Annotated in this window: 67 protein-coding genes; 49 read left to right on the forward strand and 18 right to left on the reverse strand. The window is 43.7% G+C overall.

The genetic code is table 11. The annotated features are described in order from the left end of the window. Positions 1–360 precede the first annotated feature (360 nt). Positions 361–1,128, reverse strand: a complete 768-nt coding sequence (istB, locus tag Q7J41_RS00005) for an IS21-like element helper ATPase IstB (protein WP_304884012.1) — start codon at positions 1,126–1,128, stop codon at positions 361–363. Continuing rightward, positions 1,118–2,677 (reverse strand): IS21 family transposase, encoded by a 1,560-nt coding sequence (gene istA, locus Q7J41_RS00010; RefSeq protein ID WP_304884014.1) that lies wholly within the window; start codon positions 2,675–2,677, stop codon positions 1,118–1,120. Before istA ends, istB begins: the two co-directional genes overlap by 11 nt. A 299-nt stretch (positions 2,678–2,976) precedes the next feature. Here istA and Q7J41_RS00015 point away from each other — a divergent pair, with 299 nt between their 5' ends. The 4 genes from Q7J41_RS00015 (at position 2,977) to Q7J41_RS00030 (ending at position 8,163) form a co-directional block, all read left to right on the forward strand. Continuing rightward, on the forward strand, positions 2,977–3,552 hold the full coding sequence (locus Q7J41_RS00015) for a TetR/AcrR family transcriptional regulator (RefSeq protein ID WP_304884016.1): 576 nt from the start codon (positions 2,977–2,979) through the stop codon (positions 3,550–3,552). A 261-nt stretch (positions 3,553–3,813) separates the two neighbouring features. Next, the gene (locus Q7J41_RS00020; protein ID WP_304884018.1) at positions 3,814–4,878 is read left to right on the forward strand and encodes an NADH:flavin oxidoreductase; all 1,065 of its coding nucleotides are present in this window, start codon (positions 3,814–3,816) and stop codon (positions 4,876–4,878) included. Positions 4,879–4,922: 44 nt separating this feature from the next. Next, the gene (gene lysS, locus Q7J41_RS00025; RefSeq protein WP_304884020.1) at positions 4,923–6,392 is read left to right on the forward strand and encodes a lysine--tRNA ligase; all 1,470 of its coding nucleotides are present in this window, start codon (positions 4,923–4,925) and stop codon (positions 6,390–6,392) included. Between the two features lie 484 nt (positions 6,393–6,876). Beyond that, positions 6,877–8,163, forward strand: a complete 1,287-nt coding sequence (locus Q7J41_RS00030; protein WP_304884022.1) for an ATP-binding protein — start codon at positions 6,877–6,879, stop codon at positions 8,161–8,163. A 116-nt stretch (positions 8,164–8,279) separates the two neighbouring features. Here the strand turns inward: Q7J41_RS00030 and Q7J41_RS00035 are convergent, their stop codons facing one another. Further along, entirely contained in the window at positions 8,280–9,527 is a 1,248-nt protein-coding gene (locus tag Q7J41_RS00035) for a 6-phosphofructokinase (protein WP_304884024.1), read from the reverse strand. A gap of 478 nt (positions 9,528–10,005) precedes the next feature. Here Q7J41_RS00035 and Q7J41_RS00040 point away from each other — a divergent pair, with 478 nt between their 5' ends. Beyond that, positions 10,006–10,260 carry a hypothetical protein gene (locus tag Q7J41_RS00040; protein WP_304884027.1) on the forward strand — a complete coding sequence of 85 codons (255 nt, stop codon included), beginning with the start codon at positions 10,006–10,008 and terminating at the stop codon, positions 10,258–10,260. A gap of 273 nt (positions 10,261–10,533) precedes the next feature. Further along, positions 10,534–12,003, forward strand: a complete 1,470-nt coding sequence (locus tag Q7J41_RS00045; protein WP_304884029.1) for an ice-binding family protein — start codon at positions 10,534–10,536, stop codon at positions 12,001–12,003. A 217-nt stretch (positions 12,004–12,220) separates the two neighbouring features. Here Q7J41_RS00045 and Q7J41_RS00050 read toward each other — a convergent pair whose 3' ends face one another. Together Q7J41_RS00050 and Q7J41_RS00055 are read right to left on the reverse strand one after the other, a co-directional pair. Continuing rightward, a complete protein-coding gene (locus tag Q7J41_RS00050; RefSeq protein WP_304884031.1) occupies positions 12,221–13,030 on the reverse strand; it encodes a phosphatase PAP2 family protein in 810 nt (269 codons plus the stop codon). Continuing rightward, the gene (locus Q7J41_RS00055; protein ID WP_304884033.1) at positions 13,017–13,961 is read right to left on the reverse strand and encodes a diacylglycerol kinase family protein; all 945 of its coding nucleotides are present in this window, start codon (positions 13,959–13,961) and stop codon (positions 13,017–13,019) included. Before Q7J41_RS00055 ends, Q7J41_RS00050 begins: the two co-directional genes overlap by 14 nt. A gap of 421 nt (positions 13,962–14,382) precedes the next feature. On the opposite strand from Q7J41_RS00055, the gene Q7J41_RS00060 reads away from it, so the two are divergent. The 7 genes from Q7J41_RS00060 (at position 14,383) to Q7J41_RS00090 (ending at position 24,874) form a co-directional block, all read left to right on the forward strand. After that, positions 14,383–15,798 (forward strand): glutamate decarboxylase, encoded by a 1,416-nt coding sequence (locus Q7J41_RS00060; RefSeq protein ID WP_304884034.1) that lies wholly within the window; start codon positions 14,383–14,385, stop codon positions 15,796–15,798. Positions 15,799–15,907: 109 nt separating this feature from the next. After that, entirely contained in the window at positions 15,908–18,046 is a 2,139-nt protein-coding gene (locus Q7J41_RS00065) for a C39 family peptidase (RefSeq protein WP_304884035.1), read from the forward strand. A gap of 287 nt (positions 18,047–18,333) precedes the next feature. Continuing rightward, positions 18,334–19,344: a hypothetical protein gene (locus tag Q7J41_RS00070; protein WP_304884037.1), complete on the forward strand. Its 1,011-nt coding sequence runs from the start codon at positions 18,334–18,336 to the stop codon at positions 19,342–19,344. 11 nt (positions 19,345–19,355) lie between these two features. Then, the gene (locus Q7J41_RS00075) at positions 19,356–21,293 is read left to right on the forward strand and encodes an FAD-dependent oxidoreductase (RefSeq protein WP_304884039.1); all 1,938 of its coding nucleotides are present in this window, start codon (positions 19,356–19,358) and stop codon (positions 21,291–21,293) included. Between the two features lie 24 nt (positions 21,294–21,317). Continuing rightward, the gene (locus Q7J41_RS00080) at positions 21,318–22,142 is read left to right on the forward strand and encodes an SDR family oxidoreductase (protein WP_304884041.1); all 825 of its coding nucleotides are present in this window, start codon (positions 21,318–21,320) and stop codon (positions 22,140–22,142) included. 74 nt (positions 22,143–22,216) lie between these two features. Next, entirely contained in the window at positions 22,217–23,068 is an 852-nt protein-coding gene (locus tag Q7J41_RS00085) for an acetoacetate decarboxylase family protein (protein ID WP_304884043.1), read from the forward strand. Between the two features lie 216 nt (positions 23,069–23,284). Beyond that, entirely contained in the window at positions 23,285–24,874 is a 1,590-nt protein-coding gene (locus Q7J41_RS00090; protein ID WP_304884045.1) for a 4Fe-4S binding protein, read from the forward strand. Between the two features lie 146 nt (positions 24,875–25,020). Here Q7J41_RS00090 and Q7J41_RS00095 read toward each other — a convergent pair whose 3' ends face one another. Then, on the reverse strand, positions 25,021–26,934 hold the full coding sequence (locus Q7J41_RS00095) for a diguanylate cyclase (protein ID WP_304884047.1): 1,914 nt from the start codon (positions 26,932–26,934) through the stop codon (positions 25,021–25,023). A 293-nt stretch (positions 26,935–27,227) separates the two neighbouring features. Here Q7J41_RS00095 and Q7J41_RS00100 point away from each other — a divergent pair, with 293 nt between their 5' ends. The 4 genes from Q7J41_RS00100 (at position 27,228) to Q7J41_RS00115 (ending at position 31,362) form a co-directional block, all read left to right on the forward strand. Further along, on the forward strand, positions 27,228–27,758 hold the full coding sequence (locus tag Q7J41_RS00100; RefSeq protein ID WP_304884049.1) for a DUF2284 domain-containing protein: 531 nt from the start codon (positions 27,228–27,230) through the stop codon (positions 27,756–27,758). 64 nt (positions 27,759–27,822) lie between these two features. Beyond that, positions 27,823–28,308 carry a hypothetical protein gene (locus tag Q7J41_RS00105; protein WP_304884051.1) on the forward strand — a complete coding sequence of 162 codons (486 nt, stop codon included), beginning with the start codon at positions 27,823–27,825 and terminating at the stop codon, positions 28,306–28,308. Between the two features lie 57 nt (positions 28,309–28,365). Continuing rightward, complete coding sequence (locus Q7J41_RS00110; protein WP_304884053.1) at positions 28,366–30,324, forward strand: FAD-dependent oxidoreductase; 1,959 nt, start codon at positions 28,366–28,368, stop codon at positions 30,322–30,324. Positions 30,325–30,450: 126 nt separating this feature from the next. Then, positions 30,451–31,362 (forward strand): DMT family transporter, encoded by a 912-nt coding sequence (locus tag Q7J41_RS00115; RefSeq protein ID WP_304884055.1) that lies wholly within the window; start codon positions 30,451–30,453, stop codon positions 31,360–31,362. A gap of 159 nt (positions 31,363–31,521) precedes the next feature. Here the strand turns inward: Q7J41_RS00115 and Q7J41_RS00120 are convergent, their stop codons facing one another. From Q7J41_RS00120 to Q7J41_RS00130, 3 genes are read right to left on the reverse strand one after another with little or no spacing between them, the layout of a single operon-like run. Continuing rightward, complete coding sequence (locus Q7J41_RS00120) at positions 31,522–32,688, reverse strand: ABC transporter permease (protein ID WP_304884057.1); 1,167 nt, start codon at positions 32,686–32,688, stop codon at positions 31,522–31,524. Then, positions 32,675–33,802 carry an ABC transporter permease gene (locus Q7J41_RS00125; RefSeq protein WP_304884059.1) on the reverse strand — a complete coding sequence of 376 codons (1,128 nt, stop codon included), beginning with the start codon at positions 33,800–33,802 and terminating at the stop codon, positions 32,675–32,677. The genes Q7J41_RS00120 and Q7J41_RS00125 overlap by 14 nt, the downstream gene beginning before the upstream one ends. Positions 33,803–33,811: 9 nt before the next feature. Further along, positions 33,812–34,744, reverse strand: a complete 933-nt coding sequence (locus Q7J41_RS00130) for an ABC transporter ATP-binding protein (RefSeq protein ID WP_304884061.1) — start codon at positions 34,742–34,744, stop codon at positions 33,812–33,814. A 225-nt stretch (positions 34,745–34,969) separates the two neighbouring features. Here Q7J41_RS00130 and Q7J41_RS00135 point away from each other — a divergent pair, with 225 nt between their 5' ends. The 8 genes from Q7J41_RS00135 to Q7J41_RS00170 all read left to right on the forward strand — a co-directional run bounded on the left by Q7J41_RS00135 (position 34,970) and on the right by Q7J41_RS00170 (position 46,063). After that, positions 34,970–36,037 (forward strand): sensor histidine kinase, encoded by a 1,068-nt coding sequence (locus Q7J41_RS00135; protein ID WP_304884063.1) that lies wholly within the window; start codon positions 34,970–34,972, stop codon positions 36,035–36,037. A 29-nt stretch (positions 36,038–36,066) separates the two neighbouring features. Further along, positions 36,067–36,690, forward strand: a complete 624-nt coding sequence (locus tag Q7J41_RS00140) for a response regulator transcription factor (protein WP_304884065.1) — start codon at positions 36,067–36,069, stop codon at positions 36,688–36,690. A gap of 67 nt (positions 36,691–36,757) precedes the next feature. After that, complete coding sequence (locus Q7J41_RS00145; RefSeq protein ID WP_304884066.1) at positions 36,758–38,608, forward strand: alkaline phosphatase; 1,851 nt, start codon at positions 36,758–36,760, stop codon at positions 38,606–38,608. A gap of 24 nt (positions 38,609–38,632) precedes the next feature. Continuing rightward, a complete protein-coding gene (cls, locus tag Q7J41_RS00150) occupies positions 38,633–40,159 on the forward strand; it encodes a cardiolipin synthase (RefSeq protein ID WP_304884067.1) in 1,527 nt (508 codons plus the stop codon). A gap of 24 nt (positions 40,160–40,183) precedes the next feature. Then, complete coding sequence (locus Q7J41_RS00155; RefSeq protein WP_304884069.1) at positions 40,184–40,972, forward strand: carbon-nitrogen family hydrolase; 789 nt, start codon at positions 40,184–40,186, stop codon at positions 40,970–40,972. A 230-nt stretch (positions 40,973–41,202) separates the two neighbouring features. Continuing rightward, complete coding sequence (locus Q7J41_RS00160) at positions 41,203–42,369, forward strand: leucine-rich repeat protein (protein WP_304884071.1); 1,167 nt, start codon at positions 41,203–41,205, stop codon at positions 42,367–42,369. Positions 42,370–42,621: 252 nt separating this feature from the next. Continuing rightward, on the forward strand, positions 42,622–43,896 hold the full coding sequence (locus Q7J41_RS00165; protein WP_304884072.1) for a hypothetical protein: 1,275 nt from the start codon (positions 42,622–42,624) through the stop codon (positions 43,894–43,896). Between the two features lie 358 nt (positions 43,897–44,254). Beyond that, positions 44,255–46,063 (forward strand): PocR ligand-binding domain-containing protein, encoded by a 1,809-nt coding sequence (locus tag Q7J41_RS00170; protein WP_304884074.1) that lies wholly within the window; start codon positions 44,255–44,257, stop codon positions 46,061–46,063. A gap of 75 nt (positions 46,064–46,138) precedes the next feature. Here the strand turns inward: Q7J41_RS00170 and Q7J41_RS00175 are convergent, their stop codons facing one another. Next, positions 46,139–47,074, reverse strand: coding sequence for a polysaccharide deacetylase family protein (locus tag Q7J41_RS00175; RefSeq protein ID WP_304884076.1), 936 nt, complete (start codon positions 47,072–47,074; stop codon positions 46,139–46,141). Between the two features lie 295 nt (positions 47,075–47,369). Between Q7J41_RS00175 and Q7J41_RS00180 the strand changes: the two genes are divergently transcribed. From Q7J41_RS00180 to Q7J41_RS00190, 3 genes are all read left to right on the forward strand, one after another. Further along, the gene (locus Q7J41_RS00180; RefSeq protein ID WP_304884078.1) at positions 47,370–48,287 is read left to right on the forward strand and encodes an AEC family transporter; all 918 of its coding nucleotides are present in this window, start codon (positions 47,370–47,372) and stop codon (positions 48,285–48,287) included. Positions 48,288–48,463: 176 nt separating this feature from the next. Continuing rightward, on the forward strand, positions 48,464–49,003 hold the full coding sequence (locus tag Q7J41_RS00185) for a DUF2284 domain-containing protein (protein WP_304884080.1): 540 nt from the start codon (positions 48,464–48,466) through the stop codon (positions 49,001–49,003). A 462-nt stretch (positions 49,004–49,465) separates the two neighbouring features. Next, positions 49,466–50,443, forward strand: a complete 978-nt coding sequence (locus Q7J41_RS00190; RefSeq protein ID WP_304884083.1) for a uroporphyrinogen decarboxylase family protein — start codon at positions 49,466–49,468, stop codon at positions 50,441–50,443. 81 nt (positions 50,444–50,524) lie between these two features. Here Q7J41_RS00190 and Q7J41_RS00195 read toward each other — a convergent pair whose 3' ends face one another. Continuing rightward, complete coding sequence (locus tag Q7J41_RS00195; RefSeq protein ID WP_304884086.1) at positions 50,525–50,935, reverse strand: hypothetical protein; 411 nt, start codon at positions 50,933–50,935, stop codon at positions 50,525–50,527. Between the two features lie 188 nt (positions 50,936–51,123). On the opposite strand from Q7J41_RS00195, the gene Q7J41_RS00200 reads away from it, so the two are divergent. The 4 genes from Q7J41_RS00200 to Q7J41_RS00215 all read left to right on the forward strand — a co-directional run bounded on the left by Q7J41_RS00200 (position 51,124) and on the right by Q7J41_RS00215 (position 56,357). Beyond that, positions 51,124–51,852, forward strand: coding sequence for a LytTR family DNA-binding domain-containing protein (locus Q7J41_RS00200; RefSeq protein WP_304884088.1), 729 nt, complete (start codon positions 51,124–51,126; stop codon positions 51,850–51,852). After that, complete coding sequence (locus Q7J41_RS00205) at positions 51,845–53,260, forward strand: ATP-binding protein (RefSeq protein ID WP_304884090.1); 1,416 nt, start codon at positions 51,845–51,847, stop codon at positions 53,258–53,260. Before Q7J41_RS00200 ends, Q7J41_RS00205 begins: the two co-directional genes overlap by 8 nt. Before the next feature lie 114 nt (positions 53,261–53,374). Then, a complete protein-coding gene (locus Q7J41_RS00210; RefSeq protein ID WP_304884092.1) occupies positions 53,375–54,403 on the forward strand; it encodes a 3-deoxy-7-phosphoheptulonate synthase in 1,029 nt (342 codons plus the stop codon). Positions 54,404–54,599: 196 nt separating this feature from the next. Next, positions 54,600–56,357 (forward strand): HD domain-containing phosphohydrolase, encoded by a 1,758-nt coding sequence (locus Q7J41_RS00215; RefSeq protein WP_304884093.1) that lies wholly within the window; start codon positions 54,600–54,602, stop codon positions 56,355–56,357. 135 nt (positions 56,358–56,492) lie between these two features. On the opposite strand, the gene Q7J41_RS00220 is transcribed toward Q7J41_RS00215, so the two are convergent. Further along, positions 56,493–57,275, reverse strand: coding sequence for an alpha/beta fold hydrolase (locus tag Q7J41_RS00220; RefSeq protein ID WP_304884095.1), 783 nt, complete (start codon positions 57,273–57,275; stop codon positions 56,493–56,495). 990 nt (positions 57,276–58,265) lie between these two features. Here Q7J41_RS00220 and Q7J41_RS00225 point away from each other — a divergent pair. Continuing rightward, on the forward strand, positions 58,266–59,312 hold the full coding sequence (locus Q7J41_RS00225) for a DUF389 domain-containing protein (protein WP_304884098.1): 1,047 nt from the start codon (positions 58,266–58,268) through the stop codon (positions 59,310–59,312). 42 nt (positions 59,313–59,354) lie between these two features. Beyond that, a complete protein-coding gene (locus Q7J41_RS00230) occupies positions 59,355–60,305 on the forward strand; it encodes a chitobiase/beta-hexosaminidase C-terminal domain-containing protein (RefSeq protein ID WP_304884099.1) in 951 nt (316 codons plus the stop codon). Positions 60,306–60,385: 80 nt separating this feature from the next. On the opposite strand, the gene Q7J41_RS00235 is transcribed toward Q7J41_RS00230, so the two are convergent. The 5 genes from Q7J41_RS00235 to Q7J41_RS00255 all read right to left on the reverse strand — a co-directional run bounded on the left by Q7J41_RS00235 (position 60,386) and on the right by Q7J41_RS00255 (position 69,572). Further along, positions 60,386–61,861, reverse strand: coding sequence for a glutamate synthase subunit beta (locus tag Q7J41_RS00235; RefSeq protein ID WP_304884101.1), 1,476 nt, complete (start codon positions 61,859–61,861; stop codon positions 60,386–60,388). Between the two features lie 17 nt (positions 61,862–61,878). Next, positions 61,879–66,462, reverse strand: a complete 4,584-nt coding sequence (gltB, locus tag Q7J41_RS00240; protein ID WP_304884139.1) for a glutamate synthase large subunit — start codon at positions 66,460–66,462, stop codon at positions 61,879–61,881. Between the two features lie 503 nt (positions 66,463–66,965). Further along, positions 66,966–67,949, reverse strand: coding sequence for a uroporphyrinogen decarboxylase family protein (locus Q7J41_RS00245; RefSeq protein WP_304884104.1), 984 nt, complete (start codon positions 67,947–67,949; stop codon positions 66,966–66,968). Positions 67,950–68,050: 101 nt separating this feature from the next. Next, positions 68,051–68,680, reverse strand: coding sequence for a corrinoid protein (locus tag Q7J41_RS00250; protein WP_304884106.1), 630 nt, complete (start codon positions 68,678–68,680; stop codon positions 68,051–68,053). 199 nt (positions 68,681–68,879) lie between these two features. Beyond that, positions 68,880–69,572 (reverse strand): TetR/AcrR family transcriptional regulator, encoded by a 693-nt coding sequence (locus Q7J41_RS00255; protein WP_304884108.1) that lies wholly within the window; start codon positions 69,570–69,572, stop codon positions 68,880–68,882. A 269-nt stretch (positions 69,573–69,841) separates the two neighbouring features. On the opposite strand from Q7J41_RS00255, the gene Q7J41_RS00260 reads away from it, so the two are divergent. The 9 genes from Q7J41_RS00260 (at position 69,842) to Q7J41_RS00300 (ending at position 79,461) form a co-directional block, all read left to right on the forward strand. Continuing rightward, positions 69,842–70,414: a hypothetical protein gene (locus Q7J41_RS00260; RefSeq protein ID WP_304884110.1), complete on the forward strand. Its 573-nt coding sequence runs from the start codon at positions 69,842–69,844 to the stop codon at positions 70,412–70,414. 147 nt (positions 70,415–70,561) lie between these two features. After that, complete coding sequence (locus Q7J41_RS00265) at positions 70,562–71,608, forward strand: inorganic phosphate transporter (protein WP_304884111.1); 1,047 nt, start codon at positions 70,562–70,564, stop codon at positions 71,606–71,608. A 15-nt stretch (positions 71,609–71,623) separates the two neighbouring features. Then, positions 71,624–72,247, forward strand: coding sequence for a DUF47 domain-containing protein (locus Q7J41_RS00270; protein ID WP_304884113.1), 624 nt, complete (start codon positions 71,624–71,626; stop codon positions 72,245–72,247). 182 nt (positions 72,248–72,429) lie between these two features. Next, positions 72,430–73,197, forward strand: a complete 768-nt coding sequence (locus Q7J41_RS00275; protein ID WP_304884115.1) for an ABC transporter ATP-binding protein — start codon at positions 72,430–72,432, stop codon at positions 73,195–73,197. After that, entirely contained in the window at positions 73,184–75,208 is a 2,025-nt protein-coding gene (locus Q7J41_RS00280) for an ABC transporter permease (protein WP_304884117.1), read from the forward strand. Before Q7J41_RS00275 ends, Q7J41_RS00280 begins: the two co-directional genes overlap by 14 nt. 193 nt (positions 75,209–75,401) lie before the next feature. Next, entirely contained in the window at positions 75,402–76,073 is a 672-nt protein-coding gene (locus Q7J41_RS00285; protein ID WP_304884119.1) for a response regulator transcription factor, read from the forward strand. Then, positions 76,070–77,095: a HAMP domain-containing sensor histidine kinase gene (locus Q7J41_RS00290; protein WP_304884121.1), complete on the forward strand. Its 1,026-nt coding sequence runs from the start codon at positions 76,070–76,072 to the stop codon at positions 77,093–77,095. Before Q7J41_RS00285 ends, Q7J41_RS00290 begins: the two co-directional genes overlap by 4 nt. Before the next feature lie 196 nt (positions 77,096–77,291). After that, positions 77,292–79,109: a S8 family serine peptidase gene (locus tag Q7J41_RS00295; protein WP_304884123.1), complete on the forward strand. Its 1,818-nt coding sequence runs from the start codon at positions 77,292–77,294 to the stop codon at positions 79,107–79,109. A gap of 94 nt (positions 79,110–79,203) precedes the next feature. Then, positions 79,204–79,461 carry a hypothetical protein gene (locus Q7J41_RS00300; RefSeq protein WP_304884125.1) on the forward strand — a complete coding sequence of 86 codons (258 nt, stop codon included), beginning with the start codon at positions 79,204–79,206 and terminating at the stop codon, positions 79,459–79,461. Positions 79,462–79,553: 92 nt separating this feature from the next. On the opposite strand, the gene Q7J41_RS00305 is transcribed toward Q7J41_RS00300, so the two are convergent. Further along, positions 79,554–80,978: a sigma-54-dependent Fis family transcriptional regulator gene (locus Q7J41_RS00305; protein ID WP_304884127.1), complete on the reverse strand. Its 1,425-nt coding sequence runs from the start codon at positions 80,976–80,978 to the stop codon at positions 79,554–79,556. 485 nt (positions 80,979–81,463) lie between these two features. Here Q7J41_RS00305 and Q7J41_RS00310 point away from each other — a divergent pair, with 485 nt between their 5' ends. The 6 genes from Q7J41_RS00310 to Q7J41_RS00335 form a co-directional block, all read left to right on the forward strand. Further along, on the forward strand, positions 81,464–82,384 hold the full coding sequence (locus tag Q7J41_RS00310) for a tetrahydromethanopterin S-methyltransferase subunit H (RefSeq protein ID WP_304884130.1): 921 nt from the start codon (positions 81,464–81,466) through the stop codon (positions 82,382–82,384). A gap of 42 nt (positions 82,385–82,426) precedes the next feature. Then, positions 82,427–83,992: a BCCT family transporter gene (locus Q7J41_RS00315; protein WP_304884131.1), complete on the forward strand. Its 1,566-nt coding sequence runs from the start codon at positions 82,427–82,429 to the stop codon at positions 83,990–83,992. Between the two features lie 36 nt (positions 83,993–84,028). Then, a complete protein-coding gene (gene mtgB, locus Q7J41_RS00320) occupies positions 84,029–85,459 on the forward strand; it encodes a glycine betaine--corrinoid protein methyltransferase (RefSeq protein WP_304884133.1) in 1,431 nt (476 codons plus the stop codon). Positions 85,460–85,528: 69 nt separating this feature from the next. After that, positions 85,529–86,173, forward strand: coding sequence for a B12-binding domain-containing protein (locus tag Q7J41_RS00325; protein ID WP_304884135.1), 645 nt, complete (start codon positions 85,529–85,531; stop codon positions 86,171–86,173). 101 nt (positions 86,174–86,274) lie between these two features. Next, the gene (locus Q7J41_RS00330; protein ID WP_304884137.1) at positions 86,275–87,744 is read left to right on the forward strand and encodes a BCCT family transporter; all 1,470 of its coding nucleotides are present in this window, start codon (positions 86,275–86,277) and stop codon (positions 87,742–87,744) included. A gap of 72 nt (positions 87,745–87,816) precedes the next feature. Beyond that, positions 87,817–88,094 (forward strand): hypothetical protein (locus Q7J41_RS00335; RefSeq protein ID WP_370650958.1); only part of this gene is annotated, 278 nt, incomplete at its 3' end.

Below are 88,094 nucleotides of genomic sequence, written 5' to 3' on the forward strand. Positions count from 1 at the left end.
ATTGATCAATTTCTACCCTGGTCAAAAACACTTTCACCGGATTGTTATAAAACCAGTTGATAAACCTAACATTACGAGTCCAACTCCGCCTGGAGTTGGACTTTTTTTATACATAGGTGCCTACAGTTTGACATTTACTGAGATATGAACCTGTTACGTAAAGTAGCAGGTTTTTTGTTGTTTAATGTGACCCGTTTTATTTCCTACCAAATAGAAGTCTTCCTACCGTCCATAGATAGGAAAATATGCAGATACATAGTAATTGAATATTTCGGTTGAAAAAACCAGCCTGTCCGGTAGTTCGTGCCACCGAGACCGGACAGTGGTTTCAAGCGTTTCGGCATGGTGCCAATTGACTATTTAAGGGTTTTTAGAATCGATCCCGTAGATTTCCCGCATGGAGCGGTCATGCTCCTTGTCAATATACTGAATTTCGATGCTGTGTGAATTGTGAACAATCCGATCAAGAATGGCATCGGCGACTGTTGCTTCAGGAAATTTGCTGTACCAGCCGAGTGGGGCAAACTGGGAGCAGAAAATCGTGGATACCTTTTTATGACGGGCGTGGATAATCTCCAGTAAGTCCCGGGCTTCTGTTTCTGTCAGTTTGATCAGCAACCATTCATCAAGGATCAGGAGGGTGTATTTCTGATAGTGTCTGATCGTTTCTTTAAACTTGCCCTCACCCCGGGCAACCGCCAGTTCAGCCAGCAGTTCTGGCAGACGGATGTATTTTGTGGCGTAGTAGTGTTTGCAGGCTTCCATACCCAGAGAGCAGGCGATGTAGGACTTGCCGGTACCCGTTGCACCGGCAATAATAATATTATGTGCTTCCCGGATGTATTCACAGGTCGACAGGCGTTCAATGAGTTTTTTATTGAGCTTCCGACCTGCCTGATAATTGATGTCATTCACATTTGCCTGGGATTGATCAAAACCAGCCTTTCTGATCAGTCGCTGCAGTCGGTTATTCTTGCGGCTGGTATATTCCCGGTCAACCATCAGACCGAACCGGTCTTCAAACGGAATATCCGCCATGGAGGGGTCATTCAATTGCAGTCGGAAGGCATCAGCCATTGTTGACAGGTGCATTTCGATGAGTTTATTGAGGGTGGCTTCATTCGTCATGATGCTTACCTCCATAATAGCTGGGCCCCCGGGTATACCCGTATTGATTTTCAACCGTGGTCTCCTGATTCAGATCTGGTTGATCGGACAGTTTATCCTGTCCGGTTGTGAGAATGTTTTTCACACTCTTATAACTGGGATGGGGCGTATAGGTCAACGCCTTTTTACAGGCGGCTTCCAGACGGTTGACCGAATATTTATCAGCCAGCTTCAGCAGTCCCATACAGGATTTATAGCCCTGCTGTTCGACCTTGAAGGAAGCAAGAATGGATTTGACCGTCGTAACGCTATGAGGCCCGATTTTCTGAGCCCATTCAATGAAGCGTTCACCATTCCATTCCAGATATTTCTGATGATCCTCCGGCATGTGCGCCTGAAGCGTACTGTACTGGTTGGAGCGACCATGGAGGCGTTTGTGGGAGCAGATCCGCTGATTATGGTAGAACACTTCGACAATTGATCGGGTCAGTCGTACATCCACTTCCTGTTTGATGTATTCATAAGGAACCGAGTAATGCATTTTGTCCACTGAAATATGATAATTGAACTGTACCGTGGCTTTTTTCCATTGTGACAATTCATAAGCAACAGGTGGCAATGGCGTGAGAAAAGGCTTTTCATCAGCAAGGTAAACACTGTACCGACTGCCCTCCTTTTTTTGAAAGGGTTTGTGGTTGAGTTTTTCCAGCTGAATCTGTATTTTACGATTCAGTTCCTCAAGAGCGAAGAATTTCTCGTTGCGGATGGCCGCGGTAATCCAGTTGGTTACAACATTGACCGAACCCTCGACACCAGGTTTGTCTTTGGGGGCCCTCACTCTTGCCGGTAACACGGCTGTATCATAGTATTCAGCCATTTCATAATAGGTTTTATTGATCTTTGGGGTATACCACTCGTCGGTTCTATCAACCCCAGTCTTAAGATTATCGGGAATCAGCATCCGTGTACTGCCACCAAAGTATTGATACATATGGATATGAGCGGTAATCCAGCTTTCCAGATCCATTTTAAGAAAGGCTTCTAAATAGGCATAGAGACTGTAATTCAAAACCCCGACAAAAATATGGCAGGAAATCATTTCACCAGTATCGGTGTCGATGAGGTAAGCCGGCTTTCCGGCCCAGTCCACTTCGATTTGCTCACCGGGCTTGCGCGGAATGTGCATGGTCGCATGTTTCTTGTCGCTGTACTTCTGATAATGGTGACAGAATTGAGTGTACATCAGGGGAATATCTTTATTCTGTCGACAACCTTCACAGTATTCATTCCAGAGAAGCTTCAGCGTTACCCCACTGCGCAGCATTTCCTTGTCGATGTAATCATAGTCCGGAGACTTGCGATCCGATTTTGGCACGGACTTATCAGGAAATAACAACTTTTCCAGATCAGCATCCGTTGTTTCGGCCGATAACGGCCAGATGATGTTGCAGGCTTTCGCCCGATTAACAACATCCCGAACTGTTTTTCTGGCACAACCGCAGCTACTGGCAATACCAGTCTGGCTGATGCCAAGGTTGAACAGCCTCAGAATTTCACGATATTTGGTCATAAGAATGACCTCCTAAAATGGATTTACATCAGTTAACTGATGCATATATCCCTTATACCCTGATTGAAACCAGACCGGAACGATTGAAACGAAACACCGAAGCGACTGGCACGAATATCCGGTTCGGTTGGAAGATTCGACCGAAATACTCAGTAATAGAAAAAAATAAAAGAAAAAAAAGATGATAAGGTGAATAAGGTTCGTTTAATTAATTATTGACATTTATAAATAAATGATATATTATTTGTATGTAGACCGATTGTCATAATTGTTTAATTTCGGAAAGAGGTAACTGGCTTATGGATAATAAATCTGATACACGTGATCGATTTATTAAAACAGCATCGATGCTGTTTCAATTACAAGGGTATCATGCAACTGGTTTAAATGAAATTTTAAAAAAAAGTGAAGCTCCTCGAGGTTCCTTTTATTATCATTTCCCAAATGGAAAAGAAGAATTAGCACTTGAAGCAATAAAATTAGCAAGCCAAACGATCCAACTGGACATCAAAAACACCTTAGATCAGTTTTCAGATCCTGGCGAAGCGATTAAATTTCAGATTGAAAAAATAGCGGAATTCATTACTAAAGAAAAGAAGATTGAAGATTTTACGATTAGCTTATTGGCATTAGAGACATATGCATCCAATGAAAGTTTAAGAAAAGCCTGCGAATCGGCTTTTATATCTTTTGAAAGGATTTATTTAGAAAAATTGATCCTAGCAGGGTTTACTAAAGAAAAAGCATATGAATTAAGTATGGTCATTCAATCAATGATTGAAGGTGGAATAGTGCTATCATTAACAATGAAAAATGGCACACCGCTACTTGCGGTTGCGAAACAAGTCAGCGTAATATTAAAGGCAAATGTTTAATACGATAGGCATTGCAAATCACTAATTCGGATTTCATGAAGATTAGTGGTTCTGTAGACATGGAATTATGTAGGACGGTCTAATTACTAAATTGCGTCATTACCTGGTTTTATTTTGACCGGTAATGCGAGCAGTGGGTGATTCTAAAATATTGCAATTTTTAGCTGATATGCATTATTTATGAGGCATTATTCTAGAAGCTACCCTTTTGGATTATGGGTTGCCTAATTAACCCAAATTTTCACACAAGGAAATTTTAAAATGGAAAAAATATTCACGTCGTTTAAGTTGAAAAATGTTGAGATACGTAATCGGATTTGTGTTCCGCCGATGGTTACAAGATTCAGCGAACCAGATACCGGAATTGTAGAATTGGGAACGATTGAGCACTATCGAAAAATCGCAAAAGGGTTGCCGGGACTGATTATACAAGAAGCAACATGTGTCAATAAAAACGGTCGTCTCATGGATCGTCAACTGGGAATTTGGAATGACACTCAAATGGAAGGATTAAAAAAAATTGTTGATGCCGTACATGCTGAGGGATGCGCCATATTTGTCCAATTACATCATGCCGGAGTAGTCGGAATCAATGAACAGCCTTTGTGTCCAAGTAAATACAGCTATGCCCTGCCAGATGGAAATATCAGAATAGGAAATGAGATGACTTTAGCAGAAATAAGCGAAATTCAGACTGATTTTGTAGAGTCTGGTGTCAGAGCATTTAAAGCAGGATATGATGGAATTGAACTTCATGGATGTCATGAATATTTAATATGTCAATTTTTAAATAAAAAAGTCAATACCAGAAATGATGAGTATGGAAAATATCCGGAAAAATTTGTGATGGAAATCATGAAAAGGATTCGAGAACGTACTTCACCTGATTTTGTCATTGGAATAAGATTAGGCGGATTTGAATCGACACTGAAAGATGCGATTCAAAATGCGGTTAAACTTGAGCAGGGAGGAATTGATTTCATCGATGTGTCATATGGATTTAGTAAAGAACAGGAATCCTTTGTTCCAGCGAACTATTCATTTATTGATATTATTTATGCTGCAAAAATGATAAAAAAATCAGTTCAGATACCTGTTTTTGCTGCAAATGGAATAGTATCCCCTGAAATGGCAGAAGATATTTTGACAAAAACTGAGGTTGACATGGTTGATGTTGGAAGAGGTTTTATTGTAAATTCTAATTGGATGAAGGATGCCATCGATAAAAAGGATACTGGAAAGTGTTTGCATTGCAAAATGTGTAAACTCTTTGTTGAACCGGATAAATGTCCTGGGAAAATAGTCTTTGAAAAAAACAAGAAATAATTCTGATATTCATAAGAGGTTTTATTAAATAATGGAGGGATACAATGAGTGCAAATGAACTAGAACTGGCAAGAAAGCAAAAACTTGAATATGTTCAGACGTTTACCAACCCATATCCGGAGCGATTTGCAAAAACCAATGAGTTATCTGAAGCAGGGATTTTGGAAGATGGCGTTGAAAATGTTAAGGTGGCAGGACGGATCACCTTTATTAGAAAGATGGGGAAGCTGTCTTTTGTGACCATTTCAGATATATGCGGAAAGCTACAAATCGCTATAAAGAAAGATTCTGTTGGAGATGACAGCTATACGTTTTTTAAAAAGGGGTTTGATATCGGAGATTTTCTTGGAGCGGAAGGTGATGTGTTTACAACCCAGACAGGTGAAAAAACAATTAGAGCCAACCAGATCTATTTTTTAGGAAAAGCATTGAAGTCTTTACCAGAAAAATTCCATGGGGTTACGGACGTAGAAATGTGTTATCGCCAGAGATATCTTGATTTAATTATGAATCAGGATACAAAAGACCGGTTTTTGTTAAAATATAATTTTATTAAGGAAGTTCGAAGATTTTTAGAGGACGATGGTTACCTGGAAATTGAAACACCGGTACTGATTGATCATCCGTCGGGCGCAACGGCAAGACCGTTTATTTCGCATCATAATGCCCTTGATATGGATGTTTTTTTAAGAATTGCACCGGAAACTTATTTAAAACGGGCAATTGTGGGTGGTTTTACAAAGGTATTTGAGTTTGCAAGATGTTTCCGAAATGAAGGGATGGATACCACTCATTTACAGGATTTTACCATGTTAGAAGGTTACTGCGCATATTATAACTATCAAGATAATATGGAGTTTCTACAAAATATGCTGACGCAGGTTATCACAAAATTATTTGGTAAAGCGCAAATTCAGATCAGGGACAAGGTTATTGATTTTGCGGGAAAGTGGGATGTGATTACGTTTAGAGACCTTATCTTTCAAGATTGCGGAATTGATATCGATCAGACAAAAACGGCTGAAATGTTGCTAAACGAGATAAACAAACATGGAATAAAACTTGAATTCGAGACAAATATAGATCTTTTAGGAAAAGGGAATTTGATTGATTTGTTATATAAAAAAGTTAGCCGACCAAAGATTATTGATCCGACATTTCTAATTGGTCATCCAACTGAACTCTCGCCTTTAGCAAGAGCAAATGATGACAATCCAGAAATTACTGATCGTTTCCAATTGATCATCAATGGTGCAGAAGTTATCAATGCTTATTCTGAATTGGTAAATCCGGTTGAGCAATATCAACGTCTTATGGAACAGTCGAGACTCAAAGCCGGAGGCGATGAAGAAGCAATGGTCATGGATAAGGATTATATCAGCGCTATGGAATATGGTATGCCGCCGATTTCTGGATGGGGTATGGGAATTGACCGAGTACTCCAGATACTGACAGGGCAAAACAATATCAGAGATCTAATTATGTTCCCAATCATGCGACCGCTTGAACGATAATTAACACAAATTATCTGATTTATTGTCAGTTGTTCGCACATGGCACTAAACAAAAATGGCTTAAATATTCCCCGAAATAACTCATAAGACCGCTTTGCAGAACTATCTGCGAAGCGGTTTTTATCATGAGTTAAAACGAAAAAAAGAGTCAGCATCGAAGGAAAAATGCTGAACTTAAATTGAATTCCATTTTAAAAACTATGTTATCTGAATTTTTAGAATTTATTGGAGCTCATTTTATATGAGTAGGTATGTGAAGCTCTCTGTTTGTAGGTCACATTCCATGAATCAGCTTTGTTAGAAGATTTTTTCGTTACATGACCAGATTCATTTAAACGATTATAAGAACTGCCACATCGTCGCATGGTATCTTATCATCAAGAAAAAAAGATAAGTCAAATAAAATGCATTATTCATACATTTTATTTGACTTATCTGTGTTGGACATGGTAAATTAGAAGAAAAAACACAATGGAGAACGATAATGAAGCGAAAATTTGAAGATGTTTTAATATCCTGGAAAAATAAAAATTCCCGTAAGCCGGCACTAATCTATGGCGCTCGTCAAATTGGGAAAACTACCAGTATCAAATATTTTGGCGAAAAACATTTTCAGAACACGATTTATATCAATTTTGAATTAAACAGGGAATTAGCTGAAGATTTCCAGGGAAATATTTCTCCAGACTTTTTAATTCATCGCTTTGAGGTTTATTTTGGCGAAAAAATTAATAAGGAGACAACATTGATTGTCTTCGATGAAATTCAGGCCTGTGAGCGCGCTTTGACAAGCTTGAAATATTTCTGTGAAGATGCCCCAGAATATTACGTCATCGGTGCGGGTAGTCTGCTTGACGTTGCTATAAAACGTGATGATTTCAGTTTCCCGGTTGGAAAAGTGAATCAGATCCATATGTATCCGATGGATTTTGAAGAATTCCTGTGGGCGAAGAATCAGGAAATGCTGGCAGATGAAATAAGGGTGTATTATGAAAAACGTGAGCCGCTGGATCCGGCTTTGCACAAAAAGGCAATGGGCCTTTATCGTGAATATTTAATTGTCGGTGGCATGCCTGAAGCAGTAAAAGAATATTCAGAAAACAACAGCTTGCTTGAGGTAGCAGAAATTCAGGGAGCGATCATCAATGCCTACGTTGCGGATATGGCCAAGTATGCAACATATAGTGACACAACGAAAATCATGGCAAGTTTTGATAGTCTACCGGCGCAGTTGGCCAAAGATAATAAAAAGTTTCAATATAAAGTTGTTGCCAGGGGGGGCCGGGCATCATTATTTGGGGCATCAATTGATTGGCTTTTGGCAGCGGGGATCGTCCTAAAATGTGAGAAGGTCGAACAAGGGCAACATCCATTGGCTATTTTTAAAGATATGGCTTCATTTAAACTGTATATGGGTGATATCGGTCTATTGTCACACCGGGCTGGTGTCAATAAATATGACATCATTAAAGGCAACGATCATGTCTTTATTGGCGCACTGACTGAAAATTATGTTGCCACTGCTTTAATACAAAAGGGATACCCTTTATATTACTGGACTTCGGGAACATCGGAAGTTGATTTTATGATTGAGAAACAAAGTGATGTTTTTCCCATTGAAGTCAAAGCAAGGGAAAATGTCAAATCCAGAAGCTTATCGGTCTATGTAAAACACTATCATCCGGTTTATTCGATTCGGATTTCGGGAAAGAACTTTGGATTCGAAAATAACATTTTATCAATTCCGTTATACGCAGTGTTTTGTTTGTAGCGGTTTAAAAGTGAATTGGTATGGATATTCCGCGGGTTGTTTTTAGAAAAAGCAGAGATGTTTTGGATAGAAATACCTATCGATTTAGCGCGGGATTCATATATGCTAAAGAGATTTCAAGTGGTCATGATTTTCTTGAGATTGGCAAATCGAGGAAGACCATCTTCTTTCAGCATTTTGGTTTCGCCCTGAATGAGTGGCAGCGCATAGTCGATGAAAGCTGGCAGTAGACCGTTACCGGCGGCATTGATCCACTCTCGGGGTATTTTCTTTTCATCATTTGCGACATCAATTAGATCGAACATTTTTATCCGGCATTGGTATTCTTTTCCGGGGATTCTTTCAAAGCCGACCATCTGATCGGTAGCACCGGCAAGCGCAACTTCCAGAGCGACCCTGCCGATCGCATAGGCTTCTTCGATGTCTGTACCGGATGCAAGATGGGCGGCGCATCGCTGAGTAAGACCGAATTCAATCCCGCGAACCTTGGTGTCGATCTTTGTGCCGATAAAGCTGGCCAGGCCAGCGGCAAGTCCGCCCATTCTTGAATGGCCGAAAGCATCCGTATTCTTGGTCAGATCGGAAAAATAGGCTGAAATGTAAGTGTTGCTTTTGTCCATTATGCCTTCAGAAACAGCGACAAGAACATCTCCTTTTTTTTCAAAGATGCTGCTCACATCGGCAATGAAATCGGCAAGATCAAAATAGATCTCAGGCAAATAGATCAGATCAGGGCCAAGACCTTTGTAGGTGGCCAGTGCCGAAGACGCAGTCAGCCATCCGGCGTTTCGACCCATGATTTCCAGAATCGTTATGGAACCGGTTCCATAAACTTTGGCATCTTTGTAAATCTCCATGCAGGATGTGGCAACGAACTTAGCGGCACTACCGTAGCCGGGGCAGTGATCCGTACCTAAAAGGTCATTGTCGACGGTCTTAGGGATGCCGATAATCCGGCATTCATAGTTGTTCTGATTCAGATAACTGCTTATTTTGCTGCAGGTATCCATGGAATCATTGCCACCGTTATATAAGAAATAACGGATATCATACTTCCGAAATGTATCGAGAATACGCTTGTAATCCGTGTCATCCACAATGAAATCCTTAAGTTTATAACGACAGGTTCCAAACGCTGAGGCAGGTGTGTATTTCATTAGTGAGAGCTCATAAGGATCCTCCAGATCCATAATATATAATCGATCGCTTAAAACACCCCTGATGCCATTTTCAGCAGCGTACACCGTTGTGATATGTTCTGAAGCAAGTGCAGCTTCAATGCAGCCAAGGGCACTGGCATTGATGACGGATGTCGGTCCGCCAGATTGACCGATGAGGCAGGCGCCTTTTAATGGTGTTGTCATAATTTAACTCCTTCTTTCATAGTCAGATTTATATTTTCGCACTCTTTCTAATTCCCGATCCGGCGTTTTATTGTTTTTTTTGATAGACCCATTTTCATCTTTATCCACAATTCCTGGATTGTTTACAGTTCCCTTAAGTGGCCTCTACACAACAGAACCGTCATTACGATCACCTGATGTTTCATTTCATAAACCCATTACGCTGCATCATCATTACTTCATTTGTACCCCTTCCAATCTTTTTTTAACTTAGTCGGTACCATAAAGCAGTTAAATGACCGGAAATACCAACGTCCCTGATCGCCTGAAAAAACACCCCTGGGAGATTATTATCTGACAGAGGCTATTTTAAACAATAAATGTTAGCGATGGCAACTAAGCTGTCACCGCCACTCTAAAAAAAAACGAAGTCAGTTTTAACTAGGCCATTATCAACAATCTTTATGGCATTGAAATTGAGAGCAATGAAAATTATGTTGTGAATGCTTTAACTCAGAAGGGATATCCTTTGTATTACTGGACATCTGGAACATCGAAGGTTGATTTTATGATTGAGAAACAAAGTGATGTTTTTCCAATGGAGGTTAAAGCAAGGGGAAATGTAAAATCCGGAAGTTTGTCAGTATATGTAAAAAGATATGATCCAACTTATTCGATTCGGATTTCAGGCAAGAATTTTGGATTTGAAAATAATATTTTGTCGATTCCGTTATATACGGTGTTTTGTTTATAGATTGTTTAAATGCTGTGTAAAGAAAGAAACAAAGTGAGACAATTAGCAGACATTAGTTTGTCTGAGTAGAGTTTTCTTTAATGTTAACGGTGTTTGGGTGTTTTTTTCAATAAAAATGAAATTAAGTTAATTGGCATGGTATGATTAATAACAATGAAAGGAGCAAAAAAATAATATTCGGAGAAGTTAAGATAGTTCTCTATCAAAAAAAATGGTATTATCACTGTCTTTTTGAGTTTCAAAAGACAAAATATAAATTTAAAGGAGAAGAAAATGAAAAATTTCAAAAAAACGCAAACCTTGTTGTTGGCATCGTTCCTTTTAGTTGCTAATTTTTTTCTGGTTGGAAACGTTTTCGCACAGGACAATCAACTTACTACGGAGGCGGCCAGTTCCGTTGGGGTGACATATCAAACCCATATCCAGAATCAAGGGTGGACTGGCTGGGTTTCTGATGGAATAATGTCGGGTACGGAAGGTCAGAGCCTTCGGATGGAGGCTCTAAAAATTCAACTGGTTAATGCGCCTGCAGATGCCAGGATTGAATACAATGTCCATGTCCAAAATCAGGGCGACCAAACCGTTCGAAAAGATGGCGAACTGGCAGGCACCGAAGGTCAGAGCTTGCGTTTGGAAGCAGTCACCATTAATCTGATCAACATGCCTGGCTACTCGGTTGAGTATCGTGTCCATATTGAAAATCAGGGTTGGACTCAGGGCTGGGTTTCTGATGGAGCATTAGCAGGAACCAGAGAAATGGGTTTAAGATTAGAAGCCATGGAAATCAGAATCATAAAAACAGATGATGTCGTTCATCCCGCATCGGTCAGCCTGGATAAAGAAACCGCCAGTCTTGCCGTTGGTGAGACACAAGCGCTTACAGCAACCGTTTTACCAGCGGATGTTACCAATAAAAACGTCACTTGGTCATCCGAAAATACGATTGCGGCCACTGTTGATGAAAATGGTATTGTTACCGGTGTGAGTGCCGGAATTGCCACAATTGTGGTCACAACTGTCGATGGCAATAAGACCGCCAGTTGTGTCGTAACCGTTTCGGCACCAAGCGAAATCGTTACCGAGCCGGTAAACCTGGGGACAGCTGCTAATTATGCGATCCTGGCAAAAACAGGCATTTCAACGGTGCCAGATTCGGCAATTACCGGAGATATCGGCGTTAGTCCAATTGCAGCATCGGCCATTACGGGATTCTCGCTGACGGCAGATGCCACGAATGTCTTTGCGACTTCCCCTCAAATTACTGGCAAAGCTTACGCGTCAGATTACGCAGCGCCAACAGGTGTTAACCTTACCACCGCGGTAAGTGACATGGAAACGGCATATGTTGATGCGGCTGGAAGAGCAGTCAATTATACGGACAAGTTCACCGGCGATATCAGTGGTCAAACACTGACACCAGGCGTTTACAAATGGGATAACGAGGTTTTAATCAATTCAGATGTTACCCTTAATGGCGGTCCCAACGATGTTTTCATCTTCCAAATCGCTAAAGGAATCACTCAAGCCAATGACACAACGATTATTCTAGCTGGCGGCGTACAAGCCAAAAATATCTTCTGGCAGGCTTCGGAAACCGTTTCAATTGGAACGGGTGCACATTTTGAGGGCATTGTACTGGGGCAGACAAACATCGGTCTGGGATCTCAAGCATCGATCAATGGTCGCTTATTGACCCAGACAGCAGTAACTTTGATTCAAAGCACCGTTGTCGCTCCCTTATAAATCAGATCCGAATTCACTGATTTAGTAGAAAAAAACAATCCATTAAATGATTAGTCACGCTTTATATGGCTCCCTTCATTGCCGACAGTTAAAATAGCAAAACTGTTGGTAACTGAAGGGAGTTTTTTATTATTGAGATAAATGCCTTCAGATCGATGCCTGGCACTAATTTATAGTTGAGGATGTTTTAAGGTTTTGGAAAGAGGAATGAAAAATGCTAAAGTGAATTATTAAGAATCACACCTAAAAGTCCCCAGGCGGTTCCAAGAATAGCACCTCCGAGCACATCTCGGGGGTAGTGCATGCCGACATAGATACGGGTGATCCCAACCAGAAATGCCATCAAATAGACAACTAACCAGATGAAAAAGTTGGCGTGATAATAGGGTAATAAAAAAGTTGCCATAAAAAAAGCTTGACTGGTATGACCACTGGGAAAAGAACTGCCCTTCGCTTGTGATCCAACAATGCGACTATTTTCAATCTTTTTATAGGGTCGGGTGCGATGAATCAGCACTTTTATAAATTCAACCACTAACCATAATGATAGGGTACCAAATACAAAGGCATAGGCAAGGAGATGATACCCGGAAAAATATAGAATAACGGCAACGACCATAGCAAAAGACCCACTACCAAGCTGAGTAAAAAACAGCATGCACCAATCAAGCCAGGACTTGCGGTGTCCATGCATATTAAAATAAGAAAAAACCCAGACATCAATGCGCTGACCAACTGACCACACAAGAGAAATGGTGATTAAACCAAAAATCAGCACCAGGCTAATCAGCGTTATTTGGTTTCTTACGACCCCTAAAAAAATGATCCAGATATAATTAGGAACAAATATAAAAAATAAAACAAAGAAAATGGCAACCATGATTAACCAGTAAAGAGGTGGAATGTGACGTATCCTGGCGATGATTCTATTCCATGTTCCGTGAATTTCAAGATCCGGCAATGGGGTTTCTTCAGTCGGTTTAAATCTTTTGTCTTTTACAAATTCATCCTGATTATTTCCCTTCATTTGACTTTGTTGTACCGACCATTACCGTCAAAGCTTGTTGCAGTACTTCGATTCGTACAGAACCCTCTCCCAAACTTTGGCCATCGGCCATAACCGACATCGATGGTTCAGTATCAATGATAATTTTACGCACCCGGTAGTGCTGAATCCGGGGATCCTCAGGGCTATCGGTGCCCACGCCGCTAAGAATATAACCGATCAAATCGAGTTTGGATAGATCAGAAAAAAACATGACATCCAGTAATCCATCATGATATGCATCGGCAGCACCAACTTTATAATTACGACCAATATAGGGCATGTTAGAAATTAAGGCGGCATGGCCCAACTCGTTGATTTCCCGATTATCGTCCAGGAAAAGATGGATGTCGGAGGGGGGCGCAGTCGTGAGGATTCCTAAAAACTCGCCGATACTTGCGACATTACCATGCTGGATATCATCCCCGGAGGGGAAAAGCATCGAAAACAAGCCCACCGAGCAAAGCTCAATAAAAGGCGTGCTGACATCGTTGCAAGTGACCATGCCCAGATCTATTTTTAAACATCGCCCTGTTCTGAGAAGGGCAATTGCCGCAGGAATATCAATGGGGATATTGAGGCTAAGTGCCACATTGTTCTGCGTTCCGGCGGGGACAATGCCAAGTGTAGCATTTGAACCGACCAAAGCCTTCGTGACAGAAGCGACGGTGCCATCGCCGCCACAAACCACAAATAGATCAATTCCTTGTGCAATGGCAGCTTCAACCACTTCCGGCAAGTTACTGTCTGGTTCGATTAGATAGAGTTCAGGGATAAATTTCCAGGCTTGCATTTCTTTAATAATATCCAGAATTTGTTGGTCTGAGTCGTCATCCGCACCAGCACCAGGATTAAAAAAGAGTTTAACCCGCATCGGCAGAACGTTTGCTTTTAGAGCTTCCATAGCTTGCATATATTATTCCTCCATAAATTAGTTAATAAAAACGTGCCTGTTAACTTAAAAAAACCAAGAAAATCAAATATTCTCCAAAATCACGGCAGACATCACTTTTAAACAGGCCAACTGCAAAATAGAGGCATTATTTTATTTATACCCGTATTTACGCAAAAAAATCTAAATATATGTTTCAATAATCAATCCCGATAGCTCCCGTCCCCGCGTCTTCGAGAAATGATGACACACGTAGTTTTTGAAAGATTAACTGTGATTATTGAAGATTTCTGATACAATTAAGCATAGCTCATAAATATGGCAATTTAAAATAAAAATACATCAAGGTGTAGTTACAATGCGCCCACAAAATGATTGTAAACACGAAAGTAGTAGTAATGGGTTAAACCATGAAAAGATAAGATACAACGAGGAGAAAAAAATGTTAGTTTCAAGAAAATCCCCCAAAGAACAACTAAAAAATGTCTATGCAACCCCTATTCTTGGCTCTGAAGCGAGTGACGAACCGATTCCGCAATTTTCTTTACCGGAAAATCCCTTAGATCCGGAAATCGCGTATCAATTGATTAAAGATGACTTGATTGATGAAGGGAATGCGCGACAAAATTTAGCGACCTTTTGCCAGTCTTACATGGAGCCGGAAGCGGTGAAAATTATGGCGGAGACATTAGAAAAAAATGCCATCGACAAGTCGGAATACCCACAAACGGCTGATTTGGAAAGCCGCTGTGTCAATATCATTGCAGATTTATGGAATGCTTCAAAAGGGGATGATTTCATTGGTACCTCAACAGTAGGCTCTTCCGAGGCTTGCATGCTTGGTGGTATGGCAATGAAGTTTGCCTGGCGAAAACGAGCAGAAGCAAAGGGGATGGATATCTATACAAAGAAGCCAAACCTTGTCATCTCTTCCGGCTATCAGGTCTGCTGGGAAAAATTTTGCGTCTATTGGGATATCGAAATGCGCTTGGTGCCCTTGGATGAAAAGCATATGAGCCTTAACTTAGACCTGGTCTTAGATTGTGTGGATGATTATACCATCGGAGTTGTTGCCATCATGGGGATCACTTATACTGGTAAATACGATGATGTTGAAGGCCTTGATCAGATCCTTGAGGAATATAACAAAAGTCACGATCTCCCGGTATATATTCATGTTGACGGGGCTTCCGGCGGGATGTTTGCTCCATTTATTCATCCTGATTTGAAATGGGATTTCCGACTAAAGAATGTTGTCTCCATTAATACATCGGGTCATAAATATGGTTTGGTTTATCCGGGAGTCGGTTGGATTCTGTGGAAGGATAAAAAGTACTTACCTTCTGAATTGATTTTCAATGTCAGCTATCTCGGCGGAAGTATGCCAACCATGGCCATTAATTTTTCTCGTTCTGCCAGCCAAATCATCGGTCAATATTTTAATTTCCTCCGTTGTGGCCGTCAGGGATATATCAGTATTCATCAAAGAACCCAGGATGTAGCGGTTTATATCGGAAAAGAAATTAAGAAAACGGGACTCTTTGAAATTTTCAACGATGGCAAAAATATACCCATCGTTTGCTGGAAGCTAAAGCCGGAGGCAAACAAAGAATGGAGTCTTTATGATTTAGCTGATCGGGTGAGAATGAACGGTTGGCAGGTTCCAGCCTATCCATTGCCGGATAATTTAACGGATGTCATCATCCAGCGGGTGGTTGTCCGCCAAGATCTAAACATGCAAATTGCGATTCAATTCATCAATGACTTCAAACATGCGATTCAAGAACTTGATTCGGCACATATTCTGATTCATGGCAAAGCTACTGAAAACAAAGGCCCATCAGGATTTACGCATTAAAAAATTCACCCCCTGCTTTGTTTTCGTCGGCATTCAAAAAAAACAAACTATCGTAGCGAAATGCGGTAAGCGAGAAGAGCGAGAAAACTAAATATAAAGAGGATATAAAATGAAGCGTTTCATAAAAAGAGAAGTTGTCATGTTGTTGGCGCTATTAATGAGTTTTGGCTTGGTACCGGCTGGGGTTTTAGCAGCAAGTCCGGGGATTTCCTATCAGACTCAAATTGAAAATATCGGCTGGGAAGTTGATGCCGGCATTGGGTTAAGAAGCAATGGCGAAGCCAGCGGAACATCTGGCCTGGGACTGCGTTTGGAAGGCATCCAGATTAATTTGGATAAGCAAGGTTATGATCTCGGGGTATCTTATCAAACCCATATCCAGAATATCGGTTGGGAAGCAGATACCGAAATTGGCTGGAAAAGCAATGGCGGAACGAGCGGTACGGAAGGTCAGGCACTGCGTCTGGAAGCCATTCAAATCAAGCTGACGGGAGCCGATGCCGATAAATTTGATCTCTATTATCAGGTCCATGCACAAAATATTGGTTGGATGGGCTGGGCGAAAAACGGCGAAAGTGCGGGGAGCTCCGGTTATGGTTATCGCCTCGAAGCGATAAAAATGGTGGTGGTTCCCAAAGATCAGGCGCCGCCAACCGTCACAACCACCCCGGCCTTTTTAATCTACCCCAGTGTGTTGTATCAGACCCAAATTGAAAATATCGGCTGGGAAGTTGATGCCGGTATGGGGTTAAAAACCAATGGCGCAGTAAGTGGAACGTCCGGGCAAGGCCTGCGCCTGGAAGGGATTAAGATTAATCCGGATCTCCAGGGCTTTGATTTCGGAGTATCCTATCAGACCCATATTCAGGATATTGGCTGGGAAGCAGACACTGGCCGGGGCTGGAAAAGCGACGGTGCGATGAGCGGAACAGCGGGTGAATCCAAACGTCTGGAAGCCATTCAAATCAAGCTGACAGGAGCCGATGCCGATAAATTTGATCTCTATTATCAGGTTCATGCACAAAACATGGGCTGGATGGGCTGGGCGAAAAACGGCGAAAGTGCGGGAACGGCCGGATACAGCTACCGCCTCGAAGCAATAAAAATTATTCTGGTTCGGAAAGGTCAAGGGGCACCATCTCCATCAGCGCTGCCGGCATTTTCAGATAAAAAAAGCAGCATTGTTGAGGGGAATTTATTTATCAAATCAACCCCGGGTGATTTTAATGTCGCCGAAGCCGTCTTTGACAATGTCGAAGTTTCCAATAATGGGGATGGTGCAATCGTGCTTAAAGCAGGCACCCAAAGCGGTGTTTATGCTTCAAATAGTTTAAGTACCAGCCCGTTTAATAAACTGGTACTTTCCTGGAATAGCGATACACCGGCCGGAACCTCAATTCAGATTCAAGCACGGGTAGCCCTTAGTTCAAATGGACAATGGTCGGATTGGCTGAGCTGGGGAACCTGGGGGACATCAATTAGAAGTGGCTCAGGGACAGGCGTGACAGATGATGCGGTGGCGACGGTTGATGTTGATACCTTAGTGGTCAAGAGTGGTCAAACGGCCAGTAAAATCCAATATCGCATCCTCTTAAATTCTGATCGTGCTGGCGTAACGCCGACCCTTCGTTTAGTCTCTGGAGCTTTGCGAAATACGGCGCAGGGGATTAATAAGGTGTATCCGGATAATCCCGATTTATCTAATCTCAGTGTCCTTGATGTACCGAAATTATCACAGATGGTCAGGGATCCGGCGATTGCCGATTCGATTTGCAGTCCCACCAGTGTTTCAATGGTACTGAATTATTATGGAACCGCAATTCAACCGGAACAGGCCGCCTGGGGAGTATACGATTATAATTATAAGGACTTTGGAAACTGGCCATTCAATACGGCCTATGCGGCAAGCTTTGGTTATCGGGCTTATGTCGACTACTCAACAATCGACGGCCTGAAGCGAGAAATTGCCAATGGGCATCCGGCGATAGTGGCAGTGGCCTATAAAAACAGTGCCAATGTCGGTGGTAATCTACCCGTGATCGACGGTGCTCCAATTGCTTCAACGAGCGGTCATCTGATTGTTGTCTGTGGTTTTACCAGGGAAAATGGCACAGACTATATCATCATCAACGACCCGGCAGCTTCGAATAATGAAGGGGTCAGAGTCAAGTATCGGGTTGATCAATTTCAAAATGCCTGGGCAGAGTCAGGAAATATAACGTATATCATTCATCAAAATGAAAATTGAGAAGGATAAGGAGTACTTTTATCGCCATCAAGAACTATCGATCAAGACTGATGTTAAATAGATCAGTTCCCCCTCGGTTTCTGGAACTGGCTTTATAATCGGGGGCGGCAACCTGGCGTGATCTTTATGGGAAAGCGGAAGTTTGGCGCAACTAAAAACTTTTAAAAAGCGCCATAAAAACAGCAGCAAGTAAAACGCATCCGAGTCGTGGATGCGTTTTTTTTATACCGTTTGTTTCATTTTAATTATTTGGGTAACAATAATAGTAAATAGAAAGGTGTGGAATCATGAAGCAACCGAAAAAAATGCGTCTTCCGTATATGAACAATGCGACGGCCATTTTATTGACCTTGGGGATTAACCTGGCCATTATGGTAGCACTCAACTGGGGCAAGCGCTTCGGATTGGTGGATGTTCTGCTTGATGCGGCGATCTGCGGGGTGACGACCTCGGTGATCAACGTCTTTTTTGTGCGCCGTTATGTGACCCGAGCCCTGGAAAACAAGACGCTGCCGGCCAATCTGCCAGTGAGCCGGATGATGATGCGCTTGCCGAAAAATCCGGCTTTATTTGCGGCCCTCTGCGCCCTCTTTTTTGGCATTGTGACGCCGGTGATCAACGGGATGATCTTTGCATTCTATGATTTTGAAGCCCTGCTGTTCGGGCAGATGCTGGTGTGCAAATTGGTCTATGTCTGTTTCCTCAGTGCCAAAATTTTGGAGGTGGCGATTTTCCGGTATGTCCAGCCAGATGTCACCGGGATAATCCCGGCAGCAGATGTGCCGCCCTCACCACTGGTCAAGCCGCCATTACCTCATATCAGTTATTTTCAGCAGCTCTACAACAGCTGGCTGACGGATTTTGGAATGAATATGGTGCTGGGGTTGGTGCTGGGGGGGACCATTATTACCAGTGAGGACTACGTGATGATTGCCCCCACTTTGCTAAGTGGTATTCTGGTGGGGGGGATCATCTCAGGGATCATCATCACCTTTATGGTGGTGCCGTCCCTGGCGAAAAAGCTCGGGTCAGCGGTGGCGAATGGGGAAATCCCCCGATTGCCGAAGCGAAATCCATGGGTGGCCTGGCTGCCGAAAAACAACTGGCTGCTGGCCGGTACCCTCTGCGTTCCCATAATCTTGATCACCATGACCGTTTTTACCGGGGTGCTGACCTTCTTTAATTTTCAATCACTGAACTTTTTCCAGTTTTTCTTTATTCGCACGGCCTACACGGCGGTGCTGGTCAAGGCCCTGGTGCCGCTAATGCTAATTCGTTATATGCAGCCCCAAAAATGAAAGGAGACAATATGTTTGAAAGATTGAAAGCGCCTGGAACCATCGGTCGGCTGACCCTGAAAAATCGGGTATTTATGCCGGCCATGGGGGTTTTTATGGCAGCTCCCGGGGGTGGCGTAAATGATGATATCATCGCCTTTTATGAAGCTCGAGCCCGGGGCGGCGTCGGCCTGATCATCACCGAGGTGACCCGGGTCGACGGCGAAGCCGGAGCCGGGGAGCCTTGCCAGCTGGCAGCTTATCGGCCCTCGGATGTCATCGGCCTGCAGCGGATTGTTGATACGGTGCATAAGTATGATACCAAAATTTTTGTGCAACTTCAGCATCCTGGTCGGGAAGCCTCGGTGATGATCACCGGGGTTCAGCCGGTGGCCCCGTCGGCGGTGGCCAATCCCGCCGGGGGAGAGATGCCCCGGGCTCTGAGCACCGAGGAATGCCAGGAACATGTGGAAAAATTTATTAGGGCCGGGATTTTTGTTAAAATGTCCGGGGCGGATGGGGTGGAACTCCATGGCGCTCACGGCTATCTGATCAATGAGTTTTTATCCCCGGCTATGAATTTTAGAACCGATCAATACGGTGGCAGTTTTGAAAACCGGATGCGTTTTGTTATTGAGATTATCCAGGGCATCCGGCAGGCCTGCGGAGCCAGCTTTCCGATAACGGTGCGGATCAACGCCGAGGAAATGCTCGCTGGGGGCATTGACCTGACGGAAGCGCAGAAAATTGCGGTGGCGCTGGAAGCGGCTGGAGCCGATGCCATTAACGTCAGCACCTATTCGATTGAGTGCATCGAACCGGGCACCTTTCCCCAAGGCAATAAAAAGCGTTTGTCGTTGGCTATCAAGGCAGTGGTGCAGATCCCGGTGCTGGGGGTCAGCAATATTAAAGACCCGGCCGCAGCGGAAGCACTGCTGGCCGCTGCGGCCGTGGATTTTGTCGGCGTCGGCCGGGGGCATCTGGCCGATCCGGACTGGGTCAATAAAGCTTTTTCTGGCCGGGCTGCGGAGATCCGCCAGTGCATTGGCTGCCTGGGTTGTTTTGCGGAGATTGTCAAGCTCCACCGAATCAAGTGTGCGGTCAATCCGATCACCGGCCGGGAGCGAGAATATGCCCAGCCGGAACGCAACGGTGGTGGCCGGGTGGCAGCGATTGTCGGCGGCGGACCGGCGGGGATCGAAGCGGCATTAACCCTAAAGGAACGGGGTTTTGAGCCGGTGCTTTTTGAGGCCGGGGATCGTCTCGGCGGAACCCTGAACACCGCCGACAAGGGCTATGGCAAAACGATGATTACCGCCTATACCGATTCGTTGATTACCCAGGTACATAAGGCCGGGATTAAGGTGCGGTTGGGTGAGGAGGCCTCCGTGGATAAGGTCAAAGTTCTGGCACCGGACTGGGTCTTTATTGCCTGCGGAGCCGAGCCCCTGATCCCGGCTAACGAAGGCCTGGATGGCGAGCAGGTAGTGACCGCTGAAGAGGTGTTGTTAGGGCGGGTTTCGCCTACCGGCAAGGTGGCGGTGATCGGCTCCGGGATGACCGGGCTGGAAACGGCGGAGGTACTGGCCGCTCGGGGCTGCCAGTTGACCCTGGTCGAGATGCTGCCGGAAGTGGGTCCGGGGATGTACCCGACGGTAGTAGCCGACGTGATGGGACGGATTATTAAAAGCAGGCCTGAAATTCTTACTGGCCATCAACTGATAAAGGCCACAGCGGCTGGGATTGAGCTGCGCCGCATGGCTGATCAGCAAATCATCACGGTTGCGTCGGACTGGATTGTCCTGGCTCTGGGGGTTCGTCCCCGGCAAGCGGTGATTGAAAGGTTTAAGGATTCATTTGAACATGTCTGCATCATCGGCGATGCCCGTTCCTGCGGACGAATTCTCGAGGCCACCCAGGACGCCCATGGCAAGGCTTCAGTGGTAGCGCCATCTTGGGACGGATCATGATAAAAAATCAAGGAGGAATAAGAAATGTACGGATTTGATAATTACTTTGCCGGCAAGACGGCAGTGGTGACTGGCGGAGCCTCTGGTATTGGCAATGCCCTGGCTGAAACGATGCTTCAAAACGGCGCCCAAAAAGTGGCCATTGCTGACGTTAATCAGGTTAACCTGGAAAAAGAAACGACCCGGATGGGGTTGGCTTATCCGGGTAAAATCATTGGCCTCTTCTGTAACGTGACCCTGGAGGATAACGTCAAGGCGGTACTGGCCGATGCGGCTGAATTCTTCGGCGGCCGGATTGATCTCTTGTTCAACAACGCCGGAGCCGGTTTATCTGGCAGCTTTACCGAGCTGACCAACGAGGACTGGCAGGCGGCCTTTGACCTTAACTTCTACGGCGCCCTCTATGGCATCCGCCATGTGCTTCCTTATATGAAGGCTCAGGGCGGCGGTCAGATTGTCAATACCATTTCCGGCATCGCCTGGTCACCGATGGCTCTCCAATCCATGTATGCTGTCACCAAGTCGGCGCTCAATATGCTGGGACTGACCCTGCGGTATGAGCTCTGGGACGACCATATCAAGGTCAACTCCGCCACCCCCGGTACCACCGCCACCGCCATTTTCGCCACCGGCGGCGTGGCTGCCCCGGATTATGCCCAAACCCCGATGCAGTCTGCCGCCCGGATCCTAACCGGGGTTCAGCTCAACCAGCGGCTGATCTGCGGTGATGATAACGATGTGGAAGGATCCCAAAATGCCTTGAGTCCCGATCCGGCGATTCAAAAAGGGCTGGATGACTATTTTCTGGAAGTTGCCCGGGATCGCAAGCAGGGTAAATTCCGCTTCTGATTCAAGGCGACGGCAGCGCAGCTCGTGGTACTTCACAACTGCTTACCAAAACCCATTTTGTAAAGGAGAAGATAATGCAGGCAAGTTATTTTATCGCAGCCGAAGACCTCGGCAATTTTATGAAAGGCGGTGCCATGAACTGGCAGTATGGCATTCAGTTTTATGGGCTGACCAACTCAGACAAGGCCAGGAGCATGGTTCCGCCGCCCCTGGAAGTGATTGAAGAAAACGGCGAAACGATCTTCTATGCCTATGTGGTTAATATCCGGGAGCCAACCTTTGCGCCTTGGTATATGGAAGGCGGCATCGGATTGATGGCAAAACTGGGAGACAAAACCGGGGTGTATTTTCTCGGACTGCAGCTGTCCGGACCGGGAGCGCTGATGGGAGCCTTCTCTGGTCGGGAGAGCTCGGGACTGCCCAAGAAACTCTGTGACCGCATTGTCGTTGATCGCACTGGCGATACCGGCCGCTGTATCATCGAACGAAAAGGGGTGCGACTGCTGGACATTGGGATAAAAATCGGTCAGTATAACGACCCCGGTTTTTCCCAGCCCCAGGAAGGTTGCACCCGGGCGCAACCGATTGTTACCCAAGGCGGTTGTCTGCTTCACAAATACCGGATCGGGGCTCAGGGATTTTCGGATATGGAGATCGTTTTTTACAACAGTCCCTCCCGTTTTTATTCCTGGGAGCCGGCTACGGCGAGCATTGCGCTGGAGTCCTCAATTGACGATCCCTGGGGGGATATTGTTATCGACAAGGTGCTGGGTGCCGGCTGGATGGTCAGCGATAATATGGTATCGGGGATGGATACCATCTACCGCTATGAGGATCCCATAGCTATTACCCGGGCGATGCAGAATCTCTTTGCCGGCCGCTATGATCAGTGCACCCTGACCAGGGAGCATCAGCAGTACGAATAATAATCGTTCAGCAGCGTTGTAATCAAAAAGAACTGGTCAGATCAGACCGGTTCTTTTGATTACAACGATTTAGTTCTTCCTTTCACTGAGTTGTTTTATATTCATGCTATACATCGCTTATATGCCATTATTGTGTCAGATTCGGTTGACACAATAATGACACACAACAAAAGTACAATTTGTTGGTAATCTTATTTTATAAAGAGAGGTATTATAATGAAATTAAATTGGAACAAAGCAGCAAAATGGTCAAGACTTCTGATATTGGTGGGTCTGCTCGTATGGGTTATTTATGAATCGTACATGCATCAGGTTCTGGGTGGTGGAAAAGCACCGTCGATTCATGCGTTGTGTCCTTATGGAGCATTGGAAAGCTTGTATACGTTGCTTTTGACGGGCAGCTTTATCAAGAAAGTTTATTCTGGTACAGTTGTTTTATTGGTCTTGACCGTGGCTCTGGCAGTGCTGTTTCGCAGAAGTTTTTGTGGATTGCTTTGTCCCTTTGGCGCCTTGCAGGAAGTGTTTGCGAAGATCGGACAAAAGTTATTTAAAAAGCGTTTTATTATTCCACAAAAAATTGATGGCATTTTGCGATATTTCAAATATGTCGTTTTAGTATTTACGGTGGGAATGGCCTGGTATTATGGTAGCTTGTGGATGTCACCCTATGATCCGTATGCGGCCTTAGGACATATATCAGCAATATCAGGAACGATTGCAGAGGATCCCTTATCGATTATCGGTTTTGCACTGTTATTTATTACAATCATTGGTTCATTTTTGTATGACCGCTTTTTCTGTAAATATTTATGTCCGGCTGGCGCTGTTTATGCCATCATCGGTAAACTGAGCCCGACAAAAATTGAGCGTAATGACAGTCTTTGTGTTCACTGCAAAAAATGCGATAAATCCTGTCCCGTGAACATTGAGATTGAGAAGCAAGAGCGGATTACGACGGCAGAGTGCATTAACTGTAACGATTGTGTTCTGGCATGCCCGGTTAAAGGTGCGCTTGAAGTCAAAGTGGCCCGAAAAACGGTTCATCCGATGGTGATGGTGGTCTTGGTTGTGGGTTTGTTCTTCGGAACCATTGTGACGGCTCAGCTAACGGGTAATTTTCAAATATTGCCACTCGCCGTTGCTCAAGGTGAGGTTATTCCCATTTATGAAGTGAAAGGCTACAACACCATTGAAGAAGCAACAACTCTCACCGGACTGACTCTGGATGAAGTATATCAGCAGTTGGCGATTCCCAAAAGTGTCCCCAAGGATACGCAATTTAAGAATATTTCAGTGTTAATCCCTGAATATAAATTCGATGAAGCGAAAGCGAACGCCGGAGGATCAGAAGGCGAAGCAACTTCGGGAGGAGCGTCAACCCCTGGTACCCTTGATGTCAGTGGGATTAAAGGCTCGATGACGATTCAGGAAGCGATGGACAGTTTAAGTATGGAATCAAAAGACTTCTATGCGCTCTTTAAAATTCCCGACACCGTGCCGCCACAAACCATTCTAAAAGAAATTACAAATGTATCGCCGGGATATGATTTCCAGCAGGTCAAGGATTCGTTAAGCGTACCTTCTTCGACAGAAACAACTGAAAACACATCAGGAACCGTCGATGTCAGTGGGATTAAAGGTTCCATGACGATTCAGGAAGCGATGGGCAGCTTAAGTATGGAATCAAAAGACTTCTATGCGCTCTTTAAAATTCCCGACACCGTGCCGCCACAAACTGTTCTAAAAGAAATTACAAATATTTCGCCAGGATATGATTTCCAGCAAATAAAGGATTCTTTGCAATAGCATTTAGCCAGGAAGAGTCTCTCAAAAACGATGCTGTTTTTGAGAGACTTTTTGCAAAAAAAATTAGAAAGAACACGAGTGACTTCGCTCGTGTTCTTTCTGCGGAGTAGACAACTTCTGGTAAAAACGATGGGATTTAGGCGGATCTATTTATCCAGATAAACAACCTGGTTTCGGCCGTTGGATTTAGCCAGATAAAGAGCCTTGTCGGCAATTCTGACTAATTCTTGGTGTCGGGAATGCTGACAAGGCAGCAGGGTGGTAACGCCGATGCTGATGGTGAGGCAGCTTTTGATGACCGATCCCTCATGGGGAATTGCGAGCGCTTCAATTTTTTGAAGCAAGCGGTTGGCATTCAGGATAGCTTCATTTTTTTCGGTTTCCGAAAGGAGCACAATAAACTCCTCGCCACCGTAACGAACGACCATATCGGTGGGACGGGACAAGGCCGTGCGAAGGCTGTCACCGATTTTAATCAGGGTCGCATCCCCGGCCACATGGCCATATAAATCGTTATAGTTTTTAAAATAATCGACATCGATAAACAGTAAGGATATGGGTCGCTGTTGTCTTAAACAGCGCTGCCACTCGAGGCCAATGGTTTCATCATATTTCCGTCGGTTCCATAGTTCGGTCAGGGGATCGCGGAGGGAAAGTCGCTGCAATTCATGATTGATCTGCTCCAGTTCAAAATTCTGCTGTTCCACTTTTTGATTGGCAGTGGTAAGCTCTCGTGTCCGCTGGGCTACCAGGTCATCCAGATGATCATTTATTTCGGTGAGTTTTTCACCCATGACGGTTCGGTATTCCAGAGATTCTGAAAAGTTTTTGGCTAACTGAAAGGAATAAAGAACCGCAAAGATTAATTGACCAGTAGAAGAGTTGGCATCGCCCTGAAAGATCATTCTTAACAGTGGTGGCCAACTGTCATCGATCCAGATGCTTAAGCTGACAACATCGATAATGGAGGTCAAAATCAAAGCCAAGCCGCCCAGGCTAATAAACCAGCTACTGTTTTCCCTATATCTGGCGATTGTTACGAGCTGGATTGCCAGATAGATAATCATAAAAATCGTCCAGATCTGATATAGTGGGTTGAAAATAGAATAGATCCATGTCGGTGTGAAAAGAACCACCATTGCGTAGACACCGGCAACAATTTGGGTCGATTTGATAATTAGCCGATGAAAATAATCAGGTAACATCGATCTGAAAAACATCAGAATCAAGGGAACCCCCAAACAGAATGTTAATGTCTGCAGTTTATAAATGATCACAAAGTCAAAATATTGGTAAAAAGAGTATAAGAATGCTTCGCCAATGAGTAAGGTTCTGAATGCCACCAATGCGCAAAACAGCACAAAATAGAGGGGGGTTCGATCTTTTCTCCGGAAGAAAAATAAGGCCAGATGATACCCACCCATCATTAGCAAGGCACCAAAAAGGAACAGCTCATAGGCTAGTCCTTTGTAACGCATGTTGAGTAACTGGGTTTCCCCACCCAGGAGGATGCTGTTCAGTAGTCCTCCGCTGGGTCGGTAAAAATTGGACATCTGAATGACAATCTCATTTTCACCTTGTTGTGCTTGAAATGAAGCGACCTGGGGCAAATACTTGGGTACCATAGTGTCTCTGGTGCTTCCAATTGTTCCGGCGGCGGCGATTAACTTGCCGTTGATCCAGAGTTTATAAGCGGTGCGCACTTTGGGAATCTTCAATGCCAGGATTTCATTTTCGGAAGCGACAAAGGTCAGTTGGTAGGTTGCATATCCAAAACCGGGAATCGCTTCGCCATTGATTTCATATTTATTCCAGGACGACGGGAAGGGGACATAGCCGCTGAGGGTGCCCTGGTTCACGCTGGCGGGTTCAAGGAGCTGATTCCAGTAAAAGGCCCAGTTGCCGTCGAGCGGAATGATTTCATTTTTTATATTAGTAGCACTTAAATCAAGCCGGCTGTTTTCGGCTTTTTTTTCGATTATCGTGTCTTGAGGAGCGCAGCCTCCCAGAAAGAAAAGCATAAATATGATGATCCACAGTAATCGCTTGGGTTTAACCATGAGAGTGCTCCTTTCCGATGAGATTAAAAAATCGATTTAAATTAAAACAGATGGAGACGTGATCATCACTCCTCCATTCTCGACGGTTTTACTCTGAGTTTTAGTTATTTGAAATTTGGTTTCGATAAAATTCATTTTAACTGATGTAACGGTGTCACGTCCAGATGTATTGCGTTCACGATTGTTTCATTATACAATGAGATGATCAATCCCGTCAATTGGGTTTTTCGGTTTCGATCAGGACAATTTAATTCGGTTATGATAAAATGTATCAGTACATGAGGTGGAAAATAATGACAAGAGAAAATATCGAAAAGAAAATTACTGAATATCCCATTTTTGAATATGCATTTTTTGATCCGTCGGAAATCAATTTTTACCAGGCGGTGCGCACTATCTGCAAGTTGGAATGTCCTCAATACGGCAAATCCTGGTCCTGCCCCCCGGCAGTTGGGACCCTGGAGGAATGTCAAGAACGGTGCCTGGGCTACAAGCATGCCTTTATTTTCAGCACCATCTCCGAGGTCAGCGACATTCTCAATATGGACGAAATGCTGGCGACCCGATGTGAACATATTGAAATCGTGGAGCAGATTAAAGCTAATGTTTTTGGCGAACATGAAGACAAACTGATCCTAACCGCCGAATCCTGTGCCATCTGTGAGAAATGCGCCTACCCTGATGAAGCCTGTAAACATCGGGATAAAATGTATCCCTGTGTAGAAAGTCATGCCATCTCGGTGACAGATATCTGCGAAAAGCATAACCTGTCATTTTTAAATGGTTATAATGTGATCACCTGGTTTGGGATGGTCTTTTTTTAGAAAGTGACTGGCGGGAGAACGCCGTTGAGCAGAATAGTTTATATTTAAAGAAAGCGGGTACAAGATGGATTTATCATTTTTAGGGATTGCGAGCAATCCCATCACAGTTTTTACCAAAAAAGACAAAGCGGATTATTTGCGGGACCCCGCTGACATTGATGACGGCATCCGGGAACTGGTCGATGCGATTAATGCCACTCCGGTGTTTTTTTCGATGAGCGCCTGTCAGGGATTCTTGATTGAGGACGAACGGGAGGACCATTGCCCGGAAACCTATGTGGACTTTTATGTGACTGACGAGCAGTACCAGCTGGCTCGGCTGCTGCTGGCATCACTGACCAGTAAGTTTAGCGCCAGTATCGACTGCAAGGTGGTTTACGAAGCGGATTTTGATGTCATCGGTGAAGACGAAATTGTGGCTAACGGGATGGTCAAGCTGCGCCACAGCATCGAACTCTATGAGCTGCCGCCAGATCTGATGAAGACCACCTACCAGGAACTGGTGAACCATATCCGGAAATTCGGAGAAGCGGCAACGAAAACCGTCTAAGGTTTGTTCAATACGTATAAATTTTGCAATTATCTAGTAATAGAAAGGCAGGGGGAAATGATGGATAAGAAGGTCAGTGCTTTATTTGAACCATTCACAATTAACAATCTTGAGCTGAAGAATCGGCTATTTATGCCGGCGATGGGAATTCCGACCGTCCATCAAAACGGAGCCTATACCAAAGAGGCGATTGCCTTTTATGTGGCGCGGGCTAAAGGTGCGGTGGGTCTGATCATTACCGGCGCCAATGAGGTGAAGAGTTTAGGCGAAAAAAAGACCGTTTGTACGGACCCAGCGCCATGGTTTAACCCCGATGCCTATACTTTTGCGAGTCTGGAAATGACCGAGGAAATCCATGACTATGGCTGCAAAATATTTGTTCAGCTGGCCGCTGGTGTGGACAAGTTGACGAAAGACGCCCGGAGCGAACAGATTAAGCACTGCCAGGTGATGACCACTGCGGAAGTCCGGTTGCTGGTGGAGTCTTTTGCCCATTCAGCCAAAATTGTCAAAGCGGCTGGTTATGACGGTGTGGAAATCCAGTCTGGTGAGTTGCTGGATGGTTTTACGCTGGCTCTTTTTAATCAGCGAAAGGATTGCTACGGCGGCGATCTTAAAAACAGATTCCGGATCGTGACGGAAATCATTGCGGCCATTAAGGAGGCCTGCGGCAGCGACTTCCCGGTGATTCTGCGGTTGGCAATGAAGAGTTATCTTAAGGCTGAGGGACAGCAAGCTCTGCCAGGGGAAGAATTTGAGGAACAGGGTCGTGATCTGGAAGAAGCCCTGGCTGCGGCGGTCATGCTGGAAGCGGCGGGCTGCGACGGTTTTGACGTGGAGGCGGGCATCAGCACATTTGAGAAAGCTTCCTATTGGAAATATCCACCGGTTTATTTTGACAAAGGGGTTTATCTGAAGCTTAGTGAGGCGCTGAAAGAAGCCGTCTCGGTACCGGTATTGGCAGCTGGAAAAATGGATGATCCGGAGCGGTCGGCTGAGGCACTTGAAAAAGGTCAGCTGGATGCGGTGGGATTGGGTCGTCCTTTGCTGGCCGATCCCGAGCTGCCGCAAAAGTTAATAAATGGCCTGGCTGAAGTGATCCGCCCCTGTCTGGGCTGTAATGATGGCTGTCTGGCCAATAAAATTGCTGGGGGCGAGGCCTCTTGCACTGTTAACCCGGCCTGTAACCGGGAATTGCTGTCCGGAATTGAAGCAGCCAAAACGCCTCAAAAAGTGGTGGTGGTGGGCGGCGGCCCGGCGGGAATGGAAGCTGCCCGAGTTAGCTCTCTACGGGGGCATCAGGTGATTTTGTTTGAAAAAAGCTATCGCCTGGGGGGGAAGCTTAAATATAGCAGCCAGCGGATCTTGAAAAATGCGGACGAGCGGCTGATCCATTGGTATGAAGTCGAGCTGGAAAGCCTGAAGGTTGAAGTTCGCCTGGATGAACCGGCAACCCTGGAAAAAATAGCGGCGATCAATCCCGATATCGTTTTTATTGTCCAGGGGGCAGAAGCCCGGAAGCTTATATTCCCGGGGATGGACAGCGAAAAAGTGACCAACGCCATTGATGTGATTAGCGATAAAACCTTTGTCGGGCCTCGGTGTCCATCCATCGGCGGCGGTCTGGCCGGATGTGAGGCGGCGCTTCATCTGGCCATGCATCGCCATAAGATGACGATCGTGGATGCCGCCCCGGATATTCTGACTGCTGGTATTCCGCTGGCACCGGGCAACAAACAGATGCTTAAGGATCTGCTGGGCTTTTATCGTAGTGAAATTATCACCAATGCCACCCTCAAGGCGGTTACCGAAGAGGGGGCCGTGATTGAAAAAAATGGTCAGGAACAACTTATCCCGGCGCATCATGTGATGATTGCGGTGGGCTTTGAACCAGCACCTTCTTTATATGAAGCATTAAAGAATGACTATCAGGTTTATAATATTGGCGACAGCCAGATGATCAAAAATATCCGCGGCGCCATCTGGGCTGCCAATGAGGTGGCCAGTTCGATCTAAATAAAGGTGATTAAAAAAATGATTTAAGTATAGTATCCGAAAATAAAAATAGACAATTGCGAAAGTAACCGGAGCTTTAGGTCTTGTTTCAAAATGGTTATAAAATAGCATCATCAGGAGAAAAATTTGAAAGATCGATTGCAGAATAAAGGCCTTGTTTTTGCCCTGGCAACCCTCTGCTGCCTCCTTTGGGGGAGTGCTTATCCCGCTGTGAAAATAGGCTATGAGCTTTTTGATATCAACACAACCGGTGCCCAGGTGTTGTTTGCCGGCTATCGTTTTACCGTGGCGGGTATGCTCACCTGGGTCATCACCAGCGTGTATTATAAAAAAATCGTGGTGCCTCGGGGGGATGAATGGGGGCGGATGATCAGCCTCGGGCTGGTGCAGACCACGCTCCAGTATATTTTCTTTTATATTGGCCTGGCCAATACCACTGGGGTGAAAGCTGCGATTATCAATGCCACCGCCACTTTTTTCACCATTCTCTTTGCGCATCTGATCCTGAAAAATGAAAAGATGACCCGAGCCAAGATATTTGGCTGCCTGCTGGGAATGGCTGGGGTCATCATCATCCAGCTCAAGAGCGGGAAGATCGATAGCAGTTTTTCCCTGATGGGGGACGGTTTTCTCTTTCTGGTCTGCATTGCCTCGGCGCTGGGTGCCGTGATGACCCGGATCTTTACCCAAAAGAGCGATTCGATGATCCTGACCGCCTATCAGTTGATGATCGGCGGGGTGGTGTTGATTGTGGTCGGCTTGATGATGGGCGGAACGATCACCCAGATCACCATCCCGGGACTGCTGTTGCTCGGCTATCTGTCGGCCTTGTCAGCGGCGGCCTTTACCATCTGGGCGATGCTGCTCAAACACAATCCGGTCGGGATTGTGGCCATCTATGGTTTTATGATTCCCGTTTTTGGGGTGATGCTGTCCGGAATTTTCCTGGGCGAACAGTTTCTCAATCTGCGGATTCTCATTGCCCTAGCCTGCGTCAGTGTGGGGATCTGGCTGGTTAACCGGGAAGCTGAGCGGTGAGGGCAGAAGGTCTTTTATGACACCTTGGGGCTGGAAGCTAATCAGGCTGAGCGCAGGGGGCACAGCTGCTGCTTAAACGAATCAAAAGTCTTTTATAAAAAACAGGTTCAGGACAAAACCATCTTTGTCCCGAACCTGTTTTTATTTTAAAGGTGCTATTCAAGCTTCGACCCGTCGTTGTTTAATCAGCACCAGCGTCACCCCCAACACCGCTACCCCGAAGGCCAGCACCAGCACCATGCTGGTGAAAATGGACTGGAGATTGTCGGCATTGTAACTAACTGCCGCAGCGATTTCGTTATTGGCTTTGATGTACCAGTAGGTGGGAGTAAAGCTGGCAATGGTCAGAACATTGTCGCCCAGCAGCTCCTGGGGAACAAAGACGCCACTGATAAAGCTGGTGCCCAAAGCAAAGACATTGGCAACGGCTGACATTGCGCCCCGGCTTTTGACGATATTACCGATTAAATAGCTGATGCTTAAAGCGGCCAGGGTGAAGACAAAGGAGTTCAAAAGCAGCAGCAGGCCAGTGGTAGTAAACATGAAGCTGCCGTACATGATAAAGCTGGCCGAGATCAGCACAAGCCAGGTTAAGATGGCAAAACTGAGGTTGCCAAGAATCATCTGTAAATTCATATTGGCTGATCGGATCGGCGAACAGAGATTTCGCCGTTTCAGATCGGTATTATTAAAGACCAGCATCACCGAGCAGACTCCCAGAATTAGAATGGCAAACATTGAATAGGACAGATAATTGAAATAGTATCCCGATTTTTCAGCATTGGCGGAGTGACTGCCGTTGCTGATCATGGTCACTTCGCTTTGTTCGGCCAGATCCTTGTCCACGTATTGGGTCAGATCAGCCTGGCTGAGACCGGGCATGTAGGTGGTGTAGGTTTGGGCGGTGTTCAGGTATTTATTGATCAGCAGATCCATATAGATATTACTGGTGGAGTCGGGCACGGTTGTTTTTTCCAACTGGACATCCTGACCACTCAGCATTGCTTCGGTAAACCCGGCAGGAACCCGGAGGATGTATTCCACCTCACGGAAGAACAGCGCATCCTGGAGTTTTTGGGGTTCATCGGGAAGATCGACCAGATTGGCATTTTCGCCCAAATAGGTTTTGAGTCCATCCACCAGCAAAGAATCTGCGTCATCATTGATAAAGGCAATATTGACCTTAACCTTGGAAAAATCGGTATTTTGGGGTGGGTTATAAGTGTTGGTCAATAACAGCGCCAGGACCATAAAAACCACCAGGTAGATCAGGATCTGGCCGCGGTTCTTCTGGATTACTTTGAAAAAGGCTTTATAAACTTGCATATTTCTGTCTCCTTATAACTAAATACGTGACAGTGCTAAAGAGCAGTGTGAAACCGCACAGCAGCAGGATGTCGGTAAAAAATTGGGTGTGGGTATTGTAGTAGTACAGGGCATAAAAACTATTGGTGATCAGGTTGGCTGGGTTGAGGTAGCCCAGTATCGGGGCTTTGGTCATCACAAGATACTTCATGTCAGCGGACATCATTCCGGCCAGAAATGACATGATCATCGTGGAACCAATCAGGATACCAATCTTGAGACCCTCACCCTTTTTAATGATGGAACCAATACAGGCACCAAAGGTCACTCCGGTGAGGCTTCCCGCCACACAGGTCAGGGCGATATAACCAATCTGATCGCCAAAACTGATACCCAGCACTCCGATTAGAAAGGCCAGCAGAATCAAAAGCTCCAGCAATTGAATGGTGGTGGCCGCCAGCATCGAAGAAAGAAAGACTGTTAGTTTATTGGTGGGCGCCAGATTGATCCGGGCACCAACGGCGGAGAGATCGGCCTGAATCGCGACCACTTCCTTTACGCCGAGGAAGCCGCCATATAAACAGGTCATCGCAATCAGAGCGTAGAAATAATTAACAACCGGATCCGGATTGGATTGGCTGGCAGAAACAGCGGTCAGGTATTCGGTGCGACTGGAAACCCCGGCCAGGATCCCGCTATCGAGAGCAGTGGGGTTGGTGGTGATAATAGTGACGATAGTGGCCGATGATTGGACAAAATCGTCCAGAAATTCCCGGATAATGGTTTGATTAAGACCAGACTGGTTTACCACCAGGTTAAGCTCTGAATCGAATAAAATATAACCGTCGATTTGATTATCTTTAAGCAGGGCATCGGCGGTTTCTCTGGTCGTGTACTGCACAATAAACAGATCATCCGCTCCATTTATAGCCTCGGTAAAAGCCGGGTTCTGATCCAGTTCCTCGTTCTGAACAACTGCGACATTCACTTTCAGGAAGTTATCAGAACTGGAAAGGTTGGAAAAGGCCAGGTTAAACAGGGTGGCTAACAGAACCGGAAAAAGAAAGGTCCAGAACATCAGTTGCCGGTCCCTAAAGATGCACTTGAGACGATAGCGATAATTAAATAAAAACATGGTGTCCTCCTAATCTCTCAATTCTTTGCCGGTTATTTCCAGAAAGACATCGTTCAGGGTTGGCGGTTCGGAATAAATTTTACCGATCGTGATATTCTGATCCTTCAAGTGGTCAAGAATCGCAATCAGGTTATTTTTCCCTCGGCTTGACTTCACCACCAGTTGATGGTCGGTTACTTCGGCGGAGATAATGTGTGGCAAGGCCTGAATTTCGGTGAGATCGAGATGCTCGGGATTAAGCAGTTCAAGGTTGATATGTTCGCCGGATTTGATCATCATCTTCAGTTCTTCATTGGTGCCCATGGCGATGATCTTGCCCTTATCCATAATGGCGATGCGGCTGGCGATTTGTTCAACCTCTTCCATATAATGAGAGGTGTAGATGATGGTGGCGCCCTGCCGGTTTAATTCTAAAATCCCTTCGAGGATATTGTTGCGGCTCTGGGGATCGACGGCCACAGTTGGCTCATCCAGAATGATCAGCTTGGGCTTATGGGCAATACCACAGGCGATGTTCAGGCGGCGGAGCAGGCCACCGCTGAGTTTTTTGGGGTAGAATTTGGTAAAATCATTGAGCCCCACAAAATCGATGGCTTCGGCCACCAACTTTTTGCGGGTTTGTTTATCAGCAACGTAGAGACCGCAGAAGTAGTCGATGTTTTCATAAACGGTCAGTTCATCAAAGACGGCCACATTCTGCATCACCACCCCGATATTGCGCTTGATATCATAAGCATCCGGGGACATTGGCTGATCATAGATTTCAATGGTACCCTTATCATATTTAAGCAGTGACAAGATGCAGTTGATGGCGGTGGTTTTTCCCGAACCGTTGGGTCCCAGCAGACCGAGGATTTCCCCTTCTTGTACTTCCAGATTGAAGTGATCCAGGGCGATGAGATCGCCGTAACGTTTAACCAGATTTTTGACATTGATGACCATATGTTTCTCCTTTATTTGTGCACCCACCCCAGCAGCGGAGGTGAGACGCGGTTTTATTTATCGATAGGTTTATTGTACGCCAGTGACCGCCCTTTTGGTAGTGACCAGCCTCCTGATTGGGTATGACAAATGTCATCATTTATGTTAAAGTAGTGATAAATATCTGGTCGATGGCGACAATATCGATGAAAAGAAATTTGGAAACGATTCTGATAAGGGCAGGTAATGATGAATAAGCTGATTGATAAACTGATTATATTTGGGTTCTGTCTGGCCTTGTATCTGACCACGGTGGACAATGTGCTGCTGATTGCCCCGGTGCTGGTGGCGATCATTTTTGGCGCAGCATCAAGCTATTTAAAAGAAGGGCCGGTGACGGCGGGATTGTTTGGCGGCTATCTGCTGATCTGTTTTTTTGAACCGGTTTATCTTCTGTTTGTGCCATTGATTGGCTATGACATCCTGATATCCCGCTACAAATGGCTATGGACTTTAGTTCTGTTGCCGGCAGCGACGGGATTCACGGAGCTTAGCGGAACCTCGGTGGTGCTGATTCCGGTTTTTATGATGGTGACCTTTTTTCTCAAAAAGCGGACCCTCTCGTTGGAAACATTAAAACAAAATTACAATGCCCTCCGGGACACCACCCGGGAAACTGCGCTGCAATTTGAAAAAAAGAACAAAATGCTGATGGAAAAGCAGGACTACGAATTGAACCTGGCCACCTTAACTGAACGAAACCGGATTGCTCGGGATATTCATGATAATGTTGGGCACATGCTGTCCCGGAGTATTCTCCAAACCGGGGCGCTGCTGGCGATCAGTAAAGAAGTGCAAACCCGGGAGGGTCTGGTTCAAATCAAAGAAACCCTTTCTGAAGCCATGGACAGTATCCGCAACAGCGTTCACGATCTCCACGATGAAGCGCTGGATTTGCAGGTGGAACTGCAGACACTGATTAAAAATTTTGAGTTTTGCCCGGTCAAATTTGATTATGATGTGGAATCCTCGTTGGACAAAGAAGTGAAATACTGTTTTATCGCAGTGGTAAAAGAAGCCTTTTCAAATATCATCCGGCATTCCAATGCCACCGAAGTCTCACTGGTTATCCGGGAACATCCGGGGCTGCTTCAGCTGGTGGTTAAGGATAACGGCAGTGGTAGCGTAAATCCTGACAGTACTGGGATCGGGCTTAAAAATATTACCGACCGGGTGGCTGCCCTTAATGGCAATGTCCATATCACCGCTGATCGGGGTTTTCGGATCTTTATCTCCGTGCCTAAAAATGACTAGAATAAATAAACATAACTACGGGAGGAATCATGAAAATACTTATTGTGGATGACGACCGGCTGGTGTGCCAATCGCTGAAAACCATTATTGAAGCTCAGGGGGATATTGAGGTAATCGGAATGGGTCACAATGGTGAAGAAGCCATTGCCTTATACCATCAGTTAAAACCGGATGTGCTGCTGATCGACATCCGCATGGATGTGATGACTGGACTAGAAGCCGCCGCAGTCATCCTAGCAGCGGAAAAAGCCGCCAGGATCTTATTTTTAACTACTTTTCTGGATGACGAATATATTATCAAAGCGCTTAAACTGGGGGCGAAAGGGTATTTAATTAAACAGGATTTTGAAAGCATTGTGCCCTCCCTGAGAGCCGTACAGATTGGTCAAAGCGTTTTTGGACAGGATATTGTGACTAAGATTCCGGGATTAATTAATCATCTCGATCACCGGGAGGCGCACCCCTTTGATCTGAGTGACAAGGAGTTGGAACTGATTGACCGGGTGGCGCAGGGGCTCAGCAACCGGGAGATTGCCAACAGCCTGTATTTAAGTGAAGGAACAGTTAGGAACCGCATCAGTGTGATATTGGAAAAACTGAATCTTCGAGATCGAACCCAGCTGGCCATCTTTTACTACAAAAACCTGGCCTGAGGTTTTGAAATCAAATCCCAATAACAACCATCCGATTAACTGATGCATAAGGGGATAACCCTGTTTTGTGAAAGAAGATGGAGTCATGAAAAAAACCCAAAAAGGAATTTTGTTGTTGGCGCTATTAGTGATGGTCGTGATTCAGATTCCGGCTTGTGTAAATGGTGAAGAAACAAGAGCAAGTGCCAATGCTGTTTCTTCAGAGTTTGACGGCCGCTGTGAATATCAAACCCATATCCAGAATGTGGGCTGGCAGGATTGGCAGTCAGATGGGATGGTGAGCGGTACCACGGGCAGATCTCTGCGCCTGGAAGGGATCAAATTAAAGATCAGTGATTCCCCCAATTTAGGTATTACCTATCAAACCCATATTCAGAATATTGGCTGGCAGAATTGGGTAAGTGACGGTGCCGAGGGTGGCACTACCGCTCGGTCGCTGCGGATGGAAGCAATCAAGATCAACCTCACTGACACCGCAGCGGAAAATTATGATGTCTATTATCAGGCTCACGTTCAGAATCGGGGCTGGATGTCTTGGGTCAAAAATGGTGAGTTGGCCGGGACTGAAGGTCTTTCCTATCGGATGGAAGCACTCCGCATAATGATCGCACCAAAAGGGGCAACTCCCCCGGACGATACAACGGCTTTTAAAAATGTGATTCTGCTGATTGCAGACGGCGGCGGAGCCAACCATATCATGGCAACCGACTATTTCACCAATGGGCAAGCCGGAACCCAGGTCTATGAAGATTTTCCTGCCAGATACTATGTAAGCACCTATTCTACCGGTAAAATTGAAGCCGAAGATGATGCCCGATATATCTATGATCCGACGACAATCTGGAGCAGTTTTGAAGAGTTGAAAAGCCGAGCCACCGATTCAGCCGCCGCTGCGACTGCCATGGCCACGGGAACAAAAACCAACAATGGGGCAATTGGCGTCGATCCAAATTTGACAGCGTTGCGAAACATCTCAGAAGATTTTGAAGAGCTGGGAAAATCCACCGGTGTGGTTACCTCGGTGGAACTCAGCCATGCTACTCCGGCCAGTTTTGTAGCGCATCATCCGGATCGACGGGCATATCTTGAGATTGCCAATCAAATGATCCGGGAAAGCGCCACCGATGTGATTATGGGCACCGGCAATCCCATCTATAATGATAATGGTGAGCAACGAAGCACCAGCGGGGATGATGACTACGCATTCGTGGGTGGCCGGGAAACCTGGGAGTCCCTTGGCGCTGGCAGCCTGGGCAATGATGCTGATGGCGACGGGGACATTGACAAGTGGCAGCTGATTCAGACAAAAGAAGAATTTACAGCACTCCAGACTGGGGATGTACCGAGCCGCGTGATTGGGGTGCCCCAGGTATTTTCATCGCTGCAATACAACCGTGGCGGGGATGTCAATGCTGAACCTTTTGTCGTGCCGATGATCGAAACAGTTCCCTCATTGGCAGTGATGACCCGGGGCGCCATCAACGTGCTTGATAACGATCAGGACGGATTTTTTCTGATGATCGAAGGCGGCGCCGTTGATTGGGCTAGCAGCGGCAATGTAAGCGGCAGAATGATTGAAGAAGAAACCGATTTTAATCAGGCCGCAGCCGCAGTGTGCGACTGGGTGGAAACCAACAGTAGTTGGTCGGAAACCCTGGTGATTGTCACCAGCGATCACGAAACCGGCTACCTGACTGGAACTCCGGGGGTTTATGATGAAGTGATCAATAACGGAAAAGGCCAGCTGCCGACAATGGTCTGGAACAGCGATAGCCATACCAGCCAGCTGGTGCCAGTCTTTGCTAAAGGTCCGGGAGCCGATTTGTTTCAAAAATATGCCGTAGGTTCCGACCCGGTTCGAGGTGCCTATATCAATAATACCGATATTCCCAAGCTAATCCGTGAATTGCTGAAATAAAAAAACAATGAAAAAGAGGTAACAATGAGAAGTTCGTCGGACCATTTTCAAAGTATGTTCAGATTTTTAGTCAACGTGGTTTTAATCGTTTTACAATTGATCATCATCGGATTAATTATTCTGCAGTTTTCCGATGATGCAGTGTATGCCTATTGGTTAGTTGAGGGGCTGGCTATTTTTGTGGTGCTGAATATTGTCTATCGAAAAAAAACAGCCGCCTATAAAATGTCCTGGATTATTTTTGTGCTGGCCCTTCCGGCGGTTGGGATAGTACTCTATTTTATCTGGGGACGGCAGCGGGTGCCCCGGAAATCAAAAAAACGATGGGACGAAGTCAATCAACGCACCTTTTTAAGACTGGAACAAAACCAGGCGGTGTTTGAATCCATTAATGATAAGGGGATCAAAAAACAAGTGGAGCTGGTTCATCGGCTCAGTGATCTGCCGGTTTGGCGAAATACCAGAACCGAATATCTGAAACTGGGAGAGGAGATGCATCGGGCCAACCTGGCAGCAATTAAAACCGCCGAAAAATTTATTTTTCTCGAGTATTTTATTGTCACCGCCGGAAAAATGTATGATGAGTTGATGGCGGCGCTCTATGAAAAAGCCGCAGCTGGGGTAGAAATCCGGATGATGGTTGATGAAATGGGTAGTCTGTCAACGCTGCCTAAAGATTTTTATAAAACCTGCGCTGCCCATCACATCAGGAGCATTCCCTATAATCCCTTTTCGCCATCGTTGTTTAAATTTATCAGCTTTCGGGATCATCGCAAAATGACCATTGTTGATGGCAGGGTGGCTATCACCGGCGGGATTAACATAGGCGATGAGTACATCAACGAAAAAGTCCGGTTTGGTCATTGGAAAGACATGGCCATTCGTCTGGAAGGCGATGCAGTTTTTAGTCTTACCACCATGTTTATCAACATGTGGGATTATTCCACCGGGGCGGTCACCCAACTGGATGCCTATAAGGCGATTATTGCGCCGATAACGGGGGATGAACTGGTGATGCCATTTTGCGACGGACCGATGAATTCCAGAAATCCGGCGGTCAATACCTACATGACGATTTTTGCCAACGCCAAAGATTATCTTTATCTGACCACGCCCTATTTGATTCTCGATACGGATCTCACCAACTGTATCTTATTGGCAGCCCGCAGCGGCGTGGATGTGCGGATTATCACCCCGGGTATTCCCGATAAGAAACTGGTTTATGCCACCACCCGAGCCTTTTACGGCGATCTCTTGGCTGAGGGGGTTCGGATCTATGAATATACACCGGGCTTTGTTCACGGAAAGGTTCTGGTGAGCGATGATCAGGTCGCCATCGTGGGTTCCATCAATATGGATTATCGCAGTCTGACCTGGAATTACGAATGCGGAACCTGGGTTTCTGGTTCGCAAACGGTGTTGGATATTAAAACCGATTTGCTGGATTGTATCAAGGTAAGTCGGGAGGTATGCTATTCTGATTGGGAAGAAACTTCGTTTGTGAAAAAGGTAGGGCAGTCGGTTTTAAGAATTATGGCACCATTAATGTAGACAAATAAACGAGAGGAAATTCTGATGAAAATAGCAGCAATTCAAATGAAGGTGGCATTGAGACAGGTCGAACAGAATTATAAAAGTGCCGAGGCCTGGCTCAGACAAGCGGCCGCCGCCGGGGCAGATGTGGCCGTACTACCGGAAATGTGGAGCGGCGGATTTATTACCAATGATCTGGATGAGCGGCTGGCAGATGTCGAAGGACAACGGGCCAAAGCTTTTCTGGAAAGATTGGCCGGGGAACTGAAGATCAACATTGTCGGTGGTTCAGTGGCCACAAAAAAAGGTGCGGATTATTTTAATACCTGTTATGTAGCTGATCGGCAGGGACACATTATTGCCGACTATGATAAAGCCCATTTATTTAGTTTTGCCGGTGAGGATAAGCGCTTCAGCGCTGGCGATCAGCTGGTTACCTTTGCGCTTGACGGAGTCCCCTGCGGCATCATTATCTGCTACGAAATCCGGTTTCCCGAGTGGCCCCGAAAACAGGCTATGGCCGGAACCGAAGTTCTTTTTGTCCCGGCCGAATGGCCATTGCCCCGGGTGGGTCATTGGCGGGTTTTGAACCAGGCTCGAGCCATCGAAAACCAGATCTTTGTGGTGGCCGTCAACGGCTGCGGCGAAGCCGTGAAGGATCAGCAGAACGCCGGAAACTCGATGATTATTGATCCGCTGGGAAAGCTGCTGGCCGATGCCGGAGCGGATCCGGAAGAAAAGATGATTCTGGGGGATGCGGAGCTGGCGGAACTGGACAAAGCCAGAAATAACATGACCGTTTTAAAAGACCGGAGAATCGATCTTTATTAAAAAAGTCTATATAATTAAGTGAAAAATCAGGGGAGACTCGCTACCAGGTAGCGAGTCTTTTTGGATGTCTTAATTAAAATAGAACAATCCGTTTAGAATCCCTGCGTTTGGGTAAGATGACCATAGAAGAAGTAAAAAGGACGATTTTAGAGTTGCTCAGATTGATGAATTGAGGTTTAGCATCGGTTAAGTGGTTAGAATAATCGATTGAAACAAAGGAGGCTTGGAAAATGAACAGGATTGGAAAACAAGTTTTCAGCGGGCTGCTCATTTTAAGTATGGGCATGAGCCTACTGCCGATGGGGGTCATGGCAGAAGTACAAGATAGAGGTACCGGATGGGCTGAAAATGAAGTGGTCGAAACAATTGACGAAAGTCAGATCCTCGATACGGGTTCTGATCTGCCAGAAATTTCGACAGACAGTATTCACTCGGGGGATTATTGGTATGACAATATTGCTGGCGGTATCAGAATTACATCCTATGTCGGAAGCGGCGGCAATGTGGATATCCCAGCGACCATTGATGGTAAAATCGTAGTGGAGATTGGTGCCGATGCATTTAACGGAAAGAGCACCTTAACCGGCGTTAATTTACCCAACAGTGTAACGGTGTTAGGGATGCGTTCTTTTTACAATTGTCCCAATCTGGATTCAGTCTTTTTAGGTAACGGATTAAATACCATTGGGAACGGCTCGTTTTGGGGGGCAAAATCGTTAACGAGTATTATTATTCCCCACACAGTCACGGCAGTTGGGTATGCAGCCTTTACTAACTGCACAGCCCTGAAAGAAATAAGCTTCTTTAACAATGCAACAAGTTTTGACGGTCAGGTTTTCGGGATGATTCCAGATCTCACCATTTTCGGGTATGCTGGTTCTACGGCAGATTCGTTTGCTTATGCCAATTTGAGACCATTTGTAGCCTTGCCGGCTGCTTACGTGGATGTTTACTATTCCACTCATGTCCAGAATGTGGGCTGGCAGAGTTCGAAGAAGAATGGCGAAATCAGCGGCACCGTCGGGCAGTCATTGCGATTGGAAGGGATCAAAATCCTTGTGGATAACAGTGAAGCCAATGTGGTGATTCAGTATCAGACCCATGTTCAAAATATTGGCTGGCAACCCATGGTCAGCAATGGCGCACTTAGCGGAACCACCGGTCTGGCACTCCGGCTGGAAGGGATACGGATAGAGCTGGACGGCGTGGATGTTGGCAAATACGATGTTTACTATCGGGTTCATGCCCAAAATTACGGTTGGCTTGATTGGGCGAAAAATGGTAGCAGCGCCGGAACTCAGGGATTGTCACTCCGTTTGGAAGGAATCCAGATTATCGTTGTGCCAATCGACTCGGCAGCACCGGGAGCGACAACACAACCGTTTGTGGCGGGCTGATTATCTAAAGGCTGGATAAGTTCATGAAATCGATCACTTAAACGCGTAGGGGATATCATAATAGGTTAGCAATTGGTGGCTTAATGCAAACTGCCAACAAAAAAAATAAAAAATTTATTTTTTTTTTAATAATTGTGTTATTTATGATAAAAGAGGGTAAAAACTATATCGTAGTGGTAACTGTGTAATTTCACACCAGTTGGGGTGTGATGTACGCAGTAAACAATTCCAATTGAAAGGAGGAATAGTGAAGTGAAAAAAATGTCGAAAATGATGGCTTTGTTGCTGGTTGTGGTGATGGTGTTAATGTTGGTACCTGTATCAGCCTTTGCCGCCGAAGAAGTTGTGGTAGAACCTACACTCGTTGTTTTAGAAGTTGAGGGGGCGCCAGTTGATGAGGTGTTAAATACTGCGGTAGAAACGCCAGTGGTGGAAGCACCAGCGGTTGTCGAACCAGTGGTTGAAGCTCCTGCAGTTGAAACACCAGTTGCAGAAACGCCAGCGGTAGAAACACCGGCAACTACAGTACCAGTTGCTGCAGCACCAGTTGTTGAAGAACCAGTAATTGAAACACAGGCAGCTGATGAAGGAACCATCGAGGTTAAAGCAGTTCCAGCCTTGGGTTTATGGAGAGACGCAGCAACATTTATTGATGTACTCCTGAACACAGTCGGCGCTGACTACTCTTATGATGCAGTAACCAATGCTTTGACACTTAACAATTTTGTTGGAAAAGCAGTTGATGCAGCTGATATGGGTAGTAATTTCTCCATGATCCTCAAAGGCACAAACGTCATTGCAAATGCTGATGGTTGTGCAATTGATGTAGTTGGGAATCTGACTATGGGCGGACCTGGCGAATTGACCGCTGTAGGCGAATATGCAGCAATCCATGTAATGGATGGCGATCTCGTACTGAACGACGGTGACTATGAATTAATGGCAGTATCAGCAGATAACACCCATAATGCTTATGGTGTTCTTGTTGATAATGGCGATTTAATCATCAATGATGGTTGGGTTGATGCAGAAGCCATTCATACTGGAACCGGCGGAGCCTATGGTCTCTGGGCAGATAATGACCTGGTAATCAACGATGGAGACATCGATGTTATTACTGATTCAGTTAGTGGTCAAAGCATGGGTATTGGAGCTGGCGACGATACTATCGTTAAAGGCGGATATACAACTGTTAAGTCTACCACCGAAACTGGCGTAGCTACTGCATTATATGCAGCCAGCTGGGTTGTTATCCGAGATGGTATCCTGGATCTTTGTGCTCAAGGCGGCGTTGATCCTTTAGCTATCTATGGTGGTGAAGGCGTTTGGATCAGCCCTTGTTACGGAGATGTAGATCTTAGCGCATCTTGTTTGTATCTGGAACCATATTGTGGGACCTATACTAAATCTGACAATCCCAAAACTGGTGCCCAGGATATGGCTTCTGATGCATTAATGGCTACAATGGGACTATTGGCACTGATGGGTATGGCATATCTGATCAGCAAAAAAGAAATCAAAGGATAAGCACACACTATTCACAAAGAAAAGCGGTGCAGCAGACTAAAACCAATGGTTTTAGCTGACTTCACTTGTTATTAAAAAAGAACTCCGATTTCTGATCAATTCATAAGAAAAGATCAGAGAAAGGAGTTCTTTTTAGTGCTGAAAAAAAGCAACACCGACTCCGACAGATTCTCTTTTTCGATGGCGCCAAATCCTGTGAGCGAGCTTTACGCAAAGAACTGGATGGTCATTAAATTTTTATTTATCTTATTATTGATGATAACAATATGTTTTTTTAAATCAAATGGGTATATAATGAAAAAAGCACCTAATCAAAAAGCGTTAATTAAAAGAGCTAACAACAGAAGGGGGGGATACTATGGATGACACTTATTATAAATCGGCGGTTGAACACTCACCAGTTGGTTATGCTTATCATAGAATTATTTGTGATGAAGCCGGTAAACCCTGCGATTATGAATTCATTGATGTTAATAAAGCTTTTGAAAAACTGACAGGGCTTACTGGCGCAGCCATCATTGGAAAACGAATCACCCAGGTTTTGCCGGGAATTATCAATGACGAATTTGACTGGATTGGATTTTATGGAAATATTGCCTTGACAGTCATAAAAAAAGAATTTGAACAGTTTAGCGCCGCCCTTAATATCTGGTGCCGGATCACCGTTTATGCCCCGGAGATGGGTTTTTTTGTCACTCATTTTGTCGATATTTCTGAAGAAAAAAAACAATTGGAGGAATTGAATAATTTTTTTGAATTGAACCTGGACTTTTTGTGCATTGCTGATATGGATGGCTATTTTATCAAGGCAAATAAGATATGGGAAGAGGTGTTGGGTTATACTCAAGAAGAGTTGATCCAGACAAAATACCAGGATTTTGTGCACCCCGATGATGTGCCGATGACCCGCAAGATTATGGAAAGACTTAATGACCAGAATCCGGTTGTCAAGTTTACCAATCGTTACCGAGCCAAAGATGGAACTTATCACTGGATTGAATGCCGTTCCCGGCCTCGGGGAGAGCGGATCTACGTCGCTGCTAGAGATATCACCGATCGAATAAAACTGGAACAGCGGTTGAAAAAACGGATGTTGGAGCTGACTAGACCCTCGGAAGATGCCGGCGATATCGACTTCAGTCAACTGATCGATTTAGAGATGATGCAGAAATTACAGGATGAGTTTTCTGATGCCACTGGTGTCGCTTCGGTGATCACCTTGGCGGATGGAACGCCGATAACCAGAACCTCTAATTTCACCCGACTTTGCCAGGATATTATCAGAAATACTGAAAAGGGTTGTGAAAATTGTTATAAATCGGATGCTGTGATCGGCGCCTATTCAACAGACGGACCGATCATAAAAAGTTGCTTAAGTGGGGGCTTATGGGATGCCGGAGCCGCCATTACGGTTGGTGGCAAGCATATGGCTAATTGGCTGATCGGCCAGGTGCGGGATGAAAATTTAAAAGAGGAACAATTGGTTGCCTATGCCCGGGAGATTGGTGCAAATGAAACCGAGGCAGTGATGGCATTTCGAGAAGTTCCCCAAATGTCCCTGCAGCGCTTTGAAAAAATAGCAAAGTTATTATATACAATTGCTAATCAGTTGTCTAATCTGGCCTTTCAGAATTTGCTGCAAGCCCGTTTTATTAATGAAAAACGGCGGATCGAGAAAGAAATCCTTTACCTCAGCTATCACGATTACTTAACCGGACTTTATAATCGCCGGTATTACGAACAGGAACTGGCAAATCTGAACATAAAGGAAAATTTACCCTTAACGCTTTTACTGGGAGATGTTAATGGATTAAAATTGGTCAATGATACTCTAGGACATCTGATGGGGGATGAGTTGCTGATCAAGACCGCCAGGATAATAAAACAGGTATGCCGAAAAGATGATATTGTGGCCAGGCTTGGCGGAGATGAATTTATTGTGATCTTACCAAAAACAGAAGGTAAGCAAATCGAAGAGATCATCCAAAAGATTAAAAAATTGGCAGCGGCGGAAAAAGTTGGCGGACACGATGTTTCGATTTCCTTTGGATATGAAACGAAGAAAAAAGAAGCAGATGATATCGAAGAAATTTTTAAACGGGCAGAAGATGATATGTACCGTCACAAACAATATGAAAGTGCGACAATGAGAACCAGACAAAAATAACAAACCCACCGTGGCAACGGTGGGTTTGTTTTATCGCCTAAAGACGATCCGGATTATTGATAATAGGCTCTTAATCTAAACCTCTAAATGGCGGGGATAGGTATAGTCCTTTTCCATGGCTAAAAAGACATAACCTTCTTCCTGTAGGGTTTCGATCACAATCGGCATCGCTGCGCGACTGGAAGCTTTGAGTTCAGCATGGGATAAAACAACCGAAACATCATGTTGCCGGCAGCCTTCAATAATCATCTGGGCAATGACATCACTTGGCGGCGGCTCAGAACAGCCATCGCCCGAAGAAACATTCCAGTCGCTGTAGTTCCAGCCCCGGTTTACGATCCCTTGAACACAGGCTTCGTTGGAGTTTGTCGAACCGCCCGGGAAACGGAAGACATGGCTGGTTTCTTTTTGGCCGGTTATTGTTTTCTGAAATTGATCCAGCAAGTCGACGTCAGCAAAAAAAGCTTGCGGGTCATTATAAAGACTGTAATCGTGGCTGCTGGTATGATTGGCCAGGGTATGACCTTCATCGACAATCCGGCGGTACATGGCCTTAGCATTATCATTGTCGTGTAGGGTCGTAAAGAAGGTGCCTTGGGCATCATATTCATTGAGCATATCCAGAAGCTCTCCGGTATTCTCACTGGGGCCATCATCAAAGGTTAGAAAGACAACCTTGATTCCGTCAGTGTCGCCACTTCGAAGACGTGACTTTATATCAGCCAAAGGATCAGCATCATTTGCTTGTGGTGGGGGATTGGTTTTGGCATTCTGGTTGGTTATATTATTCACATTAACTGTTTCTGACTTTGGCGCAGTGCTTTCAGACGAATTAACAGACGAAGAAGTCTGGAGGATTTGTTTTTGAGCATTGAAAATCTCGGCGATCTTTGTTGTTAAAAAAAACAACGACATAACAATCATGACAATTAGAATGAGACTCATCGCAGAAAATGTCAGGAAACGGGGTAAGCTTTTTATTTTTAATTTTGGGGTGTTCTTTTTTCTCATTTTTACCTCGAATTTTTCACAAATCAGGCTAAAGGTTCAGCATCATCCATACTAACCCGCCTAAAATTGATTGTAGCAGAAAATCATACAAATGTGTAATTTATTTCTCGTTTTTTGAAAAAAATTTGTTAAAAAATCTTTGTCTTTAAAATCGTTTGAAATAGACTCAGAACAAGGAACAAAGAGCAGTCAGTCTGATGTACTAAAACGGTTTCAGATTTATGTGCCTGCTAACAACAGGGTTGAATTTAAACCGCATTTATGGTAGCCTGTTTTTATTTGAAGGAGAAGGCTTATGGACATAAAAGTAGTAGTCAGCCAGATGCTGGAGTTGTTTTTGATTCTCGCATTAGGATATATTGCCGCCAAGAAAAAGGTTATCAGTCCGAATTTTGGATCACAGTTGTCAAATTTTATTTTAAGTATTACCCTGCCATGCATGATGCTGGCTTCGGTGGCAACCATGCCTAAGGAGACTAATAATAAAGATGTAATGGTGATGTTTATCATCTCCATCCTTTTTTATCTGGTGATGCCGTTCGTCGCCTATTTTATTGCGAGAATCCTGATGGTGAAAAAAGCAGATCGTCATTTATACATGTATATGACCATCTGGTCTAACGTCGGTTTTATGGGCTTTCCGGTGATCGCATCAATTTTTGGAGAGGGCGCTATTTTTTATGCGACAATCTTTAATCTGATTTTTAATGTCAGCAACTTTACGCTCGGGATTATGCTGATGTCAAAGGAAGGAAGAAGTGCCCTGGATTTTAAAAAGTTTTTATCCCCGGGAATGATGTCTTCAATTGTTGCCGTCATCATGTTTTCCGCCAATATCAAATTGCCGGTGCTGCTTAATGACACATTGAAAACCGTCGGTAGCACCACCACACCGCTGGCTATGATTGTCATTGGGATCGCCTTGGCAGGCATTGCGGTCAAGAGTGTTTTTACTGAGTTCAGACTGTATCCCTATGTGATCATTAAACAGATTTTGCTGCCCTTATTGGCCTGGGGGATCTTAAAAAATGTGATTGTAAACCCCTATTTACTGGGAATTATCACCGTGATTATTGCGATGCCGGTGGCCACATCGGCGGTTCTTTTTGCCAACCGCTATGAAAATGATGTTGCCCTTGCGACTAAAGGGGTATTTATTACGACTCTGGCTTCGGTTGTAACCATTCCCATGATCAGTTATCTGCTGCTGTGAGCGATTGGTGCTGATTCCCGGAATCAGCTCGGATTAAGCTGAAATTTAAATTTCTTTAAGCGGGAATTTTGCCATTGCTATTTGAGAAAAGGCTATATTTATACAAATAAATGTGCTAGAATAGTTAATAATTTAGTGAGAACTAAAATGTTCTCGCAGAAAGCGGAGAAACTGAAATGATCGAATTAACAGAAGTTTTGGATCTGGCAAATAAAAGCGGATTTACGAGAGCAGCTGAGCTTGAAGTTTCCACCATTGATTTAAATCCGGCAGTCCGACAGATGTGTGCCGATAACAAATGTCAGATCTATGATACCAATTGGGCCTGCCCGCCAGGATGCGGAACATTGGACGAATGCGGAGAAAAGGTCAAAAACTATAAATACGGCGTGATTGTTCAAACCACCGGCGAACTGGAAGACAGCTTTGATTTTGAAGGGATGGAAGAAACCAAGCAAAAGCACAACGAAAGCTTTGATCGGTTGGTCAATACCTTATTTGAGATGAAAGCCGACATGCTGCCATTGGGTGATGGATGCTGTTCTCTATGCGAAAAATGCACCTATCCAGATGAAGGCTGTCGCTTTCCCGATAAAGCATTCTCATCCATGGAAGCCTTTGGGATTCTTGTTAGTGACCTGTGTAAATTAAATAACCTGGAGTATTACTACGGACCCAATACTCTTACCTATGTAGGTTGCGTGTTATTTAACTAAATAAGCTGAAGTTGAAATGCACCGCTACAACATGCCTGAAAGATAATAAGCTCCCCCGATCCTGATCGATTTAATAGCCAGTCAGAATCGGGGGAGCTTTTGTCTTAGGGGCAGGCAGAATGAGGGAACAATTCAAGAGTACATCAGAGACCATTAGTAAATAGTTATTTTTTACTAATTAGTAAAAAATAGGACATTCACAAATAAAGGTTGACATAAACTTTAAATTGATTTAAAATTTCTTTAAAGCAAAGATAAGAAAAGAATTAACCCAAGAAAAGAACTGAGTAAGGGTCGTGTTGGTGCATTGATTGCAAACGATGTCACGCCAGTGAGATGCCTCCGTTGTGATCCGGTCTACCCGGATTTCATCAGGGATGAGCGTTGAACAACAAGCTATAAGTGAAGGAGTCAGGCAATCATTTCCTGGTCGGCTTACACAAAAATTTAGGAGGCATTAAAATGTTAACAAAAAGACAGAACTTGCTGGAAACCATTAAAGGTGGAAATCCCGATCGATTTGTAAAACAATATGAGTTTATGAATATCATCATGGAAGCGCCAATCGGTGCGATGTGCGGACCCGGCCAGACAATCAAAAATGGTTGGGGAATTACATTTACCTGGCCGGAAGGTCAATTGGGCGGATTCCCAATTCATGACGACGAACATAAGGTTTTAAAAGATATCACTGATTGGCGCAATCAGGTTAAAGCTCCTACGGTAGAAACCTCTGATGAAGCCTGGGCGGCAGCTGTTGCTCATGCCCATGCCATTGATCGCAATGAAGAATTTGCCACTGCCTTTGTGGCGCCAGGAATCTTTGAAATGACCCATCATCTGATGAGCATGGAAGATGCTCTGATGGCATTGTACGAAGAACCAGAAGATATGCACGATCTGATTGACTATCTGGTTGAGTATGAACTGGCTTATGCCGAAGAAATGATCAACCGACTTCATCCGGATTGCATTTTCCATCATGATGATTGGGGTAGCCAGCGTTCTTCCTTCGTTTCGCCGGAAATGTTTGCGGAATTCTTTGTTCCAGCTTATAAAAAAATCTATGGCTTTTATAAAGATAATGGCGTTGAGCTGATAGTTCACCATAGTGATTCCTATGCTGCTAACCTGGTTCCAGCGATGATTGAAATGGGTATTGATATCTGGCAGGGGGTTATGACAACCAACAACGTACCAGAACTGATCAAAAAATATGGCGGACAAATTTCCTTTATGGGCGATATTGACAGCGGGGTTGTTGATTTCCCGGGCTGGACACCGGAAATCATTTTTGAAAAAACAAAGGAAGCCTGTGAACGGTGTGGAAAGCTCTACTTTATTCCCGGAGCCAGCCATGGCTTGAATTTTGGCTGTTTCCCAGGGGTCTATGAATCAAATGACGAAGCCATTGATAAAATGAGCAAGTTGATGTTCTAATTCACAAATCGACTAAGCGATCGAACTATTTATAAAAATAAAACCGCTGGGAGAAAATTCCCAGCGGTTTTTATTTCTATTTTACTTAAATGAGGCAGTCGGGTTACCATTCTCGATTTTTAGAGTAACCTCTGAAACTGTGAACAGATCAATTTTTGACCATTCGACAGTAGTACCAGCCGAGTCCGCAATCATCAGATCCCAGTATTGGTCTTCAACTTCGGTATCAAAAACAATCTCGGTGGAGCTACCAGTTGGCAGGGTATCAGTTGTCAAGATATCATCGCCCCAGCTTTTTTCGCCCGATGGAGAAACAAAGAGAGCGTAGATTTCAATTCCGGTTTCATTCACGACTGTGAAATCCTGGGAATAAACGGTGCTTTCGTCCGCAGATGAAGAATCATCCGTCGCAGATGAACCGCCACAGCCGGCAAGAATAAATACCGACAGAGCTAATACCATTAACACACTGAAAAATTTCATTTTTTTCATTTTGTTCACCTCTTAAATAAATTAATGTTACGACTATCATAACAACAAATAATCACGAGAACAATTCAAATTCACGAATAAAAACAGTGTTTCGCGCTGTGATGCAGTTGCAAATAAATTGCGAAATTTGCTTCAATATGATAAAATAAATGAGCAGCCAATGAATCAAAGGTCGGATGGAGGACAGCATGGTTTATATTGCAGTTTGTGAAGATGAACAGGAGTATCAGGACAAAATCAGCATCTTTATAAAAAAATATAGTGACATCAATTGTTGTGATTTTGAGGTCTCTTTTTTTTGTACAGTGGCGGATTTCTGGGAAAATTATCAGGCGGGATCCTTCAATATCGTATTTTTAGACATTTATTTGGAAGATGGTAACGGTATCGAAATTGCAAAAAAACTCCGAAACCGGGAGGAAGAGTGCCAAATTGTGTTTATTACCTCCAGTAGAGATTTTGCCATTGAGGGGTTTGAGCTACAAGCTCGGCACTACATTACAAAGCCAATCGCTGAAGAAAAATTAGTTGAAGCATTAAATCGATGTCTGGTAATGTTGGCAGAAAATATGAAAGTGATTCAAATTCCGGTGGGAAAGCTGGAAGTCACCATTCGGCTGAAAGATATTATATATGTGGAGGTTTTCAACAAAACATCCGTCATTCATACCGTAAACGGAGAAATAAAAACCTATCTGCCCTTATCGCAGCTGGAAAACCTGCTGGGGGGGATACCCTTTTTACGCTGCCACCGTTGCAGCATTATTAATATGAATTATGTTGAGGATTATACCACCGCCGATTTTATCATGAAAAATGGTGACACGGTAGGGATTCCGAGAAGTAACAGTGTGGCTGTGCGACAGCAGTATGTGGACTTTGTATTCGCAAAAGTTAGGAGTGAACCCGGTGCTTAGCAGTAATCTGAACATTGTCTGGGGGATTAGTCTTTCGATCGTTCCTTATTTTATTTTGGCCTTTATTCCGGTATGGAACCAGCTTCGCTATTCGAAAAAGACCGTGATTATAGTCGGAACCTTGTGTATGCTCCTGAATATTATTTCAGTCATCCTGATCATTGAATGGGTGCCGGAGTGGAACAGTCTGCGTTTTTTTCATAGCGTTTTTTTTCTACTTCTGTATGTTGGGGTATATACTGCAGTGGTTCGGGGAACCCCATCGAAACTGGTATTTATCGCATTTCTGGTAAAAAGTTATGCAGATTTTATCGTCAACATGGCCAAGTTTTTTGAGGTTTCATACCTGACTTATGGATTGCACCGGGTTTATGTCCAGACCTCTTTTTCATTTTACTTTAACCTGTTTCAATGTCTGGTTTTGATGATTACCTATCCATTGATCTGGCTATTTTTTAGAAAAAAAATAGCCCATGTCATGCAGACACATAATAAAGCCTGGGGATATCTGTGGATTATTCCGCTGGTCTACTACATTATCAGTCTGGCCTTTGGTGCTATGAATGCCAATCTGATTGCCCAATGGCAGTTTTTAGTCTTTAATCTGGTATCTTTTTTAGGATTTTACTTGATTTATTATGTGGTAATCGAAATGCTGGAACAATCTGAAAAGAATATGATTCTGGCGGAAAGTAATGCGATCATCAAACAGCAGCTACTGTTTCAGTCAGAATATTATAAAAAATTCGGCGAATGTATCGAAGAGACCCGAAAAGGCGAACATGATCTGCGGCATCACTTAAACACCGTACTGGGATTGAGCCAACAACAGAACGGTGAAAAAGTTGAAAGATATATTTCCGAACTGCTGGGGAATCGATTGAGTATTGCGGATATTCTGCATTGTGGAAATGATGCAGTTAATGCCATATTAGGCTATTATGCCAATATCTGCAAGCAGGACGACATTGATTTTACCATCGAAACAATAGTCCCCGAGGATTTAGAAATCGATGAAACGGATTTATGTGTGGTTTTTGGAAATGTTCTGGAAAATGCGCTGGAGGCCTGTCGGCGCATCACTGCTGGGGAGCGGTTTATTAAACTGAGTTCCCAATTTATCGGCAACAAGTTGTACATTGCCGTAGACAATTCCTTCAGCGGCGAAATCCGATTAAAAAACGGCGTCTACCTTTCCCAAAAAAGAGAAGCAGCATCGGGTATTGGCATCATTTCGGTGATGGCTATTGCGAAGAAGTATGATGGCAAGGCAAGTTTTGAACAGGAAGATCAGGTCTTCAGGGTTTCTGTTTATTTGGCCAATAAAAGTCACGAAAAGGCCGGAGAAATACCAACCAAACGTGATGAGTTGGTAAGCAATAATAAGTCTTGTCAGGTGGAACATTAATCTCTATAATAAATACAAATAAAAAGAATAGCGATTTTACGGCCAGGAAGAAATGGCCAATAGAAACCAGATCGGTGACAAATATGGAAAAAATAGTATTAGAGGGAGTAATATATGAGTTTTGAATTGATCCAGGAAATTCCGTCGCCCATTGAGATTTTTAAAATGATGCCGTTGTCTGAAGTCGGCAAAAAAATAAAAATCCAACGGGATCAAATGATCAGAAATGTTTTTGAAGGAAAAGACGACCGTTTTATTTTAATTATCGGTCCCTGCTCCGCAGATAATGAAACCGCAGTAATTGATTATGTGAACCGTTTAAGTGTCATTCAAAAAGAAGTGGAGGATAAGATTATTATCATTCCGCGAATTTATACCAATAAACCGCGAACCACTGGCGAAGGCTATAAGGGGATGCTCCACCAGCCCGATGCCAACAAAAAAGCCAACATGGTTGAGGGGATTAAAGCCATTCGGCAATTGCATATCCGCTCCATTGAAGAAACGGGCTTATCCTGCGCTGATGAAATGTTGTATCCGGAAAATTATGCTTATCTGGAGGATCTATTGAGTTATGTGGCTATTGGCGCCCGCTCGGTGGAAAACCAGAAACATCGGTTAACCGTTTCTGGACTGGAAATCCCGGTGGGAATGAAAAATCCCACCAGTGGGGATATTACCGTGATGCTGAATTCCATTCAGGCGGCTCAGGCCGGCCATACCTTTATCTACCGGGGCTGGGAAGTGAAAACCTCGGGAAATCCCCTGACCCATGCGATCATGCGCGGTTCGGTGGATCAGCACGGACGTAATTATCCGAATTATCATTATGAGGATATCATGCACCTGATTAAACTCTATGAAAAACGGGATTTTGCTTGTCCGGCCATCATCATCGACTTGAATCATGCCAATTCCAATAAGCGTTTTGGTGAACAGCCGCGAATCGCCCGGGAAATTCTGCGCAACCGTCATTACGATGCCGACCTAAAAAAATATGTCAAGGGTCTGATGATTGAAAGTTATATTGAAGAAGGCAATCAGCCGGTTGACGGCGGGGTTTATGGAAAATCCATCACTGATTCCTGTTTGGGCTGGAAGGCTTCGGAAGATTTGATTCGTACCATTGCCGAGAAAGTATAAATAGAAAAGCTAAAAAAGCCGTTGATCGCTTAGCAATAAGCAATTGACGGCTTTTTTCTGTTGGAAATACTAGCGGTCCCGAGATTTAACCAACTTGATGACTAAAAAAACAAACAAAGGGTATCTAGTAAATAATACCTGATTGTTTAGAATAATCGAATGGCCAATGGTATTTCTTGAAAGGGTTATGAAAAGGATGAATCAGATAATCAGACGAAAGATCGCAGATGCGATGAGATTCATAAAAAAGCGATTCGAAAACCTGAAATTACAAACCGCTATTATTAAAAAAAATGGTAATGGTTTCAGAGATCTCAATTATTTAAAAAACAATTTATTTTATGACATTACCTTTTATTTTATTTTTCTGGGACCGATACTATTCTTTTATGGTGCCTATTTATTTTATGAGGAAGGCAAATATGTGGTATCTGCCATTGAGTTCTCGCTGTATTTTTTTTCGGTTTTTGTGTTGGTTAATCGGAAAATCAATCTCCGCATCAAAAAACTATTTTTTCTGCTGACCGGTTATTTTGCCAGTGTGCTGGTGCTCATTGTTGCCGGACCGATGGGGGCAGGAATGGTTTGTGTGACGGCAGTGCTGGTTTTATCCGGATCGCTGCTGGAAAAAAAATGGGTGCTGAAATTTATGGTGTTCAATCTGTTTGCTTTTTTTGTTATGACCGTTCTGCTGGCCAGCGGTTATTTTAATGAATTTGCTATTGCTGATTATGGATCAAGATGGCTGATCATCGCAATCAGTAGCCAGGTGCTGGGAATTGGTTTGCTTTATATCATTCAAATGATCTACGATGGGTTGGAGAAACAATCGATGATTATTGCCAGATCCAAAGAAAAACTGGAAGCCAGTGAGCAGAAATACCGTTATTTAAGTTATCACGATCATCTGACGGGGCTATACAATCGTCTGTTCTGGGAGGAAGAACAAAAGCGGATTGACAAAGGGGATCAATTGCCGATCTCCGTTATTGTTGGCGATATCAATGGGATCAAACTGATGAATGATGCCTTTGGTCATGAAGCTGGGGATCGTATTATTATGGAAACTGCGCAGATCATGAAAAACTGCTGCCATGACGGCGAACTCATCGCCAGAACCGGCGGCGATGAGTTCAGTATTCTGATGCCGAAAACGCTCCACGAGACAGCTTTAAAACGGATGGAAGAAATAAAGCAATCCATTATCTTGCACAATCGTCGGATTCTTAATGAAGCGTTTCATATTAATGTCGCCCTGGGATCCGGCACCAAAGAAGAACCCCATGGCGACTTGAAGGAAACCATAAAAAAAGCCGAATTGTATATGAACCAGCGCAAGCTGCTGGAACAGCGAAGCTCACACAGTGCTATTATCTCTTCAATCAAGGCAACGATGTATGAGAAAAGCCATGAAACGGAGGAGCATTCAGAACGGCTGGCCGCTGTATCCCGAATGGTCGGTGAAGCGCTGCATCTTACCCAGATTGAATTGGATAATCTGGAACTGCTGGCGACCCTTCATGATATTGGTAAGGTCGGGATTGATGATCGCATTTTAGCGAAGCCGGGAAAACTGACCGATGAAGAATGGATTGAAATGAAAAAACATCCGCAAATCGGTTATCGTATTGCCGTCGCTTCGCCTGAGCTGGTCTCAATTTCTGAGTATATTCTCAGCCATCATGAACATTGGGATGGCAGTGGCTATCCCAAAGGTCTGGCCGGAGAGGGCATTCCGCTGCTGTCACGGATCATTGCGGTTGCCGATGCCTATGATGCTATGACCGAGAATCGTGTCTATCAAAAAGCAACGGATCGGGAAAGCGCATTAGCTGAAATAAAAAGAAACGCCGGATCTCAATTTGATCCGGCGATTGTCGAATTGTTTGTCAAAATTATGAAAGAGACACAAGCTGTTGCGTTGCTTTATGAGAACAAAAATGCAATCAAATGAAGTGTTGGCATATAAATGAGGCTGATTCCGATAGATTAAAAGGAACCAGCCTCATATTGAATATTAAAAGAATCATATATAATCGAACAGCATCACTGTGAATTTGCGAAATTAGTAGAAGCAATTTTAAATTGGTCAGTCCAGAAACAGATTGATAATTAAATTGAACTTATCCGGGTTTTGAAACATCAGACCATGTCCCGCTTCGGCAATTAAAACAAGTTTGGAGTTGGGCAGTTTACTGGCCAGATATTGGGCATTTTCCGAGGGCAGAATCAGATCTTCTTTACCGTCAATAACCAGGGTTTCATGTTGGAGAAAGGGGATTCGATTGCAGGAACCCTCCCATTTATTGATGGCCTCGGCCTGTTTGGTTATTGAATCGGGATTCATATTCCCCAACGGACGATAAAATATTTCCCGAATTCGATCCTGATTGTTTTTTATCCAAGCTAACGGGAAAATAAGCCGTAACCACTCATAACCCTTTTCAGAAGGGATGCCCAGATTGTTTTCAAGTCTGCTTAGCACCTTGGGTTCAGGTGGGAAAATTTCGGGATGGCAAAGCGAAGCGTAGAGGATCAGTTTGTTGACGATTTCGGGATGGCGCAAGGCTAATTCCTGGGCAATCGACGCACCCATCGACCAGCCCAGAACATGCGCTTTTTCGATCTTTAAGGAAACCATCAATTCATAGGTGTCTTCAGCAAATTGTTCAATTGTAAAGGCTTTATGTCCGGAACTGGTTTCGCCGATACCACGATTATCAAAGACGATGACCTTGTATTTTTTTGACAGGGAACGAAGAAGTCGTTCCTCCCAAAGATTCATGGTACCACCATAACCCATAATTAAAAGCAGAGGATACCCGTCTCCGTAAATGCGGTAGCTCATATTAATGTCTGCAACTCTTACCATAACAACACCTCTCTTTATGAAACTAATGATCATATGCTTAATACCCACATAGAGAGGATTTATCAGCAAATTGAGATAAATATTTGAAAAAGATCATTTAGAAACCAATTTCAGAAAAAGAAGTGCGGAGTGAATATTTACAAAAGGTATACAAACGTTTACAAGATAGTTATTTACTTATCTGAGAAACATGATACAATATAATTGAATCAAGGATCAACCAATCCTTTTCCAATTGAATGGCAAGATCATTGAAAAGTAAATAATCACTTGACTGAATGATACAATCAGGGAGAAGATTATCCGATTATAAATAGAAACTCAGCGATAAGCTTCGATGATTTGGTTTTATCGATCATAGACTTTACGATGGAATAATTCTTATCACAATAAGAATTAAGAAGTACATTGTTAATCACAGTCAGATTTATTGGCGATCGGTATTTACATTATGATATCCCACATAAAAACAAACTGTGGTCATAATAAAAATAATAGATCAAGAATAGGTAATCGATGTGAGAAGAGAAGATGATTTTCAATTGAAATTCAGAAAAACAAAAGGGAGAAATTTGGACGAAAGAACAGATGGTTCAGAAATTTACTTCACTCAAAAAAACTGAATCAGCTAACTGCTGAAAAAGGATAATAAAAGCGAAGATAAAAAGTAAGATGATCCCCAAAAAAAGTGATAGATTTACATTGGAAAAGTGAAAAGGAAGATTTTTGAATAACAGAAAGGGGTGAGTCCCAAAAAATGACAACTGAGATTGTAAGCTGAGACCGATTCTACAGAAATAATTGTGGAATCGGTTTTCAGCTTTTTTGTGTCTAGTCTAGCATTTAAATCAAAATATAAAGACACCCTGAAAATGCATGGAATTCAGATGCTGAATTTGAAATAATTATTTCATGATAATCTAAAGAGTTTGGTTAAGAGCTCACTGGGTATAAAAACACACAATAACTAGACGGAGTGAGGAGATTTGGATGATTGATGATTTAAAAAAAAGTTTATTCGATATAAGATCGGATCAGATGGATGCAGAGGCCATTCACGAAAGTATTGTTTCAGGGGTGCGGTTAAAAGGAGCAACACTAATCATTCTTTTTTGTGCAATTATTGTGGCATCGGTTGGTCTGAATACTAATTCAACCGCAGTTATCATTGGGGCTATGCTGATATCACCTTTAATGAACCCGATAATTACGGTAGGATATAGTATTGCAACTTATGATGGGATACTCCTTAGGAATGCAATGATTAAGTTTGCAATTCAAATTGCAATTGCGGTAGTTGGTTCCACAATCTACTTCAGTTTAACGCCTATCCATGAACCGACCAGTGAATTAATAGCGAGAACAGGTCCTTCTTTTTTTGATATGCTCATTGCTTTTTTTGGAGGTTCCGCTGGGATTATCGGTATTACCAGAAAAGAAAAAAGCAATGTTATTCCAGGAGTAGCTATTGCTACTGCGCTCATGCCTCCGATGTGTACGGTGGGTTATGGAATTGCCAATGGGAATATTGACTTTATTTTTTCGGCGGCCTATTTATTTGCAATCAATGCTTTTTTTATTATCGTAGCAACGTTTGCGTTCTGTAAACTGCTTCAGTTAAAACAAGCAGATGTTGTTAAGGCAAGGTATAATAAAATTATCAAAAGGGTGATTGTTATCGGTGTCATTCTAATTACTATTCCAGCTGCTGTTACAGCAGTTTATGTGTCGGCAACATCAATTCAGGAAAAACATATATACAGCAGTGTTGAATCATTTGTAAATAATGAAGTGAATTCAGCATCAACAACGACAATGCGGGCAACCATTGATCCGAATAAAAAATATATACGATTGGATTTAATTGGGGATATGTATACGGAAAAAGAGATTGATAAAATTAGACAAACGATGGAAGCGTATGGGTTTGACGACTATTATTTAGAAGTGGTTCAAGATATAAAAACAACATTGTTTCACTATTTTGAGAATGTGAATAGTGGAGGGATTACTGAAAGTGAGATAGTTATTGAGTAGAAGGCGGATTAGCAGAATTATTAAAATAAAGGAGGAAAGAGGATGAACGATTTGAGATTTTGTCCCACATGCGGGGCGAAACTAGAGAATGATGAACGATTCTGTGGGCAATGTGGCTTTGATACTGAAACCATAGAAAATTTTGATGGAATGACACAACTAAATGACCAACAGAAATTAGTGGAAGATAATTCAAACTTACAAGCTATTGATTCAGGGCAAAGCCCTAAGTCTTTTGCTCAAAATAAAACCCAGAAGAAATCAGCCCAATCAATAATTATTATTCTTTCTGTGGCGATAGGATGTTTTATTTTAATCGCTGGCATTGCTTTCTGGTGGTTTAACCAGGGGAAAAACATTTTTGGCAAAGCAGAAACATCGGTTGCAGTAGTAAACGGAGAAAATAAAGCATCATTATCGTTGCCATCGTATTCGGTGAATGAGGGTAGTTATACAGCTGCGCAAAATATTGCAATCATTATACCGGCAGGTGAAGAGGTTCAGGTTTTTTATACCATCGATGGAACCGATCCAACAGCCAAGGCAACCAAGTATGAGACTCCTATTATATTGCAGACTAATACCACCCTCAAAAGCATCGCCATTGATAAAAAAGGAAATCAGAGCGGTATAAAAACGGCTACCTACACTATTGTGATTCCCCAAACGGCAACTACTCAACCCCAAACCACTACCCCGGCAGCGGCAACGAATGCCGATGAACGGGCTCAATTTGAGAGTAATATCAATGGCACCTGGAAGGTCCGGGATTCCAGCGGGTTTGTTTTGTATTATACCTTCAGCGGTGGAAGAGTCAACGTCACCGATGGCGGCAGCGATTATTTTGATGATGTCTACAGCTTCAATATTTCGCCGGGAAATAACGGTACCATCGGGACTGTTGATGCCGGAACCCACAGTTTTTCAATTGATTGTAATCCGTTGGGGGATAATGCCATTTTTATTAACGGGATGTATGCTTCATATAATTAAATAGTTATTATGCAAAGAAAAAAACAGCCACAAGATCTAGCGCAGATTTTGTGGCTGTTTTAGCTGCTTTAAGGAGCAAACTATTTTTTAGCTAAATAATGGTGGCAGGCTCGGGCAGCTTCCCGGCCTTCATTGATGGCCCAGACAACCAGGCTCTGACCGCGACGGATATCGCCGGCAGCAAAGATGTTATCGACACTGGTCTGGTAAACGCCGTAATCGGCTTTAACATTGGAGCGGGGATCCCGTTCCAGGCCTAATTGGTCAACTAACAGGTCATCCGGTCCCAGAAAGCCCATTGCCAGTAAAACCAGATCAGCGGGCAGAATTTTTTCAGTTCCGGGAATTTCTGTCATGGTCATCCGTCCGCTTTCGTCGGCCAGCCATTCAATTTCCACGGTATGCACTTCTTTGACATTGCCGCCAACATCACCGACGATTTTTTTAGTGGTGGTGCAGTATTGGCGGGGATCGCTGCCATACAGGGCAACGGCTTCTTCCTGACCATAATCCAGCTTATAGGTTTTTGGCCATTCCGGCCAGGGGTTATTGGCAGCCCGGGTGGTCGGCGGTTTGGGCATAATTTCTAATTGCAGCACGCTTTTACAGCCGTGACGGATGGATGTAGCGACACAGTCGGTGCCGGTATCGCCGCCGCCGATAATGACCACATGCTTGTCCTTGGCTGATGTATAGTTGCCATCAGCCAGGTTGGAGTCCAACAGGCTTTTGGTATTGGCTGACAAAAAGTTGATAGCAAAATCCACACCCTGAAGGTTTCGGCCTTCAACCGGCAGATCCCGGGGTTTGGTGGCGCCGCCGCATAAGACAACGGCGTCGTAATCGGCTTTTAAAGCGGCTACCGGATAGTCTTTACCGACCTCGGTGCTGGTGACAAAGTTAATGCCTTCAGCGGTCATCAGGTTGACCCGACGCTGAACCACGTCAATTTTATCCAGCTTCATGTTGGGGATGCCATACATTAACAGTCCGCCAATCCGGTCAGCCCGTTCGTAGACGGTGACATTGTGTCCAGCTTTGTTCAGCTCGGCGGCACAGGCCAGTCCCGCCGGACCGGAGCCCACCACGGCAATTTTTTTATCGGTCCGGTGCTTAGGAGGATTGGCGGTAATCCAGCCTTCTTTAAAAGCATGGTCGATAATCGTGCACTCATTGGTTTTAATGGTGACCTGCGGTTCATTCAGTCCCACAGTGCAGGCTCCTTCACAGGGAGCCGGGCAAACCCGGCCAGTGAATTCGGGGAAATTATTGGTATTGAGCAGTCGGACTAAAGCCTCTTTCCATAAACCCTTGTAAATCATATCATTCCATTCCGGAATTAAATTATGAATGGGGCAGCCTGAGGCACCACCGGCAATCATCATGCCGGAGTGACAGTAAGGTACGCCGCAATCCATACAGCGGGCGCCCTGAAGGCGTTGTTTTTCTTCGGTCAGTTCTAAATGAAACTCGTTCCAATCGTTGATTCGTTCAAGAGGTTCCCGATCCTTGGGTACTTCCCGGTTATATTCTAAAAATCCTGTTGATTTTCCCATAATTGTTTACCTCCTCTCTAATTTCCACTTACCCGGGACAGATCCCGGTTATTTTCATCAAAAGCTGCCATTAAGGCTTCGTCGCCGGTGAGACCCTGGGCTTTAACCCGCTCCAGGGCATCCAGCATCCGTTTGTAATCTCGAGGTAAAACCTTGGTAAACAGTTTCGCATAACGATCAAAGTCATCCAGAATTTTTTGCGCCAGTGAACTACTGGTATAATCCCGGTGTTTGGTAATTAAGTCTTTAAGTTCGGCCAGTTCGGCAGCATCGGTGATTTTAACCAGATCAACCATTTCGGCATTGCAGGATTCACAGAAGTTTTCATCCAGATCCAGCACATAAGCGATTCCGCCAGACATCCCCGCGGCAAAGTTGCGGCCGGTTTTTCCGAGGATGACAACCTTACCGCCGGTCATATATTCACAGCCATGATCCCCGACTGATTCAACCACCGCGGTTACTCCGCTGTTGCGAACACAGAAACGTTCGCCGGCAGCACCCCGAATGTACGCCTCACCCTGGGTAGCCCCATAGAAGGCCACATTTCCAACGATGATATTATCTTCAGGAACAAAGGTCGCTTCTTTGGGTGGGTAAATGACCATTTTCCCGCCGGATAAGCCTTTACCGAAATAGTCGTTGGCATCGCCTTCCAGTTTAATGGTAATTCCTTTGGGAATAAAGGCACCTAAACTTTGGCCGGAAGAACCTTTGAGGTTAAGGGTGATAGTGTCTTCTGGTAAACCTTCTTCGCCATAGCGCTTGGTAACTTCATTTCCGATGATCGTACCGACAACCCGGTTGACATTTTTGATGGTAGTGGTGATTTCGACTTTTTCGGCCTTTTCCAGGGCTGGTTGACATTGATCCAGCAGCACCGTTAAATCGAGCGACTTTTCAATATTATGTTTTTGTTCGATCTGGCAGTATAAACCGCCGCCTTCCGGAACTTCGGGCTGGTATAAAATACTGGAGAAATCCAGTCCTTTGGTTTTCCAGTGGTCAATTGCTTTGTTCATTTCCAGTTTATCGGAACGGCCGACCATTTCATCAATGGTTCGGAAACCCAGCTCAGCCATAATTTCGCGGAGTTCCTGGGCAATAAATTTCATGAAATTAACAATATGTCCGGGATCACCGATAAACCGTTCACGCAGTTTGGGGTTTTGTGTTGCTACCCCAACCGGACAGGTATCCAGATGACAGACCCGCATCATGACACAGCCAAGAATAACCAGCGGGGCGGTGGCGAATCCGTATTCTTCGGCACCCAGTAAGGTTGCGACCGCTAAATCTTTACCAGTTAGCAGCTTTCCATCCGTTTCAACTTTTACCCGGGTTCTTAAATTATTGAGTACCAATGTCTGGTGAGTTTCGGCCAGGCCAAGCTCCCAGGGCAGTCCGGCATGACGGATACTGGTTCGCGGCGAGGCTCCGGTACCGCCATCATAACCACTGATCAGAATAACATCCGCTTTGGCTTTGGCCACACCGGCAGCGATGGTCCCAACGCCGACTTCCGAAACCAGTTTGACATTAATTTTAGCTTCACGGTTGGCATTTTTCAAATCATGGATCAGTTCCGCTAAATCCTCAATGGAATAAATATCATGGTGGGGTGGTGGCGAAATCAGTCCCACACCAGGGGTGGAGAACCGTGTTTTGGCAACCCAGGGATAAACCTTACGTCCCGGCAGCTGACCGCCTTCACCTGGTTTGGCGCCCTGAGCCATTTTAATCTGAATTTCTTTGGCGCTGGACAGGTAATGGCTGGTGACGCCAAAACGACCGGAAGCAACCTGTTTAATGGCACTAAGTCGGGAATCACCATTGTGCAATGGGATATGTCGTTCAGGATCCTCGCCGCCTTCGCCGGTATTGCTCTTGCCACCGATGCGGTTCATCGCTATGGCCAGACTTTCATGGGCTTCGCTGCTTAGCGAACCATAGGACATGGCTCCGGTTTTAAAGCGGGTGCAGATGCTTTCGACCGATTCAACCGCATCAATGGAAATCGGTTGACGATCTTTAAAGGTCATCATCCCTCTTAAGGTACAGGTACGCTGACTCTGTTCATTAATCAGGGCCGTATATTCCTGATAGGTTTTATAATCTCCGTTGCGGCAGGCGGTCTGTAGCTTATAGACTGCTTCGGGATTATAGGTATGATATTCACCATCGGCCCGCCATTGGAAATTGCCGCCAGATTCAAGGGTATTGGCGTCGGCAAAAGGATTACGATAGGCTTCGTCATGACGCATTTGCGATTCCCGGGCAATTTCATTGATGCCAATCCCTTCGATACGGGATGGGGTTCGGGTAAAGTATTTGTCGATGACGTCGGAATTAATCCCCACGGCTTCAAAAATCTGGGCGCCGTGATAACTTAAAATGGTTGAGATTCCCATTTTTGACAGCACTTTAATAACGCCCTTGCTGACGGTTTTGATATAGGTTTTAACGGCTTTTTCATAGCCTACATCGGTTAATAAACCTTTTTCGATCAGGTCTTCCACGGTTTCAAAAGCCAGATAAGGATTAATGGCGGTGGCACCATAACCAATCAGCACGGCAAAATGATGGACTTCCCGGGGTTCGCCGGATTCCACAATTAAACTGACACGGGTTCGGGTCAAATTATTGATTAAATGATGATGGAGGCCAGAAATCGCCAGTGCCGATGGAATTGGCATCATTTTGGCGTTAACACCGCGATCGGAAAGGACAATAATGGTATGGCCGTCGGCGATGGCTTTGTCAGCCGCAACAAACAGATCTTCCATGGCTTTTTCCAGACCATCACCGCCGGTATTGCTTTCAAATAAGGTGGATAGGGTGATGGTTTTAATCAGTGGATCATCCAGTTCCCGGATCTTTTCCAGATCGTCATTGCTGAGAATCGGCATGTCGAGACTGATCTGGTGACAGCTTTCGGGCAATGGATGGATCAGGTTGCCTTCGCCGCCAAGGTAAACCTCGGTTCCGGTGATCAATTCTTCCCGGAGCGCATCAATAGGCGGATTGGTTACCTGGGCAAACATCTGCTTGAAGTAATTAAATAACACCTGAGATTTATCGGATAAGACCGCCAGCGGAATATCGTTACCCATGGCGCCAATCGGATCGACACCGTCTTTAGCCATCGGAATAATCAGGGCCTTTAAATCTTCATAGGTATAACCAAAAGATTTTTGACGCTGAACCAGGCTTTTTTTATCGGCTTTTATTTTAGCTTTTGGTTCTGGCAATTTATCCAGAGTAATATTATGTTCCGCAATCCATTTTGCATAAGGCTGTTGGGAGGCAACAGAATATTTCAGGTCTTCATCGTTGATGATTTCACCCTTTTCGGTATCAATCATCAGCATTCGACCGGGTTTTAAACGCTCTTTACAAAGAATGTTTTCGGGGGGAATATCTAAAACGCCAACTTCTGAGGACAGAATAACCATGTCATCTTTTGTCACATAGTAACGGGAAGGCCGCAGACCGTTACGGTCAAGGACTGCTCCCAGACGGATCCCGTCGGTGAAAGCGATAGCGGCAGGACCGTCCCAGGGTTCCAGCATACGCGAATGATAATTATAGAAGGCTTTTTTCTCGGGGCTCATGGTCTGGTGTTTGGACCAGGGTTCAGGGATCATCATCATCGCACTATGAGCCAATGAACGTCCGGTTAAGCTCAAAAATTCAAAAGCGTTATCAAAGATGGACGAGTCACTGCCATCGACATCAACGACGGGAAAGGTTTTTTCCAGTTCATTGCCAAAGAGTTCGCTTTGGAGCAGGGACTGACGGGCATACATCCAGTTGACATTTCCCCGCAGGGTATTGATTTCGCCATTATGGATGACATAACGGTTGGGATGAGCCCTTTCCCAGCTGGGGAAAGTATTGGTGCTGAAACGGGAATGAACCATGGCGATGGCAGTGGTGACGTCCGGATCCTGGAGATCCAGATAGAATTCACCAACCTGGTCTTCGGTCAGCATCCCTTTATAAACAACGGTGCGTGAAGAAAAGCTGGCTGCATAAAAAGACAGACCTTTCTTTTTTGTTTTCTTTTCGGCCTGTTTTCGAATGGTATAGAGCTTTCGTTCGAAAGCCATGGTGTCAGTAATGGCCGGATCTTTTTGGATAAATACCTGTTTGAGGAAAGGCATGCTTGCAACGGCGGTTTTTCCCAGATCGCAGAGATCTACCGGAACATCACGCCAGCCCAGAAGGGTTTGACCTTCTTCTATTATAATAGCTTCCAGAATTTTTTCACATTGGCTTCTTTCGTCGGCATCGGTGGGCATAAATAACATCCCCAAACCGTAATCCCCTGGCTGGGGCAGGGTAAAGCCTTCTTTAATAGAAGCTTTTTCCAAAAATTGGTGGGGGATCTGGATCAGAATCCCGGCACCGTCACCGGTATTCTGTTCCGAGCCCCGGCCGCCACGATGTTGTAAATTAACAAGCGTTGTTAAAGCCTGTTGTACAATACTGTGGGATTTCTTCCCTTTGATATGGACAATCGCTCCAATACCACAGGCATCATGTTCAAAAGTAGGATCGTAAAGTCCCTGCTTTGGTGGTAAACTAGTGTGTTTCATACGCATTTTAACCTTCCTCAGAAAAATCTTTTTTGTAATGAACAGAATACTATTGTCCCATTTAAAATTCAACAATTTTTATTCATGTTTAACGAGTAATTATTTGTATCTGACTAATACCATACACATTGATAAAAGTGTAACTAACTTTTAAAAAAATACGGGAATGTGCCGAATTTTACAAGATGAGATACGGTTTTATAATTATACTATAAAGCTAGATAATTATCACAAAAATTTCTGCATAAAACCCCGGATCCCGCAATTTTTTTTGCAATGTATTTAGTAATCAAAAGCAATTTGTGTTTCTTATTGGCGTTCACTTGTATGCGAAAACCGCACAGATCAGGCTTGTATTCGGTTACACCAGGCGTTGAGTGGATATCAACGCCTGGTGTGCAGTTTTCTTATGTTTTTTTAAGATTATGGCAATAAAAATAGCTCTATCGCCAATTAGAACCGCATGGGATCCTAATTGAGATAGAGCTTAAGTGCATTTAGCTTTAAAACATTTCCTTGCTGAGTTCGTCAATAACTTCGCTGGTTGCCTCATAAACGCCTGGGAAAGAGCTGATGTTCAACCCTTGACTTAAATTTGGGATAAAATAAAGCTTACCACATTCTTCGCAGGCTTTTTTTGCATCAGCATAAATCAGTTCTCTAGTCCAGCCGGGGAAATCAACTCGGCCGCTGTCAATATCACCCATAAAGGAGATCTTTCCGCCATATTGTTTAATCAGTTCTGGAACATTATTGGTAGTCATAACACCCTGCCAGATATCAATGCCCATTTCAATCATCGCAGGAACGAGATTGGCAGCATAGCTGTCGCTATGGTGAATAATCAATTCCACGCCATTGGCCTTCCAATATCCATATACCTTCTTGTAAGCGGGTAGAATGAATTCATCAAACATTTCTGGTGAGATGAAGGAAGAACGTTGACTACCCCAGTCATCATGATGGAACAATGCATCGGGATGAATGTGTTTAATCACTTCTTTTGCATAGGCAAGTTCGTACTCAACAACGTAATCAATCAGTTCTTTCATCGCTTCAGGTTCTTCATAGAGTGCCATTAGGGCATCTTCCATACTCATCAGATGATGGGTCATTTCAAAAATACCGGGGGCGCAAAAGGCAGTGACAAATTTGTCATTTCGGTCGACAGCCTTGGCATGTGCTTCCGCAGCGGCCCATTCTTCATCGGTATAAAAAACTGAAGGCGCTGTGACGCTTTCTTTCCAATTTGTGATATCCTTTAGGGCTTTGTGTTCATCATCATGCATCGGAAAAGAACCGATTTGATCGGCAGGCCAATCAAAGGTGATGCCCCATTTATTTTTAACCCGTGTACCAGGAGCCGGAGCCAGCGGAAGATCCATCGGAGCCTCCATAATTAGATCCATAAATTCGTATTGGTTGACAAATCGATCGGGATTTCCGCCTTTTATGACTTCCATTAAATTCTGTCTTTTAGTTAACATTGATAATTCCTCCTAAAATTTTGGGATGTTCATTTTATCATTGCGAATTTTAGTTTTTAGATTATGGAAAGGGTTGCAATTTGTTATTGAAAAATAAAAATTTAAGCCGTTGCCAGTTCTTTAGCTTTGACTGCCGCACTGCCGGCATCCGGAGCGTATCCGTCGGCGCCAACTTCGGCTGCATATTCCGGGGTTACTGGGGCACCGCCAACGATAACGTTTACATCAGGGTGAGCCGCTTTTATTGTCTGGACGGCTTCTTTTAAGGCTGGCATGGTAGTGGTCAGCAGACCGGAACAAGCCACCAATTTTACATTTTGATTATCGTTAACCGCCTGAACAAAGGTAGCGGCTGGTACGTCAACGCCCAGATCAACCATGTCGAAGCCGGCACTTTCGATCATCATCGAAACCAGGTTTTTACCGATATCATGAAGATCCCCGGCAACTGTACCGATGATGCAGGTGCCCAGTGAGGCAGAACCGTCTCCGGTCATCAGTGGTTTTAAAACTTCCACGCCTTTTGACATGGCTTTGGCAGCAATTAGCATTTCAGGCACGAAAATTTCGCCGGATGAGAATTTATCCCCAACCACGCTCATGGAATCGACCATTGCCTGGAGAATTTCGCCGGGTGCACTGCCTTCATCCAAGGCCTCCTGTACGAGTCCGGGCACCAGTTTTGATTTTCCGGCTTCAACCTTTGCTTTAACTTCTTCGATTTTTGACATCTTTTTTCCTCCTGGTTTAAAAAGTTTGTTTGTTGATACTTTGATCTCTGGCTTTAATAAAATATTGCTTGTAAGCAATTTAAATATATATTAATCGCGTCAAAAAGTCAATAAAATTCGTAAAATAATTATATGCACGAGAAAAAGCGCTTAAGAAAACGATTAAAACTCGAAATAATCTAAAATCAAAAAGAATCTACTATTGTTCGCAAACAATAGTAGATTCTTCAACGTATAAATAATTCTTAACTTCTTTTAGTTGCGGATATTCTTCAAGCAGTCGATCAACGGTACAGTTTGCAGAACTGATCAGCGATTTGAGGAACAGGCTATTGTAATCAAACTTCAAAGAATAAAACATTTGATTGATGCACAGATCAAAGAGTTCTTCTTTGGTGAGCTGAATTTCTTTTTCATACTGTTTCATCGTGAGTGCCCGGATCACTCCAAAAGATGCCGTTACGGCATAATCACAGAGTAGTTCTTTATCAGCTGTTTTTATTTGATCATTCTGTTTAACAAGAGTTTTATAAAGCTCAAAGAGGTTTCCGTCTCTGGTAGCTTTTTCCAGCAAATCAAACTTATTCATCTCATAAATAAATCGATCATAGTGTACATCAATTTCGGTTAATTTAAAATGCAATTTAAAAAATGTTATCAATTGCAAAAGTTCATCATCAGTGGGAAGATATTTAAGCAGGTGCGAGTAGAGTGTTTCATAGTTATTATTGAGCATATCGCTGGCGATGATGTCTTTGGTTTTAAAATAATAGGTGACCAAACCCAGATTGACACCGGCCTCTTTGGCGATCAATGTGTTTGGTGTGTTGGCATAACCATTTTCCAGGTAGAGCCGTTTAGCAGTATTATAAATCTTATCTCTGGTATTCATGATTGGATATCCTCATTCTCTTTCATTATAATGATATGATAGCACAAATAATGAAAAGCCGTCCACGTCTAATTTATTTGTAGATAAACGGTTCGATCAAATCAGTTGTGATAAGTGAATTATTTTGAATAATTAGATAGTTTAGAGTGACGAAGGCCGAAAAGAAAATGATTAATGAGATTTTATTGGGGTAATAAGATAAAACTAAAAAAGCATGGGGAAATAAGAAGATTATGGTAATTTGAGTTAAGAAAGAAGAGGTTTTTAGAATGAATAAGTTAAAATTATCTTTTATGATAGGAGTAGGTATGCTGCTGGCCGTAGTCCTGGCAGGATGTGGCGGCAGCACCAGCAGTGGCAGTACTGCCGGTCAGTCTACTGTTTCAAAAGATACCGTTTATGAGTTTTATGATAAGGTTCAATTTGATCAGACCAAGGAGCAGGTGGATGCGGAATTGGGAATAACCCCAACCGAAAGCAGCCAAATGAAGAACAGCTTTACATATGTGAATGAGGATACCAGTTTTGGAGTGAGTGTTCTGTTTGGGGAAAATGGATTGGCGACAAGTAAAACCTTGTTTTATTCGATGACTGAGGATCTGGCTTTTTTAACACCGAAAGCAGTGACCAAGGAACAGGCAGAAAGTATTCCTGAAGGAGCCACCTATGATGAAGTGAAAAATATTCTGGGTGGCGATGGAACCGAAACCAGTGCTACTCAGATTCCCTTTGAAGATAATAAGGTAAGTTACATAAGGGTGTGGGTCAATCAGGATGGCACCATGCTTCAGGCAGTTTTTTTAACAGATGGAACTACAAATAATATAATGTTTTTTGATTAATAAAAGCCCGAAATATCTCAATTGGCCTTCTGGCCGGTTGAGATATTTTTTTTGGAAAGCACAGTTCCGGTTGCATCTTTGCTAATGTGCTGATATAGTAAGAAAAATAAACAAATCGATATAAATTTTAAATTTAGGAGCTGAAAAATGGTAACAGTCAGTGCAACAATCATCTTAGTTTCAGTCATTCTAATCGGACTTGTTTTTGCCTTGACAAATGGGCTTCATGATGCAAGTTCAGTGGTAGCCACCTTTATCAATTGCGGAGCGGCCAGTCCCAAACAGGCAATTGCAGTGGCATCTTTTTTTGGACTGGTCGGAGCAGTTCTGGGCGGCAATCTGGTAGCGGATGCCATCTCAGAGTTAATTGATTTACCCACCGATACTGCGTTGTTAACCATTCTTTTTGCGGCGATATTCGGGGCCACACTGTGGAATTTAATTACCTGGAAATTAGGCTTGCCCTCAAGTTCCACCCATGCGTTAATCGGCGGTATTATCGGGGCAGTGGTTGTTTCCTCCGGGGTTGACAACATTGTTTGGGGGTGGTCCGAATTGATCAGTGAAAATCATCAAATTACGGGGATTATTAAAGTCATTGCCGCCCTGTTTTTGTCACCCTTGATTGGATTTGGGGTCGCTTTTTTTCTGGAGAAAGCATCAAAATTATTATTAAGAAATGCCCGAGTTTCGATTAACCGTCGTATTAATCAATTGCAATGGATCATTGTTGCGGGTCTTTCGTACAGCCACGGCTCCAATGATACCCAAAAAATAATCGGGATCTTTACCCTGGCATTGGCGGCCTGGAGCGGCACAGCGATTGAAGCGGCGCCGCTTTGGGTCAGAGGAAGTGGCGGTCTGGTGATGTTTATGGGCACCTTGCTGGGCGGCTGGAGCATTATGAAGACCTTGGGACGCGGTATTTTTGATATTAAACCGCTGCATAGTTTAAATTCGCAATTGTCCTCGGTAACATCCATCCTCGGGGCAACCCTGGTTGGTGCTCCGGTCTCCACTACTCATGTGGTCGTCGGCGGGATCATGGGTGTTGGCGCCGGGGATGAATATAAAATGGTTCATTGGGGAATTGTTAAAGAAATTCTGGTCGCGTGGTGCATCACGATTCCGTTATCGGCTCTGGTTTCCGCCTTGATCTATACGATAACAGCGATTATTTTTAAGGTTATTTAGAGGGAGAATAGAATAATGGAAAAAAGAAATATTATTGATCGGATTTTTCCGATTAAGTATCATTTTCATCAGATGCTGTTTATGCAGGCGCAAAGCAATGCATCCGGGGTAGAAGCCCTGTACAGTTGGTTGAACAGTGGCGCCGACAAAGATAGCCAGGCATTGTTGGACCGTGTTAAAGAAGCGGACACCATTCGGATGGAGATGGAAAAAAACCTGACCGAAGCATTTGTTACCCCCTTTGACCGCGGCGATATTTACTCGATATCGGTGGGGATGAATCGGGTTTTGAAATATGCTGAATCGACACTGTTTTCGATGAAAACTTTTGATGTGAAAGCCAATGATACCATCATCAGTATGGTTGAACAATTAAATAGAGGGGTGGAAATCTTTGCCGAAGCAGTGAGCGATCTGAAAAAGAACCATGGCAAGTCTGAAGAAGCCGTGGTTAAAATGCGAGCGACCCACCGGGAAATTGAAAAACTTTACATGGATGGCATGGTTTTTGTATTTGCCGGAGCCGATCCAATGGCGGCCATAAAAAAACGCGAAGTCTATCACCATATCAAAGATGCGTCAACAAATCTGGAGGAAACGGTGGATGTGCTTCATCGGATCATTGTGAGGCTGACATAAAGCAGGTTGTAAAATATTGAAAATCGGAATGATGCTAAGAAAAGCCTATGGTTATAGGCTCTTTTTGGTTGGATTACCTTTCAATAGTGTAAGGTGCTTCAAGAATACTGTAAGGCTAATCGATGGCAGCTAAAAAAATAGAGTGATAGAATTAGTTTAAAGTAAATTATTGGAGGCGTTTTATGACAGTATTAAAAGTAAGTGATGTTAGAAAAGTATATGGTTCAAAACAGGGCGGCAGTGTGTCAACGGCACTGAATGGCGTCAGTTTCGAAATTGAAAAAGGCGAGTTTGTTGGGATTATGGGTCCGTCCGGAGCAGGAAAGTCCACCTTGCTAAATGTAATTGCAACAATCGATACGGTTACGGCGGGAGAAATTTCCATTGGCGGGCAGGATATCTGCAGCATAAAGGAACCGGAGCTTTCAGATTTTCGCAGGAGTAAACTGGGCTTTATTTTTCAGGATTACAACCTGTTGGATACCTTGACCTTAAAGGAAAATATCGCATTACCTCTGATTTTATCTAAAAAAGATCTCAAAGAAATTGAGCATACTGTAAATCATGTTGCCACGGAACTGGGTATTGAAAACTTTTTAGGCAAGTATCCCTATGAAGTATCCGGTGGTCAAAAACAACGGGCATCCGCAGCCAGAGCGATGGTTAATGCTCCGGAATTGGTACTGGCAGATGAGCCAACCGGGGCTCTGGATTCCAAATCGTCAAAAGATCTGCTACAATGCATGCAACGATTGAATGAAAAAAATCAAGCGACGATTATGCTGGTTACCCACGATGCCTTTGCAGCAAGTTTTTGTAAACGGATTATTTTCATCAAGGATGGCGTCTTGTTTATGGAAATATTCAATACCGGTACTAGAAAGGAATTTTTTGACAAGATCCTAAAAGTCCTGTCTTCGTTAGGGGGGGATAACAGTGAACTTTTTTAGTCTTGCATTAAATAATATCAAAAAGAAGTTTGGCAGCTACTTAATCTATTTAATTAGTACCATCTTCGCAGTGACCATTTTTAGCATCTTCTGTTCAATTTATTTCAATCCGCAGTTTTCCGAATATCGGTTTGGAGCCGGCAAGATTACCGTTTTGTTTAGAGCGGCAGCCATTGCAATTGTAATATTTTCTTCGGTCTTTGTACTTTATTCCAATAAGTTTTTTCTCAAAACAAGAAAAAAGGAAATCGCCATTTATTCATTGGTGGGGATGAAGAAAAGTCAAATCGGCCGGATGATGTTTTATGAAAATATCATCATGGGACTGATCGCCACAGTCTGCGGGACAATTCTAGGAATTGTATTTTCACGCTTTTTTTCAATGATCCTATTAAATCTGATGGCCGATGGAACGGCAGTGACATTTTCAGTTCAATGGCAGGCAGTTATCACAACGGTGGCGGCTTTTCTGATTTTGTTCATAATCAGTTCGCTAAACGCCTATGGTATTATTTACCGCTATAAACTGATCGAGTTATTATCCGCAAATAAAGAAAGTGAAAAACTGCCAAAATATTCTGTAATGGGTGGAATCTTAGCAATTGTGTTGATTATTCTGGGTTACACAATCGCGATGGTCATGGATGTCAATGAAGGGGGACTTCATCTGATGATGCCGGCGTTAGTTATTTTAGTTTTTATTGTCATCGGCACATTACTGCTTTTTAAAAACTTTATTCCCATGGCCATGTTGGCGCTGAAAAAAAACAGAGCTTTTTATTACAAAACAGAAAATATTATCAGCATCTCCCAGATTGTATATCGAATTAAAGCCAATTCTAAAATGCTGAGCTTTATTGCCATTACCTGTGCCATTACAATCACAATGATGAGTGCAACCTTCTCGATGTACCGGGCGTTGGGAAGTATAATGCCCTATTACTCGCCATTTTCATATGTGAGCAAAAATATCGACGATCAGCAGTTTAATGAGATGCTTGAAGTGATCCAGCAGACCGGCGAAGTCAAAGTGACAGCGACTAATCAGTTTGAAATTATAAAAATACAGCTTCAGAATGATGACTATTCAATCGAAACGGAGAACAACCCGGGAATGATGGTTGATGGGTATATTATGTCACAAAGCACATATCAGTCAATTATTAAGGATACAAAAGTTAAAATAGGCACGTTTCACAATATGAAAACAGATTTCAATATGGATTTAAAAGATGGCGAATGCTATTTTATTGATGGCAATACCAAAAAGGATTACTGTGAAAATCTAACTGGCAGTGCTATGAATTTGCAATTTTTACATGAAACCGACGCTTATAATATTGTTGGAGTTTCCTTGCATAAATATATTGGCTTTTTGGATTTGTATTTAAAACCAACGATGGTATTAAGTGATGCAGCCTATAACCAATATCTGGAGCAGGCTGGAGCAGACGATATGGTGAAATTTACCGGAATCATGTTTGATAATCCGGCCGGATCAGAAAATACGGTGGCGGCATTAAACAAAATCGTTCCGGAGAATATCCAGTCCAGCAGTACCCTAGGCATCGCCAATCTGAGTTATATTGGTGTCTATCATTCGATCTTTTCGCTGTACGGGGCTTATGTATTTATCGGATTATTTATCGGCATCTTGTTCTTACTTGCTTCTGGCAGTATCATGTATTATAAACAAATTATTGAGGCGCAGGAAGAAGTGAGCAGATATGATATCCTCAAGAAAATCGGGATGAGCAGGGATGAGATAAAAAAATCCATTGCTAAACAATTGGCGATCGTATTTGGCTTGTCGTTAACAGTGGGGCTGTTGCATTCTGCGTTTGCCTTATTAACCTACAACCGCACCATGGATCTTGGCGGAAAAGAGTTACCAACGCTGATCAATGCCGGCATTATTGTGGGGATCTACATTATTATCTATTGTTTTTTCTATTTTTTATCAGTCAATAGTTATATGCGCATTGCCTGGGGCGGAAAAAATAATTCATAATTTGTTGTGATCCAGTTATAATGTAATAAGCCAAAGCCGTTTGTTATTAACGGTCAGCTAGTTACCGAACAATCAATTGTGAAATTTTAATGATAAGCCTTACTTGCTTCGCTGCTGGTTTCTATGAAACCGCTAGCGAGGCTCGTTGCGTTATGACAAATAGATTGTGTTATTGATGGAAAGGATGAAATTAGTGTTTAAAATATTGTTAATTGAAGATGACAAAAAAATAGCGGACATTGTGGTGGAAAATCTGATAAAAGCTGGCTACGATTCCCTTGCAGTCACTGATTTTTCGGATGTTTTGCCTGAATTTATGGCATATAAACCGGATCTGGTATTATTGGATATCATTTTGCCATTTTACGATGGGTATTATTGGTGCGGGCAAATCAGACTACTGTCAAAGGTTCCGATTATTTTCATTTCATCCAAAAGCACCGACATGGACATCATCATCGCAACTAACATGGGAGGCGACGATTATCTGGTCAAACCGTTTTCCATCGATATTCTCCTTGCCAAAGTGGCGGGGCTTTTGAGACGAACCTATTCCTATGACAACTCCGAAATGGATATTATTTCCCATCAGGGTCTTATTTTTAATATTAGCAGCGGGATAGTGTCCGTCAATGAAAAAAGTGCCAAATTGACAAAAAATGAAGCCCAGATTCTCGGTTTGCTGCTAAAGAGCTGCGGAAACACGGTCAGTCGGGAAAGAATCATGCGAAATCTCTGGAAAGATGCCAGTTTTATAGATGACAATACCCTGACAGTCAATATCACCCGGTTAAGAAAAAAGTTAAAAGATCTCGGACTTGAAAGCTATATTGAGACAATAAAAAATTTGGGATATAAGATATGACGATTAAAGACTATTTATGGGATAAAAAATATCTGATTTTAATATACACCATTACGGTGCTGTTTACCGGAACAGTGATATCCATTGGTGAATCGGTCGCCGTGAATCAATCAAATGGTTTGTATGTTATTGAAGTATCGATGCTATTGTTTGCAGTTTATATAACAGTTGATTTTATCGTTAAGAATAAGTATTACAAACGGTTAAAAGAAATATCAGAGCTCGAGGGACTGGACTGGGTAAATTCGCTTCCGATACCAGCAAGCTCAGAACAACGGATTTATAATGAGCTCTTGCAAAAACAATATCAGGCGATTAACAAAAAGTTAAGCGAATATCAATCAAAAAGTATTGAAAACCGTGAATTTATAACCATGTGGGTTCATGAAATAAAAACACCCATCGCAGCATCAAAACTGATCATTGAAAACAATCTGGATCATCCCTCCGAAGAAGTGCTTTACAGCATCGAGGATGAGATTGATAAAATTGAAGATTTTGTCCAAATGACACTGTTTTATTCCCGAACCGACGATTTTGCAACAGACTATATCATTAACAGCATTAACCTGGAAAAGGTTGTTAACGAATGTATTAAAAGAGCGTTTTCGAGTATTACAAATAAAAATTTGAGTTTGCAACTAAAAAATCTTGATTTGCTAATTGATTCGGATGAAAAATGGTTGGGGTTTATTATTAAGCAAATCCTTGACAATGCCATCAAATATTCGGCTGTAAATGGAAAAATCAGTATTTATGCCGAATCTCATCAAGATGAAGTGACATTAATCATTGAAGATGAGGGTGCTGGCATAAAGGAAGAAGATATCCTCAGGGTTTTTGATAAAAATTTTACCGGCAGCAATGGGCGCAAGTATGTCACTGCCACGGGTATTGGCTTATATCTGAGTCAGAAAATCGCCCAAAAACTGAGCCATCTGATAACAATTTCTTCTGATTCGGGAAAAGGGACAAAGGTAAGCATCCATTTTCCGCATTGGAATGATTTTTATGACGTTTAATAGAAAAAATGACAGTGCAGTTTGGCAGAAAAATAATATTAAAATCCTTAAGCATTGTCTGAAATGATGGCAGAATATAATTATTTTATGTTATAGTAATATATCCTATACGGTATGGGTATATTAAAAGTAAAGGATTACACAATGAAGGATAATATTAGAAAGACGACGCCCGGCATTGCGAAGGGAGGACATCATGAATAAGAAAATAAAAGTAATAACACGATGGTTGGCAATAACGATGGTTTGCTTCTTGTTGTTTCCATCGGGAATACTGGCAGTCGCTCCAGGCAGTCCTGGGGATCAATCTACTGAGATAAAAACACAAGAGAATATGAATGCGCTACTAAACGAAGGGTCTGAACAGGGTAATGAAACATCTTCTGAGATCGAAACCCTTGAACAGGTGCCAGTGGTCAATATTAACGAAAATCTGGATCAGCAGATTGTTGTTATTTATGCTGACAGTGGCGAAGATAATGTGAAAGACCTGGCATTGACAACCGCAGAGGTTGTTTCCGGGGAGCAGGTATCCAATCGAGTTGACCTTATTGAAGTTAGCGACGGTACAAATATTGAGGCATTGATGGCAGTGCTGGAACAAAACCCCAATGTGCTGGCGGTGGATAAAAACGATAAGATCGAAGTGACCGCCCTTCCCAATGATCCTTATGTGGTCAATGGCTCTGCTTGGCAGTTTCAGCGGATTGGCGCAGACCAAACCTGGGATCAAGTGTCGAATGTTGATCCGGTGGTAGTGGCCGTCATTGATACCGGGTTAAATGTCAATCATCCGGATCTCATTGGCAATACCGTTGCCGGCTATGATTTTGTAACCGGAACGACCAATGTTGTGGATTTGGCAGGACATGGGACTGCCGTCAGCGGATGTATTGCGGCGGTCACTAATAACGGTATAGGAACGGCCGGAATTTCGGGATTGGCAAACATAAAAATTGCCCCCTATCGTACCGGTGGAGCATATAGTGGAGACACCCAGTTGGATGTAGCCTATATTTGTGCAGCCATACTCAAAGCGGCTGAACGGCCTGACGTAAGAGTAATCAATATGAGTTTTGGCGGGTATGGCACGTTTCCTTCTCTGGCGGTAGCTGTCAATGAGGCGATCAATGCCGGGAAAGTGGTGGTAGCATCTTCAGGCAATGAAGGAGAATCATGGAATGCTCGAGTGGGACAATACTCTTATCCAGCATCTTATGACCATGTTATTTCAGTAAGTGCCATCAATAAGGATAACGCTCGGGCTTCCTTTTCGCAATATAATGATCGGGTGGATTTATGTGCCCCGGGCCAATCTGTTTTAACCACCGCTAAAAGCGGCGGATATGAGTATGCCAGTGGAACCTCTTTCTCCAGCCCCATTGTGGCTGGAGCTTGTGCAGTGCTGATGGCCGCCGATTCCAGCTTGGATGCCGGAGCAGTAGAGACGATTCTCAAAAGCACCGCCCTGGATCTGGGCACCGCCGGTAGTGATGCTTATTATGGCAGCGGCTTGATTCAACTGAATCAAGCCGTGGCTTCGATCAATTCCAGTGAAACCGTGGGGACGACCTATCGCACCCATGTCCAGAACGTCGGTTGGCAGGGCTGGAAATATGACGGTCAGATCAGCGGAACCTCAGGCCAATCGTTGCGGCTGGAAGGCATCGACATCAAGATGAATAATCTCGGAAACGACCTTGGGGTTGAGTACCAGACCCATGTCCAGAACATTGGTTGGCAGGGTTTTAAGAGCAATGGCCAAACCAGCGGCACCTATGGCCAATCGCTGCGATTGGAGGCCATCCAAATTCGTCTGAGTGGGGCCGCTGCGACTGATTATGATGTCTACTATCGGGTTCACAGCCAGAATTATGGTTGGCTGGATTGGACCAAAAATGGTGGCAGTTCAGGAACACAGGGTAAATCATTGAGACTTGAAGCGATCGAAATCCGCATCGTGTCCAAAGGCGCAGCAGCACCGGGATCAACCAATCGGCCATTTATTATTTGAAAAAAATAATGACGGCGTAAAATTATTTGAATAAAACTGTTTTATTGGGGTAGAATAATAAGTAAGAAATCATTAATGAAAGGAGTATCTGGAGATGATTATTACCTGGAACAATATCAGTGAAGTGAACCGACGCATTGAAGAACGGGATTTAGCGTACAAGGTTCATTTAAGTGATGCCTGCGGCGGACAGAGCATGTGGATTGAAGCCATGGACAAAGCCAATCATTTTGACAATCTGGATGATCTGAACGATTTAATCAAAGGTTATTTTTCGGAGATTCATGCCGATGTTGAGTTCAGTTGGGATAAGAAATCTTTTTGGTCAAAAGATCGTTCCCTGATAATTTAATTGGAAGGTTTTTTGTTGTAAATTAATGGGGCGGCCCATTCAAATAAGACACCATAAAAAAGGAGCTTTGCAGCCCCCTGTTTATGGTGTTGTTATTTTTTGATATATTTATTCACCAGACGATAAGCAGTGGTCTGACTTAGGCCCAGAGATTCTGCCATGTCGTTGATATTGTCGGAAATCTCATAATAGTCTTCAATAATTCCGCGTTTGTAATTTTCGACCAGGTCATCAAAAATGATCTGTCTTTTTTTGATTCCTTCATTGGCGAAAAAGGCACCCAACTGCTCGGGCAATTTATCAATGCCAATGACGCTGCCAAGACTCATCACGGCCATCTGTTCGACCGCATTTTTAAGCTGCCGGACATTCCCAGGCCAGTCGTATTGAATCAGGGATTCAATCACCGGATTGGAAAAAACCTTATTTTGGCTGTATTTTTTATTGTACTCTTTTAAATAATACTGAGCAATGGGGAAAATATCATCCCGCCGTTCCCGGAGTGAGGGAATGGTTTGGGTAATGCCGTTAATTCGCCAGTACAGGTCTTCGCGGAAGGTGTTTTTGGCCACCAGCTCGGCCAAATTTTTATTAGTGGCGGTAATGATCCGGGTATTGACCGTTTTTGATTCCAGTCCGCCCACCGAGGTGAAACGCTGGTTTTCCAGAAAATCAAGGAGCTTGACCTGGATATTGGGAAGCAATTCACCAATCTCATCTAAAAACAAGGTGCCGTTATCGGCCATTTCTACCAGTCCTTTTTTCCCCTTGGGGCTGGCTCCGGTAAAGGCATAGGGAACATACCCAAAGAGCTCGCTTTCAATCAGATTATCGGGAATCGAGGCGCAGTTAATCGAAACGAAGGGGTTCGATTTGCGGGGGCTGCAATCGTGAATAAATTTGGCAATCAGACTCTTACCAACGCCACTTTCGCCCAATAAAAGAATGGGGATATCGGATTTGGCCGCTTTCTTCAGTTTGTGCAGAGTCTGGTAAAGGATATAGCTGCGGCCGACAATGTTGTTACTGGCCTTGGTCCGTTCTTCCCGGGAGCCTTTTTTGTCTTTAATCTCGTCGTCATCACTTTTTTCTTTTTCGGGATTCAGATAATCCAAGTCAAACTCCACAAAAGACTCCCGTTTTAAGGTGTTATAAACTAGCATTACCAGCTCGTGATCGGGATTATAGAGGGGCGTGGTAATGGTGATGTGTTCTTCATCAGTAATCAGTGAGCGTTGCCGCGAAATGATGGTGCGCTTCTTTTCCATGGCGGTAGCGGTGGAGGGCGGCGTCCAGAAACCCTGGAAGGAAGTCAGAAAATTAAGCTTCCACATTTTTTCGGCGGAAATGCCATGGTATTCCAGACAGGCTGGGTTGGCATAAAGAACGTTACCGTCTTTATCGGTTACAGTGACCTCAATAAAACTATTCTCCAGAATATCGAGAAAAAATTCACTGGATAGGGTTTTTAAATAGTCTAAATATTCCTGGCTATGATTAAATTCGTTTGTTATCATCGTTTTCCTTTTTCACACATTAATGTGTGGTGTATTTTTAGTCATTTTGTTCGAAGTGTATATTATGTTATTTTCCATGTGATATAAAAACGAGATAAATCGTTTTCATTAATAAAACTGATAATAAATCAAAATAGCCCAAGGCACAAGAGGAAAAAAAGGAATATTCCCAAAAGTGAAAAATAAAAGTGGCGCTTTCTCATATCTGGAAAGAATAATTGCCTTATGAATTTCAATAAAGGGCGGTAAACCGAGTATAATACGTCGAAAGCCTGTTGGCACGATTATTGCGATACATATTATCAAGAATTAACATGACATCTCGCAAATAAGATTGAAAGGAGAAAAAGTGTAATCGTTTAGGCTGCGAGAAAGAAAAACGGACGTCCAGGAAGAAGTGACCCGATTTAACGGGGAATGGGGCAATTAAGTTTTTAGTTGTGAATTTCGCAATGATTAATTATAAGTTTACGAAGGAGACAAAAATGTTTAGATTTACCGCAGATCAATTTGTTTATGACATTAATGGCACTAAAATTGGCGGACAGCCAGGGGAATACCCCACCGTTTTAATCGGCAGTATTTTTTATCGGGGACACAAAATAACTCAGGATTCTGAAAAAGGTTTGTTTGATCAGGCCGCAGCCAAAGACTTATTGGACCGAGAAGCCGACCTATCAGCCGAAACCGGTAATCCCAGAATAGTCGATGTGCTGGGAGACACCGAAGTTGCGCTTACCAAACATGTCGAGTTTGTGTTAAAGAATACCACCTCACCGATTCTGCTTGACAGCCCCAGCCCGGAGGTGCGGATTGAAACCTTGAAGCATTTCGCCAATGACCCAGAAGCCATGAGCCGCATCATCTATAATTCATTGGAAGAAAGCTGCTCTGAGCACGAACTGGAAGTGATGAAAGCATGTGGCGTGAAAACCGCCGTTATTCTGGCCTTTAGTAAAAAACATCTGCAACCAGCCAAACGCGTGAAACTTCTGGTTGGTGATGAAAAAAATGAAGGCTTATTAACTAAAGCCAAAAGAGCCGGAGTGGAACAATTCCTGATTGATCCCGGTGTTCTGGATGTTGCCAGCAGCAGTTGGACCGCCATGGCGATTCGTGATATTAAAGAACAACACGGTTTACCTGGTGGCTGCGCTTCCTCCAACGCTTTGTATTTATGGAAAAAAATGCGATCCAAAGGCAGTCCTTATTTTGAAGCAGCCGGAGCATCGGTATTTACCTTCCCCTTAACCCATGGTGCTGATTTTATTTTATACGGTCCGATGGCTAATGCCGCTTGGGTATATCAGGCAGTAGCGACCACTGATGCGATGATGTCTTATTGCAATAAAATCACCGGGACTAAGCTGGGAACGATGGATACACCACTGATGAAAATATTCTAAAAACTTTGAACCAAATCTAAAATAAGAGGAGGATTAACTAAAATGCAAGAAAAAACGACAAAGAATCGAACAGTGTTGTACGTTTCAGCAGCAATCGCCATCGTTTTCGTATTAGCTAGTATGCTTTTTACAGAAGGTACAACAGCCGTATTTAATCTGTTAAATTCATTTATTACAACGTCTTTTGGATGGTTGTATTTATTGGCAGTCGGGATATTTATTGTGTTTGCCATCGGTGTTGCCATCAGTCCATTTGGGAAAATTATATTAGGTAAGGATGATGATAAACCTGAATTTACTAACTTCCAATGGTTTTCCATGTTATTTGGCGGCGGGATGGGAATTGGCTTGGTATTCTGGTCGGTATCGGAACCGATTATGCATTATCTGAGTCCACCCTTTGGAGACGGGGGAACTCAGGCCGCAATGGAAACGGCCATGCGAATCACTTTCTTCCACTGGGGATTGCATCCATGGGTAATCTTTGCAATTGGTGGTTTGGGACTGGCATATTTTCAATTTAGAAAAGACTTGCCATTCCTGATCAGTTCGGCTTTCTACCCATTGATTGGTGAAAAAATACATGGACCAATCGGTAAAACGATTGACATTCTGGCAGTTTTTGCAACAATTTTCGGTGTTGCCACAAGCTTGGGCTTTGGAGCAACTCAAATTGCCACTGGTTTGCAATATATATGGGGGATTCAATCCTCGCCAATGGTGATTTCAATCATCATTGCTGTGATGACAGCAATCTTTACTTTGGCAACAATATCAGGACTGCATAAGGCAATGCAAGTTGCAGCTAATATAAAAATCTGGCTTTCGATTGGATTTATGGTTTTTATCTTTATTTTTGGCGGCAGCGTATTTATTTTAAATAATTTTACGAATTCATTAGGCTCTTATTTGCAGAACATTGTCGGTCAAACCTTCTGGATGGGGAATGTTGAATGGTTAAACGGCTGGACCGTCTTCTATTGGGCATGGTGGATTGCCTGGGCTCCATTTGTTGGACAGTTCGTTGCGCGGGTTTCTAAAGGCAGGAGCATTCGCGAATTTATTTTAGCAGTAGCCTTACTTCCTTCTGGTTTTTCTCTGATTTGGATTGCCATTTACGGCGGCGCAGCCTTTAATTTAAATGCAATCTCCGGTGGCGCAATCGAAGCGGCAGTTGGTGCCGATTATACCACCGCACTATACGCTCTTTTACAACAATTGCCACTCTATGGCATTACGTCAATCCTAGCGATTTTCCTGATTTTAATCTGCTTTGTTGGAGCGGCGAACTCAGCAACCTATGTTTTAGCGATGCTGACATCAGGCGGAGATATGGACCCAGACAAAAAATTAAGAGGCGGCTGGGGTATTGCCCAGGGTCTAATCACCATTATGTTAATCCTTGTGGGTGGAACTTCAGCTTTAAAAGCCTTGCAGACGGCTTCAATTGTGGCGGCCTTCCCATATATGCTAATTATGATCGTCATGTGCTTTAGTATTCTAAAAGCTTTGAAAGCAGATTACGCCGAAACCCAGCTATTGAAAAATAAAATCGGTATTAATGATATTGACAACGGACAAGCGCCAGTTGTGGATGTTCAAGAATAAAAATATGAATAAAATTTAGAAAAAGAGGTATTTTAAATGTTACCAAAATTTGATGTTTTAACGGATGAACAAATTAATAAGATTCACAAAAACAGCTTAAAAATTCTTCAGGAAATTGGGATTGAGTTCTCCTATGACCCGGCCATTGAAGTATTTAAAAAACATGGTCAACGGGTTGAAGGCCACCGGGTCTTTTTAGATCCCGATTTTGTTGAAGAAATGGTGGAAAAAGCACCAGCCCAGTTTACCCTCCATGCCCGTAATCCTGAGCATAATCTGATTTGTGGCGGAGAGAATATTATTTATATGCCAGGTTACGGTGCTCCCTTTGTTTACGATGCCGACGGCGGCAAACGGGATGCGACCATGGCAGATTATGACAATTTTGTAAAACTGGCCGGAGCCAGTAAAAACATGCATATGACCGGCGGTACTGTCGTAGAACCGACCGATGTCGAAGATGAAATCAGACATTTAAAAATGGCCTACAGCCATATTATAAACTCCGATAAATGTTTTATGGGTAGCTCTTCAGGTTATGAACAAGCCATGGATTCCATCAAGCTGACAGCAGTGCTCCATGGCGGTATGGACGTGATCAAAGAAAAACCAGCCCTGATCTGCCTGGTCAATTCCGTGACTCCGCTGAAATATGATGACCGAATGTTGGGTGGTTTAATGGCTTACGCCGAAACCGGCCAACCGATGGTCATTGCCTCATTGGTTATGGCCGGCTCAACCGGTCCGGCAACGATGGCTGGCGCCTTATCGCTGCAAAATGCCGAGGTATTGGCGGGGATTACCCTGACTCAGTGCATTAACCCAGGAACACCGGTGGTTTATGGCTCAACTTCAGCCGTAACCGATATGTCAACCGGATCACTATCGATCGGGAATCCGGAAAATGCCCTCTTTACCTCAGCCAGTGCTCAGTTTTCACGGTTCTATGGCGTGCCTTGCCGTGGTGGCGGTGGTTTAACCGATGCCAAAACCGTTGATGCCCAGGCTGGTTATGAATCGATGATGGTGCTCTTTGCCGCCAGTACCACTGGTGTGAATTTCGTGTTGCATACGGCTGGAATTCTGCAATATTATATGGCCATGTCTTATGAAAAATTCATGGTGGATGATGAAATTGCCGGGATGGTATTACGTTACCTCAAGGGTTTTGACTGTGACAGCGATGAAAAAATGGCCTATGATGTGATTGAAAAAGTCGGTCCTGGTGGACATTTTCTAACTCAGAAACATACTCGTAAGAACTTTAAAACCGAATTCTTCCGACCGGCTCTTAGTGATCGTCAATCTTTTGACGGATGGTCTAAAGACTCGATTGATACCAATCAACGGGCTAAATTAAAATGGCAGGAAGTATTGGCTAGTTACACACCACCAGAGTTAGATCCAGCAGTTAAAGAAAAAGTCGAAGCATTTATCGAAAAACGGTCAAAAGAATTATTAAAATAAGACAAGCTAACAAATAACAAATAACAAATAACAAATAATAAATAATAAAAGAATAAAAGGAGAAAAATAATGAACCCAATATTTGAAGAAATTAAAGATGCAATTGTAGATGGTGATGAAGATTTAGCGATTGAACTGGCAGAAAAAGTTGTTGCCGAAAAAATTGATCCGGTCCAAGCGGTACAGCTGGGATTTATTAAAGGGATTGAAGAAGTTGGGGCCGCATGGACTAGTGGTGAAGCTTTTTTACCAGATGTTATGATGGCCGCTGACGCCATGAAAGCGGGAATGGATGTATTGGAAGAGGTATTGGCAGCAGGTGAAGGTGAAGGCGCCTATGAAGACAAGGGGAAGATCGTTCTGGGCACCGTTGAAGGTGACATTCATGATATCGGAAAAAATATCGTCGGAGCACTGCTAACCTCAGCTGGTTTTAAGGTTTATGACATTGGTATCGATCAGAAGGCAGAAGATTTTGTCGCTAAAGCTGACGAAGTTGGAGCAAAGATCATCGCCGCCAGCTCACTGTTGACGACGACTATGAAATCTCAAAAAGTTTTGGTTGAGTATCTCGATGCTCAAAATCTACGAAGTAAATATAAGATTATCATTGGTGGTGGACCCACCAGTGCAAAATGGGGCGAAGATATTGGTGCCGATGGTTGGGCTGAAACAGCTGATGAAGCCGTGGAATTATGTAAACAATTAATGTAATTAAAAATTCTGATAATATGATACAATAAATTAACATCACAGAACAGGTGCCAAAATTTGGATAAAATTTTGGCGCCTTTCTGTAATAAAAGGAAGTGAATATGATGGTATTCTACATTTCAATTAGTCTCATTTTGCTGTTTCTTGGATTTGGATTTTTATTTCCGGAACAATTGCTGGGGATTACGAGTCAGATGTTTGGATTTATCACTAACGATCTAGGATGGTTATATCTGGTAACCGTTCTGGGCATCCTTATCTTTTCACTCTATCTGGCATTTGGCAGGTTTGGAAAAATTCGCTTAGGCAATGACGATGATCGTCCCGAGTATTCGAACTTCTCCTGGTTTGCGATGTTATTCAGTGCCGGGATGGGAATTGGTCTGGTATTTTGGGGTGTTGCTGAACCGGTTTTTCATTATGCCCAACCGCCCATGGGAATCGAACCGTTATCAACTCAGTCGGCAATGATGTCGTTTCGTTATGCATTTTTACATTGGGGCCTTCATCCCTGGGCGATCTACGCCATCGTAGGATTAGCGCTGGCATACGTCACCTTCAGAAAAAAAATGCCGTGCTTAATCAGCTCAACCTTATACCCGCTTTTAGGCGAGAAAGTTAAGGGCCCGATTGGAAAGGGAGTTGATATTCTGACACTTGTTTTAACCGTATTCGGAGTTTCTACCTCCCTGGGAATGGGCGCTTTACAGGTAAATGGCGGTTTAAATACCCTATTTAATATCCCCAATAATATCAATACCCAAGTTATTATTATTATTGTGATTACTGTTTTATTTTTGATTTCAGCAACAACTGGATTAAACAAAGGAATAAAAATACTTAGCAACACGAATATCATCATTGCCGTGTTGCTTTTGCTGTTTGTTTTTTGTTTTGGGCCAACGATTTTTATTATCAATACCTTATTGGTAAGTATCAGTGGGTATATTCAGAATATTTTACCCATGAGCTTGGCTTTATCACCTTTTGAAAATGATCCCTGGATTGGAACCTGGACGATTTTCTATTGGGCCTGGTGGCTTTCCTGGGGACCATTTGTGGGAACCTTTATCGCTCGAATATCTAAAGGTCGGACGGTAAAAGAGTTCATTTTGGGTGTGATTATTCTACCAGCCTTCTTCAGTTGCATTTGGTTTACTGTTTTTGGAGGCACTGCATTATATTTTGAAATCTTTGAAGGGGTTGATATTGTTGCTCAGGTTACCAATGATGTGACGGTGGGATTATTTACCACCCTATCCTATTTACCTATGGGGAAAATAATCTCGTTTATAGCCACCGTTTTGATTATCACTTTTTTTGTCACTTCAGCAGATTCGGCGACTTTTGTTATTGGGATGTTTTCCAGAAATGGCGATTTGAACCCGGATACTAAAATAAAAATAATTTGGGGTTTGATTTTGTCGTTGATGTCAATTGTTCTCCTTTTTAGTGGCGGGTTGGTAGCCATGCGGAATACCTCCATTATTATGGCCTTGCCATTTTTGCTAATTATAATTTTAATGTGTGTGGCTGTTTATAAAGCATTTGGTAGTGAAAAAAACGATTAGTTTATCAGTGTATAAAAATGAAAATATTACAGTAAAAATAATCGAATAAAAACGGAAAGAGGTAAAACAATAGTGAAAAAAGACAAACAGATCGCAAAAACGAAGTCGATTAAGATGAAATTATTAATTGTTCCACTGATCTGCGTATTGGTGGGAGTCTTTTCAATTGGAGCGATTTCTTCGTATTTAACCAGAGATAGTCTGCTGGCAGGAATGAGAGAAAATGGGTTTTCATCCTCACAGCGTTTTGTGAATCGAATCGAAGATAATACTGAAGCCGTTAAAACCATGAATGAAATGCTAGAATCGCAGATTCGCAGTATCGGAAATATTGTCATTGGTAATCGGGG

Origin of the sequence: Acetobacterium sp., assembly GCF_030652775.1 — a bacterium.
Classification (GTDB): domain Bacteria; phylum Bacillota; class Clostridia; order Eubacteriales; family Eubacteriaceae; genus Acetobacterium.

Coding starts and splice junctions, on each gene's coding strand:
- Q7J41_RS00070 (WP_304884037.1), top strand. CDS start 18,334: ATGAAGCAACCGAAAAAAATGCGTCTTCCGTATATGAACAATGCGACG.
- Q7J41_RS00175 (WP_304884076.1), bottom strand. CDS start 47,074: ATGAGAAAAAAGAACACCCCAAAATTAAAAATAAAAAGCTTACCCCGT.
- Q7J41_RS00220 (WP_304884095.1), bottom strand. CDS start 57,275: ATGGTAAGAGTTGCAGACATTAATATGAGCTACCGCATTTACGGAGAC.
- istB (WP_304884012.1), bottom strand. CDS start 1,128: ATGACGAATGAAGCCACCCTCAATAAACTCATCGAAATGCACCTGTCA.
- Q7J41_RS00275 (WP_304884115.1), top strand. CDS start 72,430: ATGACAGTATTAAAAGTAAGTGATGTTAGAAAAGTATATGGTTCAAAA.
- mtgB (WP_304884133.1), top strand. CDS start 84,029: ATGTTACCAAAATTTGATGTTTTAACGGATGAACAAATTAATAAGATT.
- Q7J41_RS00300 (WP_304884125.1), top strand. CDS start 79,204: ATGATTATTACCTGGAACAATATCAGTGAAGTGAACCGACGCATTGAA.
- Q7J41_RS00035 (WP_304884024.1), bottom strand. CDS start 9,527: ATGACAACACCATTAAAAGGCGCCTGCCTCATCGGTCAATCTGGCGGA.
- Q7J41_RS00110 (WP_304884053.1), top strand. CDS start 28,366: ATGATGGATAAGAAGGTCAGTGCTTTATTTGAACCATTCACAATTAAC.
- Q7J41_RS00100 (WP_304884049.1), top strand. CDS start 27,228: ATGACAAGAGAAAATATCGAAAAGAAAATTACTGAATATCCCATTTTT.
- Q7J41_RS00305 (WP_304884127.1), bottom strand. CDS start 80,978: ATGATAACAAACGAATTTAATCATAGCCAGGAATATTTAGACTATTTA.
- Q7J41_RS00020 (WP_304884018.1), top strand. CDS start 3,814: ATGGAAAAAATATTCACGTCGTTTAAGTTGAAAAATGTTGAGATACGT.
- Q7J41_RS00120 (WP_304884057.1), bottom strand. CDS start 32,688: ATGCAAGTTTATAAAGCCTTTTTCAAAGTAATCCAGAAGAACCGCGGC.
- gltB (WP_304884139.1), bottom strand. CDS start 66,462: ATGAAACACACTAGTTTACCACCAAAGCAGGGACTTTACGATCCTACT.
- Q7J41_RS00130 (WP_304884061.1), bottom strand. CDS start 34,744: ATGGTCATCAATGTCAAAAATCTGGTTAAACGTTACGGCGATCTCATC.
- Q7J41_RS00185 (WP_304884080.1), top strand. CDS start 48,464: ATGATCGAATTAACAGAAGTTTTGGATCTGGCAAATAAAAGCGGATTT.
- cls (WP_304884067.1), top strand. CDS start 38,633: ATGAGAAGTTCGTCGGACCATTTTCAAAGTATGTTCAGATTTTTAGTC.
- Q7J41_RS00330 (WP_304884137.1), top strand. CDS start 86,275: ATGATGGTATTCTACATTTCAATTAGTCTCATTTTGCTGTTTCTTGGA.
- Q7J41_RS00215 (WP_304884093.1), top strand. CDS start 54,600: ATGAATCAGATAATCAGACGAAAGATCGCAGATGCGATGAGATTCATA.
- Q7J41_RS00060 (WP_304884034.1), top strand. CDS start 14,383: ATGTTAGTTTCAAGAAAATCCCCCAAAGAACAACTAAAAAATGTCTAT.
- Q7J41_RS00270 (WP_304884113.1), top strand. CDS start 71,624: ATGGAAAAAAGAAATATTATTGATCGGATTTTTCCGATTAAGTATCAT.
- Q7J41_RS00095 (WP_304884047.1), bottom strand. CDS start 26,934: ATGGTTAAACCCAAGCGATTACTGTGGATCATCATATTTATGCTTTTC.
- Q7J41_RS00105 (WP_304884051.1), top strand. CDS start 27,823: ATGGATTTATCATTTTTAGGGATTGCGAGCAATCCCATCACAGTTTTT.
- Q7J41_RS00135 (WP_304884063.1), top strand. CDS start 34,970: ATGATGAATAAGCTGATTGATAAACTGATTATATTTGGGTTCTGTCTG.
- Q7J41_RS00015 (WP_304884016.1), top strand. CDS start 2,977: ATGGATAATAAATCTGATACACGTGATCGATTTATTAAAACAGCATCG.
- Q7J41_RS00295 (WP_304884123.1), top strand. CDS start 77,292: ATGAATAAGAAAATAAAAGTAATAACACGATGGTTGGCAATAACGATG.
- Q7J41_RS00050 (WP_304884031.1), bottom strand. CDS start 13,030: ATGAAGGGAAATAATCAGGATGAATTTGTAAAAGACAAAAGATTTAAA.
- Q7J41_RS00255 (WP_304884108.1), bottom strand. CDS start 69,572: ATGAATACCAGAGATAAGATTTATAATACTGCTAAACGGCTCTACCTG.
- Q7J41_RS00245 (WP_304884104.1), bottom strand. CDS start 67,949: ATGTTAACTAAAAGACAGAATTTAATGGAAGTCATAAAAGGCGGAAAT.
- Q7J41_RS00085 (WP_304884043.1), top strand. CDS start 22,217: ATGCAGGCAAGTTATTTTATCGCAGCCGAAGACCTCGGCAATTTTATG.
- Q7J41_RS00180 (WP_304884078.1), top strand. CDS start 47,370: ATGGACATAAAAGTAGTAGTCAGCCAGATGCTGGAGTTGTTTTTGATT.
- Q7J41_RS00080 (WP_304884041.1), top strand. CDS start 21,318: ATGTACGGATTTGATAATTACTTTGCCGGCAAGACGGCAGTGGTGACT.
- Q7J41_RS00250 (WP_304884106.1), bottom strand. CDS start 68,680: ATGTCAAAAATCGAAGAAGTTAAAGCAAAGGTTGAAGCCGGAAAATCA.
- Q7J41_RS00200 (WP_304884088.1), top strand. CDS start 51,124: ATGGTTTATATTGCAGTTTGTGAAGATGAACAGGAGTATCAGGACAAA.
- Q7J41_RS00065 (WP_304884035.1), top strand. CDS start 15,908: ATGAAGCGTTTCATAAAAAGAGAAGTTGTCATGTTGTTGGCGCTATTA.
- Q7J41_RS00045 (WP_304884029.1), top strand. CDS start 10,534: ATGAAAAATTTCAAAAAAACGCAAACCTTGTTGTTGGCATCGTTCCTT.
- Q7J41_RS00325 (WP_304884135.1), top strand. CDS start 85,529: ATGAACCCAATATTTGAAGAAATTAAAGATGCAATTGTAGATGGTGAT.
- Q7J41_RS00140 (WP_304884065.1), top strand. CDS start 36,067: ATGAAAATACTTATTGTGGATGACGACCGGCTGGTGTGCCAATCGCTG.
- Q7J41_RS00265 (WP_304884111.1), top strand. CDS start 70,562: ATGGTAACAGTCAGTGCAACAATCATCTTAGTTTCAGTCATTCTAATC.
- Q7J41_RS00315 (WP_304884131.1), top strand. CDS start 82,427: ATGCAAGAAAAAACGACAAAGAATCGAACAGTGTTGTACGTTTCAGCA.
- Q7J41_RS00160 (WP_304884071.1), top strand. CDS start 41,203: ATGAACAGGATTGGAAAACAAGTTTTCAGCGGGCTGCTCATTTTAAGT.
- Q7J41_RS00055 (WP_304884033.1), bottom strand. CDS start 13,961: ATGCAAGCTATGGAAGCTCTAAAAGCAAACGTTCTGCCGATGCGGGTT.
- istA (WP_304884014.1), bottom strand. CDS start 2,677: ATGACCAAATATCGTGAAATTCTGAGGCTGTTCAACCTTGGCATCAGC.
- Q7J41_RS00190 (WP_304884083.1), top strand. CDS start 49,466: ATGTTAACAAAAAGACAGAACTTGCTGGAAACCATTAAAGGTGGAAAT.
- Q7J41_RS00230 (WP_304884099.1), top strand. CDS start 59,355: ATGAACGATTTGAGATTTTGTCCCACATGCGGGGCGAAACTAGAGAAT.
- Q7J41_RS00260 (WP_304884110.1), top strand. CDS start 69,842: ATGAATAAGTTAAAATTATCTTTTATGATAGGAGTAGGTATGCTGCTG.
- Q7J41_RS00155 (WP_304884069.1), top strand. CDS start 40,184: ATGAAAATAGCAGCAATTCAAATGAAGGTGGCATTGAGACAGGTCGAA.
- Q7J41_RS00195 (WP_304884086.1), bottom strand. CDS start 50,935: ATGAAAAAAATGAAATTTTTCAGTGTGTTAATGGTATTAGCTCTGTCG.
- Q7J41_RS00210 (WP_304884092.1), top strand. CDS start 53,375: ATGAGTTTTGAATTGATCCAGGAAATTCCGTCGCCCATTGAGATTTTT.
- Q7J41_RS00290 (WP_304884121.1), top strand. CDS start 76,070: ATGACGATTAAAGACTATTTATGGGATAAAAAATATCTGATTTTAATA.
- lysS (WP_304884020.1), top strand. CDS start 4,923: ATGAGTGCAAATGAACTAGAACTGGCAAGAAAGCAAAAACTTGAATAT.
- Q7J41_RS00170 (WP_304884074.1), top strand. CDS start 44,255: ATGGATGACACTTATTATAAATCGGCGGTTGAACACTCACCAGTTGGT.
- Q7J41_RS00225 (WP_304884098.1), top strand. CDS start 58,266: ATGATTGATGATTTAAAAAAAAGTTTATTCGATATAAGATCGGATCAG.
- Q7J41_RS00310 (WP_304884130.1), top strand. CDS start 81,464: ATGTTTAGATTTACCGCAGATCAATTTGTTTATGACATTAATGGCACT.
- Q7J41_RS00125 (WP_304884059.1), bottom strand. CDS start 33,802: ATGTTTTTATTTAATTATCGCTATCGTCTCAAGTGCATCTTTAGGGAC.
- Q7J41_RS00075 (WP_304884039.1), top strand. CDS start 19,356: ATGTTTGAAAGATTGAAAGCGCCTGGAACCATCGGTCGGCTGACCCTG.
- Q7J41_RS00030 (WP_304884022.1), top strand. CDS start 6,877: ATGAAGCGAAAATTTGAAGATGTTTTAATATCCTGGAAAAATAAAAAT.
- Q7J41_RS00090 (WP_304884045.1), top strand. CDS start 23,285: ATGAAATTAAATTGGAACAAAGCAGCAAAATGGTCAAGACTTCTGATA.
- Q7J41_RS00235 (WP_304884101.1), bottom strand. CDS start 61,861: ATGGGAAAATCAACAGGATTTTTAGAATATAACCGGGAAGTACCCAAG.